The sequence below is a fragment of the Paeniglutamicibacter psychrophenolicus genome (assembly GCF_030812255.1).
Classification (GTDB): Bacteria; Actinomycetota; Actinomycetes; order Actinomycetales; family Micrococcaceae; genus Paeniglutamicibacter; species Paeniglutamicibacter psychrophenolicus_A.
The window spans coordinates 113,810-226,471 of sequence record NZ_JAUSSH010000003.1 but is presented as its reverse complement, the minus strand read 5'-3'; the positions used below and the strand labels follow the sequence as shown (position 1 = coordinate 226,471).

Annotated in this window: 110 protein-coding genes, 1 tRNA gene and 2 pseudogenes (2 of these 113 only partly in view); 48 read left to right on the top strand and 65 right to left on the bottom strand. The window is 66.9% G+C overall.

Going from position 1 to position 112,662, the window contains the following annotated elements; all coding sequences use genetic code 11:
* Nucleotides 1-1,014, top strand: partial view of a molecular chaperone DnaJ gene (gene dnaJ, locus J2T21_RS07215; protein ID WP_307579951.1) — the 3' portion only. It extends 120 nt beyond the left edge of the window; the window shows 1,014 of its 1,134 coding nt (coding positions 121-1,134); its start codon lies beyond the left edge, outside the window; the stop codon is at nt 1,012-1,014.
* Nucleotides 1,011-1,814 (top strand): 16S rRNA (uracil(1498)-N(3))-methyltransferase, encoded by an 804-nt coding sequence (locus J2T21_RS07210; protein ID WP_307579949.1) that lies wholly within the window; start codon nt 1,011-1,013, stop codon nt 1,812-1,814. Before dnaJ ends, J2T21_RS07210 begins: the two co-directional genes overlap by 4 nt.
* Nucleotides 1,815-1,936: 122 nt before the next feature.
* On the opposite strand, the gene J2T21_RS07205 is transcribed toward J2T21_RS07210, so the two are convergent.
* Nucleotides 1,937-2,866, bottom strand: coding sequence for a GerMN domain-containing protein (locus J2T21_RS07205; protein WP_307579947.1), 930 nt, complete (start codon nt 2,864-2,866; stop codon nt 1,937-1,939).
* A gap of 398 nt (nt 2,867-3,264) precedes the next feature.
* Between J2T21_RS07205 and J2T21_RS07200 the strand changes: the two genes are divergently transcribed.
* The 5 genes and pseudogenes from J2T21_RS07200 to J2T21_RS20850 form a co-directional block, all read left to right on the top strand.
* Nucleotides 3,265-4,380 carry a PhoH family protein gene (locus J2T21_RS07200; protein ID WP_307579945.1) on the top strand — a complete coding sequence of 372 codons (1,116 nt, stop codon included), beginning with the start codon at nt 3,265-3,267 and terminating at the stop codon, nt 4,378-4,380.
* Entirely contained in the window at nt 4,377-4,850 is a 474-nt protein-coding gene (ybeY, locus tag J2T21_RS07195; protein WP_307579943.1) for an rRNA maturation RNase YbeY, read from the top strand. The genes J2T21_RS07200 and ybeY overlap by 4 nt, the downstream gene beginning before the upstream one ends.
* A complete protein-coding gene (locus J2T21_RS07190; RefSeq protein ID WP_307579941.1) occupies nt 4,850-6,160 on the top strand; it encodes a hemolysin family protein in 1,311 nt (436 codons plus the stop codon). Before ybeY ends, J2T21_RS07190 begins: the two co-directional genes overlap by 1 nt.
* A complete protein-coding gene (era, locus tag J2T21_RS07185; protein ID WP_071215057.1) occupies nt 6,157-7,128 on the top strand; it encodes a GTPase Era in 972 nt (323 codons plus the stop codon). Before J2T21_RS07190 ends, era begins: the two co-directional genes overlap by 4 nt.
* Before the next feature lie 188 nt (nt 7,129-7,316).
* Nucleotides 7,317-7,361 (top strand): annotated as a pseudogene (locus J2T21_RS20850) (hypothetical protein); the annotation flags it as partial.
* A gap of 20 nt (nt 7,362-7,381) precedes the next feature.
* On the opposite strand, the gene J2T21_RS07180 reads toward J2T21_RS20850, so the two are convergent.
* The 4 genes from J2T21_RS07180 to J2T21_RS07165 form a co-directional block, all read right to left on the bottom strand.
* Entirely contained in the window at nt 7,382-7,531 is a 150-nt protein-coding gene (locus J2T21_RS07180) for a hypothetical protein (RefSeq protein WP_307579939.1), read from the bottom strand.
* A gap of 38 nt (nt 7,532-7,569) precedes the next feature.
* Nucleotides 7,570-7,803 (bottom strand): hypothetical protein, encoded by a 234-nt coding sequence (locus tag J2T21_RS07175; protein ID WP_307579937.1) that lies wholly within the window; start codon nt 7,801-7,803, stop codon nt 7,570-7,572.
* Nucleotides 7,804-7,905: 102 nt separating this feature from the next.
* Nucleotides 7,906-8,334: a hypothetical protein gene (locus tag J2T21_RS07170; RefSeq protein WP_307579935.1), complete on the bottom strand. Its 429-nt coding sequence runs from the start codon at nt 8,332-8,334 to the stop codon at nt 7,906-7,908.
* A complete protein-coding gene (locus tag J2T21_RS07165) occupies nt 8,331-8,714 on the bottom strand; it encodes a hypothetical protein (protein ID WP_307579933.1) in 384 nt (127 codons plus the stop codon). The genes J2T21_RS07170 and J2T21_RS07165 overlap by 4 nt, the downstream gene beginning before the upstream one ends.
* Before the next feature lie 454 nt (nt 8,715-9,168).
* Here J2T21_RS07165 and J2T21_RS07160 point away from each other — a divergent pair, with 454 nt between their 5' ends.
* The 5 genes from J2T21_RS07160 (at nt 9,169) to J2T21_RS07140 (ending at nt 13,236) form a co-directional block, all read left to right on the top strand.
* The gene (locus J2T21_RS07160; protein ID WP_307579929.1) at nt 9,169-9,444 is read left to right on the top strand and encodes a hypothetical protein; all 276 of its coding nucleotides are present in this window, start codon (nt 9,169-9,171) and stop codon (nt 9,442-9,444) included.
* Nucleotides 9,405-9,653 carry a hypothetical protein gene (locus J2T21_RS07155; RefSeq protein WP_307579927.1) on the top strand — a complete coding sequence of 83 codons (249 nt, stop codon included), beginning with the start codon at nt 9,405-9,407 and terminating at the stop codon, nt 9,651-9,653. Before J2T21_RS07160 ends, J2T21_RS07155 begins: the two co-directional genes overlap by 40 nt.
* 187 nt (nt 9,654-9,840) lie before the next feature.
* Nucleotides 9,841-11,580: a 2-isopropylmalate synthase gene (gene leuA / locus J2T21_RS07150; protein WP_307579925.1), complete on the top strand. Its 1,740-nt coding sequence runs from the start codon at nt 9,841-9,843 to the stop codon at nt 11,578-11,580.
* Nucleotides 11,581-11,668: 88 nt separating this feature from the next.
* Nucleotides 11,669-12,421 (top strand): DNA repair protein RecO, encoded by a 753-nt coding sequence (gene recO, locus J2T21_RS07145; protein ID WP_307579924.1) that lies wholly within the window; start codon nt 11,669-11,671, stop codon nt 12,419-12,421.
* Nucleotides 12,418-13,236, top strand: coding sequence for an isoprenyl transferase (locus tag J2T21_RS07140; protein WP_373457900.1), 819 nt, complete (start codon nt 12,418-12,420; stop codon nt 13,234-13,236). The genes recO and J2T21_RS07140 overlap by 4 nt, the downstream gene beginning before the upstream one ends.
* Here the strand turns inward: J2T21_RS07140 and J2T21_RS07135 are convergent.
* Complete coding sequence (locus tag J2T21_RS07135; RefSeq protein ID WP_307579922.1) at nt 13,233-14,432, bottom strand: alpha/beta hydrolase; 1,200 nt, start codon at nt 14,430-14,432, stop codon at nt 13,233-13,235. The two genes, J2T21_RS07140 and J2T21_RS07135, sit on opposite strands and share 4 nt — an antisense overlap.
* 60 nt (nt 14,433-14,492) lie before the next feature.
* Here J2T21_RS07135 and J2T21_RS07130 point away from each other — a divergent pair, with 60 nt between their 5' ends.
* Nucleotides 14,493-15,584 (top strand): quinone-dependent dihydroorotate dehydrogenase, encoded by a 1,092-nt coding sequence (locus J2T21_RS07130; protein ID WP_307579920.1) that lies wholly within the window; start codon nt 14,493-14,495, stop codon nt 15,582-15,584.
* A 207-nt stretch (nt 15,585-15,791) separates the two neighbouring features.
* On the opposite strand, the gene J2T21_RS07125 is transcribed toward J2T21_RS07130, so the two are convergent.
* Nucleotides 15,792-16,373, bottom strand: a complete 582-nt coding sequence (locus J2T21_RS07125; protein ID WP_307579918.1) for a DUF3043 domain-containing protein — start codon at nt 16,371-16,373, stop codon at nt 15,792-15,794.
* Between the two features lie 70 nt (nt 16,374-16,443).
* On the opposite strand from J2T21_RS07125, the gene J2T21_RS07120 reads away from it, so the two are divergent.
* The 6 genes from J2T21_RS07120 (at nt 16,444) to J2T21_RS07095 (ending at nt 22,493) form a co-directional block, all read left to right on the top strand.
* Nucleotides 16,444-17,853, top strand: a complete 1,410-nt coding sequence (locus tag J2T21_RS07120; protein WP_307579916.1) for a dipeptidase — start codon at nt 16,444-16,446, stop codon at nt 17,851-17,853.
* A 109-nt stretch (nt 17,854-17,962) separates the two neighbouring features.
* Nucleotides 17,963-18,337, top strand: coding sequence for a HesB/IscA family protein (locus tag J2T21_RS07115; RefSeq protein ID WP_113762341.1), 375 nt, complete (start codon nt 17,963-17,965; stop codon nt 18,335-18,337).
* A 205-nt stretch (nt 18,338-18,542) separates the two neighbouring features.
* Nucleotides 18,543-19,418, top strand: a complete 876-nt coding sequence (ctaC, locus tag J2T21_RS07110; RefSeq protein ID WP_307579914.1) for an aa3-type cytochrome oxidase subunit II — start codon at nt 18,543-18,545, stop codon at nt 19,416-19,418.
* A 6-nt stretch (nt 19,419-19,424) separates the two neighbouring features.
* Nucleotides 19,425-21,143 (top strand): aa3-type cytochrome oxidase subunit I, encoded by a 1,719-nt coding sequence (ctaD, locus tag J2T21_RS07105; RefSeq protein WP_307579912.1) that lies wholly within the window; start codon nt 19,425-19,427, stop codon nt 21,141-21,143.
* Nucleotides 21,144-21,145: 2 nt separating this feature from the next.
* A complete protein-coding gene (locus J2T21_RS07100; RefSeq protein WP_307579910.1) occupies nt 21,146-21,547 on the top strand; it encodes a cytochrome c oxidase subunit 4 in 402 nt (133 codons plus the stop codon).
* 160 nt (nt 21,548-21,707) lie between these two features.
* The gene (locus tag J2T21_RS07095; RefSeq protein WP_307579908.1) at nt 21,708-22,493 is read left to right on the top strand and encodes a GntR family transcriptional regulator; all 786 of its coding nucleotides are present in this window, start codon (nt 21,708-21,710) and stop codon (nt 22,491-22,493) included.
* On the opposite strand, the gene J2T21_RS07090 is transcribed toward J2T21_RS07095, so the two are convergent.
* From J2T21_RS07090 to ctaE, 5 genes are all read right to left on the bottom strand, one after another.
* Entirely contained in the window at nt 22,475-23,029 is a 555-nt protein-coding gene (locus J2T21_RS07090) for a VOC family protein (protein ID WP_307579906.1), read from the bottom strand. The genes J2T21_RS07095 and J2T21_RS07090 overlap by 19 nt on opposite strands.
* 315 nt (nt 23,030-23,344) lie before the next feature.
* Nucleotides 23,345-25,021 carry a cytochrome bc1 complex cytochrome b subunit gene (qcrB, locus tag J2T21_RS07085; protein ID WP_307579904.1) on the bottom strand — a complete coding sequence of 559 codons (1,677 nt, stop codon included), beginning with the start codon at nt 25,019-25,021 and terminating at the stop codon, nt 23,345-23,347.
* Nucleotides 25,022-25,024: 3 nt separating this feature from the next.
* Nucleotides 25,025-26,068 (bottom strand): cytochrome bc1 complex Rieske iron-sulfur subunit, encoded by a 1,044-nt coding sequence (gene qcrA / locus J2T21_RS07080; protein WP_307579902.1) that lies wholly within the window; start codon nt 26,066-26,068, stop codon nt 25,025-25,027.
* A gap of 69 nt (nt 26,069-26,137) precedes the next feature.
* Nucleotides 26,138-26,926: a cytochrome bc1 complex diheme cytochrome c subunit gene (qcrC, locus tag J2T21_RS07075; protein ID WP_307579900.1), complete on the bottom strand. Its 789-nt coding sequence runs from the start codon at nt 26,924-26,926 to the stop codon at nt 26,138-26,140.
* Between the two features lie 66 nt (nt 26,927-26,992).
* Nucleotides 26,993-27,631 (bottom strand): aa3-type cytochrome oxidase subunit III, encoded by a 639-nt coding sequence (gene ctaE / locus J2T21_RS07070; RefSeq protein ID WP_071215042.1) that lies wholly within the window; start codon nt 27,629-27,631, stop codon nt 26,993-26,995.
* 146 nt (nt 27,632-27,777) lie between these two features.
* Between ctaE and trpD the strand changes: the two genes are divergently transcribed.
* Nucleotides 27,778-28,830 (top strand): anthranilate phosphoribosyltransferase, encoded by a 1,053-nt coding sequence (gene trpD, locus J2T21_RS07065; protein ID WP_307579896.1) that lies wholly within the window; start codon nt 27,778-27,780, stop codon nt 28,828-28,830.
* Between the two features lie 440 nt (nt 28,831-29,270).
* On the opposite strand, the gene J2T21_RS07060 is transcribed toward trpD, so the two are convergent.
* From J2T21_RS07060 to J2T21_RS07050, 3 genes are all read right to left on the bottom strand, one after another.
* Complete coding sequence (locus J2T21_RS07060; protein WP_307579894.1) at nt 29,271-29,549, bottom strand: Lrp/AsnC family transcriptional regulator; 279 nt, start codon at nt 29,547-29,549, stop codon at nt 29,271-29,273.
* A gap of 57 nt (nt 29,550-29,606) precedes the next feature.
* Nucleotides 29,607-29,990 carry a DUF3054 domain-containing protein gene (locus J2T21_RS07055; protein WP_307579892.1) on the bottom strand — a complete coding sequence of 128 codons (384 nt, stop codon included), beginning with the start codon at nt 29,988-29,990 and terminating at the stop codon, nt 29,607-29,609.
* A gap of 139 nt (nt 29,991-30,129) precedes the next feature.
* The gene (locus J2T21_RS07050; RefSeq protein ID WP_307579890.1) at nt 30,130-30,687 is read right to left on the bottom strand and encodes a dihydrofolate reductase family protein; all 558 of its coding nucleotides are present in this window, start codon (nt 30,685-30,687) and stop codon (nt 30,130-30,132) included.
* Between the two features lie 490 nt (nt 30,688-31,177).
* Between J2T21_RS07050 and J2T21_RS07045 the strand changes: the two genes are divergently transcribed.
* The 3 genes from J2T21_RS07045 (at nt 31,178) to J2T21_RS07035 (ending at nt 33,201) form a co-directional block, all read left to right on the top strand.
* Nucleotides 31,178-31,411, top strand: a complete 234-nt coding sequence (locus tag J2T21_RS07045) for a hypothetical protein (RefSeq protein ID WP_307579888.1) — start codon at nt 31,178-31,180, stop codon at nt 31,409-31,411.
* Between the two features lie 436 nt (nt 31,412-31,847).
* A complete protein-coding gene (locus tag J2T21_RS07040) occupies nt 31,848-32,285 on the top strand; it encodes a VOC family protein (protein ID WP_307579886.1) in 438 nt (145 codons plus the stop codon).
* 229 nt (nt 32,286-32,514) lie between these two features.
* Nucleotides 32,515-33,201, top strand: a complete 687-nt coding sequence (locus J2T21_RS07035) for a hypothetical protein (protein ID WP_307579884.1) — start codon at nt 32,515-32,517, stop codon at nt 33,199-33,201.
* Between the two features lie 537 nt (nt 33,202-33,738).
* Here the strand turns inward: J2T21_RS07035 and J2T21_RS07030 are convergent.
* The 8 genes from J2T21_RS07030 to J2T21_RS06995 form a co-directional block, all read right to left on the bottom strand.
* Nucleotides 33,739-34,233 (bottom strand): DUF2199 domain-containing protein, encoded by a 495-nt coding sequence (locus J2T21_RS07030; RefSeq protein WP_307579882.1) that lies wholly within the window; start codon nt 34,231-34,233, stop codon nt 33,739-33,741.
* 132 nt (nt 34,234-34,365) lie between these two features.
* Nucleotides 34,366-34,692: a CHY zinc finger protein gene (locus tag J2T21_RS07025; protein ID WP_307579880.1), complete on the bottom strand. Its 327-nt coding sequence runs from the start codon at nt 34,690-34,692 to the stop codon at nt 34,366-34,368.
* Complete coding sequence (locus tag J2T21_RS07020; protein WP_307579877.1) at nt 34,689-35,300, bottom strand: energy-coupling factor transporter transmembrane component T; 612 nt, start codon at nt 35,298-35,300, stop codon at nt 34,689-34,691. Before J2T21_RS07020 ends, J2T21_RS07025 begins: the two co-directional genes overlap by 4 nt.
* Nucleotides 35,294-35,986: an energy-coupling factor ABC transporter ATP-binding protein gene (locus J2T21_RS07015; RefSeq protein WP_307579874.1), complete on the bottom strand. Its 693-nt coding sequence runs from the start codon at nt 35,984-35,986 to the stop codon at nt 35,294-35,296. The genes J2T21_RS07020 and J2T21_RS07015 overlap by 7 nt, the downstream gene beginning before the upstream one ends.
* The gene (locus J2T21_RS07010) at nt 35,983-37,107 is read right to left on the bottom strand and encodes a thiolase family protein (protein ID WP_307579872.1); all 1,125 of its coding nucleotides are present in this window, start codon (nt 37,105-37,107) and stop codon (nt 35,983-35,985) included. Before J2T21_RS07010 ends, J2T21_RS07015 begins: the two co-directional genes overlap by 4 nt.
* A complete protein-coding gene (locus J2T21_RS07005) occupies nt 37,097-38,182 on the bottom strand; it encodes an AMP-binding protein (RefSeq protein WP_307579870.1) in 1,086 nt (361 codons plus the stop codon). The genes J2T21_RS07010 and J2T21_RS07005 overlap by 11 nt, the downstream gene beginning before the upstream one ends.
* Nucleotides 38,179-38,808 carry a biotin transporter BioY gene (locus J2T21_RS07000; RefSeq protein WP_307579868.1) on the bottom strand — a complete coding sequence of 210 codons (630 nt, stop codon included), beginning with the start codon at nt 38,806-38,808 and terminating at the stop codon, nt 38,179-38,181. Before J2T21_RS07000 ends, J2T21_RS07005 begins: the two co-directional genes overlap by 4 nt.
* Nucleotides 38,809-39,439: 631 nt before the next feature.
* A complete protein-coding gene (locus tag J2T21_RS06995) occupies nt 39,440-39,949 on the bottom strand; it encodes a 2'-5' RNA ligase family protein (RefSeq protein ID WP_307579866.1) in 510 nt (169 codons plus the stop codon).
* 519 nt (nt 39,950-40,468) lie between these two features.
* Between J2T21_RS06995 and J2T21_RS06990 the strand changes: the two genes are divergently transcribed.
* Nucleotides 40,469-41,869 carry a hypothetical protein gene (locus J2T21_RS06990; RefSeq protein ID WP_307579864.1) on the top strand — a complete coding sequence of 467 codons (1,401 nt, stop codon included), beginning with the start codon at nt 40,469-40,471 and terminating at the stop codon, nt 41,867-41,869.
* A gap of 364 nt (nt 41,870-42,233) precedes the next feature.
* Nucleotides 42,234-42,752 (top strand): GNAT family N-acetyltransferase, encoded by a 519-nt coding sequence (locus J2T21_RS06985; protein ID WP_307579862.1) that lies wholly within the window; start codon nt 42,234-42,236, stop codon nt 42,750-42,752.
* Between the two features lie 173 nt (nt 42,753-42,925).
* Here J2T21_RS06985 and J2T21_RS06980 read toward each other — a convergent pair whose 3' ends face one another.
* The 3 genes from J2T21_RS06980 to J2T21_RS06970 form a co-directional block, all read right to left on the bottom strand.
* Nucleotides 42,926-43,723 (bottom strand): SGNH/GDSL hydrolase family protein, encoded by a 798-nt coding sequence (locus tag J2T21_RS06980; RefSeq protein WP_307579860.1) that lies wholly within the window; start codon nt 43,721-43,723, stop codon nt 42,926-42,928.
* A gap of 320 nt (nt 43,724-44,043) precedes the next feature.
* Entirely contained in the window at nt 44,044-45,177 is a 1,134-nt protein-coding gene (locus J2T21_RS06975; protein ID WP_307579857.1) for a glycosyltransferase family 4 protein, read from the bottom strand.
* A gap of 290 nt (nt 45,178-45,467) precedes the next feature.
* Entirely contained in the window at nt 45,468-45,914 is a 447-nt protein-coding gene (locus J2T21_RS06970) for a hypothetical protein (RefSeq protein ID WP_307579855.1), read from the bottom strand.
* A gap of 1,491 nt (nt 45,915-47,405) precedes the next feature.
* Between J2T21_RS06970 and J2T21_RS06965 the strand changes: the two genes are divergently transcribed.
* Nucleotides 47,406-47,861 carry a hypothetical protein gene (locus J2T21_RS06965; protein ID WP_307579853.1) on the top strand — a complete coding sequence of 152 codons (456 nt, stop codon included), beginning with the start codon at nt 47,406-47,408 and terminating at the stop codon, nt 47,859-47,861.
* Complete coding sequence (locus J2T21_RS06960) at nt 47,851-48,153, top strand: transcriptional regulator (protein ID WP_307579851.1); 303 nt, start codon at nt 47,851-47,853, stop codon at nt 48,151-48,153. Before J2T21_RS06965 ends, J2T21_RS06960 begins: the two co-directional genes overlap by 11 nt.
* Nucleotides 48,154-48,522: 369 nt before the next feature.
* Here J2T21_RS06960 and J2T21_RS20845 read toward each other — a convergent pair.
* Nucleotides 48,523-48,813, bottom strand: a pseudogene (locus tag J2T21_RS20845) (hypothetical protein); the annotation flags it as partial.
* Between the two features lie 12 nt (nt 48,814-48,825).
* On the bottom strand, nt 48,826-49,002 hold the full coding sequence (locus J2T21_RS06955; protein WP_307579849.1) for a hypothetical protein: 177 nt from the start codon (nt 49,000-49,002) through the stop codon (nt 48,826-48,828).
* 548 nt (nt 49,003-49,550) lie between these two features.
* Here J2T21_RS06955 and zapE point away from each other — a divergent pair.
* Complete coding sequence (gene zapE, locus J2T21_RS06950; RefSeq protein ID WP_307579847.1) at nt 49,551-50,732, top strand: cell division protein ZapE; 1,182 nt, start codon at nt 49,551-49,553, stop codon at nt 50,730-50,732.
* A complete protein-coding gene (locus J2T21_RS06945; protein ID WP_307579844.1) occupies nt 50,729-51,406 on the top strand; it encodes a peptide deformylase in 678 nt (225 codons plus the stop codon). The genes zapE and J2T21_RS06945 overlap by 4 nt, the downstream gene beginning before the upstream one ends.
* A gap of 187 nt (nt 51,407-51,593) precedes the next feature.
* On the opposite strand, the gene J2T21_RS06940 is transcribed toward J2T21_RS06945, so the two are convergent.
* Nucleotides 51,594-53,633, bottom strand: a complete 2,040-nt coding sequence (locus tag J2T21_RS06940) for a S9 family peptidase (protein ID WP_307579842.1) — start codon at nt 53,631-53,633, stop codon at nt 51,594-51,596.
* A 40-nt stretch (nt 53,634-53,673) separates the two neighbouring features.
* Here J2T21_RS06940 and J2T21_RS06935 point away from each other — a divergent pair, with 40 nt between their 5' ends.
* From J2T21_RS06935 to J2T21_RS06920, 4 genes are all read left to right on the top strand, one after another.
* Complete coding sequence (locus tag J2T21_RS06935) at nt 53,674-54,546, top strand: methyltransferase domain-containing protein (protein WP_307579840.1); 873 nt, start codon at nt 53,674-53,676, stop codon at nt 54,544-54,546.
* A gap of 161 nt (nt 54,547-54,707) precedes the next feature.
* On the top strand, nt 54,708-55,175 hold the full coding sequence (locus J2T21_RS06930) for an NfeD family protein (protein WP_071215004.1): 468 nt from the start codon (nt 54,708-54,710) through the stop codon (nt 55,173-55,175).
* 59 nt (nt 55,176-55,234) lie between these two features.
* A complete protein-coding gene (locus tag J2T21_RS06925; RefSeq protein ID WP_307579837.1) occupies nt 55,235-56,170 on the top strand; it encodes an SPFH domain-containing protein in 936 nt (311 codons plus the stop codon).
* A gap of 181 nt (nt 56,171-56,351) precedes the next feature.
* Nucleotides 56,352-56,711, top strand: a complete 360-nt coding sequence (locus tag J2T21_RS06920) for an RNA polymerase-binding protein RbpA (RefSeq protein ID WP_307579835.1) — start codon at nt 56,352-56,354, stop codon at nt 56,709-56,711.
* Between the two features lie 97 nt (nt 56,712-56,808).
* Here the strand turns inward: J2T21_RS06920 and J2T21_RS06915 are convergent, their stop codons facing one another.
* The 18 genes from J2T21_RS06915 to J2T21_RS06830 form a co-directional block, all read right to left on the bottom strand.
* A complete protein-coding gene (locus J2T21_RS06915; RefSeq protein WP_307579833.1) occupies nt 56,809-57,537 on the bottom strand; it encodes a polyprenol monophosphomannose synthase in 729 nt (242 codons plus the stop codon).
* Between the two features lie 535 nt (nt 57,538-58,072).
* A complete protein-coding gene (locus J2T21_RS06910; protein WP_307579831.1) occupies nt 58,073-59,692 on the bottom strand; it encodes an amidohydrolase in 1,620 nt (539 codons plus the stop codon).
* 91 nt (nt 59,693-59,783) lie between these two features.
* Nucleotides 59,784-62,573 carry a DEAD/DEAH box helicase gene (locus tag J2T21_RS06905; protein ID WP_307580067.1) on the bottom strand — a complete coding sequence of 930 codons (2,790 nt, stop codon included), beginning with the start codon at nt 62,571-62,573 and terminating at the stop codon, nt 59,784-59,786.
* A gap of 69 nt (nt 62,574-62,642) precedes the next feature.
* Nucleotides 62,643-63,479 (bottom strand): twin-arginine translocase subunit TatC, encoded by an 837-nt coding sequence (gene tatC, locus J2T21_RS06900; protein WP_307579830.1) that lies wholly within the window; start codon nt 63,477-63,479, stop codon nt 62,643-62,645.
* A 6-nt stretch (nt 63,480-63,485) separates the two neighbouring features.
* The gene (gene tatA, locus J2T21_RS06895; protein ID WP_113764502.1) at nt 63,486-63,710 is read right to left on the bottom strand and encodes a Sec-independent protein translocase subunit TatA; all 225 of its coding nucleotides are present in this window, start codon (nt 63,708-63,710) and stop codon (nt 63,486-63,488) included.
* 34 nt (nt 63,711-63,744) lie between these two features.
* Nucleotides 63,745-64,104: a hypothetical protein gene (locus J2T21_RS06890; protein ID WP_307579828.1), complete on the bottom strand. Its 360-nt coding sequence runs from the start codon at nt 64,102-64,104 to the stop codon at nt 63,745-63,747.
* A 2-nt stretch (nt 64,105-64,106) separates the two neighbouring features.
* Entirely contained in the window at nt 64,107-66,062 is a 1,956-nt protein-coding gene (locus J2T21_RS06885) for a helix-turn-helix transcriptional regulator (protein ID WP_307579826.1), read from the bottom strand.
* Between the two features lie 126 nt (nt 66,063-66,188).
* Nucleotides 66,189-66,584 (bottom strand): FKBP-type peptidyl-prolyl cis-trans isomerase, encoded by a 396-nt coding sequence (locus tag J2T21_RS06880; RefSeq protein WP_071214995.1) that lies wholly within the window; start codon nt 66,582-66,584, stop codon nt 66,189-66,191.
* Nucleotides 66,585-66,623: 39 nt separating this feature from the next.
* Nucleotides 66,624-67,580, bottom strand: coding sequence for an FKBP-type peptidyl-prolyl cis-trans isomerase (locus tag J2T21_RS06875; protein WP_307579824.1), 957 nt, complete (start codon nt 67,578-67,580; stop codon nt 66,624-66,626).
* 118 nt (nt 67,581-67,698) lie between these two features.
* Nucleotides 67,699-69,096, bottom strand: coding sequence for a Pup--protein ligase (pafA, locus tag J2T21_RS06870; RefSeq protein WP_307579822.1), 1,398 nt, complete (start codon nt 69,094-69,096; stop codon nt 67,699-67,701).
* A gap of 7 nt (nt 69,097-69,103) precedes the next feature.
* Nucleotides 69,104-69,814: a proteasome subunit alpha gene (gene prcA, locus J2T21_RS06865; protein WP_307579820.1), complete on the bottom strand. Its 711-nt coding sequence runs from the start codon at nt 69,812-69,814 to the stop codon at nt 69,104-69,106.
* The gene (gene prcB / locus J2T21_RS06860; RefSeq protein WP_307579818.1) at nt 69,815-70,606 is read right to left on the bottom strand and encodes a proteasome subunit beta; all 792 of its coding nucleotides are present in this window, start codon (nt 70,604-70,606) and stop codon (nt 69,815-69,817) included.
* Nucleotides 70,603-70,782: a ubiquitin-like protein Pup gene (locus J2T21_RS06855; RefSeq protein WP_307579816.1), complete on the bottom strand. Its 180-nt coding sequence runs from the start codon at nt 70,780-70,782 to the stop codon at nt 70,603-70,605. Before J2T21_RS06855 ends, prcB begins: the two co-directional genes overlap by 4 nt.
* A gap of 106 nt (nt 70,783-70,888) precedes the next feature.
* Nucleotides 70,889-72,469, bottom strand: a complete 1,581-nt coding sequence (dop, locus tag J2T21_RS06850) for a depupylase/deamidase Dop (RefSeq protein WP_307580065.1) — start codon at nt 72,467-72,469, stop codon at nt 70,889-70,891.
* 14 nt (nt 72,470-72,483) lie between these two features.
* Nucleotides 72,484-74,220, bottom strand: coding sequence for a proteasome ATPase (gene arc / locus J2T21_RS06845; RefSeq protein ID WP_307579814.1), 1,737 nt, complete (start codon nt 74,218-74,220; stop codon nt 72,484-72,486).
* A 164-nt stretch (nt 74,221-74,384) separates the two neighbouring features.
* Nucleotides 74,385-75,473, bottom strand: coding sequence for a tRNA (adenine-N1)-methyltransferase (locus tag J2T21_RS06840; RefSeq protein ID WP_307579812.1), 1,089 nt, complete (start codon nt 75,471-75,473; stop codon nt 74,385-74,387).
* Between the two features lie 71 nt (nt 75,474-75,544).
* A complete protein-coding gene (locus J2T21_RS06835) occupies nt 75,545-76,672 on the bottom strand; it encodes a site-2 protease family protein (protein WP_307579810.1) in 1,128 nt (375 codons plus the stop codon).
* A complete protein-coding gene (locus tag J2T21_RS06830) occupies nt 76,669-77,388 on the bottom strand; it encodes an HAD family hydrolase (RefSeq protein WP_307579808.1) in 720 nt (239 codons plus the stop codon). The genes J2T21_RS06835 and J2T21_RS06830 overlap by 4 nt, the downstream gene beginning before the upstream one ends.
* Before the next feature lie 61 nt (nt 77,389-77,449).
* On the opposite strand from J2T21_RS06830, the gene J2T21_RS06825 reads away from it, so the two are divergent.
* Nucleotides 77,450-78,460 (top strand): PAC2 family protein, encoded by a 1,011-nt coding sequence (locus J2T21_RS06825; protein ID WP_373457899.1) that lies wholly within the window; start codon nt 77,450-77,452, stop codon nt 78,458-78,460.
* A 128-nt stretch (nt 78,461-78,588) separates the two neighbouring features.
* Here J2T21_RS06825 and mshC read toward each other — a convergent pair whose 3' ends face one another.
* The 3 genes from mshC to J2T21_RS06810 all read right to left on the bottom strand — a co-directional run bounded on the left by mshC (nt 78,589) and on the right by J2T21_RS06810 (nt 81,199).
* Entirely contained in the window at nt 78,589-79,866 is a 1,278-nt protein-coding gene (mshC, locus tag J2T21_RS06820) for a cysteine--1-D-myo-inosityl 2-amino-2-deoxy-alpha-D-glucopyranoside ligase (RefSeq protein ID WP_307579806.1), read from the bottom strand.
* A gap of 111 nt (nt 79,867-79,977) precedes the next feature.
* Nucleotides 79,978-80,802 (bottom strand): undecaprenyl-diphosphate phosphatase, encoded by an 825-nt coding sequence (locus J2T21_RS06815; RefSeq protein ID WP_307579804.1) that lies wholly within the window; start codon nt 80,800-80,802, stop codon nt 79,978-79,980.
* A 139-nt stretch (nt 80,803-80,941) separates the two neighbouring features.
* Nucleotides 80,942-81,199, bottom strand: coding sequence for a hypothetical protein (locus J2T21_RS06810; protein ID WP_307579802.1), 258 nt, complete (start codon nt 81,197-81,199; stop codon nt 80,942-80,944).
* Between the two features lie 84 nt (nt 81,200-81,283).
* Between J2T21_RS06810 and J2T21_RS06805 the strand changes: the two genes are divergently transcribed.
* Entirely contained in the window at nt 81,284-81,496 is a 213-nt protein-coding gene (locus tag J2T21_RS06805) for a DUF5703 family protein (RefSeq protein WP_139194858.1), read from the top strand.
* A 423-nt stretch (nt 81,497-81,919) separates the two neighbouring features.
* Here J2T21_RS06805 and J2T21_RS06800 read toward each other — a convergent pair whose 3' ends face one another.
* The 3 genes from J2T21_RS06800 to J2T21_RS06790 all read right to left on the bottom strand — a co-directional run bounded on the left by J2T21_RS06800 (nt 81,920) and on the right by J2T21_RS06790 (nt 84,736).
* Entirely contained in the window at nt 81,920-83,074 is a 1,155-nt protein-coding gene (locus J2T21_RS06800; protein ID WP_307579798.1) for an acyl-CoA dehydrogenase family protein, read from the bottom strand.
* Between the two features lie 92 nt (nt 83,075-83,166).
* Nucleotides 83,167-84,492: a M20/M25/M40 family metallo-hydrolase gene (locus tag J2T21_RS06795; protein ID WP_307579796.1), complete on the bottom strand. Its 1,326-nt coding sequence runs from the start codon at nt 84,490-84,492 to the stop codon at nt 83,167-83,169.
* A gap of 161 nt (nt 84,493-84,653) precedes the next feature.
* Nucleotides 84,654-84,736: transfer RNA gene (locus J2T21_RS06790), tRNA-Leu, on the bottom strand.
* 360 nt (nt 84,737-85,096) lie between these two features.
* Here J2T21_RS06790 and J2T21_RS06785 point away from each other — a divergent pair.
* Nucleotides 85,097-86,341: a glycosyltransferase gene (locus tag J2T21_RS06785; protein WP_307579794.1), complete on the top strand. Its 1,245-nt coding sequence runs from the start codon at nt 85,097-85,099 to the stop codon at nt 86,339-86,341.
* A gap of 103 nt (nt 86,342-86,444) precedes the next feature.
* Here the strand turns inward: J2T21_RS06785 and J2T21_RS06780 are convergent, their stop codons facing one another.
* Genes J2T21_RS06780 through J2T21_RS06770 form a run of 3 tightly spaced genes read right to left on the bottom strand, consistent with a single transcriptional unit; the run spans nt 86,445 to nt 90,003 of the window.
* Nucleotides 86,445-87,368, bottom strand: a complete 924-nt coding sequence (locus J2T21_RS06780; RefSeq protein ID WP_307579792.1) for a MaoC family dehydratase — start codon at nt 87,366-87,368, stop codon at nt 86,445-86,447.
* The gene (locus J2T21_RS06775; protein WP_307579790.1) at nt 87,365-88,702 is read right to left on the bottom strand and encodes a 3-oxoacyl-ACP reductase; all 1,338 of its coding nucleotides are present in this window, start codon (nt 88,700-88,702) and stop codon (nt 87,365-87,367) included. Before J2T21_RS06775 ends, J2T21_RS06780 begins: the two co-directional genes overlap by 4 nt.
* Before the next feature lie 2 nt (nt 88,703-88,704).
* Nucleotides 88,705-90,003, bottom strand: a complete 1,299-nt coding sequence (locus tag J2T21_RS06770; RefSeq protein WP_307579788.1) for an acetyl-CoA C-acetyltransferase — start codon at nt 90,001-90,003, stop codon at nt 88,705-88,707.
* Nucleotides 90,004-90,074: 71 nt separating this feature from the next.
* Here J2T21_RS06770 and J2T21_RS06765 point away from each other — a divergent pair, with 71 nt between their 5' ends.
* Both J2T21_RS06765 and J2T21_RS06760 read left to right on the top strand, forming a co-directional pair.
* Entirely contained in the window at nt 90,075-90,788 is a 714-nt protein-coding gene (locus J2T21_RS06765) for a TetR/AcrR family transcriptional regulator (RefSeq protein ID WP_307579786.1), read from the top strand.
* Nucleotides 90,789-90,895: 107 nt separating this feature from the next.
* Entirely contained in the window at nt 90,896-92,977 is a 2,082-nt protein-coding gene (locus tag J2T21_RS06760) for an acyl-CoA dehydrogenase family protein (protein ID WP_307579785.1), read from the top strand.
* Nucleotides 92,978-93,154: 177 nt separating this feature from the next.
* On the opposite strand, the gene J2T21_RS06755 is transcribed toward J2T21_RS06760, so the two are convergent.
* Nucleotides 93,155-93,802: a maleylpyruvate isomerase family mycothiol-dependent enzyme gene (locus J2T21_RS06755; protein WP_307579783.1), complete on the bottom strand. Its 648-nt coding sequence runs from the start codon at nt 93,800-93,802 to the stop codon at nt 93,155-93,157.
* Nucleotides 93,803-94,001: 199 nt separating this feature from the next.
* On the opposite strand from J2T21_RS06755, the gene J2T21_RS06750 reads away from it, so the two are divergent.
* A complete protein-coding gene (locus J2T21_RS06750) occupies nt 94,002-94,814 on the top strand; it encodes a PspA/IM30 family protein (RefSeq protein WP_307579781.1) in 813 nt (270 codons plus the stop codon).
* A gap of 178 nt (nt 94,815-94,992) precedes the next feature.
* On the opposite strand, the gene trpS is transcribed toward J2T21_RS06750, so the two are convergent.
* Nucleotides 94,993-96,105 carry a tryptophan--tRNA ligase gene (trpS, locus tag J2T21_RS06745; RefSeq protein ID WP_307579780.1) on the bottom strand — a complete coding sequence of 371 codons (1,113 nt, stop codon included), beginning with the start codon at nt 96,103-96,105 and terminating at the stop codon, nt 94,993-94,995.
* Nucleotides 96,106-96,426: 321 nt separating this feature from the next.
* Here trpS and J2T21_RS06740 point away from each other — a divergent pair, with 321 nt between their 5' ends.
* Nucleotides 96,427-97,941, top strand: a complete 1,515-nt coding sequence (locus tag J2T21_RS06740) for an SDR family NAD(P)-dependent oxidoreductase (RefSeq protein ID WP_307579778.1) — start codon at nt 96,427-96,429, stop codon at nt 97,939-97,941.
* Nucleotides 97,942-98,081: 140 nt separating this feature from the next.
* Nucleotides 98,082-100,721, top strand: a complete 2,640-nt coding sequence (pepN, locus tag J2T21_RS06735) for an aminopeptidase N (protein WP_307579776.1) — start codon at nt 98,082-98,084, stop codon at nt 100,719-100,721.
* Between the two features lie 67 nt (nt 100,722-100,788).
* On the opposite strand, the gene J2T21_RS06730 is transcribed toward pepN, so the two are convergent.
* Both J2T21_RS06730 and J2T21_RS06725 read right to left on the bottom strand, forming a co-directional pair.
* Nucleotides 100,789-101,466, bottom strand: coding sequence for an NADPH-dependent F420 reductase (locus J2T21_RS06730; protein ID WP_307579774.1), 678 nt, complete (start codon nt 101,464-101,466; stop codon nt 100,789-100,791).
* 52 nt (nt 101,467-101,518) lie between these two features.
* A complete protein-coding gene (locus tag J2T21_RS06725; RefSeq protein WP_307579771.1) occupies nt 101,519-101,950 on the bottom strand; it encodes a VOC family protein in 432 nt (143 codons plus the stop codon).
* Between the two features lie 148 nt (nt 101,951-102,098).
* On the opposite strand from J2T21_RS06725, the gene J2T21_RS06720 reads away from it, so the two are divergent.
* From J2T21_RS06720 to mtnN, 5 genes are all read left to right on the top strand, one after another.
* On the top strand, nt 102,099-102,752 hold the full coding sequence (locus J2T21_RS06720) for a dihydrofolate reductase family protein (RefSeq protein ID WP_307579769.1): 654 nt from the start codon (nt 102,099-102,101) through the stop codon (nt 102,750-102,752).
* A gap of 92 nt (nt 102,753-102,844) precedes the next feature.
* On the top strand, nt 102,845-103,558 hold the full coding sequence (locus tag J2T21_RS06715; RefSeq protein WP_307579767.1) for a VOC family protein: 714 nt from the start codon (nt 102,845-102,847) through the stop codon (nt 103,556-103,558).
* 108 nt (nt 103,559-103,666) lie between these two features.
* Nucleotides 103,667-105,040 carry an NAD-dependent succinate-semialdehyde dehydrogenase gene (locus J2T21_RS06710; protein WP_307579765.1) on the top strand — a complete coding sequence of 458 codons (1,374 nt, stop codon included), beginning with the start codon at nt 103,667-103,669 and terminating at the stop codon, nt 105,038-105,040.
* 169 nt (nt 105,041-105,209) lie between these two features.
* Complete coding sequence (locus J2T21_RS06705) at nt 105,210-105,677, top strand: S-ribosylhomocysteine lyase (RefSeq protein WP_307579763.1); 468 nt, start codon at nt 105,210-105,212, stop codon at nt 105,675-105,677.
* Entirely contained in the window at nt 105,674-106,444 is a 771-nt protein-coding gene (mtnN, locus tag J2T21_RS06700; protein ID WP_307579761.1) for a 5'-methylthioadenosine/S-adenosylhomocysteine nucleosidase, read from the top strand. Before J2T21_RS06705 ends, mtnN begins: the two co-directional genes overlap by 4 nt.
* 66 nt (nt 106,445-106,510) lie before the next feature.
* Here the strand turns inward: mtnN and J2T21_RS06695 are convergent, their stop codons facing one another.
* The 5 genes from J2T21_RS06695 to J2T21_RS06675 all read right to left on the bottom strand — a co-directional run bounded on the left by J2T21_RS06695 (nt 106,511) and on the right by J2T21_RS06675 (nt 110,709).
* Entirely contained in the window at nt 106,511-107,578 is a 1,068-nt protein-coding gene (locus J2T21_RS06695) for a lipoate--protein ligase family protein (RefSeq protein WP_307579759.1), read from the bottom strand.
* A 154-nt stretch (nt 107,579-107,732) separates the two neighbouring features.
* Nucleotides 107,733-107,990 carry a type B 50S ribosomal protein L31 gene (locus J2T21_RS06690; RefSeq protein ID WP_071215183.1) on the bottom strand — a complete coding sequence of 86 codons (258 nt, stop codon included), beginning with the start codon at nt 107,988-107,990 and terminating at the stop codon, nt 107,733-107,735.
* 161 nt (nt 107,991-108,151) lie between these two features.
* Nucleotides 108,152-109,024, bottom strand: a complete 873-nt coding sequence (locus J2T21_RS06685) for a TrmH family RNA methyltransferase (RefSeq protein ID WP_307579756.1) — start codon at nt 109,022-109,024, stop codon at nt 108,152-108,154.
* Nucleotides 109,024-109,827 (bottom strand): sulfite exporter TauE/SafE family protein, encoded by an 804-nt coding sequence (locus J2T21_RS06680; protein WP_307579754.1) that lies wholly within the window; start codon nt 109,825-109,827, stop codon nt 109,024-109,026. Before J2T21_RS06680 ends, J2T21_RS06685 begins: the two co-directional genes overlap by 1 nt.
* A gap of 96 nt (nt 109,828-109,923) precedes the next feature.
* Entirely contained in the window at nt 109,924-110,709 is a 786-nt protein-coding gene (locus J2T21_RS06675; protein WP_071214960.1) for an ABC transporter ATP-binding protein, read from the bottom strand.
* 129 nt (nt 110,710-110,838) lie between these two features.
* Here J2T21_RS06675 and serB point away from each other — a divergent pair, with 129 nt between their 5' ends.
* Both serB and J2T21_RS06665 read left to right on the top strand, forming a co-directional pair.
* A complete protein-coding gene (gene serB, locus J2T21_RS06670; protein WP_307579752.1) occupies nt 110,839-111,744 on the top strand; it encodes a phosphoserine phosphatase SerB in 906 nt (301 codons plus the stop codon).
* A 163-nt stretch (nt 111,745-111,907) separates the two neighbouring features.
* A protein-coding gene (locus tag J2T21_RS06665; RefSeq protein WP_307579750.1) for a VanW family protein crosses the window boundary here: on the top strand, nt 111,908-112,662 show its 5' end (the start). The gene runs 943 nt beyond the window's last position; 755 of the gene's 1,698 nt are visible here — the first part of the coding sequence; its start codon is at nt 111,908-111,910; its stop codon lies beyond the right edge, outside the window.

Below are 112,662 nucleotides of genomic sequence, written 5' to 3'. Positions count from 1 at the left end.
AGTGAGAAATTCAAGCTGGTCACCCGCGCCTACGAGGTGCTCTCGGATGCGGACAAGCGCGCCAACTACGACGCCACCGGCAATGAGAACGGCAACGGCCAGACCGGCTTCGGTGGTGGCGGCGGTTTCGGCGGAGGGTTCGGGGACATCTTCGAGCAGTTCTTCGGAGGCGGCGGCGGGGCGCAGGGCCCGGCCTCGCGCACCCAGCGCGGCCGCGACGCGTTGATCACCGCCACCATCGACCTGGGCGACGCCGTCGCCGGGACCGTCTACCCGCTGGAGATGGAAACGGCAGTGACCTGCTCCACCTGCGAGGGCAGCTGCTGCCGCCCGGGCACCTCCCCGGTCACCTGCACCATCTGCCACGGCGCCGGCCAGATCCAGCGCCCGGTGCGCTCCTTCCTGGGCCAGATGATGACGGTGGAGACCTGTGCCGCCTGCCGCGGCTTCGGCACCACCATCGAGGACCCCTGCATCGACTGCAACGGCCAGGGCCGGGTCCGCGAGCGCATCTCCAAGCAGCTGAAGGTTCCCGCCGGCGTGGCCAGCGGCACCCGCATCCACCTGGCCAACCAGGGCGAGGCAGGTCCCGGAGGCGGTCCCAACGGGGACCTGTACGTCGAGATCGAGGTCCGCCGCCACAAGATCTTCGAACGCGACGGCGTCGACCTGCACGCCCGGATGAACGTCCCGATGACGGCGGCGGCTCTGGGCGCCGACCTGGATCTGGAGACCTTCGACGGTTCCCAGGTCATCGAGGTCGAATCCGGCGCCCAGTCGGGCGACACCGTGCGCCTGCCCGGGCTCGGGGTCCCGCGGCTGCGCGGCGGCAAGCGCGGGGACATCATCGTGCACCTGCACGTCGAGACCCCCACCAAGGTCGACGCGGCGCAGCGCGAGCTGCTCGAACAGCTGGCCAAGCTCCGCGGCGAGGAATTCGCCGAGGGCCGCATGGAAAACAGCGGCGGCATGTTCTCCCGCCTGCGCGGGAAGCTGGGCAACCTGGGCGCATGAGCAACCAGTGCTTCTTCCTTCCCGCCGGTGAGCTCGCCGGCGCGCGCACGGGCACCGAGCTGCACCTGGACGGGCCCGAGGGCCACCACGCGGTGACGGTCAAGCGCGTGCGTGCCGGGGAAATGATCGATTTGGTCGACGGGTCCGGCGTGCGGGCCGTCGCCGAGGTCACCGACACGCAGAAGTCCGCGCTCGATGCGATCGTGCGCGCTTTGGAGGTCGAGGCCGCCGCACCGGTGGGCATCACCCTGGTCCAGGCCCTGGCCAAGGGCGACCGCGACCTGCAGGCCGTGGAATCCGCGGTCGAACTGGGCATCGACGCGGTGCGGCCCTGGCAGTCGGACCGCGCGATCGTGCGCTGGAACGAGGCCAAGGCGGCCAAGGCGCTGGGCAAGTGGGAATCCACGGTGCTCGCTGCGCTGAAGCAATCCCGCCGCACCTTCCTGCCCGAGGTCCGCCCGATGCTCACCAGCTCCGAGCTGGCCCGGGACATCGCCGAGCGCGCCTCCTCCGGGGCGCCGACCCTGGTGGTTGTCCTGCACGAGGCCGGAACCGACTCGCTGGCCGCCGTGGTGGCCCAATGGCTTGAAGCCAACCCGGTGGCACCGTCCGCCGAGGCCGGCGCGCGGCCGGAAATCACGCTGGTCGTGGGCCCGGAGGGCGGGATCTCCGATGCCGAGCTTGGGACGTTCACCGCGGCCGGGGCCAAGGTCGCGCTGCTGGGCAGCCACGTGCTGCGGGCCTCCACCGCCGGCCCGGCCGCCCTGGTGCTGGTGCGCCACCTGCTCGGCCAGCTCTAGGAAGCCGGCTGCCGGCCCGCTGCGACGAAGAAGCAACATGCACAGAGGGATCCCCCTTTCCGGGGGATCCCTCTGTGCATGTGGTGGGTATCGGTACCGCTGTGCGGGGAACCGCAGTGCGGCTACTTGGTGACGGTGAAGTCCTTGGACTCGGTGCCGGCGTGGCGGCCGGTGGCGGCGTCGATTCCCCAGGCGGAGAAGGTGTAGTTGCCCGGCGCCAGCACGTAGGTGAAGGAGAACTCGTTGTGGCCCAGCGAATCCCCGCCCGTGTGCAGGTCACCGGAGGCCACGACCTGGTTGTCCTCGGGGGCTTCCCCGCGGCGGGTGATCTCCCAGGACTCCCCGCCGGAGAACGACGCGCTGACCCCGTGGAAGGTGACCTGGCCGGCCTTCTCGGTGCCGCCGAACTGCGGGTCGATGATCCACAGCGGGGCGGCCAGGTGGACGTCGCGCGTGAAGTTGTGGTCGAGCGGGATCTGGCCGAAGGCCTCGTAGCCCGATTCCCCGTCGACCAGGATCCGCACGCTTGGCTCCAGCCCCTCGGCGAGGATTCCGGCATTCGAGGCGGCTGCGGTGGCGGTGTAGACCAGCTGGGCGATGGAACGCTCGGCCAGGCCAGCATCGACTTCCGAGCCGAAGGCCTTGGCCGAAAGGTCCACGGTGATCACGTTGTCGGGACTGACGGAGGCCCCCACCGCGGCACTGGGTCGCCAGGCACTGAAGTAGCGCGGGTCTGCGGGTTTCTGGGTGAGCATGTAGCGGACCGAATCGGCGATCGGGTCGGCGGCGTCCTTGACCCGGACAAACTCGCGGTACAGGGACACGGTCCCGTCGTTTTCCGCCAACCAGTACACCGGGACGTGGGGGTTGGTGTTCAACGATTCCATTTCCACGCTCGAGAGCGGGGTGGGGGTTTGCACGCTGGTGGCGGCCTTCGGCATGGAGTACTGGTCGGTCGCCGAACCCAGACCGCAGGCCGCGAGGGTGCCGAGCACCACGGTGAGGCCGAGCACCGCAAGGCGGGTCCGGGAGGAACTACGTGAACAGGACATCGGAATGGGAAAGCTCTCTGGCAAGTTGCTGGGCGGGGGAACCGGTGAAGCCGGATTTGCGAGGGGGATGCCCGCTTCCGGCTTCCATCCCAGCTTGGCATAACTTGATGAACGGTAGGGAGCAAAACCCGTCGATCCGAAGGACTGTTGCCTGATTGATATCTGCCAACCGAAGTTGTGCCCGAATCGTTGCACATTTGCTTCAGATACCTTTCGAGCTAGGGTTTCCGGTCCTGCCTCCGCGGGTTCCGGTGTCCCCGCCGGGCTTCGAAGTCGCACCTGCCACCGGCCGGGGCGCGGCCATCCACGATAGGATTGAGCCAGTGCAGGGAACCATGGCAGCGGAAGGACCGCGGGCGCCATTCGCCGGCACGGAATGCGGAGGCTGCAACAGTCGTATGGACCAACAAGTGAGCCAGGAGGACCGGCCCCGGGGAACCGACGCGCTGGTCCAATTCGACAGTTCGGACCAAATGGTCGCCACCCTCGGCGCGCACGATGAATTGCTGCGCGTGATCACCGGGGCCTACCCGCAGGTGGAGCTCCACGCCCGCGGCAACGACCTGCGGGTTTCCGGGGACGCGACCCAGACCCACAAGGCCCTGCGCGTCATCACCGAGGCCCGCACGCTGGCCGGCAACGGCACCCGGATTTCCGCCCACACCATCGAGCAGCTCGTGCGCATGCTGGAGAGCTCCGGCGCGGAGAACGGATCGTCGGTGCTGGGCCTGAAGATCCTCTCGGGCCGCGGCAAGGCGATCCGCCCCAAGACCGTGAACCAGAAGTCCTACGTCGATGCCATTGACACCAACACCGTGATCTTCGGCATCGGGCCCGCGGGCACAGGCAAGACCTACCTGGCCATGGCCAAGGCGGTCGCCGCGCTGCAGGCCAAGGAGGTCAGCCGCATCATCCTGACCCGCCCGGCCGTCGAGGCGGGGGAGAAGCTGGGCTTTTTGCCCGGCACCCTCACGGACAAGATCGACCCGTACCTGCGCCCGCTCTACGACGCGCTGCACGACATGATCGAACCGGATTCGATGCCCCGGCTGCTGGCCGCGGGCACCATCGAGGTCGCCCCGCTGGCCTACATGCGCGGACGCACCCTGAACGACGCGTTCATCATCCTCGACGAGGCGCAGAACACCACGCCCGAACAGATGAAGATGTTCCTCACGCGCCTGGGCTTCGGCTCCAAGATCGTGGTCACCGGCGACATCACCCAAGTCGACCTGCCCGGGGGCACCAAGTCCGGGCTGCGCGTGGTCACCGAGATCCTCGAGGGCGTGGACGACATCGCCTTCTGCGAACTCGACGCCACCGACGTGGTCCGCCACCGCCTGGTCGGCGCGATCGTGGGCGCCTACGAGCGCTGGACCGTGCGCCAGGACCCCAACTTCAACCGTTCCAAGGCCCGCGCCAGGCGCCGTGCCACCGGCGGGCGGAACCCCGAACACCCCACAGAGAAGAAACAGCCGGGCACAGCGCCCGTAAACCAGGAGCACGCCCCATGAGCGTAGAGGTCAACAACGAGTCCGCGATTGCCGCGGACCTGGAGCGCATCAGCGCGCTGGGACGCCACATCCTGGCCGAACTGTACGTGCACCCGGAAACCGACGTGTCGATCATCCTGCTCGACGAGGAGCCGATGAGCGCACTGCACGTGGAATGGATGGACCTCGAGGGCCCCACCGACGTGATGAGCTTCCCCATGGACGAGCTGCGCCCCGGCACCCCCGGCTCGCCCACCGCCGCCGGAATGCTCGGGGACATCGTGATCTGCCCGCAGGTCGCCACCACCCAGGCCGCCACCGGGGGACATTCGGTGGAGGACGAGATCCTGCTGCTGGCCACCCACGGCATGCTGCACCTGTTGGGCTTCGACCACGCCGAACCCGATGAAAAAGAAGTCATGTTCTCCCTGCAGCGGGCGCTGCTCGAAGGATTCCTGGGCCGCCCCGCACCCCGGGAGACGATGGACTAGTGACCGCGATCATTCTCGCGATCTGTGCGCTGGTGTTCATCCTCAGTGCCGCCATGCTCACGGCCGCCGAGTCGGCCTACCTCTACCTCTCGCGCCAGCAGGCCGAGGCGCTGCGCAGCGAATACGGCCAGAAGCACCTGGGCAACATCCTCGCCGAATCGTTGGGCCACACCCACGCCGTGCGCTTCTGGCGCATCTGGTTCGAGACCGCTTCCGCGGTCGCGGTCGCGCTGTTCTACCACGACCTGTTGGACAACGTCTGGGTCGTCGGCCTGCTGGCCACCGTCACCATGGCCGCGGTCGGCTTCGTGCTGGTCGGGGTCTCCCCGCGGCGCTACGGGCGTTCCCACGCCGAATCGGTGGTGCGCCACACCGCGCCGCTGGTCCGTTTCCTGCGCGTGGTCCTGGGCCCGATCCCGGCCTGGCTGGTGGGCATCGGCAAGGCCATGAGCCCGCGCTCGGTCGCCGAGGACGAGGGCTTCCTGTCCAAGGAGCGCCTGCGCGACCTGGTGGACCGGGCCACCGAAGGCGACGAACTTGAGGACGATGCGGCGGAAATCATCAACTCGGTCTTCGACATGGAGGACACCTACGTCCGCTCGGTGATGGTCCCGCGCACCGACATGGTCACCATCGACAAGGGCGAGGGGCTCAAAACGGCCATGGACCTGTTCCTGGCCTCGGGCTGCTCGCGCGTCCCGGTGATCGGGGAGGACGCCGATGACATCTTCGGCATCGTCTACCTCAAGGACGTGGCCTACCGGCTGCACCTGAACCCGGACTCGACCGACAAGGTCGAGGACCTGGCCCGCAAGACCCGCTACGTCCCGGAATCCAAGTCCGTGGCCGAACTGCTGCCCGAGCTGCAGCAGGAATCCACGCACATGGCCATCGTCATCGACGAGTACGGCGGCACCGCCGGACTGGTCACCCTGGAGGACCTCATCGAGGAAATCGTCGGGGAGATCGACGACGAATACGACCGGGCCAAGATCGAGATCGAGGACCTGGGCGACGGCAGCTTCGTGGTGCGCGCCCACACCTCCATCGACGAACTCGGCGAGCTCTTCGACATCGACATCGAGGAAGACGAGGTCGACTCGGTGGGCGGGCTGCTGGGCAAGGTGCTCGAATCGGTGCCGGTGCTCGGATCGCACGCCAGCTTCGAGGGCATCGAGATGAAGGTCCTCTCATTGAGCGGACGACGCAACCGGATCGGCAAGATCCTGGTGCGCAAGGCAGAAGAACAACCCAAGACCGGCGAACACCTCGCCGACAAGGATGCAGGGCATCACAAGGAGCAATCATGAGCCGGAACATCAAGAAGCCACAGATGCTGCCCACCGGAGGCTGGCCCGAGGACTTCCGCGCCGGGTTCACCTCCTTCGTGGGCCGCCCCAACGCGGGCAAGTCGACGCTGACCAACGCGCTGGTGGGCCAGAAGGTCGCCATCACCTCGGCCAAGCCGCAGACCACCCGGCACACCATCCGCGGCATCGTGCACCGCGAGGATGCCCAGCTGATCCTGGTCGACACCCCGGGCCTGCACCGCCCGCGCACCCTGCTGGGCCAGCGCCTCAACGACCTGGTCGCGGACACGCTCTCCGAGGTCGACGCCATCGGCTTCTGCCTGCCGGCCAACGAAAAGATCGGCCCGGGTGACAGGTTCATCGCCACCCAGCTGGCACAGCTGCAGAAGAAGCCCATCGTCGCGATCGTGACCAAGGCCGACACCGTGGACCGGGCCGCGCTGATGGCCCAGCTGCTCGCGGTCACCCAGCTCGGGGTCGACACCCTGGGCGAGGGCGGCTGGGCAGCCGTCGTACCGGTCTCGGCCACCAAGGACTTCCAGGTCTCCGAGGTCGCGGACGTGCTGGTCAAGCAGATGCCGCTGTCCCCGCCGCTGTACCCGGACGGGGAACTGACCGACGAGCCGGAGGCGAAGATGGTCTCCGAGCTGATCCGCGAGGCCGCCCTGGAGGGCGTGCGGGACGAGCTTCCGCACTCCCTGGCCGTGGTCGTGGAGGAAATGGTCCCGCGCGAGGGACGCCCCGAGGACAGCCCGCTGCTGGATGTGCGGGTGAACCTCTACGTGGAGCGCCCCAGCCAGAAGGCCATCATCATCGGCAAGGGCGGGGCACGCCTGCGCGACGTCGGAACCCGCTCGCGCAAGGGCATCGAGGCGTTGCTGGGCACCCGGGTCTACCTCGACCTGCACGTGAAGATCGCCAAGGAATGGCAGCGCGACCCCAAGCAGCTGGGCAAGCTCGGTTTCTAGGGTGTCTCGCCTGATCTCTGGCGATTCGGTTTGGCGGGTGTCACGGGTGGATTCCCGTTACGCCCGCCTCTCCGATGCCCGGTGGGAACCGATTGCTCCGTTGGCGCCCGATTCCGCGGGCAGGGCGGGGCGCCAGTCAAGGGCCACCGGCTAGTGGCCGGGGCATCACCTGACGTTACCGCTCCGGCATCCCGTGGTGGGATCTGCCGGAGCGCTGCGGGCCTCGGACTAGCGTGTGGAAGCGCCACCGCCGCTACGCCGCGGACGGCACGTGGGATTCGGTGCTGGCCACGCTGTTGGGCCCCGCCGAGAGCCGCGGGCTGATCGACGAGGAGGTGTCGGTGGACCCCACGATCAACCGTGCCCACCAGCACGGCACCAACGGAGGCAGCGGAACCACCACGTCCGATGTCTCCGTGTGCGGGTGGCCCCGGGGTGCTTCTACCAGGAGCGGATTCCCCACGCATTGGTGACGGCGGCCATGGAGGGCTCCCGGGTGCGGATTTCCCGGCCTGCGTCCGCGTGGGCAACTTCGGCCAGTCCCAGGTCGGTCCGTCTCATCCAATAGGCCCAGCAGATGCCGTTGCCGACCCTGGACCTGAACCGGATACCCGCCAGTTCGGTGCCGTTATCGAGCACCACGCCGCGAAGCCACTGCGCGATGCGCGTGGTCACGTCGCGGTCGTTGGAGTAGGTGGCGACCCTGTCGATTTCCTCGCGCCCGGTGAAGGCCTTGACGCCGGACGACGGCCCCAGGGACAGGGCATCCAGCGTGGCCTAGTGTTCCATGTCGACCCATGGACCAGCGGATGCCGGAACCTGAATGCGATGGATCAGGCGTGAATCCCTCCAGGAGAACGGGAGGTGCCCGGGTTGCATGTGGCCGAGCTTCTCAAAATCGGCCGCCACTTCGCGCATGACCTCATCGGGATCCATGTCCCAGAGCGCTGCGAGCCGGCCCAGCTTTTTCTCGTGGCTGGGAACCATGCGCGCCCAGGCCAGGCATTCGCGAAAGGCCGTTTGGAGGGTGCCGGCAATGTAGATGGTGCGTCCCGGGGTGTCCCAGCGACTCCAATCATCCCGCAGACTGCCCTGGTGGCGCTTTTCGGGGTTCAGGGCCCCGTAGCTGGCGTTGGCAATCCGGTAGCCTGCCCCCGGACCCTCAATCAGTGCAAGGCCGGTCTTTTGGCAGATACGCGTGCTCAACCCGAGAATCCTCCGGTGAGCATGGCGTTGGCCGCTGCCCGGGTCTCCTTGTACCGGTCCTCCATGATGGCTTCCACGGGGGAGTCCTCATCCAGCCAGGGGTTCGAGCCGATGAACCACAACCGGGCGACGTGCTCCCCGTGTGCCTCGGACAGCTCGGTCCACAGGCGGATTGCTGCCATGAGGCGCCGGACCGCCGCCTGGTTGGGTTCCGGGCCGTCTTCCTTGGCCCATTTGTGGGAGATCCGGCGGTCCTTGCTGCCGGCCAACCCCGCAACCAGGGTCGGCCCCAGCCCGGCATTGAGCCGCCGAACGATTTCCCGGATCCCGAGTTCATTGGTGCGGACCGCTGCGGATCCCACGACTGCGTCGATGGGCATGTTTGGCCTCCCTTGGTGGTTCACGTACCTTCATTCTACCCGTAAAGCATATTGAAATCTACACAGAAGCTACATCAAGCAGGGATTGGCTGGTGCGTGAAGGAGACCTGGTGGTGCCATCTTTGCCGCGAGCTCCCCGCCCATCGTCGTGCGGTTTTTCCATGTCCGGCAGTTGTCAAAACCGGTCGCGGTTCGAACGCCAAGAAAGCCGTCGGGCGACTTGCGCAGGATTTCTGTCTGTGGGCCGATAATTGTCCATGGTGAGTTGGGGTCAGGTGAGGACCCTACCTGCGTGAATGCGTTGCACTCCGAGCTTTTTCGAACCGGGAAGGGGCCGTTTCGGTGGAAAATGGTGCGGCTGACACTGTTTTCAAATGAGCGGCATCGATCGAGGGAAAGCGGTTCATTGACGCTGGTGGTGATGGTCGGACCGGGGCAGGCCGGGGGTTCCCCGATGTCCGAGAACCCTCTGGACGCCCCGGAGGTCAGGAACCCGGCGACCGGGAGGGCCCGGAGACGCCCGGAACGGGCCATGGCCGAGACGGCCTACTCCTCGAAGGGCAACCGGGACTACCTCCGGGACCGCGGCATCCAATGCGTGATCCCCGAAAAGGACGACCGGAAGGCCAATCGGAAGCGCGAGGGCTCCGCCGGCGGCAGGCCGGTCACCTGCGACAAGGAAGCCTGCACATGCGCCGCAACGTCGTGGAGCGCAGCTTCAACGCCCTGAAGCATTGGCGCGGGATGGCGACGCGCTATGACAAGCCTGCGCTGACCTGCCGCTGGGCGGTGGTGCTCCACGTGATGGTCATCCGGGCGTCGCCCTCCAGAAATCACCATTGGGAGACACGCCCCAGCCGCACCGGCAGGAGCACGGCGATGGGTGCCCCGGAAAACCGGGACACCCATCGCTATGTGACACGCACCCGCAACAATTAGGTGACCTGCTTCATGGGCGGACGGAGGTCGATGTTATGGTGATCTTGTGCATTTCGGACTACTTCTACTAAGCCGCCGCGGCGAGACCCAGACAGGACTCTAACGCGTCCTTCGGCCGACCCCTCGCTGCGGAGTCACCCACTGTCCCGGCCCACTTTCGCACCACCAAGGAAAAGGCCCACAAGAAATGCAAAACATGCAAAAGCCCTCCGGAATGCCCATCCACAAATATGTGCCGTTCCAGGACCAGATCAACGTCTCGCTGCCCGACCGCACCTGGCCGGACAAGTACATCACCACCGCCCCGCGCTGGTGCGCCGTCGACCTGCGTGACGGCAACCAGGCGCTGATCGACCCGATGAGCCCCGAGCGCAAGCACAAGATGTTTGACCTGCTCGTGAAGATGGGCTTCAAGGAGATCGAGGTCGGGTTCCCCTCGGCCTCGCAGACCGACTTCGACTTCGTCCGCCAGCTCATCGAGCGCGGCATCCCGGACGACGTGACCATCCAGGTCCTCACCCAGTCCCGCGAACACCTGATCGAGCGCACCTACGAGGCGCTTGAGGGCGCCAAGCAGGCCATCGTGCACCTGTACAACTCCACCTCGGTGCTCCAGCGCCGCGTGGTCTTCAACCAGGACCAGGACGGCATCGTCGACATCGCGCTGACCGGCGCGCGTTTGTGCAAGAAGTACGAGGAGCAACTGGTCGGCACGAAGATCACCTACGAATATTCCCCGGAGTCCTTCACCGGAACCGAGCTGGAATTCGCCAAGCGCATCTCCGACGCCGTGGCCGAGGTTCTCGAGGCCAGCCCCGAGAACAAGATGATCCTGAACCTTCCGGCAACCGTCGAAATGGCCACCCCCAACGTGTACGCGGATTCCATCGAGTGGATGCACCGCAACCTGGCCAACCGCGACTCCATCGTGCTGTCCCTGCACCCGCACAACGACCGCGGCACCGGCGTCGCCGCCGCCGAGCTGGGCTACCTGGCCGGCGCCGACCGCATCGAGGGCTGCCTCTTCGGCAACGGGGAGCGCACCGGCAACGTCGACCTGGTGACCCTGGGCATGAACCTCTTCGGCCAGGGCATCGACCCGATGATCGACTTCTCGGACATGGACGAGATCCGCCGCACCGTCGAATACTGCAACCAGCTGCCGGTCCCGGAACGTTCCCCCTACGGCGGGGACCTGGTCTTCACCGCCTTCTCCGGCTCCCACCAGGACGCCATCAAGAAGGGCTTCGAGTCCATGGAGGCCGACGCCAAGGCGGCCGGCAAGACCATCGACGAGATCACCTGGGGCGTGCCCTACCTCCCGGTGGACCCGAAGGACATCGGCCGCTCCTACGAGGCCGTGATCCGCGTGAACTCGCAGTCCGGCAAGGGCGGGGTCGCCTACCTGCTGAAGAACGAGCACTCGCTGGACCTGCCGCGCCGCGCGCAGATCGAGTTCTCCGGGGTCATCCAGCGCAAGACCGACGGGGAAGGCGGGGAAATCTCCTCGGCCGCGATCTGGAACGTGTTCCAGGACGAGTACCTGCCGGTCACCGAGGGCTCGGACCACGAGCCGTGGGGCCGCTTCAAGCTCGGCTCGGCCACCGCTGACACCGCCGAGGACGGAAGCTTCGAGCTGACCACCACGCTGGTCATCGACGGGGTTCCGCACCGCCGCTCGGCCACCGGCAACGGCCCGATCAACGCCCTGGTGAACATCCTGGGCAACGAGGGAGTGGACGTGCGCGTGCTGGACTTCTCCGAGCACGCCCTGTCCGAGGGCGGCAACGCCTCCGCGGCCGCGTACGTCGAGGCGGCCGTGGGCGAGCGCGTGCTCTGGGGCGTGGGCGTTGACACCAACACCACCATGTCCTCGCTGAAGGCGCTGATCTCCGCGGTCAACCGCGCGGTGCGCGACCTGGCCTAGGCCCCATCGACGGCGCCGGCCCCGGGCGTGCACACGGACACACCTCTCGTGCACGCCCGGGGCCGGCTTTGTCTGGGATCATGGATACGTGTCACGTTCAACTTTCGCAGCCAAGAGCTACCGCACCCGCGGCATTGTCCTGCGCACCCACAAGCTGGGCGAGGCCGACCGGATCATCACGCTGCTGAGCCCCGAGCTCGGGGTGGTGCGCGCGGTCGCCAAGGGCGTGCGGCGCACCAGCTCCAAGCTGGGGGCCACCCTCGAACCCTTCATGGAGGTCGAGGCGCAAATCGTCGCCGGACGCTCGCTGCACACCATCATCCAGGCGCAGCTGCGCCACCCCTACGGCCAGGCACTCGTGGCCGACTACTCGGCCTACACCGCCGGCGCGGCGATGCTGGAGACCGCCGAACGGCTCACCGACTCCGAGGCCGATTCCCTTGGCGCGCAATACCGGCTGCTGCACGGCGCCCTGGCCACCCTGGCCCGCGGCGGGCACGAACCGGGCACCGTGCTGGACTCCTACCTGCTGCGCGCCCTGGCCGCGGCGGGCTGGGCGCCGAGCTTCACCCATTGCGTGCGCTGCGGGGCGGTGGGCCCGCACCAGGCCATCAACGTGCCCCTGGGCGGGGTGGTCTGCCACGACTGCCGGCCCGCCGGGTCGATGTCACCGTCCGCGGCCACCATCACGCTGCTCGCCGCACTGCTGGAGGGCGACTGGGAAGCCGTGGACGCCGCCGATGCACCCACCCGCGCCCAGGCCGGGGCCATCACGGCCAACTACCTCCAATGGCACCTTGAACGAGCCGTCAAATCCCTCAAACTCGTGGAGCGACAATGAGCAAACCCCCCAAGATCACCGGCAAGCCCGGACCCGGAGTCCCGGCCTCCCGCCCGGGCGACGCCCCGATGCCCCACATCCAGCCCGAGCTCATCCCGCAGCACGTGGCGATCGTGATGGACGGCAACGGCCGCTGGGCCAACGCGCGCGGCCTGCCCCGCACCGAGGGCCACCGTGCCGGGGAAGCGGCACTGCTGGACGTGATGGCCGGGGCCGTGCAGATGGGCATCAAGTATGTCTCGGTCTACGCCTTCTCCACCGAGAACTGGAAGCGCAGCCCCGAGGAGGTCCGCTTCCTGATGGGCTTCTCCCGCGACGTGCTGCGCCGCCAACGCAACACCCTGGACGGTTGGGGCGTGCGGATCCGCTGGGCCGGACGCGAACCGCGGCTCTGGCGCTCCGTGGTCAACGAGCTCAAGGCCGCCGAGGAACTCACCGCCTCGAACCAGACCTGCCAGCTGACCATGTGCGTGAACTACGGGGGCCGGGCGGAAATCGCCGACGCCGTGAAGGCCATCGCCGAACAGGTCGCCGCCGGGACGCTGAAGCCCTCGCAGGTCACCGAGAAGACCGTGGCCAGGCACCTGGACGAACCCGAGATGCCCGACGTGGATTTGTTCCTGCGCACCAGTGGCGAGCAGCGCACCTCAAACTTCCTGCTCTGGCAGTCCGCCTACGCCGAGATGGTGTTCATCGACGAGCTGTGGCCAGACGTGGACCGCACCACGCTGTGGGATGCGGTGCGCGAATATGCCAGCCGCGACCGCCGCTACGGGGGAGCGGTGGACAAGCCCGCGGCCCCGGCCGGAAGCTAGCCCGCCGGGCGTTCTCTCGCCGCGGCGCGCACGCCGTGCCCCGGCAGGTACCCGTTTCCCCAACGGTCGATCGCCGCATAGGCCGCGGCCCGCGGGCCGGGCAGCGAGGAAAACACGTCGTGCATGGCCCCGTCGATGAGTGTGTTTGCCACCTCGGAACCCAGGCGAAGGGATCGGTCGCGCACCACCTGCACCTCCAGCACCGAGTCGTGGTGAAGCATCGACTCGTCAAAGTTGGTGCCCAGGTGCGAGGTCTTCGAGGTCAGCACGAGCACCGGCACCTTGATGTCCAGGCCCCGTGAGACCTCGCGGTGCCCGGCCAACACCGCGGTGATCCAGCCGGCGGTCACCGGGAAGGCCACGGCCGGACGCCACAGCGGATGCAGGTCCCAGGAGCCCTGGGCCTGCCGGCTCATGGAGCGCCAGTAGTTGTCCAGTTCCGGCAGGTGCAGTTTTGCCCGCGGGCGCCGCCGTGCAATGGGCTCGACCACGCCCTGGGCGGCGTAGCGCACCAGGTAGCTGCCCTGCATCTCCAGCCACGGGCTGTTCAGAATCAGTGCCTGGAACGCGCCCGGGTGGCGGTTGACCCAGAGGCTCGCCACCAGCCCTCCGGTCGAATGCGCCACGCAGATTCCCGTCGTGTCCGCGCCTTCCAGCGAGCGGATCATCTGCAGCGCGGCGTCCAGGTCGGCGTCGTATTCGTCAAGGGACGCGGTGAAGCCGGGGTTCAGGTGATGGGGGCGCAGGCTGCGCCCGTAGCGGCGCAGGTCCAACGCGTAGAACGCGTAGCCGCGGTCTGTCCAATACCGCGCCAGTTCGGCGTTGTAGAAGTAGTCGCTCCAGCCATGGACCGCCAGCACGAATCCGGAGGTCCCGGGGGCGTCCGTCGCCCGGGGCCGGGATTCGGAGACCGGCCGGGGCCACCACCTGTCCAGGGCCGCGCCGAGCCGGGAGGCAGCGGTGGGGCGCACGTGCGCGGGCTCCGGGGCCGGGAGCCGGTGGCGCACCAGCGTGGCACACAATTCGCCCTCCGCATCGGCGCCCAGCGGCAGGGTCGTGTAGCTGAACCCCTCGCCCAGGATGTCGGGTTCCCAGGCGCCGGGCCGGGTCGTTGCGCTGAAGTCCGGCCAGGCGGCGCTGGGATCGTTCTCCGGCGGGGGCACGGACCTGGAACCGAGGGAGGAGGCGTGCGACATGTGTTGAGCATAACGAACTTGAAGTTGTTTGCGGCCCTGACACCGGGAAGACTAGGAACCATGCGCATCTACCCCACGATTTTCCGCCTCGTTTTCACGAAGATGGACCCCGAAAAGGCACACCACTTTTCCTTCGACGCCCTGCGGCTGGCAGAGAAGCTCGGGGTCTCGGGCATCTACCGGAAACTGTGTGCCCCCGACCCGTCGCTGCGCCGCACCGTGATGGGGATCGACTTCCCTTCGCCCTTCGGCCTGGCCGCCGGGTTCGACAAGGAAGGCGCCGGCATCCCGGCGCTGGCGGACCTGGGGTTCGGCCACGTGGAGGTCGGCACCATCACCGGTGCCGCGCAGAGCGGCAACGAGAAGCCGCGGCTCTTCCGCCTCGTCGAGGACAAGGCCGTCATCAACCGGATGGGGTTCAACAACGACGGGGCGCACGCGGTGGCCCCGCGCATCCGCGCCGCGCGCCTGGCCCTGTCCGGCCGCTACGGCGCGCAGCGGCCGGTGATCGGCGTGAACATCGGCAAGACCAAGGTCGTCGAGCTCGAGGACGCCGTCGGGGACTACCTCGTCTCCACCCGCGAACTGGCCGTCCACGCCGACTACCTGGTGGTCAACGTGTCCTCGCCGAACACCCCGGGGCTGCGCCTGCTTCAGGGCGTGGAGACGCTGCGGCCGCTGCTGGCCGCCGTGGGCGCCGAGGCCGACCGGGTCGCCGGCCGGCACGTGCCGCTGCTGGTCAAGATCGCCCCGGACCTGAACGACGCCGACATCGCGGACGTCGCCACCCTGGCCACCGAGCTGAAGCTGGACGGCATCATCGCCACCAACACCACCATTGCCCGCGAACCGCTGTCCAGCGACGCGTTCAAGGTCGCCGAGTTGGGTGCCGGGGGATTGAGCGGGGCCCCGCTGAAGGCTCGTTCGCTCGCGGTGCTCAAGGTGCTGCGCGAGAAGCTGCCCGATTCCATGGCGATAATCTCGGTCGGCGGGGTGGGCACCGGTGCGGACGTGATCGAGCGCCTTGAAGCCGGTGCCGACCTGGTCCAGGGCTACACCGCGTTCCTCTACGAGGGGCCGTTCTGGGTCCGCGGCATCAACAAGGCCCTGGCCAAGGCGCAGGCCCAGGGCCGGTCGCTGGCCAGGAAGTAGCTTCCAACACCCTCGCGGGCCCGTTGCACCGAACCGTCGGTGCAACGGGCCCGCGGTGCTTGGGGGCACTGCGCCCGGCGCCCCGGCCCGGAGGCAGAGCCGCCATCCGGGCAGCGAAAAGGCGTGTGGCGCTCCGGGCGGGAATCGGTGTTCCCGGCCCGGGCGCCACACGCCTTGGTGTGGTTTCCTGAACGCTGGTGCTTATCCCTAGCGCGGGGCCTCGCCGCGGCGGACCTGCGGCTTGGGCAGGCGCATCTTGCGGAACTGCATGCCGCGCATGACGGCGTAGTACATCACGCCGCGCTCGACGGAACCGAAGCGGGCAACCAGCGCCTTCTTCAGCATCCGGGTCATGATGAATGAATCGATGGCCACCAGGCCCACCAGGATCCACAGGGCGAAGGTCACGTAGACCGTCACCTGCGGGAACTTCGAGAGGCTCAGCGAGACGATCAGGAAGGCGAACACCGCGAACATCAGGTATTCGCCGACCATGAAGCGGCGGTCCACGAAGTCGCGGGCAAAGCGCTTCTGCGGTCCCTGGTCGCGGGCCGCCATGAAGCGTTCGTCACCGGTCTCGTTGGCCAGCCGCATGCGGTTCTGCGCCTCGAGGCGCTGGGCGCGCTCGGCCGCGCGCGCCAGCTTGCGGTCGGTGGGAACCAGCGGTCGCTGGTTCTGCGCCTGCTGCACGCTGCGCTTCGGGGTAGGGGCATTCTTGCCTACGGGCTTTGTGGTCTCATCTGTGGGCGCTTCCGCGGAAGCTGCCGTATCTTTCTTGCGTCCAAACACCTTGCCAGTCTAGCTTGCGCCCGGCATGCCGCCGGCATCGGCCACACGGTGCGGTTGTAGGCTCTTTGGTATGACTACCAAGAACACCGCCGACCCGGCGTCTTTCGGCGTGGACCGCGATGCATTGAGCACCCACGTCGACCACGATTTCGACCGTATTGTCACCGAATTGCGCAACCTGGTGGCGATCCCCGGCATTGCCTGGGAATCGTTTGACCCGAACCAGCTTGACCGCAGCGCCGAGGCCGTGGCGCAGCTGGTGCGCGACGCGGGCATGGAGCACGTCGAGATCCTGCGCGTGCCCACCGCCACCGGCGCGATGGGCGGCCCGGCCATTGTGGCCAACCGACCGGCCGCCGACGGCAAGCCCACCATCCTCCTGTATGCGCACCACGACGTGCAGCCCCCGGGCGACGAGGAGCTGTGGAACACCAAGCCCTTCGAAGCGACAGAAATCGACGGGCGGCTCTATGGCCGCGGCGCCGCCGACGACAAGGCCGGGATCATGGTGCACATTGCCGCCCTGCGCGCGGTGCTGGACACCGTCGCGGACTTCGGCCTGGGCGTGACCTTCTTCCTGGAGGGGGAGGAGGAAGCCGGATCACCGAGTTTCCGCCGGTTCCTGGAGACCCACCGCGACCGGCTTGAGGCGGATGTCATTGTCGTGGCCGACTCCTCCAACTGGAAGGTCGGGGTCCCTGCCCTGACCACGTCGCTGCGCGGCATGGTCGGGGGAGTGGTCGAGGTCCGCACCCTGGGCCACGCGGTGCACTCGGGAATGTTCGGCGGGCCGGTGCTCGATGCGCCGACCGTGGCGGCACGGCTGATCTCCACGTTCCACGATGCGCGGGGCAATGTCGCGATCGAGGGGCTTCTCTCCAACGACAACGCCGTCGTCGACTACCCCGAAGACGCGTTCCGCGCGGACTCCTCGGTCCTGGATTCCGTGGCGCTGGCCGGGTCCGGCAATATCGCAGACCGGCTGTGGAACAAGCCGGCACTGTCCATCATCGGCATGGACATCCCCTCCGTCGCGGTTTCCTCCAACACCCTTTTGCCCTCCACGCGGTTCAAGCTGAGCCTGCGCGTTGCACCGGGCCAAGACCCGGAGACCGCCACCGAGGCGGTGCGCGCGCACATCATGTCCCAGGACCTGGGCGGCGCGCAGGTCACCTTCGAGTCGGACGAGGCCGGGCAGTCCTTTGCCACGGACACCTCGGCCCCGGCCGCACAGGCAAGCCTCTGGGCGCTGGGGGAGGCCTGGGGCGTCCCGGCCGTGGAGACCGGCATCGGCGGCTCCATCCCGTTCATCTCGGACCTGCTGGAGGTCTTCCCGGCCGCACAGATCCTGGTCACCGGCGTGGAAGACCCCGATTCGCGGGCGCATTCGGCCAATGAGTCGCTGCACCTGGGCGATTTCCGTCACGCAATTTTGGCTGAGGCGTTGCTCTTGGCACGCTTGAACAACCACGGGCTCTGAGGCCCGGCCGGCGGTGCCGCGACATCATTTGCTGCAACGTCGTACCATTGGAAGGTGAGGGGCCGCGCTTGAGGCGTAGCCCAAGTGAGCAGTATATGGAGGATCACGCATGACAACTGCAGCCAATGAGACCACCGCAGACCCCACCGAGCTTCCGAGCCACGAGGTCAAGCTTTCGGAGGTCGCAGCAGAAAAGGTCCGTTCACTGCTTGAACAGGAAGGCCGCACCGATCTTCGGTTGCGCGTCGCCGTTCAGCCAGGGGGATGCTCGGGCCTGATTTACCAGCTCTACTTCGACGAGCGCCTGCTTGAAGGCGACGCGGTGAAGGACTACGACGGCGTTGAGGTTGTCGTGGACAAGATGAGCGTTCCCTACTTGGACGGGGCTTCGATCGACTTCGAAGACACGATTTCCAAGCAGGGCTTCACCATCGACAATCCGGCCGCCGGAGGCTCTTGCGCCTGTGGAGATTCCTTCCACTAACCCGGAACCAAATGCACCGCCCAAACGTTGAGACATCTTCGTCCCTGGGCGGTGTTTTGGTCGGCATTCGCGTGCCCGAGAGGGTAAGCTCTACGATAAGTAGTAAAACTATGGTTTTCTTCGACCTCATCAGCGTTGATTCACTTGAGTCCGGCCGCTGGGCGTCGAAGACTCATTCAGCACCAACAAAGAGGAAGGGCCGTCTGTGAGTTCGCAAGACCGAACCAGCAGCCGCCGGAAAGGCGTAGCCAAAGTCTTGGCTATTGCCGGCTCCGGCGCGTTGTTGTTGACGGGATGTTCAGCGGAAGTCCAGCGAGGTTGGCTCCCAAACGTCGAACGTGACACCACCAACCACACCGGTATGATCCAGGATCTCTGGGTCAACACGTGGATTACCGTACTTCTGATCGGTATCCTGACGTGGGGCCTGATGCTTTGGTGCATCATTGCCTACCGCCGCCGCAAGAATGACACTGGCTACCCGCGCCAGCTCAGCTATAACTTGCCCATCGAAATTTTCTACACGGCTGTGCCCCTCGTAATGGTATTGACGTTCTTTACGTTCTCCGACCACACGGAAAAGGCCATCAACGCCCCCGTGGATTCCGAGCTCGTCGTCGATATCCGTGCCAAGCAGTGGGCATGGGACTACAACTACAGCTACCAGGGCCAGGAAAAGTACGACGCAACCGTTCAGGCCCACCTGACCGGAGAGGCCGGCCGCCAGGCCGAACTCCCGACGTTGTACCTGCCGGTTGGAAAGACCGTCACGCTCGAGCTGAACAGCCGTGATGTCATCCACTCGTTCTGGGTCCCTGCGTTCCTGCAGAAAATGGACATGTTCCCGGGCCACACCAACTACGTCTATCTCACCCCACAGGTCGAAGGACAGTTCGACGGCAAGTGCGCCGAGCTCTGCGGCGAATACCACTCCGAGATGCTCTTCAACGTGAAGGTCGTGTCCGAGGGTGAATTCCTGAACCACCTGGCCACCCTGAAGGATGGCCACATCGGTGAAGACCAAGACCGCAAGCCGGGCGAGGTCAACCAGGTTTCGGCCCACACCTCGGAAGGAAAGTAATCCGTCGTGACTACCTATGAATACGCTACAGACGAGGCCAAAACACTTGCGCCTCGCGTGGTTCCGATCTCCAAGGGACGGATCTTCGTCAACTGGATCACCTCCACGGACCACAAGACCATCGGGTACATGTACCTGATTTCCTCCTTCGTGTTCTTCTGCATCGGCGGTGTGATGGCCCTGGTCATCCGCGCCGAGCTGTTCGAACCGGGCATGCAGATCCTGCAGACCAAGGAGCAGTACAACCAGCTGTTCACCATGCACGGCACCATCATGCTGTTGATGTTCGCGACGCCGCTTTTTGCCGGATTCGCCAACGTGATGATGCCGCTGCAGATCGGCGCACCGGACGTGGCCTTCCCGCGACTGAACGCCCTGGCCTTCTGGTTCTTCTCCTTCGGCTCGACCATCGCGTTGGCCGGATACCTGACCCCGCAGGGCGCAGCCTCCTTCGGTTGGTTTGCCTACGCACCGCTGTCCAACACCACCTTCAGCCCCGGCGTCGGCGGTGACCTCTGGGTCTTCGGCCTGGCACTGTCGGGCTTCGGCACCATCCTGGGCGCGGTCAACTTCATCACCACGATCATCTGCCTGCGTGCACCTGGCATGACCATGTGGCGCATGTCGATCTTCACCTGGAACACGCTGATCACCGCGATCCTGATCCTGATGGCCTTCCCGCCGCTGGCAGCAGCGCTGTTCGCACTGGGAGCGGACCGCCGCTTCGGCGCACACGTCTTCGATCCCGAAGCCGGCGGCCCGATGCTGTGGCAGCACCTGTTCTGGTTCTTCGGACACCCCGAGGTCTACATCATTGCGCTGCCGTTCTTCGGCATCGTTTCGGAGATCTTCCCGGTGTTCTCCCGCAAGCCGATCTTCGGCTACAAGGGCCTGATCTTTGCCACCATCTCCATTGCGGCACTGTCCGTATCGGTGTGGGCCCACCACATGTACGCCACCGGCCAGGTCATGCTGCCGTTCTTCGGCTTCATGACGATGCTGATCGCGGTGCCCACGGGTGTGAAGTTCTTCAACTGGATCGGCACGCTCTGGCGGGGGTCGATCACCTTTGAGACCCCGATGCTCTGGAGCATCGGTTTCATGGTGACCTTCCTCTTCGGCGGCCTGACCGGAATCATCCTGGCGGCCCCGCCGCTGGACTTCCACGTCTCGGACACCTACTTCGTGGTGGCGCACTTCCACTACGTGGTCTTCGGCACCGTTGTGTTCGCGATGTTCGCCGGATTCTACTTCTGGTGGCCCAAGTGGACCGGCAAGATGCTCAACGAGCGCCTGGGCAAGATCCACTTCTGGCTGCTGTTCGTGGGCTTCCACGGCACCTTCCTGATCCAGCACTGGCTGGGCGTCATCGGCATGCCGCGTCGCTACGCGGACTACATGCCCGAAGACGGGTTCACCACCATGAACCAGTTCTCCACCGTGTTCGCCTTCATCCTGGGCATGTCGATGATCCCGTTCTTCTGGAACGTCTGGACCACGCACCGGAACGGGAAGAAGATCACCGTGGACGATCCGTGGGGCTTCGGTGCATCGCTGGAATGGGCAACCTCCTGCCCGCCGCCGCGCCACAACTTCCACTCGATCCCGCGTATCCGTTCCGAGCGCCCGGCTCTTGACCTCCACCACCCGGAACTGAGCGCACGCTCGACCCCGGATTCCTCGGTGGCCAAGATCTTCGGCCCGGCTGACCAGAAGGACAAGTAGAGATGAAAGTAGAATCTTGGCTCTTCCTTGGCGGAGTGTTCTTCTTCCTGCCGGTGGCAGTCGTCTACGGAATCATGACCAACTGGGAAGAACACGTCGGCTACCTGGCGCTGTTCATGCTCATGGGCATGACGCTCATGGTCGGCTGGTACCTGCTGCACACCTCCCGCCGTGTCGGTGCGCGTCCCGAGGACCGCGTTGACGGCGACATCCACGAGAACGCGGGCGCCATTGGCCTGTTCGCTCCGTGGAGCTGGTGGCCGCTGGTCCTCGGCACCGGTGCCGCAGTCGGTTTCCTCGGCCTGGCCGTGGGCTTCTGGGTACTGTACATCGGCGTCGGCTTCACGATCATCGGCCTCGTTGGCTGGGTCTACGAGTTCAGCCGCGGCAACCACGCCCACTAACACGGGCATGGCGCACGCACGCTAAATCACTGGAAGCGGTGTTTCGTTCCCCCGAGGGGGGAATCGGAACACCGCTTCCGGCATTTAAGCTCCGGGCCCCCGATGCGCGAGAATGGAAGCAGGACGGGCCGGGTGACGGCCCGGGGACAATGGAGCAACAGTGAAACCCTACGCGCCGCAGCCCAAGGTCCAGGGCACCCTGGACCCGGAATCCCCGCTCGGGAAGTACCGGCAGATCCGGGAGATCCTTCGCACGCACGCCCGGACGGTCTGCCAACCCGGTTACCGGCTCCCGCCAGAACGCGAACTGGCCGAGGGCTTCAACGTGGCGCGCAAGACCCTGCGCCAGGCCATCGACTCGCTGGTGGAGGACCAGGTCCTCAAGCGCGTCGTCGGGGTTGGCACCTTCGTCGCACACCCCAAGGTCGACCTGCAGGTTCGGTTGAACTCCTACAGCGAGGAAATGGTGCGCCGCGGCATGGTCCCCGATGCGCACGTGCTGCGCTTCGAGGAGGTACCCGCCTCCGGCTCGCTGTCGCGGCACATGGAGATCGACGAGGGCGCCCCGGTGATCCGCTTCAGCCGCCTGCTGCTGGCCGACGGAAAGCCGATGAGCCTGGATGAGAACTTCATGCCCAGCGAGCTGGTGCCCGGATTCCTGAACGACCCGCCGCCGATTTCCCTCTACCAGTCGCTGCACGAACGCTACAACCTGATCCTGGAGTGGGGAGAGGACCAGATCGAAAGCACCGCGGCCACCAGCGAGCACGCCGGGCTGCTGCAGGTTGATGTCGGGTTCCCGTTGCTGCGCATCACCCGGTACGCCTTCGTGGGCGAGGGGCTGGTGGACTACTCGGTATCGCTGTACCGCTCGGACCGCTACAAGCTCTTTGTGCCGCTGGAGCGGCAGGGAAGCCGCAGCCCGCGCTACACCACCCTCAGGTAGTTCCAGCGCGCCCACGGGGCCGTGGGCGGCCACGCGCGGGCCATCGCGCCGAGGGCACGGGCCGCTTCGGTTCCCGTGGGCACGTTTGCCGCCCGAGACGACTGCGGGGGAAGCCCGCTCCCGGCAACCATGTGCCGTGCCGGCGGCGCGGCCGTGCGAAGCTGGGGCTCGAAGGCCCGGGCCGGGGCGAGGGCCTGGCTTCCGCCGACACCGACAGCCACATCCATGCGCAACGGAACGCCGCGCGCCACCAACCTGCGAACCATGGCCCTCAGGTCCCCGACCTTCAGGGAAATCCGGTTCCAGCCGCCGGGGGAGGGCATCGTGCGGTCGGCCGTGGCGTGGCCGCCGCCACCGGGAGTCCCATCGGGCCCGCGGGACCCGGGAGCACTGAGCAGCAGCCTCGGGGCACCGCGTTCAAGGATCGCGAATCCAGGTGCCGGGTGCATCAGGGTGGAGAATCCGGGATCACCGACGTGGAAGCCGACTGCCGCCTCGACGTCGTGAACGATGCAGCGGATGCCTGCCTGTTCCATGGTCGTTGTTTCATTTTGCGGTGGAGCCCGGAGGGCGGATGCAGTGCCCGGGCGTGGGCCGGACCTACGCCACTGCCTGGAAGCGCGTGGACGTTGCCCCCGCCCCCATCTTGTCACCGTAGCCGCAGGGGATCCCGTGCGCCCGGGGGAGTCCCGATGACGCCAAGGACACCGGGCCCGGACCGGGGAGCGGCCCCCGCAGGGAGGTGCACGCAGCCAGGGTGCCAGGGCCCGCCGGATGGTAAAGCGCCTTAAACACCGCTGGGGCCCACCAAATGGTGGGCCCCAGCGGGCAGGAATGAATCCTGGCAGGTGCTACTTCTCGATGGATTCCGTGGAGGAACCTTCGATTTCTGCCGGACCGTGTCCGTGCTCTGCCTTCAGTGCCGCCAACTCGGAAGGCGTCACCGGGGCAACGCGATCCTCGAAGAAGAACTTCGACAGGGCGCCGCGGCGCTTCTCGCTGCGGCTGATGTGGCCGGCGGCGTTGGGCTGGGCGGGGATGACCTTGCGGTCTTCGTAGTTCACCAGCGTGTGCAGCTTGTACACGTCCAGGTCCGCGTGGCGCTCCGAGAAGGCACCTTCAGGCGACATCTCGATGACACCGGTCTCGCGACCATGCAGCACGATCTCGCGGTCCTTGCGCTGCAGCGACAGTGCGATGCGGCGGGCGACGACGAAGCCGAGGATCGGGCCGAGGATGAACAGCACGCGCAACCAGTAGGTGACGTCGTTCAGCGACACGTGGAAGTGCGTGGCGATCAAGTCGGAGGAGGCAGCTGCCCACATCACGCAGTAGGAAACAACACCGGCAACACCCATGCCCGTGCGGAACGGGGCGTTGCGCGGGCGATCCAGCAAGTGGTGTTCGCGCTTGTCCTTCGTGACCCAGCTTTCGATCCACGGCCATGCGAACATGATCGTGAACATGATGCCGGCCGGGATGAGCGCCGGAACCAGGACGTTGAGGCTCAGCGTGTTGACTCCCCAAGGGAACGGGATGTTCCACTCGAAGGAGAAGTTCCCCAACATGCCGGGCATCAGGCGCAAGGCGCCGTCGACGAATCCGATGTACCAGTCCGGCTGGGTACCGGCCGAAACCGGTGACGGGTCGTATGGCCCGTAGTTCCAGACCGGGTTGATCGTCAGCAATCCGGAGATTGCCGCGACGATGCCGTAGACGATGAAGAAGAACCCGCCGGCCTTCGCTGCGTACACCGGGCCAACCGGGAAGCCAACGACGTTGTCGTTGGTGCGGCCCGGGCCGGGGTACTGGGTGTGCTTGTGCACGACCACCATGAACAGGTGGATGCCGACCATCAGCAGGATGATCGCCGGAACGATCATGATGTGCAGCGAGTACAGGCGCGGAATGATCAGTGTGCCCGGGAATTCCCCACCGAAGAGGAACAGCGAAATGTAGGTGCCAACCAGCGGAATGGACTTCACGACGCCGTCGATGATGCGCAGGCCGTTGCCGGAGAGCAGGTCATCGGGCAGCGAGTAGCCGGTGAAGCCCGCGGCCATGGCCAGGATGAGCAGCACGCCGCCGACAACCCAGTTCAGTTCGCGGGGCTTGCGGAATGCGCCGGTGAAGAACACGCGGAGCATGTGGACCGACACGGCGGCAACGAAGAGGATCGCGGACCAGTGGTGGACCTGGCGCATGAACAGGCCGCCACGCACGTCGAAGGAGATGTCCAACGTCGAGGCGTAGGCGGCGGACATGCCAATGCCCCGCAGCGGGTTGTACGAACCGTTGTAGATGACGTGTGCCATCGACGGGTCGAAGAAGAACGTCAGGAACGTTCCCGAGATCAGCAGCAGTACGAAGGTGTACAGCGCCACCTCGCCAAACATGAAGGACCAGTGGTCAGGGAAGATCTTGCGACCGAATTCCTTGACGATTCCCGAACCGCCGACACGCTGGTCGACGAAGTGGGCGATACGTCCGGTCGAAGTCTTCGGAGTGTACTCAGTAGTGGTGCTCATGGATTAGCCACGCTCCCAGTAACTCGGTCCAACAGGCTCATGGAAGTCGCTCTGGGCGACCAGGAAGCCGTTGGCATCAACCTTGATCGGCAGCTGCGGCAATGCGCGTCCGGCCGGGCCGAAGATGACCTTGCATTCCTTCGTCAGGTCGAAGGTCGACTGGTGGCACGGGCACAGCAGGTGGTGCGTCTGCTGCTCGTACAGTGCAACCGGGCAGCCGACGTGGGTGCAGATCTTCGAGTAGGCAACGATGCCCTGGTAGTGCCAGTCCTCGCGGCCCTCGGAGATTTCCATCTTGTCGGGATCCAGGCGCATCAACAGCACAACGGCCTTCGCCTTTTCATTGAGCATGTCCTCGGCTTCGTCGAGGCCCTCGGGAATGACGTGGAAGACCGAACCGATCTGCACGTCCGATGCCTTGATGGGGGTGCCGGACGGGTCGCGGGTGAGGCGAACGTCCGTGTCCCACATGGTGTGGCGCAGCTGCTCAACCATTTCGCCGGCGTTCTTGCCGGTGCGGTCGAGGTCGCGGAACATGAAGATGGCCGGGATCGGGGCCAAGGCAATGGCACCAATGAGGGTGTTGCGAATGAGCGGACGGCGCTTGATGCCGGTCTCTTCGATCACCTGGTTGATGATTTCCTCGGCGTCCTTGCGATCAGCCTCTGGGGTGATCTCGTGGCGCATCTCCGAGATTTCGTGGTCCGGCATCAGGGTCTTGGCCCAGTGAACGATGCCGATACCGATGCCGAGCATGGCAAATGTGGTGCCAAGGCCGAGCATCGCGTTCTGGACACGGATTTCCGAGATGTTTTCCGGACGTCCGAGAACGAAGTAAGCAATAAAGAACGACAGTGTTCCGATGATGGAGATGATGAACAGCAGCGCTACCTGACGCTCTGCTCGCTTCTCTGCATGCGGGTCGGTATCTGCCAAGCGCTTCCGATGCGGCGGAAGGCCGGGATCCTGGAATTTATCCAGGGTTCCCGTGCCAGCCTTAGCAACGGTGCCCGAGTCGTCCGGACTGCCGTGACTATGGTCGCCCATGTTGTCTCTCATCCTTTTCTCAAGATTCATTAGTACGTAGTGATGTTGGCGGCGCTAGCCGCCAGCGGCCTATGAAGGACGCGAAGTGAGCCAGATGGTGAAGGCAATGATGATGCCCAAACCAGCGGTCCAGATGAAGAGACCTTCAGCGACCGGACCAAGCGAGCCAAGCTTGGCTCCGCCCGGCGAGCCCTGGGATTCAATTTCCTTCAGGAAGGTGATGACATCACGCTTCTCGTCGGGGGTGATGTTCGAGTCGTTGAAGACGGGCATGTTCTGCGGCCCGGTGATCATGGCCTCGTAGATGTGCTTTTCCGATACGCCGGCCAGGGCCGGGGCAAACTTGCCGCGCGTTAGTGCGCCGCCGGCAGCGGCGGCGTTGTGACACATTGCGCAGTTCACGCGGAATACCGTACCGCCCGCGGCGGAGTTGCCATGGGACGTATCGAGCATGTCTTCGGACGGGATAGCCGGTCCGGCGCCCAGGCTGGCCACGTATGCGGAAAGCTGGGAGATCTGGGCGTCATCGAACTGTACCGGCTTGGCCTGAGCCTGCGGGCCCTGCATCTGCATCGGCATACGGCCGGTACCGACCTGGAAGTCGACTGCAGCGGCGCCAACGCCAATCAGCGAAGGACCGTCAGCCGATCCTTCAGCATTCAAACCGTGGCAGGTAGCGCAGTTTGCGACGAAGAGCTTGTTGCCTTCCTCGATGTCACTTGCGCTGTATCCAGTGGCCGCCTTGGCCTCGTTGACGCTGCCGGCTGCCATGTACAGGCCTCCAGTGATGAGCAATCCCATCAACAGCAGTGCGACGGCGGCGAGTGGATGGCGGCGCCTTTGCGAAAGAGCCTTCACTTGCTGGTTCCTCACTTATTTCTTAGAACGGGGAGTTGCCATTGGTAGGCAACGATGTGGGTTGCGCTACTTCAGGAAGTAGATGATCGCGAACAGTGCGATCCACACGACGTCGACGAAGTGCCAGTAGTAAGACACAACGATCGCACCGGTTGCCTCGTAGTGACCGAACTTACGTGCAATGAGCGCACGTCCGATGATCATCATGAAGGCAATGAGGCCGCCTGCCACGTGCAAGCCGTGGAAGCCGGTGGTCATGTAGAAGACGGAGCCGTAGGCGTTGGAATTCATGGCAATGCCGTGAGCCACCAGTTCGGTGTACTCGTAGGCCTGCACGGAAACGAAGATGGCACCGAGGATGACGGTCAGGACGAACCATTCCACCATTCCCCATTCCTTCAAGTTGAACAGTCCGCCGGTGCGGCGAGGCTTAAGATCCTCGGCACGGAAGACACCCAACTGGCAGGAGAATGAGCTCGAGACCAGGATGATCGTGTTAACGAGTGCGAACGGAACGTTGAGTTTCTCGGTTTCGGTCGCCCACATCTCCGGCGATGCAGCACGGAGTGTGAAGTACATGGCGAAAAGCGCGGCAAAGAACATCAGCTCGCTGGCAAGCCAGACGACAGTTCCTACCGACACCATGTTGGGACGGTTCGGCGCAGCTTGCGCCGGGGCATTTAGGGCATGAGTCGCAGTTGTCACAGAGCCATTATGTCTATAAAAGTCCCTCTGACACCAATGCATTGGGCCCCGCGTGGCGGGAAATTTCACCGCTTCACGCCTACAGCCGCGGAAACACGCGGGATTAACATTTCAGACTTTCTACGATTCGTAGATAACCTAGTGGCGTGTCAACGATTCGAACGAAGCAAAAGTTCCCCACATGGCCAACAATTCTCTCTATCTTGATCGCCGGCGGCGACCTGGACAGGGACCAAGCGTATTGGGCCATGGGCGAGGTGATGACGGGCAATGCCACCGATACGCAAGTAGCCGGTTTCCTCGTTGCGCTCCGCTCCAAGGGCGAAACCGTTGACGAACTCACCGGCCTGGTCGAGGCGATGATCGCCAATGCCATGCCCCTGGCGGTCGAGGGCGAGTGCCTGGACATCGTCGGGACCGGAGGTGACCGACAGAACACCGTGAACATCTCCACCATGGCATCGATGGTCTGTGCCGGCGCCGGCGCCCGGATCGTCAAGCACGGCAACCGGGCGTCCTCGTCCTCGTCGGGTTCGGCTGATGTCCTCGAAGCGCTGGGCGTGAGGCTGGACGTCCCGATTGAACGCCTCCACGACGTGCTGGACGCGGCCAACATCACGTTTTGCTTCGCGAACCTCTTCCATCCCTCGATGCGCAACGCCGCAGTGCCGCGGCGCGAGCTGGGCGTGCCCACCGCCTTCAACTTCATGGGTCCGCTGACCAACCCATCCGAACCCACCGCATCGGCCATCGGCTGCGCGGACCTGCGCATGGCGCCCCTGATGGCCGGAGTCCTGGCTGCCCGCGGCGTGCGCGCCCTGGTGTTTCGCGGAGAGGACGGGCTGGACGAGTTGACGACCACGGCCGAGAACCGGGTCTGGGAAGTCCGCGACGGGAAGGTGGTGGAAACGAGGTTCGATGCCCAGGCCATCGGCATGCCACGGGTCACGATCGAGGACCTGCGCGGCGGTGACGCCCGGTACAACGCCCAGGTGGTGCGCGATGTGCTCGACGGCGCCCGGGGTCCGGTGCGCGACGCGGTGCTGCTCAATGCCGCTGCCGGGCTGGTCGCCTTCGACCCGGACGGATCCGGCTCGCTGTCGGAGCGCCTCGGGCTGGCGGTCGCCCGGGCGGCCGAGTCGATCGACTCCGGCTCCGCCCGCCAGGTCCTGGACAAGTGGATCCAGGCGACGTCCTAGTCGCAATTCCTGCCTGGATCCGTACACGCGCACCGGTGCCCTTGCCATCCCCACGGGAGGGCAAGGGCTCCAGTGCTGTTTCTACGGCCCCGGGGCACTTTCACCCCTACGGACCCGGAGATCGGCTTTGCGGACGCTGGCGGCCCCGTGGGGCGCCAGCGAGTCCTCACCCGGCAGAAGGTCCGCTGGATCGAGTATCAAGGCGGACAGCCCGCTTGAGGTCAAATCCACGTAACCAAGAGCCATCGCGGAAATTTTTTTGGGCTCGTTTGCGCACCCGGTCCCCGCTACGTGCAAAAAGCCTGGTTCGGGTCACTCCGGACGTCTTCCGCGTGGCCACAGCGGCCGGTGGTTAACGCAACGGCGGGTGCCTGGCGGCCCCGTGAAGGGACCGCGGGACACCCGCGGGGAGTTTGCTGCGTCGTGCGGACGCCTCCGGGCTACTCGAGACCGAGCGAGAACGCCGCATCCAGGTCATGGCTGGAATATGCGCGGAACGCGATATGCGTCTGGGTGCCGGTGATTCCGGGCACCTTGGACAGCTTGTTGGCAATGACTTCGGCCAGGTCCTCGTGCTGGCGGACCCGCGCGATGGCGATCAGGTCCCAGTCGCCGGCGACCGAATAGACCTCGGAAATGCCCTCGATGTCCGAAATCTTTTCGGCGCACTCGGGAATGCTGTCAGAAGCGGTTTGGATCATGACGAATGCAGTGACCACGTTGGTACCTCCAGTTGGTTATGGGTGGTGGTTCCCCGAACTTGCGTTGAGCCTAGTTCAGGACGCGAGGTTGCGCACGCGGCGGCGCGCAACGAGCGAGGTGACGACACGGCGGCCCAGCAGGAATACTCCGAGCACAATCGTTGCCACGATGATGAACGGCACGGCGGCCGTGGCGCCGAACAGCACTCGCAGTGCCAGGCCCAGGGCAACGGTGCCGAGCCAGACCAGCACGCCGGTGGGCCAGATCCGCGAATGGTTGACCCAGGGGCGCGAGAGCAACGTCAGCGCCGCCAGCGCCAGCAGGAACGGGGCACCGGTCTGGAGCACTCCGAGGACGGTCAGTGAATGCTGGTGGGAACCCCGTCCGCTCAAGGCGAAGAACAGGACGAGGACCACGTCGACCGCGAAATACGCGATCCAGGTCTTACGAGAGGTCATGCATCGATTCTACCGCTGGTAAAACAGGTGTTCGTCACCCGGCTACGTGGCGCGGGCCGGAACACGATCCCATGCCGTGCCCGGTGCGGGCACGGGGGAGCGGAACACCGCCGGTGACGAAGGGCAGCAAGTTCGGCTCCTACGCCCGGGGCTCCACGCCGTAGGAATGGATGACGGTCCCGTTGGCCATCGCCCGGGAATCCCTCAGCAGGAGCCGCGCTGCCGGTGCCTGGTCGTGAAGGAACACGGAGCCGGGGCCGGGGCCGAGGAAGAACGGGTGGATCCAGAGCCGGATCTCGTCCAGCAGCCCGTGGTCCATGAGCATGCGGGCCAGGCGGCCGAACCCGTAGGTGAGGATGTCCTGTCCGGGTTCTTCCTTGAGCGCGGCGACGGCGCCGGGGACGTCGTCGCCGATGATGGTGCTGTTCTCCCAGCTCGCCTGGGTCAGCGTCGTGGAGACCACATGCTTGGGTATGGCATTGATGCGATCGGTGAACGGATCCCCCGATTGCCCCCGCCAAACCCCGGCAAAGCTGAGATAGGTCTCCTTGCCGAGCAGGATCGCATCGCATTGGTCGATCAGCTCCTGCTGGACCCCGGTGCCTTCGCCGTCGGGGTCATCCAGGGCAGGCCAATCCTGCGGGTTGCTGATGATCCCGTCCAGCGTGACATAGGTGGAGTTGATGATCCGTCGCATGGGAAGCGCCTCCTTGGGTGATGCCGAGCGTGCACCGGATACCTCAAGGCTTGCACATGGCGGGCTGGATGGGAATCGAAGGCGAGGAGTAGCCCGTGACAGGAATCCGGCGTCCGGATCGGGCCCCGAAGTCCCTACCGGGCCGGTTCCGCTGCGGCACGCGGCTCATGCGGGCGCCGGGGGTGTGGCGCGGTTCCGCTGCGGAGCCGAGCCGTTCGAGTTTGACCTCCCGGAGCGGATGTTGCCCGAAGGCAAGGCGCGAGTCGACGGCCTGGTCGTGGTTGACATGCAGCAACGCTCCAGGGCCCCTGAGCCGCCAATCCGGGTGGGCCGTCTTCCTTTCCGTGGCCACGGGCACGGACACCGCGGCAGTGGGGAGCCAGCGGTCCGTCGTCGGCCACGGGACCCGGCGGTCGCTCCGAGCTGAACAACTCGTGGGGCACGGCATGGCGCAGGGCCCACAGGTCCGTGGCGGTGGTGAGGATGACTCGTGGGCACATTTGCGCTGGCGAAAGTGCGTGGCGCAGATCGTGCCGACGCCACCGGCTTCATCGCGCTGCCATTCGACGTCGATCGGCTTGCTGCCATGATCGTGGTGCGACGCCGGGCAAGGAGTTCATGGCGCGGATCCCTGCGGCCCCAATTCCGCACGGTACGCGCTGAGCGCGCCAGCCGTTGGATCCCCGATCGACCTTCGAGCCGGTTTGTGTTCGAGGCAACTTGAGGGCATCCGGCCTGAGGCGGGCACCTTCCTTGCGGGAATCCGTGCCCTGCGGAATGCTCACTGAGCTCCGGGCAGATGGGTTGATGGCGTCGGGCGCAGCGGGCCGACGGCCATGATCCGTGTTGGTTGCCGGCTTGGCGGTCCGTTGCCCCTTGCAGCAATTGACTGTCCCTGGCCCGAGGCCAGCCAGGCGGCAACCGCGGCGCTGTACCTCGAGGATGGCCGGATACCGGCCGGCGTCAGCCTCGCCAGCTTCAATGCGGCGGCGCACACTTCGCGCCCGCACGGGGTGGCGCGGCCCCCAACCGGAAGGCTCCCCACGCGCTCTCCCGATGCGGAGACCAAAGCCGCCACAACCGTGGACGGGGTCCCGCGCCGCTGCGTAGCATGATGACCCTCAAAGCTTCGAGGCGACGAACACCGGAGGATCCATCCCATGGCACGGGTACAACGTTTTGACCACGTCGGCATCACCGTCGCCGATCTCGACACCGCGACGAAGTTCTTCGTCGACCTCGGTCTCGAGGTCGAGGACCGCACGTTTGTCGAGGGCGAATTCCTCGACACGGTGTGCGGCATTCCCGGCTCCCGCACGGAGATCGTCATGTTGCAGTCGCCGGATGGTGGCCGGCTGGAATTGGCGCGCTTCGTCCGGCCCGACCACCTGCCCGGTTCCCCGACCGCGATGGCCAACGAGTTGGGGCTGCGCAACGTGTGCTTCGAGGTCGATGAACTTCTGGTGCTTGTCGAGCGTCTGGCCGCGCAGGGATACGGACTGGTCGGCGGCGTCGGCGAGTACGAGGATTACTGGCGCATGGCCTACGTTCGGGGACCCGAGGGGATCATCGTGTCCCTGACCGAAAGGATCCACTGACAACGGCGCACCTGACTCACCATGCCTGCGCGGCGCAAACTTCCTGCATGGGAGGCCGAGGGGCTCGAACCCAGGGCTCGAACCCAGGGTTCGACCCGGTGCAACACCCACATGTGGCACCGGAATTGTGCCGGTGCCTTCGGGGGGAACATCCCACCGACCAATGGGCACCGGAAACCATTTGTCCGCATTTCGGTCCCGGGGCACGTCCGTGGTCCATACTCGGAGCATGAGAATGGATGGCATCCTTCCCGAAGACGCACCCGATCCGCGGATCGAGCAGGCGGAACAACTCAGGCTCATGCCCGTCCCGGTGATGGGGCTCGTTCCCCAGCCCTCGTTGGAGGACCTTGATTGGGTCGGCCTGGCGTCCGGCCTGGACGATCGCGGGTACAGCGACATGACGGCGAGCCTCAGCTATGTTCTGTGGCGGAACCCGGATGACCGCTCGGACCCGGTCAATCTCGCGGACCTCGACGAACAGACGCGCCTGGCCATCGAGGACGTCCCGCCGTGGCCCCGTCCCGCGTGGCTGTTGGAGCATATTGAACGCATGCGATATCCGCAGCTCTGGGAGGCCGTGCGAACCACCTGGAACCGCGACTCCTCCGACCGTTCTGCGGTCGGCAGCGTGCTGGTGGAGCACGTCAACTACATCCTCATGAACCAGTTCCGCGAGGATCGTGGGCTTGGAGGCAACCCGTGGGACCACCCTGCCCCCGAGGTGACCGCCCGCTCGGTGAACGGCCGGGTCACGGTCCTGCTCGACGGAATTGAGGTTCCGGCCGCGGAGATCGACACGGATCCGTTCGTTTACGGCATCGGCGCCGCACTCGAAGGGGGAGCCGTGGTGACTGCGGTGCTCCCGCGCGCCGAGCTTGGGAGGATTCGCATCGAGTTCACGACGAGGAAATAGGACTCGCTGCCTCGGTGCACCGGACGGATGCCTGCGGTCCACCGAGGCATTGGCTCGGCATGATGCGGATTCCTTGCCTGTCCCTGCCTGCCGGCATCGCGCGGGAATAGCGTGGAGCCGATGCCGGGGAGTGAATCCGACGCGCGGGGTGACCGATTCGATGGGCGTTTCGGCTGGACGGCGCTCGAAGACGAAATTTTTCGCTCCTTCACGGACGTGGTTCAAAGAGATGGCCTCCACCTGTTGGGACGCAGGCCGAACGAGAGGAAGTTGCACCGGGGGAGTGCAGCGCAGGACCCGTCGCTTGTTCGCGCCAGGCGCGAGTGGGCAAGGGGCCGATCAACATCGCGATCGGCTGCGCAGCACTTGCCGCCCGGGCGGCAAGGATGGGTTTGATGGATGAGTACCGGGCCGGGGTCTACCCGGTGCCGGGTGGTGTGCTAGGTGCTCTTGGCCCAGGTGGGACGACACTTACCGGCGGAAATTTATACGCCCAGGCCAAGATCCGTTGGCGGCCGGAGGCAGGGGTGTCGCGCTCTACGCGGGGAGCCCGTCAAGGACTTCGTGCGGCCATTGCTTGTGCAGGACCTCTGCGAGATCCAACTGCTGGCTGCCCACGCAATAAGGGGTGTGTTCAATGTCCTTGACCTCCAGGACAACCGGCGCCTCCAGCAGCCCCCACGGGCCGACGGCGTTCGCCAGGTACCCCTCAAGGTGCAGGTCCGCGTATTCGGGTGTCCACCAGGTCGAAAAGGTCTCCAAGAATTCGGCGGGGTTGATCGCCACCCACACGCCGAAGGTGAGCCGGTGGCCCCCGCTGAGGGAGACCGGCAGCAATGCCCTGACAAACGCACCGATTTCCTGGACCTGCATCATGACCGAGGTGGTCGGTTCGTCATGGCTCAGCCAGGATCCCGGGGCATGGTGCTGCTCGGCGGTGTGCAGAACAGGATCGGGAAGCGCAAAGCGGATGTGTCGATCATGGTCGCTGACCTCGCGACCGCAGGCGCTGCAAGAATGTTCGGCTGCCATGATCCAGTGCCCCCTGCCAATCGGCGCCTCCTTGAACCCTATCCGGAATCCGGAAAATTGGAAGCCTGCAGGGGTCCGCCCAACCACCGACCGCCGCTGCCCCACCCGACAACGGCGATCAGGGTTCCCTCATCAACCCTGGAAGTACAGCTCGGTGTGCAGCTTGCATCCCGGGTTGAACGACGCGGCGCAATCCGGGCATGCGTCGGTGCCGAGGTACTCGGCGATCGCCAACAGGTACCCGCAGACGCCGCAGAGCACGGCCGGCTCGGCGCGGGAATCCCGCGGCCACTGCGTTGCGAGGTGGTCGGCTGTCTCCGCGTGGCAGAGGTGGCACGGGTAGAACTCGCCGCAGCACGCGAACTTGACCGCAATCACGTCCAACCCGGTCCGGTAGTGCACGCAGCGCGTCTGGCCATCGACGACCGGACCCAGGACGTTCGGCCGGTCCGGGCTCATCGCACGCCCCTGGCGGTGAGGGCATCGCCCAGCTCGTCCGCGTGCTTGAGCGCCACGATGAGAAACGGGACGACGAAGGTGCGCGGGTTGTTCCGTGCCCCGCGCGCCCTCTGCGCATCTCGCACCTCGGACGCCCTGCGGCCGAGCACCGGGATGGTGCTGATGGTCACGGTGAGCAGCAACGCGATCCGCTGCGGGTCCAGGCCCAGCCGTGCCAGGGGGCGCAGCCCGGTCTCGATGGCGTCCAGCAGCGCCGTCACCCGCGTCGTGAGCGCGAGCAGTGCGGCGAGCACGATCGCGGCAGTGACCCGGGAGGCGTTGGCGAGCGCGAGTTCCGGGCCCATGAAGACCAGCTGGCTGGCGAGCGTGACCACGATGACCCAGCGGATCCCGAACACCTGGCGGCCCAGTTCCCGGATCCCGTGCAGCCCGGGGCCGAGTCCGGCCAACGCATAGCCCAGGACGCCCGCCGCCGCGGCGAGGCCCGCCGAGAACCAGTGCGATGGCAGCAAGGAAACCCCAAGCACCACCGACAGGACCAGCAGCAGCTTCGGGCCCGCGGGCATGCGGTGCAGCCATCCGGTTCCCGGCTTGTAGAGCGTCAGCATGCCAGCACCGCCTCGTACCTGGCGATGATCCGGTCCGGTTCGCCGTGGGCCACCAGGGAGCCGCCGGCGAAAAGCACCGCTTGGTCGCAACGCGCGGCCAGCGCGAGATCGTGGGTGACCAGCACCAGGCGGTGGCCGGTGTCCTCGAAGAGGTGGTCGGCGACCCTCCGGGCGTTGCGCGCATCCAGGTAGGCGGTCGGTTCGTCCGCGATGACCAGTTCCGGGTTGCGCACGAACGCGCCGCACAGCGCGAGCAGCTGCTTCTGCCCGCCGGAGAGGTCGTGGGAGGCGCGCTCGGCCAGGTCGCTGAGACCGAACCGCTCCAGCGCCGCGGCCACGCGTTGCTCGAGCTCTGCGGGGTGGAGCCGGTCCGCGCGCAGCGAGAAGGCGACGTCCTCGGCGACGGTTGGCATGATGATCTGGGCGTCCGGGTTGCTGAAGACGATGGCGAGGCGGCGGCGCAGCTCGGCTGCCCGGCGGGCCGGGTCGATCCCCAGCACGCCCAGCTCGCCCGAGGTCCGGGGGAGCAGGCCGCCGACCAACCGGGCGAAGGTGGACTTGCCCGAGCCGTTTTCCCCGATGACCGCCACGGTGCGCGCGTCGAGATCCAGGGAGACATCGTGCAGCACGTCCGCATCTCCCAGGCGCACCCCGACGTTCTTGAGGTGGAGTCCGTTCCGGCTCATCGGACGACCTCCAGCACGGCGGCGATCCCCATGCCGCCGCCGATGGACGCCGCGGCAATGCCGCGGGTCCCGGCCGGTGCCCCGGCGCGCACGAGGCGGCTGAAGAGGCGCACCACGGCGATCGCACCGCTGGCGCCCCACGGGTGGCCGAGCGCCAGGGCGCCGCCGTCGGACGACAGCCGCGGGTCGTCCTCGGCGAGACCGATCCGGTCCAGCACCGCCAGGCTTTGGGCGGCGAACGCCTCCACGATTTCCAGTGCCGCGATGTCCGCCAGGACCACTCCGGCAGATTCCAGGGCCGCGTGGATGGCGCCTGCGGCGCCGATGCCCGGATACGCCGGATCGCAGCCCACCACGGCGGAGGCCCGGATGGCGAGGCCCGGCCGGGCCCCGGCCGGCGCGAGCACCAGGGCTGCGGCACCGTCCCCGATCCGCGTGGACGTGCCGGCGGTGAGCGTGCCGCCGGGGAACAGCGCGGGCAGGCGGGGGAGCAGGCGCTCGGCGCCGCCGATCGCGTCGTCCTGCCGCAGCCCGGCCAGCGGCACCAGCTCGGCGTCGAAGCGGCCGGCGTCCCGTGCCGCCCGGGCGCGGGCGTGGCTGCGTGCGGCATGGGCGTCCTGCCGGGCACGCGGGATGCCGTCGCGCGAGGCGAGGTCCTCGGCGGCCCGGAGCATTCCCGGGTCGCTGAAGCCAGCCGGGGCGAACGGCGCCCGGTCGTAGGGGACGCCGTCCACCGAGCGCACCGGAGCCGTCGAGGCGCTTTCCACTCCTCCTGCGACCCGCATCCGCCGGTCCCCGGCGCGGATTGCTGCCGCGGCATCGAGCACGGCGGCCAGCCCGCTGCCGCATTGCCGGTCCACGGTGGCGCCGGGAACCTCGTGGCCCAGCCCGGCCGCCAGCGCGGAGATGCGGCCGGGATTCCCGCCCGGTCCCATGCAGTTGCCCAGGACGACATCGGCCACCGTGACCGGCGCGCCGTGCACCGCTGCGGCATCTTCCAGGGCCGCCCGGATCACCGGAGCCGCCAGCTCCTCGACGCGCAGGCGCGCCAGGGCACGGCCGCGGGTGTCGATCGGGGTGCGCCGGGCGGAAATGACCACCGGATCGTTCTCAGCCTGCAAGGGAAACCACCTCCCCGGCGAGGACCAGGCGCAGGGCCTCGGCGCGTGCGGGCTTGCCCGAGGCGGTCCGCGGGATCAGGCCGGTGAACCAGCGCCGCGGCCGGTGCGCGGTTCCCAGCAGGCCGGCGGCAAGCTGCCGGACATCAGCAGGTGCCTCGCCGTCCAGCTCCAGCAACGCGGAGACCAGGGCGCCGACGGGACCGCGCGGCAGCCCGAACACGAGCGCGTCGCGGACCCCCGGGATCGCGCGCAGCACCGCTTCAACTTCCTCCGGCACGATCGTCGCCGAGGCGCTGAGGATCGCGTCGTCGGCCCGTCCCAACAGGCGCAGTCGGCCATCAAGAAGTTCCGCGCGGTCCCCGACCGTGGCCCAGGCCCCGTCCCGGCGCAACGGGCCGGGCGCGCCGGCATACCCGGAGGCGATGAAGGGCGAGCGCACCCACAACTCGCCGTCGCGGATGTCCAGCTCGACCCCGGGGAAGGCACGCAACCCGTCGCCCGTGTCGCAAGCCACGAAGGACAGTTCGGCCGCGCCGTAGTAGGCCGTGACCCGGATGCCCGCGGCTTCGGCCCGCTCGCGCAGCGCCGGGTCGAGGTGGGAGCCGCCAACCAGCGCCGCACGCAGCCGCGGCGGCGCGCCGGCGTCGAGCACGGCCCGAAGCGCCTGCGGCGTGCCGTGCAACGCATCGGCATCCGGGCCCGGGCGCAGCAACGGACGGGGGCCTCCCGCAAGGGCGTGGGCGAGCGAAAACAGGGTGAGCGAGGAAGCCGGAGGTGCCGGAAGCGCCACATGCTGCCCGCTTCCGGCGCCCAGGAATCCGCACACGGCAGCGAACGAGGCCGCCCAGGATTCCGCGCTGCGCAGCACGATCCGCGGCGCACCGCTGCTTCCGGAGGTGAGCGTGGCCCACGCGGTTTCCCCGGGGAGCTCCGCCTTCGCGGCCGCGGCGGCCATGGCGTCGCGGTGCGCCGGCGTCCATCTGGGATCCGTGACCAGCGGAACGTTTCCCGCTTCGCGGATCCGCCTCAGCTGCTCGAGCAGGCCGGGATCCGCGCCGTCGACCGGGGTGATCACTTGGCCGGCTCCAGCACCGGGGACTTCTTCGTGGCCCACACGCGGTTGAAGGCGCGCGGGTAGGCCCGGACCAAGGTCATCACGATGACGGCCGCGGTCACGGCCTTGATGAGGTCGCCGGGGATGAATGCCAGGCTCAACACCGCCGTCTCGCCCAGCGGGAGGCGCGTCACCAGGCTCTGCACGGGGACCCCCGCGGCGTAGATGACCAGGATGCCGCCGACCAGCATGCCGAGGACGGTCCGCCACAGCACCGGCTTGCGTCCGCCCGCATGCACGATGAGGCCGATGACGAAGGCGCCAAGAATCCAGCCGGCAAGGTATCCCGCCGAAGGCCCGAAGAACACTCCGATGCCACCGCGGCCTCCTGCCAGCAGGGGCAGGCCGATCGCGACAAGTGACATCAGCACCGTCATCGAGAGGGCGCCGAGCCACGGCCCGAGAATGGCTCCGGCGATCATCACGCCGAGGGTCTGGAGGGTGATGGATACGCCGCCCGCGACGGCAAACCCGCCGGGCATGCCCATCACGGCGACAATCGCCGCAAAGATGGCGACCCGTGCGAGGCCGGTGGCGTCGAGACGCCGCGGGGCAGGGCGATTTGGAAGGAGGCTGTTCTTGGTCATGGGAAGGATCTTTCTGGGTTTCTACCCTGGTCGGTGCTCACTTGAACACCGTCCAATTGAACGGTGTTCAAAGGGGTGGTGTCCACTATAGTTACGCCATGGCGAAAGCCACAATGGCCGCGGCAACACTTCGGCTCCGCAGCCCTGCGCGTTCTCGCTGAAGGCGGGCCGACCAACTCCGTGATGGGCCTGATTGCCGGCAATACCCGTGAGCCGAAGCCGGAGTCGCAACCTTGTGGCAAAGCCCCCAAATCAGGCTCCAACCTCGTGAAACATTGACCAACGAGGCTCTTTCAACCGAGCCGGCGGTGCACCGTGGCAGTCGGCGGGCGGGGGAGTGCCACTACAAAGTGCGGGCCGGGGAAGAGCAATTGTTGGCGCACGGTGATGCGCCACCCAAGACGAACCCCCACGGTTGTGCCCATGCCCCACGCAGGCCTCTCCGCTGGCGGCCCAGGCCCGCTTACGTCCAAGCCGAGCCATGGAAGGCACGGGGCCCGGTGGGCAGCACCGCATGCACCGCGCTGAACCCGTTGCAGCGATCCCACCCCAGGCGGACCGGAACGCCGAATAAAGCCGCATCGGGCGTCGCTTCAGCACAGTGCGCCCCGATCTCGCCCATTTGCGATATCTAGGACCGGTCCACTTGGTGTCCGCCCATGCCTGGCGCTTCTGGGGCCGGCTCCCAGACGGCCAGGACCCGGCGCAGCCGCGGGTTGTTGTCCGGACGCATGTCCACCAGCGCCGCCTGTCGAATCCGGATCCGGTCCCCGGGCCGCAGGCGGGTGTCGGCATGGGTGACGTGCGGGCGGTAATTCGGACCGTTGTGCTGCGCGCCGGGCAGGTGGACCTGCGGCCCCAAGGCCTCCAGCGCGGCGTTATGGAGACGCTGCATGGCCGGCTCCGGCTCCACCAGCGATACCGGCACCGACGCGTTCCGTCCGAACTGTGCATCCGGTCCGATGCGAACCCCGAAGCCAAGCAACGCCGGCAGCGCAACATCCAGACGGGCGCAGACAATCTCGGCGAATTCCCGCGTATCGAAACGGACCACGGTGATGTGCAGCGGCCAACTGCTCCGGGGAAAGACCAGGCCTACCGGCACGGGGACCACAAAGGCCACCAGAACAAATGCACCCATGCTTCAGGATAGGCCTTCCGACCACCGGCCGGGCCCGGCCAATAGCCCAAGAACTACAGGGCCGGCGGGGCGAAGCGATGGCGATGGGCAGGCAAGCCGCGGCATGCAACGTGCAGGGCGGTTCACGGGCGCTCGGATCTTCCCTCCGCACGGCGACCAGCGAGCAGGGTCACCATGGCTGCCACACGCTCGGCACCGGTCCGGAACAATCGGGTGCCACCGGAGCATTGTTGCTAGGCTCGTCCCTGGTGCACATCCCTTGACAGGGGATCCCGTAGGTCGCACCAACGGTCCGGGGGATCTTCCCGACCAGGAATCCACCTTGTGGCTGGACAGGTGAAAATCCAGGTCCAAGGTCGACGGGAGAGGAAATAGATGCTTAATTGGGCCAAGAATGGTCTCCGTGCAGCCAGTTGCGGAATGGCCCTCGTTCTCGTAGTGGCCGGGTGCACGGCAGCGGATCCGAGGGGCAAGGCAGGAGCCTTCGGCTCACAATCGGAGAAAACCCAAGACGTCGTGGTGTTGGCCGATCCCGTGCCTGGCTTCGGCCGGATTGGCGGGGACACCGAAGACCTGGCCTTGAAATCCAGCCAGGCGTTCTTCGAAAAAGCACCCGCTGTTGTCGTCCTGGGCAAGGACGGTGCGCAGGACGAAGCCGCCAAAATGGCCCGCACACTAGGTGTCCCAATGCTCGTGGCACCCGACGGCGCACCGGATTATGCTTCGGATCAGCAGGACTTTGGCTCTGAGTTAGGGCGTCTGGGCGCACGCACCCTCATTGCGTACGGTTCCCTGTCCGATTCGTTGGCGGGCGGCCTGGACGTCGTCGACGGGTCGGCCCCAAATGCCGACCTGCCTGAAATCGACCACGCCGAAGTCCCCACGGAGTCAGGCTTCGCCGTCGTCGTGCGCGCGGGGGAGAAGGCTGGGAAAGCTGCAGGTCCCGCACTTGCCACGGCCCAAGCAGCAGGGGCGGACGTCCACACCATGGACTCGGACGACCCGCGGGCTGCGAAGAACCAGGAATTCTTCCAGAACCACGCGGCCTCGGAGCTGTACGCCATCGGCAACGGGTTCGGGAAAACCACGGATTTCTCGGCGCTGGCGGCAACGGCTGCCGAAGGAAAGCAGCTCCCGGGCGGCGGGCAGATCCTGTTCCCGGACCGGCGCATGGTCGCGCTGTACGGGACACCAGGAACGGCTTCCCTGGGTTTGCTCGGCGAACAGGACATTGACGGGGCCATCAAGCGCGCCAAGAAGTACGCGGAGGAGTACCAGCCCCATAGCAAGGAAAAGGTCCAACCTGCCTTTGAGATCATCGCGACCGTTGCCTCGGCCTCTGCCGGCAAGGACGGGAAGTACTCCAGCTACGTTCCCGTGGAGCGACTCGAGCCCTGGGTGAAAGCCGCCCAGGAAGCCGGCGTGTACGTGGTGCTTGACCTGCAGCCGGGCCGCAACGACTTCCTGAGCCAGGCCAAGCACTACGAAAAGCTGCTCACCTACCCCAACGTCGGCATCGCCTACGACCCCGAGTGGAGGCTCAAGCCCGGCCAGCGCCACATGGTCCAGATCGGCTCCGTGGATGCCGCCGAGCTCAACCGCGCCAATGACTGGTTGGCCGACCTGACGCGCAAGCACAAACTGCCGCAGAAAATCGTCATCCTGCACCAGTTCACGCAGAGCATGATCCGCGACCGCGCCACGCTGGACACATCGCACCCCGAACTGGCGATGGTCGTGCACGCCGACGGCAACGGGACGCCGGGGATGAAGATGGCCACGTGGAAGAACTTGCGCCGCGACCTGCCCGATGGGATCTGGATGGGGTGGAAGAACTTCATCGACGAGGACTCGCCGACGTTCACCCCGAAAAAGACCTTCGATATCGACCCGAAGCCGTGGTTCGTTTCCTACCAGTGAACGTCCCTCATTTGAAGGTGCGGCTTCCGCCAAAACCTTCAAAAGAGGGATTGACACGGTGAGAGGCCTGCGGAAGGGCCGATTACCTGCACAGGGGTCGGATTTCCCCGGCTGCTTTGAGCCGGCGTTTCAAAAGCGCCGTCCTCCAACACCGATGGCGTCAACGGCCGGGACCATGGTGGCTCCGACACAGGCGGCTGCGCCCCTTTGCCTTCCGGAAGGGACCAGGAATGTCGCGTGGCAGGACAACTTCAAAGAACCTGCCGACAACCGTCACGACCCAACCTGTGGCAATTGGGTCTTGTCGGCGGCTTTTAGGCCCATTGCTGTCGGGCCGCTGGCGTTGATTGATAGGATCCTGAGCATGTCCAGACCGCGAGCCGTCATGCTTCGTTCCCGTTCCGCAGGCGACTTTGACGTCTTGTTCCGCATCGCTGGCGATCTAGCCACCTGGGAGGAGCGCAGCGCGGCATCGCCTGCGCCGCTGACCAGGGAAGCCTTCAAGAACCGGCTGGCGCAGGACGACGAAGATGATTCAAGCCAGAACGTGCGTTTCGTGGTCGATGTGGACGGAGCCGCCGTCGGCAGTGTTTCGCTATTCGATTTCGACGAGCTCGCCCGCCACGCGGAAGTCGGTATCGCATTGGTTCCCGAAGCTCGTGGACAAGGCATCGGGAGCGCAGCCATCTCACAAATCGTTGAGTTTGCCTTCGTGCGCTGCAACCTGCGTCGAGTCCACCTGCAAGTGATCGAGTCCAACCTTGGCGCGATCCGCGCATATGAGAAGGCGGGATTCGTGGTCGAGGGTCGTCAGCGCCAGCACGCCTGGGTGCCCGGGAAGTACGAGGATATCGTCATCATGGGAATACTTCGCTCGGCGTAGGATTTCACAGCCCGGGAGAAGGCGGCCTTCCCCGGGACCTGGCTTCGCCGCGCGGAACTTTACCTGGGCGCACCGAGCCGCGACGGGCAGGACCCTGTCAAGAAATCCCGGAACCAATGGATCGGGGCGCAGGGAGGGCACTTGCGGCAAGGGTACGCCGTGCCGGCACCGCCTTATCGGGTCAGTTTCTTCAGTCCCTTCTTCGGCGGCACCCGCACCGGATCGGGCCATCGGGGGCTCAGGGCGTCGCCCAGCGTGGTGCCCCGGAGCTTGCGCCCGAACATGGGCAGCACCCACTGGGTGACCCAGGCATGGTGTTCCCGAGCGCGCTGCCGGACGCCGCGCGGTGCCTTCTGCTTGTCCCGATGCGTGATGCCGTGCGGCACCTCGAGGACATCCAGGACCCTCGCTGCCATGTACTTGTGCCCGGCCTTGGACATATGCAGCCGATCAGGACCCCACATGCGGGTGTTCGCATAGGCGGCAAAGGTGGCGTAATCCACCAGGACGGCACCGTACTTCGCGGCGATGAGCCGGACGCCATCGTTGTAGGCATGGTTCTTGCGGCGCAAGGGCCCCAAGATCGGTGAAACCTCCACGTCGTAACCGGTGAAAAGGACCAGTGTCGCACCAGTGCGTGCCAGCCGGCGAACCAATAATTCATAGTCGGCCAAGATGTCGGCGATCTTCGTCCCAAGGTCCATGACATCGTTGCCTCCGGCATACAGCGTGATGAGCGTTGGTTCCAAGGCAATGGCCGGTTCCAGCTGTTCCGCGATGATGTGCCGAAGCCGCTTGCTGCGGATGGCGAGGTTCGCATATTCCCAGCCCGGACAATCGCTCGCGAGGGCCTCGGCCACCCTGTCGGCCCAGCCCCGGACGCCGTTGGGACGCCGCTTGCTGATATCCCCGACTCCCTCCGTGAAGGAATCTCCCAGGGCTACGTAGCGGCCCGGTTCATGATCAAGCATGCGGGGCTAGCCGGCTGGCCGAGACGCCGGCGCCTTCGGTTGCGGCAACCGAGTGTCAATCGAAGGGGCCAGGAACTGCAAATCAGTCCCGTCAGCCGCCTTGGGCCCCAGATTCCCAACGCACAGGACGTGCACCTCCTCGAACCGGTCGGCAACGCCGGATGGAAGGAAGGAAAATGTGCCCCGGCCCGTTTGCGCGTCTCGAGCCGCATCCGTGTCGACGCCAACGCCCACTCGACCCACTTGAGTTTGGGCCAGCGTGAGCGCGCGCCCCGGGCCAAGTAATCCTGCACCGCTACCTGAAATTCTCATTTGCAGGGTCACAGGGCAAGCCGAAGCCGCGGGTGCTCGGCAATGGCTTCGGCATAGAGGTTCATGAGCTGTTCGCACACCACGTGCCAGCTGCGGCCCTGGACCTGCTGGAAGGCTGCGGCCGTAAAGGCCGCACGTTTGGCGTCGTCACCGATGAGGTCCATGGCGTAGGTGCGCATTTGCTCCAGGTTGCCCGGTGCGTATAGCCAGCCCGTGCGCGAGGAATCCACGAGATCCACGGGGCCGCCCCGCCCGGTGGCGACGACGGGGACCCCCGAGGCCATGGCTTCCTGAATGGTTTGGCAGAAGGTTTCGAGTTCCCCCGGGTGCACAAACAGGTCGAAGGAGGCCATGGCGGTGGCTAGTTCCTCACCGCCCAGGAAGCCCGCAAAATGGGCCGTCGGAAGAAGCGACTCGAGCGCCTCGCGCTGCGGACCGTCGCCGACGATTACCAGCCGGGTGCCGGGGATCTCGGCCAGGACGGCCAGGTCTTCCACCTGCTTTTCGAGCGCCAGACGCCCCACATAGCCGATGATCTTTTGTCCTTGGGGCGCAACCTTGCGGCGGAAATCCGCGCTTCGCTTGTCGGGGTGGAAGCGTGCGGTATCCACACCGCGGCGCCACAGCTCCAGCCGCGGGATGCCGTGGCCCTGCAGCTTTTGCAGTGAGTCGCTCGAGGGGACAAGAGTCTTCGTCGCTGCCACGTGGATCCGCTTCACCCGCTGCCACGCCCAGTTTTCCAAGAACGGCATGCCGTAACGGGCTGCATAGCCCGGAACGTCGGTCTGGTAGACAGCCACGGAGGGAATACCCAGGGCCGCGGCGGCCCTGACGGCACGCCAGCCCAAGACAAATGGCGATGCCAGGTGGACGACGTCGGGATTGAACTCGGCCAGCAGGGCCTTCACCCGCACCACCCCACCAAAGGCAACCCGGATGTTCCGGTATCCGGCCAGTGGGACGGCCGGCAGCCGTCTCACGGTTGCGCCTTCCACCGTGGGAGGCGCATTCTCCAGCGTCGACGGGGCGATGACCAAGACCTGGTCCGCGCGGGCATCCAGGTGCTGCAAGACCTTCAGCAGCGAATGGGTGACCCCGTTCATCTCGGGAAAGAACGATTCAGCAACTATGGCAACCTTCACGCCTCAACCATGACCGCCGAAGGTTGCCACCGAGCGCTGCTCTAAGTACCCGGCGGTGAAAAGTGGGTGAACGGCAGCACTCGGAGCAGCTCCTTCCGGGTACCTTGCACCGACCCGGCGGCGGGTTGACGTCAAGGTGAGGGCAGGAGAAATCCGGGCCATGGACCAGCTGGGACCCGCATTGGAGCTGCGAAGCGAAGTTGGCCCTCGTACCCCTTGCGCAGGGCACGAGTTCCGCAAGGGGAACTTCCTGCGGGACGTGCGCGGCGTACGAAACGAGACCTGTTTGACTAGATCTCAAGGCATCCCTGCAGCGACGTGAGACTGGTCGTTTGTGGGCAATCCTGGTGCATCCACATCGTCGACCCATATCTGTCGAACTCACCATCGGTGAATACTTCCACCCCTGGAACGCCTGTCGAGGTGCGATAGAAGTCCACAATCGGATCTCCTTCGATGGTGAAAGAGACGACGGCGAGCTCGGCATCCAGACGGCCTATGGCGGAATCCACGCAGTCGACCGCATCAGCAGGAATCCGTTCGCCCTGATCGAGCGTCACCTGTCCGCACGATTTTCGGCGTACATCGTCACGGAATCCAACTGGTGCTCGTTCTGACTGGCGAGCCGCGTTGAAAAGGTCCTGAGGCAGCTTCTGATCGCCCGGAAACGACCTGACACACCCAGAAACTGCCAGCGTCCCAATGAGGAGGGCGGCGAAGGCGACTCGACGTCTCATTTGCAGAGTCTCCCACATCGTCAGCCTCGGGGTGCCCACCGTCATCACATCGTGATGTAGGCGGGCTGCCTGGCGCAGATGAAATCATGCGTGTGTGCCGTTAGAGGAACCTTGACCGGGACGATTTTCATGATGAATCAACAACACGCGAGATTCTGGGGCATGTAGGTTTCTGGCCCGCAGGCAGCGATGGGCGATGTCCCCGCCTCCGAACGTAAGCGTTTAGACACCGTAGACGACGAGGACCCCTTCTCCGACTTCCCGCTGAACTTCTTGGGCTATTTGCCTGCCTGAATCGTTCCATTCGTGCACGTCGAATCCCTCGGCCCAGCCGCGTTCCCAGTGCATGTGCTGTTGGAAGTCCTCGTTCCAGGAGGCGAGTCTGGAGCTCAGTTCTTCGGATAGTCCGTAGTCCTCAGGGCATTGGAGCCCGGTTTCCCACAACGGCCACTCTGCGTCGTAGTCGCAGAAGATCCGCAAGACTCGATTAGATGCTGCGTCTGGTTCCATATCCAAATCATATGATCCACATGGGCATCGGCCGCAGACGAGGCGTTGCCGCTATGTCGGTAACAGCGCAAGTATGATCCCGAATGTGGAACGCTCATCGGGACAGCTGATTCGTTTGCAAGGGGAGCGTCGGGCAACGGCATAGTGCCGGATCCTCGCTGTTGCGTGAGGCCGATGGGACGTTGGACGGTGAACCGCGATGCTGCACCGGTTGGAATGGCGTCGGAGACAGTAATCTGGGTTGACGCGCTGTTGGGAGTTCCCCGCAAGCGGATGAGGCCCTGGAAGTTCGCCAGTCGGCTGGACAGACGAAGGAGGGCGTAGTGGGATCGAATCGGAGAGTCGTATGGTCCGGGGCCCTCGGTGTAAGTTTGACTGCCTTGGTGTGCAGTGGGATTGCCCTGTATTCGACAGGGGTCATCATGGATGAGGGCAACTTGGACTCGGGTCCGGCTCCGATTCTTTGGGCGCTGGCGATTATTGGCGTGTTGGGGCTGCTGATTAGCTTGCCTGGATGGTTGGCTGCCAGAGAAACCACGAACCGTTCCTAAGGTTGTACCCATTGTCCGTAACGGGAACGCTTAGTGGAGCGGATCTTCGTAGGAGGTTTGTGATGCCCAGTGGGCGGTGATCGCCCCGCTGTTGCCGTTGAATGAGGGGCGGTGCGGTCATCCGTTAGGTAGTGAACGTCGTGTCGCGGACGCGGTCATCCATCGGGTCCTGGCAGATGCACGGTTCGGGGCAGCTGTTGCTCGACCGCACCCAAGCCTGGACCAATCAATGCGTGCCGCCGGCGCTTTTGGCTTCCCTGCTCGCAACATCGGCAGGGATCAGGGATAAAGCTGGTTTCGTCGCCATTATCGATCGTTGAGCAGATCAACTGGTCTGGGAAGTCGCGAAGCGGTTACTGATGGTCCGCAAGTCAACACGAGGTTGCTTAACCACTAGTTAAGTGATTCACTTAACTGCATGGAAAGTCACTTGGAGGATCAGCAAGACCCGGCATTCGCGCGTGATGCGCTCGAAATGATCAATGCTGACCGCGGACAGATCGGCGAACGGATCACGGCCGAAACATGGTGGGGCGCACCTGCGCAGGGCCTGGCTGCGGCTCTTATCATCGTTGTCCCCGCCGCCGGGCTGGTATGGGCTTGGGTGCCTTCTGTGCTCGGCATGGGGATCTTCGTCGGCGTTGAGATGCTTTTTCGTAAGCGCAGTGGCCTCGGCATTACCCGACCGGCTGGTCCTCGCGGGCTCTGGTTGCTGATTGCGTTCTTCCTAATCGTCTTCTTCTCGTTTGCGATCAGTATGCTGCTCGTGGTGTTCGGTCTGACCGGGTGGGTTGTTGCTGTCGCTGTGGCCGCGGGTGTCGCCACCGCCCTCATCGTCGTGGCCTACGACCGCGCGTATGCTGCCGAGGTGCGCCATGCGGGCTGAGCCCCGCTTTGATGAAGCGATCCACGCACCAACCCGGCTCCGTCTGTGTGCGATGCTGCGCCCGCTCTCCGAGGCGGACTTCGCGGCGATTGCTGCAACGTTGGAACTCAGCGAGGCAAACCTGTCAAAGACCGTGAGAAACCTCGTCGAAATTGGCTATCTCGTCACGAGTAAGCAGGCCTCCCCGCAGCGGGCAGACGCGCGCCAGACGACCACGATCAAACTCACCGCGCAGGGTCGCCGCGCCTTCGATGGGCACCTCGCGGCACTGCGGGCGATGGCGGGTGAATAGCGCGCCTCCCATGTCTGCCTTGTTTGACGCGCGACTCTGGGCGTGCGACTTCCGTTCCGGGTTCTCGTAGTTTGAGTGATGTGCACTGGGGGTTGTCACCCCGTTGTGGCCGTCGAATGAGGAGCGGCGTTCTCATCCGTTCGGTGATTACCGTCGTGTCGTGGCCGGGATCATTTGCACGCGACGAACGCCACGCACCCCGGCTAGGGTGCCTCAGTCCCGTAAGGGGGTCCACAAACGGGAAAATCGAGCGTTGACCTGCGTTGTTGGAATCACCTTGGAATAGGTGTTGCTTCGATCGACAGAATCTCGCGAGCCTTTTGTGGAACACTAATTGATGCTCGTCAAAGCCATTCGTCGGGGATCGCTTCACCTGGGTTTGGGCGGAATGTTTGCAGTGGCATCAAAAACGAGCTGGTCTTGGGCTTCGACCTTGGCGTCTGGTCGGACATCGATCACGACACCGGTGCCATCGGCCCGGCGAACAAAGCAGTCGGGAACGTGCCAGGTCTGGGGGAGTGGCTCCGGAAGCTTGATCCTGAACGGCTGGGAAGCAACCCCCGTGACGGTGGGATCAAAATCTGGAAGTATCAGGTGGTCGCGTTCCAGCCAGGACTCGAAGCTGACATGCCGCCCGGTGAAGGCGCACCACCAGAGGCCGGAGAATTTCCGCTAGCCCTTGTAAATGGCGACGCGGCAAACAGGCTGCGAGTTCTCGAAGTCGGTTGCCCAGCAACGTGCAAGAAGATCGTAGGTTGTGGCGGAGGAGAATTGCTCCCTGAAGATCAGGGAGCCGACAGGATACTTGGGCCCGGCTTCAACGTCGGACGCCAACAGCGCGCGTCCCATGGCACCAGTGTAAGCCGTGAACACCCGAATGCTTCGGGTGTAGTGAGACAAAACCAGTAGATGCTTCGGGTGTAGTGAGACGGAATCACCTAATGCTTCGGGTGTAGTGAGATTGCCTCACCTGTAACGAGACAGGACAGCAGGTGTATGGACCCCAGTGTCCTGGGGAGTGCCCCCGAAAGATTACTTGACATAATGTAGATTATCGGCGGAACTTCCCTTGTTCTGAAAGTGGTTAAATTCGCACATTCCAGCACATCTAGCCGCCCGCCTCGACTGCGTCCGACTCCCCCGAAATTTCCGTTTTTCGCGATTCCGGCTCGCGGCTCGCCGGCAACCGCCCGCGGTCCCGCATCGGGCGCACCCACGGATTTCGGTGCACGCCGGCACCCGAAGCTGGCCGAAAGTGGAAAATCCCGAAGTATCTCTGCGAAATCTACGTGTTCCTGCCGCTCCTCCGCGTCGTTGGGAAGGATAACTATTGGTTGACATAACTACTTTTCGGCTTGTTTTGGCGCTTGCATAGTTATTCAGGGAAACTCGATGGTATGCCAGATCAATATTCAGACGTCCATGCAGGTGCACATACCGGCGCCACTCGAGGAATCCAGGACGTCGTTCTCGATCGTGCCGTGGCCGAGGGCTTGGACCTAGATCCCCAGCAACTCGGCACGATCGGATTGCTGGCACGAAACGCGGAGCGTCACCTGTCCCGGCAGCAAGGCTCCCCCTCCGGTGACCATGTTTATCTTTGGGGACCTCCCGGCCGGGGAAAAACCTGGATCCTGGGTGCCTTCTTCGACGCCCTTCCAACAGAAAACAAACGTCGATTCCACTTCCACGAATTCTTCAGGGAATTGCACGCCACCGCGCACAAGGCAACGGCGACAGCCTTGGCCCAGATCGAGGAGCCCGAGGCGCTCGGCAATGACCGGAGGCGCATGGACCGGGTGGTGGCTCGCACCAGCGCCATTGAACAATCCATCGAGTCGATCCTGGGCAACGTTGAGGTTCTTTGCTTCGACGAGTTCCACTGCAACGACCCCGGCGATGCGATGCTTTTGGCGCGGATGTTCAAATTCATCATGGGCCGTCGGATCCTGTTGGTCACCACCTCGAATTATCCGCCCGAGGAACTTTTGGCCGACGAGTACTACCACCACCTGATCTTGCCGACCATTGCCGAAATCCGCGAGCACATGGACGTCCACGAGCTCGATGCCCACCGGGACTACCGCAGCATCGATGTCGACGATGCCCAGCGCCACGGCTACAACACCGGCTGCCTCCTGGTTGCCCCGGCCGCCGCCGACCTGCACCGGATTGGACTCAGTGCACCGGCGCAACACGAGGCGGCTAGTCTCAAACCCACCAGCCATGACATCCGTGCACTCCGGGCTGTTCCCGGGCAGCTTTGGTTCGAATTTGGCGATCTGTGCGAATCGTTGACCTCGACGCTTGACTACCTGGAACTGGCCAAGGAATTCAATCACTGGGTTATTTCCGACGTACCAGGTGCTGCCGCCATGACCCCGTTTGGGCTGCGCCGCCTCGCCAACGCCATCGACGTCCTGTACGACCACAACATCCGCCTCGACCTGCTGGCGCAGGACGACTTCTCGGAGTCGCTGAGCCACCTCCCGGAGCTGGACGCTGCACGCCTGGCCAGCCGGCTGAACGCCTTGCAGACCACCGCCACACGACCAATCACCCAAGGTGCCAACGCATGAGCAACGAATCAATGGCGGACCTCCATGACGAGGAATCATCCATCTACTCCCCCGCATGGATCCGGAGCGAAGTCACCCGCCTCGTTGACCTCAGGGACTCGGGCGAGATGCCGCCGATCGTCCAGCTCGGGCACCCGGTGTTGAGGATGCAGGCCAAAGAGCTCGCCGGCCAACTCGGGCCCGAACTGTTGCGAGAGTTCCTGGAGACCATGCGCGCAGTGATGCTCGATGCTCCGGGCGTCGGCCTGGCCGCACCGCAGCTGGGCATCCCCTTGCGGATTGCGGTGCTTCAGGATCTCTACGAAACCAGCCCCGAAATCGCAACTGCACGCGAGCGCGAGCCGCTGGACTACCTGGAAATCATCAATCCGCATTACGAGCCGATCGGCGACCGCACGGCCGCCTTCTACGAGGGCTGCCTGTCGTTCAACGGATACCAGGGCGTGGTGGAGCGGCCAGCCGACATTTCCACCCGTTTTCTTGACGCCGACGGAATTCCCCGGCGGAGGAACTTCTCCGGTTGGCAGGCGCGGATCTTCCAGCACGAGACGGACCACCTGGATGGCACCGTTTACATCGACAAGGCACTGACCCGGTCGCTGTGCGCCAACCACGAATATCCGCGTTGGGCGAATCCCGGAATCGACCAGGCACGCCACGCGCTGGGCTTTTAGCTCCCGGGCTTGGGGCGACCGATCCACAACGGTCTCCCAAAGCCCGGCAGGGTGCTCGATGCGCCGGTGAAGCTCGGAGCCGGATCGTGCGTAGCCAGCAACGACTTCCGCCAAGCCCGGTAAGACTCTCGGTGGCAGGGCGGCATTCACCGGGTACCCGCCACCGACGCCGATCACCTTCGGGTGGTTACGGGCCCGTTTGGTTCGAGGATCCGTCAACCGGCAAATACCGATTGAACCACCGCAGGATTGCCTCAAAGCGCTGGCGGCGGTGCCATGGGGACCCTCCCCGGCTGAGCCCGTGGCTCTCCCCCGGGAAGAGCACGAACTCGGTAGGCACCCCGCGCTGCTTCAAACCCACGTAGTACCGCTGGGCCTGTTCCACCGGACACCGGTAGTCGCCCTCGGAGTGCATGACCAACGTCGGGGTGCGCACCTGCCCGATCTTGGCCATCGGCGACTGGGCGGCAACCCGCTCGGGACCCGACCCGGTGTAGGCATCTGCGAAGAACCAGCCGATGTCGCTGGTGCCCACGAACGACATCGGATCCAGGAACCCGCGTTCCACCAGGGCAGCGGCAAAGCGATGCTCATGGGCAATCGTCCAGGCGGTCAGGTAGCCGCCGTAGGAACCACCCAGGACGCCCACGCGCCCCTCGTCCAGGTCGGGCTCGCTCGCACAGGCGCCGTCAAGGAAGGCCATGATGTCCTGCAGGTCCACGGTGCCCATCGCGTGCCTGATGGCCGTCCCGTGCGCCCGGCCGTAGCTCGAGCTGCCACGCGGGTTGCATTGCAGCACCGCGTACCCGGCCGCCGCATAGACCTGTGCCTCATCAAAGTAGGCGGGCCCGTACTGCGAGAACGGGCCACCGTGGATGTTCAGCAGCACCGGGTGCGGGCCGAGGCCCTGTGGCAAGTGGATCCAGCCGTGGACCGGGTACCCGTCCGGGGCGGTGAAGCTGATTTCGCGCGGGGCGCTGAGCGTGGTTTGCCGCCGCAGGGCATTCCCGAACCCGGTGAGCTGGCGCAGCGAACCGCCCTCCAGGGCGGCGCACTCCCCCGGCGAGTCCTGGGACACGTAGGACACCACGATGGTCGCACCGTTCGAGGCCGCCCCGTGGATGACCTGCGGGCCGGAGCCCAACACAGAGCTGTTGCCGCCGGCGGTGACCAGGTGCAATTCCCCGGTACCGCGCACCCGGGCCAGTGCTAGGACCCCGGAGTCTCCGTGGGGAACCAGTTGCTCGCACTCGGTGTAGTCGACGGCGTCGGTGTCCGTCAGCACCGCGGCCTCGCGCACGCCCGTAGCCCGGGCGTCCATGGCACAGACGGCGACCTGCCGGGCCAGGAAATCTGTGCCCGACTCCCCCACGAACTGGCCGAGGGCAAAGAGGGTTGCCCCGTCGTTGCTGAACCGCGGGGCCCGGTAGGCCCAGGGTGAGTCCGCGGCACCGAGCACCAGCTCGGGCACCGCCGGCGCTTCCCCGACCGCCGGCACCCGGTAGACCTGCGACCGCAGGTCGGTGTCATGCTCCTCGTGCAGCGCAGCGGCAAAGTAGATCCACCGCCCATCGGGGCTGTAGCAGGGATCGGCCACATCCTGCCCGGCCAATGGGCGCGCCGTCGTCTCGGGCAGGCCATCTGGCACCTTGTGGAGCCCGTGCGCGGCCCGGCCCCGGGGCCGGACAAAGGGTTCCTGCTCAAGGCCCGGAACATCCAGCGTGAACAATTCCTGCACCTTGTCCCCGGTGAAGCCCACCCCGTCGCCGCGGTAGTTCAAGGTGGTGATGTGCCGCGGGGCCTCGGCCCCGGCTCCGACATCGTCGATGGAGCCGTAGCGGCCGGGCTCAGGGGTGCGGGAGACAAAAACAATCGAGCCGCCGTCCGGGGACCAGGCAAAACCGCCAACGCCCAGCGTGCGCTCGGTCAGCACCCGCGGCTCGCCGCCGGCCGCCTCGACCACCGCCAACTGGGCGACGCCCTTCGCATCGGCGCGCAGGAAGGCGATCCACACGCCGTCCGGGGAATGCCGGGGGCCGCTGTCGGATTCTCCGCGGGTCAAGCGCCGGGGCGGGGCCGAGCCGTCGAGCTCCAGCAACCACAACTGGCCCACGTATGAATCGGAGGCGAAGCTGGGGCGGGAGGCGGACACCACGGCACGGCCTGCATCGGGGCTCAGGCTGGGCGCCGATACAGTAGTCAGTAGTTCTAGTTGCTCTGGTTTCACTGCGCTAGCCTATCGAATTCACCTGAGACGAAGGACACACGTGCAGCAGCCAACACCTCTCGATTCGGGGCTTCGCTGCCCCGTCTGCAAGTCGGGGCTGTCCCTGCAGCACCAGCCGGGCCGCCCGGCGCGCCTGGGCTGCGAGGCCGGCCACGGCTTCGACGCCGCGAAGCAGGGCTATTTCAACCTGCTCACCGGCAAGGGAACCAACTTCACCGAGGACGGGGCCCCGATGGTCGCCGCCCGGGCCTCCTTCCTGGACGCCGGGCACTACGAGTCCCTGGCCGAGGCCCTGGGCCACCGGGTCCGCAATGCCCTGCAGGGAATCGAGCACCCCCGGATACTCGATGCGGGTGCCGGGACCGGCTACTACCTCCGCCAGGTCCTGGACGCCCTGCCCGGGACTTCGGCAGCCAGCGCCGTGGCACTGGACATCTCCCGCTACGCGATGCGCCGCGCGGCGAAGCTCCCCGACACACTGGCCTTGGTGTGGGACCTGTGGCGCGAACTGCCGCTGGAGGACGAATCCTTCGATGTCGTGCTCAACATCTTCTCCCCGCACAACGGTGCCGAATTCGCCCGGGTGCTGCGCCCGGGCGGAACCGCCCTGGTCGTGACCCCGCTGCCCGGGCACCTGGCCGAGGGCGCGGAGCTGCTGGGGCTGCTGGGGATCGCCGCCGACAAGGCCGCGGGCGTCGTGGCCTCGATGGGCGGGGGCTTCGAGCTTCGTGCCACCGAGGAGGTCAAGATCCCCCTGGTGCTGGATCCGGAGGCCGCCTTCGAGCTGGCCATGATGGGCCCGGCCGGACACCACCTGGACCCCGAAACCCTGCGCATCCGCCTGGCGGATGCCGGAAGTGCCACGCTGGTCACCGCGGCGTTCCGCATCCAGGAATTCCGCAAGATCGACTGAGCGCCCACAACGCCGTCGCCGGGCGGCCTCTCATCGCAGTGATGAGGGGCCGGCTCGGGAACATCGTCCCTTGTGCTGATTCGATTTGGCATGCCCATCGGGCAAAATGGAAGGCATGGAGGTTGGTGTGTATCCAACACATCTTGACTTAGGGGGCAACAATGTACGACTGGCTCATAACGAACGCATGGGTCGTTTGGCTGGCGCTCTTCCTCTTGCTGGCCATCATCGAAATGATCTCCCTTGACCTGTACTTCATCATGCTTGGGGTCGGGGCCCTGGGCGGCGTGGCCGTTGCGCTGCTTGGCGGGGAATTCTGGTTGCAGATGGTGGTCTTCAGCATTACGTCCCTGCTCATGATCATGCTCGTGCGCCCCATCGCACTGCGGCACCTGCGCAAGGACCCCGAAGGGCTGCGCACCAATGTCGATCGGCTCATCGGTGAAGACGCCCTGGTCCTGGAGCCCACCTCCAGGATGAATGGACGCGCAAAGATCGGCGGGGAAACCTGGTCGGCGCGAACCGACGACGATGTTGCGCTGCAGCCGGGAACCTACGGCTCGGTGGTCCGCATCGAAGGGGCAACGGCCTACATCACGCTGCGCACCCAAATGCCCGGCCTGGACTAGCAACTCCCAGACAAGTTTTCGGCGCCTGGAACATGGCGCCCCGACGAAAGAGAGAAGAGATGCAAACATCGGGCCTTGGCCTCACGGTCGTCCTGGTAGTACTGGCAATCTTCGTGATCATCGTGCTGCTGCGCTCCGTGCGCATCGTGCCGCAGGCGCGGGCCGGGATCGTGGAGCGGCTGGGCAAGTACCATCGCACGCTGCTTCCCGGGCTGACGATCTTGATTCCGTTTGTTGACCGTTTGCTGCCGATGCTGGACCTTCGTGAACAGGTTGTGAGCTTTCCGCCGCAGCCGGTGATTACGGAGGACAACCTGGTGGTCTCCATCGACACCGTGGTCTACTTCCAGATCACCGAGCCGCGTGCAGCGACCTACGAAATCGCCAACTACATCCAGGCGGTGGAGCAGCTGACGACCACCACGCTTCGTAACGTCGTCGGCGGGCTGAACCTCGAAGAGGCACTGACCAGCCGCGACCAGATCAACGGCCAGCTGCGTGGCGTCCTTGACGAGGCCACCGGCAAGTGGGGCATCCGCGTCTCCCGTGTCGAGCTCAAGGCCATCGATCCACCGCTGTCAATCCAGGACTCCATGGAGAAGCAGATGCGTGCCGAGCGCGACCGCCGTGCCGCGATCCTCACCGCCGAAGGCACCAAGCAGTCGGCAATCCTCACCGCCGAAGGCCAACGCCAGGCATCCATCCTGAAGGCGGAGGGTGACGCCAAGGCGGCCATCCTGCGTGCCGACGGCGAGTCGGCGGCCATCCAGAAGGTCTTCGACGCGATCCACGCCGGCAAGCCGGACCAGAAGCTGCTGGCCTACCAGTACCTGCAGATGCTGCCGAAGATCGCCGAAGGCACCGCCAACAAGCTGTGGATCATTCCCAGCGAGGTCGGCGAGGCCCTGAAGGGGATCGGCGGCGCGCTGGGCAACTTCAACGAAGGCCCGGGCGACGACCAGAAGCCGGAAGGCACCAGCAGCACCCTGATGTAACGGCCTATTTCAGGCGGCAAAATATCGGGCGGGCGACCTCACAAGCGAGGATGCCCGCCCGAAGCCGCGTTTGGGCCGTATAATGGAAACTTCGAGACTTGCGCCCCGCGGGAATTTTATGCTGGACCGGGACGTTGAAATCGGTAGCCGAACCCGTATGTAATCGCAGTAGGGAGACAATATGAGCGATCGCAGCCTGCGAGGAATGCGCCTTGGCGCACAGAGCATGGAAACTGAGGCTGGCGTCGAGCCAGCAGCGCGCCAGCGCGTTGAATACCGTTGCGAAGACGGCGAGCAGGTGTTCGTGATTTTTGCCGCTGAGGCAGATATCCCGGCAACCTGGATGTCCAAGACCGGCAAGGTTGCCAAGCTGGTCAACGGTGAAGCCCAAGAAGAAGAGAGCAACGAGAAGCCGGTGCGCACCCACTGGGACATGCTCCTCGAGCGCCGGTCCGTCGAAGAACTGGAAACGATCCTGAAGGATCGCCTGGACAAGTTGCGCGCCACTCGTGGTGCAGCCCAGGCAGCATTGAAGGGCTGACAACACCCCTCTGTTTGCAGCAATGGCGAGGGCCCGAATGGATGATCCATTCGGGTCCTCGCCATGTCCGGCCGCATCCGGGATGCGCCGGCGGGTGCTACTTGCGTCCGGTGAGCTTCTTCCAGCGGGCGCTCAGGCCCCACCGGGTCACGTTCAGCATCGCCTCGACGACGATGTTTCCGCTCATCTTCGAGACGCCAAGCTCGCGTTCGACGAAGGTGATCGGCACCTCGACGATCTTTTTGCCCAGCTGGGCCACGCGGAAGGTCATGTCGACCTGGAAGCCGTAGCCCACCGACTCGATGGCGTTGAAGTCCAGGGCCTCGAGGGTCTCGCGGCGGAATGCGCGGAAGCCGGCGGTGATGTCGCGCAGGTTCACGCCCAACATGGTGCGGGAGTAGAAGCTGCCCACGCGGGAAATCATCTTGCGGTGCAGCGGCCAGTTCACGACCGAGCCGCCCTTGACCCAGCGCGAACCGATGACCAGGTCAGCGCCCTTGGGGATTTCCGCCAGCAGCAGGGGAAGCTGCTCGGGCTTGTGTGAGCCATCGGCATCCATCTCCACCAGGACGTCGTACCCGGCGTCCAAGGCCCAGCGGAACCCGGCCAGGTAGGCGGCGCCCAGGCCGGCCTTGCCCGTGCGGTGCATGACGTGGATGGAGTTGTCCTCGGCAGCCATCTTGTCTGCCAGGGCGCCGGTGCCGTCCGGGGAATTGTCGTCAACGATCAAGACATCCGAATCAGGCACCGCGGCACGCAAGCGGCCCACGGTGATGGGCAGCGATTCAAGCTCGTTGTAGGTCGGAATGATCGTGACTACGCGCACGCGGCAGTCCCTTTCTGCTGATGGAACGATCCGCGGAAGAAGGCCGCAAGGGGCCAGATACCAACGTGCCGCGTAGCGTTAACCCGCTGCGACTGGTTTCAGGGATCGGGTGGGGGTCAGTGCACAATTATACGCAACCGCTCCCCCGAAACCCGGCTCCCCGCCGTGTGACGCGCAAGACGATTCGACCAACCGGCAGGGCACACAAATCGACCCCGCGGCTTCGGTCCGTCCCTCCCGGCCGACGAGCGGCCAAGAAGGTGTTATCTAATGCCAACGGGGTCAATTTGTTCTTGCGGACCGGAATACCGGTAAGCCGGATCGAAGGATCAGACACTGGTAACAGCCTACCGTCCAGTTTTTAGCTGTCAACCGTTTCCGGACCACTGGCTACGCGAATTCAATCAGGTCAACCGGTATATGGCGGGCTGACCAGCATTCAAGGAACTTGACGCGGCTTCGCGCAAACACTTTGATTTCGACCTTGCCAAAACGCCTTTTATCTGGACCCGGGGGCGGGGAAGCCCCGGTCCGCCTAGGCTTCGCCCATCGCGTCGAAAATCACGTTGCCGGCACGCACCGTGCGCAGGCAATTGGGCAGCTCGTCTTCCAGCACCGGGAGCATCGGGGTGCCGGCGCGGGCATCGGTGCTCCAGGACGAGACACGGAGGTCCGGTGTCTGCACGGAAAGTTCGGCGGCATCCCATACCGCAAACGTGGCCTCGGCGCCGTTGACCAACTGCCCCGCCATCGGGTTCGGCGATCCCAGGGCACGGAAACCGGAGCGGGTGTGGGCCATGAATGCCGCCCTGGCCGAGATCCGTGCCTGTGGATCGCTCAGTTCCAGGCAGGCCTTCACGGCTGCCCACGGGCTGACCATGGTGACAGGGGCATCGGAGCCGATGACCACCGGGACCCCGGCCGAGAGGAACTGTCCAACACCGTTCATGCCCGCCGCCCGGGCATCGCCCAGGCGCTGGGTGTACAGCCCCCCTGCCCCTCCCCAGGCCGCGTCGAAGCCCGGCTGCATGGATGCGGTCAGGGCGAAGTCCAGCATGCGGCCGCGTGCGGCCGCATCGACCATTTCCACGTGCTCCAGGCGGTGCCGCCCGGCCTGGACCTTGGCCAGTCCCACGGATTCGGCTGCCTTGGCAAAGCCCTCGAGTGCCACGTCGAGACCGGCATCGCCGATGACGTGGAAGGAAGCCTGGATCCCGGCCAGCGAACACGCCGCGACGTGTGCGCTGATCTGTTCGACGCCAAGGTAGGAGGTGCCCCGTTCGCCGGCGGCGTCGGCGTAGTCCTCGCGCAGCAACGCGGTGCGCGAACCGATCGAACCGTCGATGTTCAGGTCCCCGCCCAGTCCGACGACCGCTGCGGAATTGAACGAGGCCAGCAGCGTGCGGGCTTCGTCCTCGGTGCCCACGAGTTCCGCCCAGTAGGCGAAGACCTCGGGTGTTGCGGCCTTCTCCGCATCGGTGCGGGCAAGCAGCGCCTCGAGGTCCGCGCGGCCGGAGATCTGCCCGGCAGCCATCTCCACGACCGTTCCGTGCCCGGTGGAGGCCAGGTGCGCCAAGGCGCGATTGCGGTTTTCGGTGTTGGTGGCTTCGTCAAAGGCGATGATCGCATCCCGGATGCGCCCGTGGGCCTCCCCGCGGACCAGGGCACCGGTGTATTCGGGACCTTCGGACAGGCCGAAGCGCATGGCCAGCTTGGGGCTGATGAGGGCCGAATGCACATCGACGCGCGCCAGGTAGACCTCGCGGTCGGGAGCCGCCTGCTGCAGCTGCTCGCTGGTGGGCAGCGTGCCGTCGCCGAAGGTCGATTCGTCCCAGCCGGCACCGAAGAGCATGCCGCTGCCCTGCGCCGCCGCCGCGGCGACGGCCTCGAGGACCTCGCCGGTGCTGCGGGCATCGCCCAGGTCCAGTCCGTTGAGCGAGGCACCGAGCGAACCCAGGTGGACGTGGGAGTCAACGAAGGCCGGGGTGATGAGTGCGCCTTGCAAGTCGATCTCCGTCATCCGCGCATCAAGCAGCGCGCCGGCGGCGGATTCGGTCCCGATCCACGCCACGGTGCCGTCCTCGACCAGCATGGCGGTGGCAAAGGGATCGGCCGGGGAATAGATGGAACCATTGCGGTACAACTCAACAGACATTTCTTACCTTTGCTTTAAGCCGGCACGCACGAAAATCCCTCGGCGTGCTTCGATCCAACAGGTGCCGGGCCGGGCCCGGGAGAGCGTGGTCCTAATCGACCACGTTTGAATAGGAGACGACCCCGCGGCGGACGCGTTGGACCGCGCGGTTGCAGGACCGGGCCAATCCCGCATCCAGGTCGGGGATCTTGGCCAGCTGGTCCAGCACGTCGATGACCTGCTTGGCCCAGCGCACGAAGTCCCCGGCCGCCAGGTCCGTGCCGCGCAGGCACTCGCGCAGGTCCGAGCCTCGCGCCCACTTGTAGATCGGCCAGATCAGCCCGGAATCCGGGGCCGCGGTCTCGGGCAGTCCGGCAGTCGCCTCGACATCCGAGAGCCGCGACCACAGGTTCACCGCCGTCTCCCAGGCAATCTGGATCTTCGCGGTGGGCATGCGCGGGTCGGGCCCGTGGTCTTCGCGCCGCGCCTGGAAGACCAGGGCGGAGATGAACCCGGCCAGCTCCTCCGCGGTCATTTCGTTCATGGCCCCGGTCTCCATGACCAGCGAGGTCAGCAGGTCGCGTTCGCCGTAGATGCGGCGCAGCCGCTGCCCGGCGGCGGTGATCTGGGCCTGGCCCAGGTCGTCGGACGCGGGCACCAGGTACTCGAAGTCCTCCAGCACCTTGGCCACCTTGTCGAAGGTCTTGGAAATGGTGTTGGTGCGGCCGCTGATCTGGGAGCGCAGCTTGTTGGTGTCGCGCAAGAGCTTGGAGTAGCGCTCGCCCCAACGGGCGTGGTCCTCGCGTTCCGGGCACCCGTGGCAGGGATGGGCCTTCAGGGTGGCGCGCAGCTGGGTGATGCGGGCTTCCTCCTCGTCGCTGCCGGTGAACCTGTATTCCGGGGCGTCCTCGCGCGGCGGGCGGGACTCGGCCAGCGCGTTGTGCAGCGAGGCGGCCAGGTCCTTGCGTTCCTTGGGGCTGCGCCCGGTGAAGCCCCTGGGGATCCGGATCCGGGAGATGACCTCGACCGGGCCGTTGAGGTCCTGGACGCCGACACGGCGGATGTGCTTGTCCTCGGTCAGCACCGTGGGGCGCGGGTCGTTCCAGGCCGAATCCTGTTCGATGACCACGCAGCGCCCGAGCCGCCGGGTGCCGGTGACCTCGATGATGTCGCCGCGGACCAGGGATTCCAGGGATTCGGTCGCCGACGCGCGGCGCAGCCGGGATATGGTTTTCGCCGCGTCTTTTTCGGCCGTGGACAACTCGGCCCGCAGCACCGCGTACTCGGTGAAATCCCCGAGGTGGCAGGTCATCGACTTCTTGTACCCCGCCAGCGATTCCTCGCGGGAGCGGACCTGGCGGGCCATGCCCACCACGGAGCGGTCGGCCTGGAACTGGGCGAAGGAGGTCTCCAGGATGCCGCGGGCCCGTTCCCTGCCGAATTGCGAGGTCAGGTTCAGCGACATGTTGTAGGTGGGACGGAAGCTCGAGTTCAACGGGTAGGTCCGCTTCGAGGCGAGCCCGGCCACCGCGGCCGGGTCGGTGTCCTGCTGCCACAGCACCACCGCGTGCCCCTCGACGTCGATGCCGCGGCGCCCGGCGCGGCCGGTCAGCTGGGTGTACTCCCCCGCGGTGATGGCCACGTGTGATTCGCCGTTGAATTTCTCCAGCTTTTCCATGACCACCGAACGGGCGGGCATGTTCACGCCCAGGGCCAGGGTTTCGGTAGCGAACACGGCCTTGACCAGGCCGCGGACGAAGAGGTCTTCGACGACTTCCTTGAAGATCGGCAGCAACCCGGCATGGTGGGCCGCGAAGCCGCGCATCAGGCCCTCGCGCCATGGCCAGAAGCCCAGCACCTCCAGGTCGTCCGGCGGCAGTTTGTGCGCCACCAGGTCGATGCTCTGCTCGATTTCGGTGGCCTCGGCGATGGTGGTCAGGGCCAGGCCCGAACGCACGCATTGCGAAACGGCCGCGTCGCAGCCGTTGCGGGAGAAGATGAACACCAGCGAGGGCAGCAGCCCTGCCTGGTCAAGGGCCATGATCATGTCGGGGCGCGAAACCCGGGTGCTGAGCTGCTCGCGCTGCGCCCCCCAGGATCCCCCGCCACGGCGCGAGCGGCCACGCTGCGAGCGTGGGCCTGCCATGGAGCGGTGGGCCATCTTGGTCAGTTCGGGGTTGACCTCCGCGGCGCGCTCCGGTGCATTGGCGACCTGGTCGAAGGACACGTCCTCGGCGAACAGGTCAAGCAGCCGGCCGCCGACCATGACGTGCTGGAACAAGGGGATGGGGCGGTGCTCGGAGACGATGATGCTGGTGTCACCGCGCACGGTGTCGAGCCAGCCGCCGAACTCCTCGGCGTTGGAGACCGTGGCCGACAGCGAGATCACCTGGACGTCGTCGCGCAGGTGGATGATCACTTCTTCCCACACGGCCCCGCGGAACTTGTCGGCCAGGTAATGGACCTCGTCCATGACCACGTAGCCGAGCGAGTCGAGGGTGTCGGAGTCCGCGTAGAGCATGTTGCGGAGCACCTCGGTGGTCATGACAACGATCTCGGCCTCGCCGTTGATGGTCATGTCCCCGGTGAGCAGCCCGACCCGCTCGGGGCCGTAGGTGGCCACGAGGTCGGAATACTTCTGGTTGCTCAGCGCCTTGATGGGTGTGGTGTAGAAGGCCTTGCGGCCGGAACGCAGCGCCTGGAAGATGGCGAATTCGCCGACCACGGTCTTTCCCGCGCCCGTCGGGGCGGCGACCAGCACACCGGAACCGGTGGCAACGGCACGGCAGGCCTCTTCCTGGAAGGGATCAAGGTCGAAGCCCAGGGTGGCGCGGAACTCGGAAAGCCCGGTTCCCTTCTCCTGCGGTTGTTCCTTGGCTGCGGTGTATCGCTCGGCCGGCATGCTCACGCTGCGACCCCTTTCAGGAGGGTAGTAGGTGCGCCCGCGTCCGTGTTGCGGACGCGGGCGTTCCTATGGAAGATCCGGCGAGTCGGGAATGCTGGACCCCTCGCCTGCGTTGGCGGCGTTTTCCGCCTCGAGTTGTGCACGCTTCTTGTCGCGCTTCTTGTCGTTCAGGTGGCAGATCAGCGTTGCCGTCGCAAAGGTCACGAACAGCGGGCCGGCCAGCGCAAACATGGTGATCGCATCGCCGCCGGGTGCCGCCATGGCTGCCACGAGGGCAATGAGGAAGACCGTGATGCGCCAGTGCTTCATGATCAGCTTGGCCTTGAGCACTCCGACCATGTTCAGCCCCACCATCAGCACCGGGGCCAGCATGGCCAGTCCGAAGGCGATCAGCAGGCGGAACACGAACGGGAGGTAGGTGTCGGTGGTGAGCCAGGACTGCGCGTTTTCCGGGGTCAGCGAGATGAAGAACTTCAGGGCGTGCGGAAGCACCCAGTAGGCCATGCCCACGCCGAGGATGAACAGCGGTGCCGCCGCGGCGGCGAAGCCGATGGCGGTGTTGCGTTCCTTCTTCTTCAAGCCCGGGACGATGAAGGCCCAGAGCTGGTAGATCCAGATGGGCGCGGAGAAGACCAAGCCCAAGAGGAGCGATGTCTTGAGCATGATGTCGAAGGGTGCCATCACGGAGGTGAAGTTGACTTCGCCGCCGTATGCGCGCACCGGCGCGATGATCAGCTCGAGGACGTTGTCATAGAGGAAGAACCCTCCGACCGTTCCCAACACCAGGGCAATCAGCGATATGAAGAGACGGTTCCTGGCCTCGACCAGGTGTTCCTTCAAGGCCATGCGGCCCTCGGGATTTTTCTTCCGCCCCTTGCTGGCAGCAGCTTCTTGTTCGCTCACGAAATATTAGGCGTTGTTCTCACGACGGTCGGGATCAACGATCTTGCCCTCGACGGTTTCGTCGCCGGCAGCAGGAGCCTTGTCGTCGTCCTTCATCTGGCGGACCTCGGACTTGAAGATGCGCAGGGACTGGCCGACGGAGCGTGCCAAACCGGGAAGCTTCGGGGCACCGAACAGTAGCAGCGCCAAAATTACGATGATGACCAGATGCCATCCTTGGATTCCACCCATGGGGAACCTACCTTTCAATCGAGTTAAGTCTACGTCAGAAGAGTTCTAAATCGCTTACGCGCTGGGGTTGTCCGCGCAGGGCCTTGCGCTTCACGCGTGTGTTGCGGCGGGCGGTGGCCCGCCGAAGCTTGCCTGCCTCGTATCCCTGGCGTGCGGCATCGGGATCCTGGAACAGTGCGGCCACCCCGGCCGGGGTCCTGTCGGATGGCTCGGGGTAGTCGCGGTCCTCCGCTTCGGCATCCATCGAGGCGCCGCTGCTGTCCATGGCCTCGCCGACCTCGTGGGCCAGTGCCATGAAGCCGCGAAAGAGCCTGATCCCGGCCAGCACCAGGAAGAGCAGCGTGGCCAATGCCAGGACGGTCCACAGGAGGACCCAAAACCACCACGGCAACATCGCTACTTCACTTCCAGGGAGTCGACTGCCGCACGAAGCCAGGTCTCGACCTCGGCGCGCAGGGAATCGGGGCCGATGACCCGCAGGTCCCCGCCGTGGTAGGCGACCATGCCCGGCATGGTCGAGGTGGATGGCATCCGGATCTCGGCAATGTGCTCTTCCCCGGCCTTGGCCCAGCTCTCCGGTGCATATTCCTCCACCAGGGCTGCCAGCCGCGGGGCAAAGCCCAGCACCACGAGCTCGTCGGCGGGACCGGGGGTGAAGAAGATGTCGGCCTCGTCCTCGTGCCGCTGCGCATCGAAGTCGAAGAGAGTCCCGGGGAGGGTCGCGGACTGGATCCGGTCGATGCGGAAGGACCGGATCTCGTCGTTGGGGATCGAGAAGGCGCGAAGGTACTGGCGGCCGGCGTTCTCCAGGAGCCGGATCGGTTCGACCCGCCGGACGGTGACGGCATCGCTGGAGGCGCTGTAGTAGGTCAGCTCGACAACCCGGCGTTCGCGGATCGCCCGGGCCAGGGTTGCATGGATCTCGTTTTCCTCGGCGGAACGCAGCGTGATGGACAAAACCGCTTCCAGGCCCTCGAAACCGACGGCGGCGGCCTGCAGCTTCGCGTGCGCGGAATCGACGGCAGCAGCGTGTTCGAATCCTGGGAGCCCACGTAGCGAGGCCAGTCCCGCAAGCATGGTCGCGGCCTCGGGAAGGCTGAGCCTGATCGGTGCGTTGAGGGCCTCTGCGTTGTTGATGCTGATGGTGCCGGCCTCCCATTCCACGTCGATCAGTTCGTCGGGCAAGCCGTTGGGCACCCCGCACATCATGATGGTTTGCAGGTGGGCCAGCAGCTGCTTTTCAGTCAACCCGAAGTGGGTGGCCGTTTGCACAACGCTTGGTGAACCGTGGCTGGCCACGTAGGAAATGATGTCCAGGTTCCGGGCCACGGCCTCGGTCGAGGGCGGCCGGCCGGCGTTGCGGCGCTTGCCGAGCTTGTAGTCGGGAACCGGGAGGTTTGAGGCCGCCAGCGCCCCGTCGAGCTTCCGGCGCACCACGGCCGCCAGCGAGGGCGGTTCCAGCACGCGGGCGTTGGCGCCAAGCTTGGCCACATCGGCCGCCAGGGCCATGAGATCGTGGAATTGCAGGGAAAGTTCGTCGCGGGCCTGGCCCGGGGTAATGGATGCGGCACGGGAGCGCAGGGCCCAGCCGGTGTCCTTGGCCACCGAGATCCTGGCGGTCTGCCCGGCGATGTCGGGATCCAGCCGGCCCAGGGTTTGGGCCATGGAGAACCCGGCGGGGCGGGTGTCGTGGGCCTTGCCGGTGTGGATGGGGCTGAGGATGCGGGTAAGCCGGAACATCCGCACGTCCTGGCGCTTGTGGTCCAGGCCCACCAGGTACCAGTTCCCGAAGCGGGATCCGATCCCCCAGGCATCGATGGTGCGTTCGCTGGTGCGGCCCTGCGCATCGAAGTACTCGAAGGAGACGACCTGGTGTGCCCAGACCGCTTCCAGGCAGGCGGCGAAGGCCGGTCCGGCGGCGTGCAGGCGCGGGACGTATTCGGTGAACCGGACCCCGTGCCCGGTGTCTTCCAGGCCGGCCGAGAGCCGGCCGTTGGCCCTGGCGGCGGAGGATTCCAGGTCGGTGTCTTTCCATAGCTGCGCCGCCAGGCCCAGCACCGCGGCTTCTTCGGTGCTGAAGCTGACTTCGGGCAGCCTGTAGCTTTCGGGGGCGATCAGGTAGCGTTCGTCGGATCCGGTGCCCAGGGTCTTAACCGGAACGCCCATCTCGCGAAGGTCCCTCTTGTCCCGGTCGAACTTCCTGTCGAAGGCGGCGTCGTTCAGCCCCTGGTAGTCGTCAACGATCTTGCGCAACTCACGCTTGGAATACCCGTGCGGGGTATTGATCAACGCATAGGTGAGACTGACGAGTTTCTCGGCACGGGAAGGACCGCCGGAATTAATTTGAGCCACGTCCGCAAGATTACCCCGTTGCGACGAACCCGGGCCAATGCAACGCCGCGTTAACGGCCCTTGGCCGTGTTTTCCCGGTTCAACATGGGAAAACACGGCTAAGGGCGTCGATCGGTGAAGCCGTGCCTAGCGCACTGCCACCAGGTCCACGACGAAGATCAAGGCTTCGTTCGGGCCGATGGCTCCGCCGGCGCCACGGGAACCGTAGGCCATTTCCGAGGGGATTTCCAGGCGGCGGCGGCCGCCGACTTTCATCCCGATCAGGCCCTGGTCCCAGCCCTGGATGACCTGGCCGACGCCGGCACGGAAGTCCAGCGGGGCGCCGCGGTTCCAGGAGGCATCGAATTCCTCGCCGGTGGACCAGGCCACGCCGACGTAGTGGGCGGAGATGTTCGAGCCCGGAACGACCTCGGCACCGTCGCCGACGGCGATGTCCTCGATCTTCAGCTCGGTCGGGGCATCTGTTCCCGGGAAATCGATCTCGGGCTTGGTGCGGTCGTATTCACGCTGTCCAAAAGACATGGGTGAAGTCCTTTCGGTTGTTTGCTAGAAGCGTCCTAGCTACTTTACTTCCTTGAGCTCCACGAAGAACACCAGCGGGCCCTCGGGGGCTCCCTGTGACGCAGCATCCGGTCCGTAGGCCAGATCCGTCGGGATGGTCAGCATGACCTGTGTGCCGGCCTTCAGCCCGGTCAGGCCCTGGGTCCAGCCGGCGATGACGCCGTCGAGACCGAAGTCCGCGGCCTTGCCCCGGTCGTAGCTGGAGTCGAACTGCTTGCCGTCTTCCCAGCGCACTCCGGTGTAGTTGGCCGAGACCTTCGAGGTGGCGGTGGCAACCTTGCCGGTGCCCTCCTTGACGATGTCAACGACCAGTCCGGCGGGCGCGTCCTTGTCCTTCGGGATGGTGATGGCCGGCTTGCCGTCCTTCATCTCGAAGGTCGGCAGCGCTCCGGCGTCCTTGAGCTTCTTGACCTCGTCGGCGCCGAGCTTCTTGGAAGGCGGTGCCGCCGGCGGGATCTCCTCGGTGGAGACGACCTTCAGCACGACCACGGTTTCGGCCGGGGCCGCTTCCGGGCTTGCCGAGGGCGATGCGCCGTCGGTGGCTGCGGCTTCGGCGGCCGGTTCGACCATGGCGATCCAGGAGCCGACCTTGGTCTGCATCAGCGTGTCGTAGAGCGCCGGGAGCTGGGCCTTGAATTCCTCATTGGTCGGCAGCGTCACCGGCTCGCCGGCGAAGCCCGAACCGAGCAGGCTCGCATCCGTTGCCTTGTAGGCAATGGACTTGAACTTGATGTTCTGGTTTTCCTTGATTTGATCGCCCTTGCCCTCGACGAGGACCTTGGCCGCGGTTGCCGTGGCAACCAGCGGGGTGTCGAAGGTGACCGTGGGATCGGACGCATCATCCGAACCCGGGGTCACCTTGATCGATTCCAAGGGGGCGATGTCACCGCTGGAGGCCGTCGTGGTTGAACCACAGGCCGTGACCAGCAGCAACGAGGCCGTTGCAACGAGTGCCATAACTTTGCGCACGAAATCAACTTTCAGTTGGGGATTTTGGGACTTGAAACACCCACACTGAATGGTGAGCTTTCGAAACAGGTTATAGACAGCCTAAATGCCGAATCTGTGAATCTCCTTATTGCAGGGGGCCGGAAGCCGCCTGGGGCGACCCGCCCATCGAGGTGATCATCTCCTGGACCCGCGGGTCCTCGTTGACGAAGGGATCCTTGCACAGCACCGTCTGGCCGGGGTGGTCGTTGAGCTTCAGGTGCACCCAGTCCACGGTGAAGTCGCGCTCCGCGTTCTTGGCAGCACGCACAAAGTCCCCGCGCAATTTCGCCCGGGTGCTTTGCGGCGGGTTGTCCACCGCGAAGGCGATGTCCGCGGGATCCACCACGGTGGCGGCGCGCCCGCGGGCCGCCAGCAGGTGGAAAAGCCCGCGCCTGGTGTCGATGTCGTGGTACGTCAGATCCAGCTGGGCCAGGCGTTGGGCGCCCATGTCCAGGTTGTGCCGGTTGGCGTATGAAGTGATCAGCTTGTGCTTGATCGCCCAGTCGATTTCCGTGTCGATGCCCGAGAAGTTCCCCGATTCCACGGCATCCAGGGTCCGGGTCCACAGGTCCAGCACCGCGGGGACCTGGTCGTGGTGGGCCCCTTCGCGCTCCACGAAGTTGGTGGCCAGGGCCAGGAAGCGGCGTTGCAGGGCCAGGGCGGAAAGCTCGGTGCCGTTGGCGAGCCTGACCATGGTGGTGCCGTTGAAGTCGTGGGAGATCTCGCGGATGGAGCGGATCGGGTTTTCCAGCCGCAGGTCCTCCATGATCTTTCCCGACTCGATGATCCGCAGCATCAGGTCGGTGGCCCCGAGCTTGACCAGCTGGGTGGTCTCGGACATGTTCGAGTCCCCCACGATGACGTGCAGGCGGCGGAAGTATTCGGCATCCGCGTGCGGCTCGTCGCGGGTGTTGATGATGGGCCGGGAGCGGGTGGTCGCCGAGGAGACGCCCTCCCAGACATGGTCGGCGCGCTGCGAGAACGCGTAGAGCGGCTCGCCCTCGATGTTCACGATCTTCCCGGCCCCGGCAATCAGCTGCCGGGTGACCAGGAACGGGATCAGGATCTCGGCGAGCCGGGCGAACTCGAGCTTGCGCGGGATCAGGAAGTTCTCGTGGCAGCCGTAGGAGTTCCCGGCGGTGTCGGTGTTGTTCTTGAACAGGTAGAGCCGGCCGTTGTAGCCGTCGGCGGCCATGCGTTCCTCGGCGCTTTGCACCAGGTCGTTCAGGATCGCTTCCCCGGCCCGGTCGTGGGCGATCAGCTGGGTCAGCTCGTCGCATTCGGCCGTGGCGTATTCGGGGTGCGAACCGACATCCAGGTAGAGCCGGGAGCCGTTGGTCAGGAACACGTTGGAGCTGCGCCCCCAGGCCACCACCCGGCGGAAGAGGTAGCGGGCCGATTCCTCCGGCGTGAGCGGGCGCCCGGTCGGGTCCGAATAGTTGATCCCGTATTCGGTTTCGATGCCGAAGATTCTGCGGTCCATGGTCTGTCTACTTCCCTGCTCCCAGTATCCGGGCGATGGTGGGGGTGTCGAGGCGGCGGAAATGGCGGTGCGAGCCGGTGGAGGTGGTCCGTTCGAGCATCGCGACCTCCAGGAGGTGCGCGTCCCCGGGGTCCTCCCCCACACCCGGCAACACCAGGGCCGCGGCGCGGATGACCTCGTCGATGCCGGCGGCCGCCAGGTCCTTGCCGGTCCAGTAGGCGTTCCAGGCCTCGCGTAGCGCGGGGGTGTCCCCGCCCATGATGATGTGCCCGGGCTGTTCGGCGATGGAGCCGTCGAAGTTCAGCGAGAACAGCGTGTCGTCGGCGGGGGTCGCTCCGAGTTCAAGGACCGCCAGTTCCACCTCGAAGGGCTTGGCCTCGGCGGTGAACACCGCACCCAGGGACTGGGCGTAGACGCTGGCCAGGCCGCGGCCGGTCACGTCGTGGCGGGAATAGGAGTAGCCGCGGGTGTCGGCGTAGCGCACCCCGGCCTGGCGCAGGGACTCGAACTCGTTGTACTTGCCCACCGCCGCGAAGGCGATGCGGTCGTAGATCTCCCCGATCTTGTGCAGCGAACCCGAGGGGTTCTCCGCGATCAGCGCGATCCCGTCGATGCAGGAGGCCGTGATGACGGCCCGTCCGCGGGCGATGCCCTTCCGGGCGAAGTCCGCCCGGTCCTTCATGAGCTGTTCGGGCGATACGTAATATTGTGCGCTCATCTAGGACTCCCTCCCGCTGGCGGTGCGTGTGGCGATGATGTCGGCTGCCATGTCGGCCAGGATGGCGTCCTCGACGCGGTGGGCACCGGTGGCATCCACGGTGTAGACCACCGGCCACAGGCCGCGCACGGTGTCCGGTCCCCCGGTGGCCGAGTCATCGTCGGCGGCGTCGTAGAGCGCCTCCACGGCAACATGCACCGCGGCGGTGGCGCCGAGGCCGGGCTGCCAGAGCTTCTTCAGCGCGCCGCGGGCATACGGGGAGCCGGAGCCGATCGAATGGTGCTCGACCTCCTCGTAGAGCCCGCCGGTGATGTCGAAGGAGAAGATCCGCCCGGTGCCGGAGAAGGTGTCGAAGCCGGCAAAGAGCGGAACGACACTCATGCCCTGCAGGGCCATGGGCATGTTGGAGCGGATCATCGAGGCCAGCCGGTTGGCCTTGCCGTCCAGGGACAGGCGGGTGCCCTCGATTTTTTCGTAGTGCTCCAGTTCCACGGTGAAGAGCTTGGCGATGTCGATGGCCAGGCCCGCCGCGCCGGCGATCCCGATGACCGAGTAGCTGTCGGTCTCGAAGACCTTCTCGATGCGGCGGCTGGCGATCACGTTGCCCATGGTCGCGCGGCGGTCCCCGGCCATCACGATGCCATCGGCGTAGGACAGCGCGACGATGGTGGTTCCGTGCGGTACCTGGGCGCCGGCGTCCGCCGGCAGCACGGCGCGGGTGCCGGGCAGCAGGTCGGGACGGTCCCGGTTCAGGTGCTCCAGGAAGGAGGGCCCGGGACCGAGTTCGGTCACTGCCCGCCCTTTTGGATGAAGCCGCGCACGAATTCCTCCGCGTTTTGCTCCAGCACCCCGTCGATCTCGTCGAGCAGGTCATCGACCCCGGCGTCCTGGCCGGCGGCGGCCGTGGCTTCCTGCTCGTGCGCCTGGGTTTCCTCGCGGCGTTGTGCCGAGTGGTGTTCCTGTGTCATGGCGGTTGCGCTCTCTTCCCTCTGATCCGGGGGCCGGTCGCGGCGACGCCGCGGCCTGGGCCCCTTGGTTGTGCTGTTACCTACATCTTGCCACTGGGTAGGGCCTTTAGCTCCGCAGCGTGGCAATGAACTCGCGGATCGACAACTCCTGGTCCAGCAGCTCCCCGACCAGGGCCTTGGTGCCGCGCAACGGTTCCAGGGTCGCGATGCGCTCGAGCTTCCGGCCCCCGGGAACCGTGAAGGAGACCGAGTCCCAGCTGGCCGCCACGACGTGCTCCGGATACTGGCTGAGCACCCGACCGCGGAAGTACGCGCGGGTGTCCTCCGGCGGGTTGGCCGCCGCGTGCGCGATCTGCGCCGGGGAGTACAGGGTTTCGATCAGCCCGCGCGCGGCCAGCCGGTGGTAAAGGCCCTTTTCCGGGCGGATGTCCGCCCATTGCAGGTCCATCGCCGCGATCCGCGGGTCGGTGAAGTCCAGGCAGTGGCGCTGCGCGTAAGAGGTCATCAGCTTGTACTTGGCCACCCAGTCCACGGTCGACGAGGCGGAGAAGACGTCGGTTTCCAGCTGGTGCAGGGTTTCCTCCCAGCGCCGCTGGATCTCCACGGTGGCCTCGTCGGTCGCATCGGTGGCACCGCTGTGCCGGGCCGCGGCCTCGGCGTAGATCCACTGGACCTCAAGCGCGGTGAGCATGCGCCCGTCAACCAGTTCGACCTTGGCCGTGAGTGTGGGGTCGTGGCTGATGGCCTGCAGGGCGGCGACGGGATCGCGCAGCTCGATCCCCGGGGCGGTGCCGGCCTCGATCATCGAAAGCACCAGGGCCGTGGTGCCGGTGCGCAGCAGCGTGGAGATTTGCCCGAGGTTCGCGTCCCCGATGATCACGTGCAGTCGGCGGTATTTTTCCCAGTGCGCGTGCGGCTCGTCGCGGGTGTTGATGATCGGGCGGCGGATGGTGGTTTCCAGGCCGATCTGCGCCTCGAAGAAGTCCGCGCGCGCCGAGACCTGGAACCCGGGGTAGGAGCCGAGCATGCCGCGGCCCACCCGCCCGGAGGCGCAGATGACCTGGCGGGTGGCAAAGAACGGGATCAGCCCGGCGGCGATCGAATCGAAGGGCACCGAGCGGGGCATCAGGTAGTTCTCGTGCGCCCCGTAGGAGACCGACTTGTTGTCGGTGTTGTTCTTGTACAGGTGCACATCCGGCACCCCGGCCAGCGACTCGATGCGGCGCACCGCGGCCAGCGCCACGTGGTCCCCGGCCTGGTCCCAGAGCACCGCGTCGAACGGATTGGTGGTTTCCGGGGAGGAGTACTCCGGGTGCGCGTGGTCCACGTAGAGCCGGGCGCCGTTGCCCAGCACCATGTTCATCAGCACCTCGTGGTCGTAGGGCCCCGCCTCGTAGAGGGTGTCCCCGATGGTCACGTCTCCGCCGGCCAGGGCGACCTGCTCGGCGTCGAGTTCCGGCTCGACGTCGGTGAGCTGGGAGGGGTCCGCCTGGTCGCGCGGCTGGGTGAAGCCGCGCGCGTCGTTCAGCGGGGACTCGTCCGCGTAGTCCCAGCGGGTTCCGGCGATCTTTCCGCGGGCCTCGCGGACCGTGGCGGCATAGGCGTTGATGACCTGGGCCGAAAGCATCGTGGCGTTCGCCCCGGGCATCGAGGGGGCCAGCACCCCATACTCGGTTTCCAGGCCCATGACCCGGTGGACGCTCACAGGTACTGCCCGGTCTCGTCGGCGCCGGGGGCCTGCAGGGTCTTGCCGCGCCCGTTCTTGTCGGCCACGATGGTGCGGATGAAGGTGATGCGCTCGCCCTTGCGCCCGGAGATCCGCGCCCAGTCGTCGGGGTTGGTGGTGTTGGGCATGTCCTCGTGCTCGTGGAATTCCTCCACGACCGCGGCCAGCAGGTGCTCCATGCGCAGCCCGCGTTCCTGTCCGGTGAGCAGCGCCTTGATGGCGGATTTCTTGGCGCGGTCCACGACGTTGCGGATCACCGCCCCGGAGGAGAAGTCCTTGAAGTAGAGGATCTCGGTCTCGGTGTTGGCGTAGGTGACCTCGAGGAACTGGTTCTGTTCGCCGGTGGAGTACATCGCATCGACGGTCGCCTGGATCATGGCGCGCACCGTCGCGTCGGCATCGTTGCCGTGTTCGGCCAGGTCGTCCGGGTGCAGCGGCAAATCCGCGGTGAGGTACTTGGCGAAGATCTCCGCGGCGCCCTGGGCGTCGGGGCGGCGGATCTTGATCTTCACGTCCAGCCGGCCCGGGCGCAGGATCGCCGGGTCGATCATGTCCTCGCGGTTGGAGGCGCCGATGACGATGACGTTGTCGAGGCGCTCGACCCCGTCGATCTCGGCCAGCAGTTGCGGGACGATGGTGGTTTCCACGTCCGAGGAGATCCCGGTGCCGCGGGTGCGGAACAGCGAGTCCATCTCGTCGAAGAACACCACCACGGGGTTGCCGCCGGCGGCCTTCTCCCGGGCGCGGGCGAAGATCAGCCGGATGTGGCGCTCGGTCTCCCCGACGTACTTGTCCAACAGCTCGGGGCCCTTGATGTTCAGGAAGTAGCTCTTGGCGGTGCCGGTGTCGCCGTTGCGTTCGTTGGTGCGTTCGGACAGCGAGTGCGCGACGGCCTTGGCGATCAGCGTCTTGCCGCAGCCCGGGGGGCCGTAGAGCAGGATGCCCTTGGGGGCGGTGAGCCCGTGCTCGCGGTAGAGGTCCGGGTGCAGGAACGGCAGTTCCACCGCGTCGCGGATCGCCTCGATCTGGTCGGACAGCCCGCCGATGTCGGCGTAGGAGATGTTCGGGACCTCCTCGAGCACCAGGGACTGCATGTCGGACAGGTGCACCTTTTCCAGGCCCAGCCCGGTGCGGGTGTCCAGGGTCAGCACGTCCCCCACGCGCACGGTGTCCTTGATGAGCGGTGCGGCCAGGCGGATGACGCGCTGGTCGTCGGCCCGCCCCATGGCCACCACCCGGTGGTCCTCCAGGACCTCCTTGACGGTGACCAGTTCCCCGGACTTCTCGTAGCCCAGGCCGGCGACGATGACCAGGGATTCGTTCAGCAGCACCTCCTGGCCGACGGCCAGCTTGGCGAAGTCCAGCAGCGGGGAGATGCCCACGCGCAGCTTGCGCCCGCCCTGGACGATGTCGGCCGACTGCACGCCGGTCGAGGAGATCGCGACCCCCGGCACCGGGTGGGTGCGGGGATGCAGGTCGATGATGGTGCCGTGACTGAAGGGGGTGTCCCCGTCCTTTTCGAGCCCGGACTTCAGGTTCAGGATTTCCTCGCGGGTGCGCTCGAGCATGGCCACCAGGCGGGCGTTGTTGGCCCCGGCCGTGGCCAGCTGCCGGTCCAGTTGGCGGTTCTTGTCCCGCACGATGTTCAGCTGCCGCTCGGCCGCCGTGACCTGGCCCTCGAGCCGTGCGCGATCAGTATCTTCGCCCATCATCCACCTGTTTCGCTTGATCCGGAGGGTTTGCGGGTGCCGGGGTGAACCGGCACCTTTCCTTGCCTCCATCCTAGGCATGGGCGCGGCGGAATGAACGAAATGTGACCGCGCACCTTCGCGGGCAGGTGGGCCCGGAAAGGTGCGCGGCCACGGGGCGCCGCGGGCTAGCTTTCCTCGGTGCGGGTGTCCGGCCCGGAGTCGGCCGCGGATTCCGGCCCGGTGCCGGCGGGCAGCGAACCGCGCTGGGTCATCGACTTGGCGTCCTTGGCGGCGCGGCGCAGCTTGCGGTCCGAGACCCCGCGCTCCCCCAGGGCCTCGTGGTGCCAGGCCTCCGGGTTCTGCGAGCGGGTCCAGGTTTCCAGGTCCTCGGCCGAGTAGGTGTGTTCCTTCACGCGCTTGGCCCCGGGGATGCCCACGGCGCCGTCGGCCAGCCGCCGGCAGGTGATCAGGAAGGCGGTGTGCGCGACCATGCGGTGGTCCGGGCGCACGGCCAGGCCCTCGACGTGCCAGCCGCGGACCATGGTCTCGAAGGATTCGGGCTCGGTGTACAGCCCGGTGGCGCGGATGGCCTCCACGGTGCGCGACATCTGGGTCACGGTGGCCACGTAGTTGACCCACACCCCGCCCGGGGCCAGCACGGTGGACACCGCGTCGACGCACTCCCACGGGGAGAGCATGTCCAGGACCACGCGGTCCACGGAGCCGGGCTCCTCGGTCTTGAGCACCTGCTCCTGGAAGTCGCCGATGGTGATCTGCCAGGCCGGGTGCGGGCCGCCGAAGACGGTGTCCACGTTGCCGCGGGCGATCTCGGCGAATTCCTCGCGGCGTTCGAAGGAGTGCAGGTAGCCGCCGTCCCCCACGGCGCGCAGCAGCGACATCGACAGGGCGCCGGAGCCGACGCCGGCCTCCACGACGCGGGCGCCGGGGTAGATGTCGCCCATCTGGATGATCTGTGCGGCGTCCTTGGGGTATACCACGGTGGCGCCGCGCGGCATCGACAGCACGAAGTCCTTCAGCAGCGGGCGCAGGGCCTGGTAGCGGACCTCGTTGGTGTTCTCCACGATGGAGCCCTCGGGGGCGCCGATCAGCTGATCGTGGAAGAGCACGCCCTTGTGCGTGTGGAACTCCCCGCCGGCGGTCAGGGTGATGGTGTGGATCCGGCGCTTCTGGTCGGTGAGCTGGACCCGGTCGCCGGGGCGGAAGGGGCCGCGGCGGTTCTCGGCCCCGTGGGGTGTTGCTGGCTTTTCGCTCATGGGGGTGGAAATGTCCTTACGTTCTGGATGGGTGGATGTGCATCGGTGGCGGCCGCGGGGCGGCGCCGCGGCTAGTGCGGCTTGCCGGTGATGGCCGCGACGATGCGGGCCTGGGAGAGCAGCCCGATGACGCGGTGGTTTTCGTCGATGACCGCGTATTCGCTTCCCTGCAGCGTGGCCAGGTAGCCGATCAGGGCGCGGCCGTCGGCGTTGGCATCGACCACCGCGCCCGGCCCCAGGGCGCGGGCCGCGGACAGCGCCGGGGAACCGGCCAGCAGCGAGGGGTCGATGGAGCCCAGGGCCCGCTCGTCGATCACCGCGACCGGGTTGCCGGCCTCGTCGAGAAGGATGACCCGCCCGCCGCGGCTGGCCAGCCGCGCGGCGACCTGGGCCAGGGTGGAGTCCTGGCGGATGGCGGTGGCCGGTTCCATCAGGGCACGGACCTTCACCAGCGGCAGGCGCAGGCGCAGCTTGGCGTGGGTGATGCCCTGCGAGGCGCCGACCCACATGAAGCCGCCGACCAGGACCGCGACGATGAGCACCTGCAGGTCCAGGGGCTGGTTGCGGGTCAGCGGGCCGATCACGAAGTACCCGACGACCAGGATCACCAGCACGCGCCCGGCCCAGCCGGCGGCGATGGTGCCGCGGTCCTGGGATCCGGTGTAGCGCCAGACGGCCGATTCGACCAGCCGCCCGCCGTCGAGCGGAAGCCCCGGCAGCACGTTGAAGATCGCCACCAGCAGGTTCGCCCAGACCAGGATGAACCACAGCAGGTAGAGCACCCCGGTCGGCTGCACCCAGAGCAGCAGCCAGTAGCCGACCCCGGCCAGCACGAAGTTCGCCGCCGGGCCGGCCATCGCCACGGCCAGAGAGCGGCCGGGGGTGGCATCGAAGGAGGAGAACTGGGTGTGCCCGCCCCAGAGGTTCAGCGTGATCCGCGCCCCGGGCCAGCCGAAGGACTTGGCGACCAGGGCGTGGGCGAGTTCGTGGATGAGCACCGAGACCGCCAGCAGCACCGCGTAGGCGAAGGCCACCAGGTAGGCCAGGGCCCCGAGTCCGGGGATGGAGCTTGCGACGTTGGGCCCGAAGAGCAGCACGACGACCCCGGTGATGAGGAACCAGGACCAGGCCAGGGAGACCGGGACCCCGAAGATCGATCCGAGCGGGATCCCCGCGCGCCTGGTGGCCGCTTCGCTCATGTGCGGGCCCCCGCGGACACCAGGGTGCCCAGGGTCCCCGGATCCAGTTCTTCGAGGGAGCCGACGCGGTGCCAGGACGCGGAGTCGGGGACCGGGGCGATGTGCGGGATGAGCACCGCGGTGATGCCGCTGGCCGCGGCCGAGGCGATGCCGGGGGCCGAGTCCTCCAGCCCGATGACCCGCGGGGGCTCGAGATCCGCCACGCAGCGTCCGAGCATCTCCAGGCCCAGCAGGTACGGGTCGGGGTGCGGCTTGCCGCGGGAGACCATGTCTCCGGTGACGCGGAAGCGGAAGTAGGGGTGGGGCAGCTGTTGAAGCACCAGGGCCGCGAGCGGCTCCTCGGACATGGTCACCAGCCCGCAGGGGATGTTCGCCCGGTGCAGGGCCTCGAGCAGTTCCAGGGCGCCGGGACGCCAGTCCACGTGGCGGCGCACCCCGGCAAGGACCTCGGCGGTGAGCCGGTCGATGATCTCGCGCTCCGGGAGCCTGACCCCGGCGCGCTGCAGCGCGGCCGCGGCGTCGGGCAGGGCGTTGCCGACCAGGGCCATGGCCTGGTCCTCGGACCAGCGGCCGCCGAATTCGGCCACGAGGGCCGCCTCGGCGGCCATCCAATAGGGTTCGGTGTCAAGCAGGGTTCCGTCCATGTCCCACAACACGCCCTGGATCTCGGTGTTCAGGGCAGCACTGGGCAGGGGGTCGCAATTCTGGGTTGGCATGAGCCAATTCTAGTGTGTGCGCCATTGCCCCGGCGACCGGTGCGCGCGCTAGGGTGAGGATGTGAGCGAAGATATGAATGAACCAGTGACACTTTCCTCGCTGGTGGCAGCGTCCGCGACGCCCGCGCCGCTGCGCCCGGCGATCATGGTGGTGGCCTTCGAGGGATGGAACGATGCCGGTGACGCCGCAAGCTCGGCGTTGAAGACCATCAAGTCGGCCACCGGCGCGGTGAAGGTCGCGGGCATCGGCGACGACGACTACTACGACTACCAGTTCTCCCGGCCGCAGGTGCGCCGCAATGCCGCCGGCAAGCGGGTCATCAAGTGGCCCACCACGCGCATCTACCGTGCCTTGCTGCCCGAATCCCCGGTGGACCTGCTGCTGGTGCGCGGGGTGGAGCCGACCTACCGGTGGAAGGCGTTCATCACCGAGGTCCTCACCCGCGCCGAGGAGGAGAACGTGCAGGGGGTCGTGGCGTTGGGCTCGTTGCTGGCCGATGTGCCGCACACCCGCCCGATCCAGGCCTCGATCTCCTCGGACGACCCGAAGGTGCGCGAGGCCCTGGGCGCCGGGCAGGCGAGCTACGAGGGTCCAACCGGGATCCTGGGGGTGCTGGCCCAGTTCTCCGAGGCCGCCGGGCTGCCCACGCTCTCGATCTGGTCCGCGGTCCCCCACTATGTGGCGCAGCCGCCCTCGCCGAAGGCGGAGCTGGCGCTGTTGCACCGGGTGGAGGAACTGTTGCCGCTGACGCTGGACCTGCACGAGCTGACCGAGGACGCCTTGGCCTGGGAGCGCGGGGTCAACGCGTTGGCCACCGGGGACGCGGACGTGGCGGCCTATGTGCAGCAGCTGGAGCAGGCGCAGGACGAGACCGAGCTGCCCGAGGCCACCGGCGAGGCGATTGCCCGGGAGTTCGAGCGCTACCTCAAGCGCCGGCACCGCCCCGGGGCGGCAGGTGCGCACGGGGAACACGAATCGCCCGACAGGGACGACCCGGCCACCGGGGGGCCACAGACCCCGCAGTCCCCGGATACGCCCGAGACGCCGGACACCCCCGGGACCCCCGACTAGCTGTTCCCGCAAGGCCCCGGGGTACGCAAAACGCGTCCCGCACGCAGCCACTGCCCCTGGAAGGGGTATGGCGGTGCGGGACGCGTTCCGGTTTCCGCGCCCGCTGCCGAAGCGGCGGGCACGGATCGCTAGGAGAGCTTCAGGCCCAGCAGCGCATCGAGCGCATCGGTGAGCAGCTGCCCGCCGGCACCCTTCGGGCCGTCGTCCTCGGCCGGGTCCTGTGCGGCGAAGGCGTCAAGCACGGCCAGGGCCGCGGGTGCGTTGATGTCGTCGGCCAGCCTCGAGCGGATCCGGGTGACGACCGCGGTGGCCTCGGCCAGGGTGGCGGAATCGATGCGGGCGCGCCAGCGGGCCAGGCGGTCCTGGGCCTGGGCGAGCAGCTCGTCGGTCCAGAACCAGTCGCTGCGGTAGTGCTGGCCCAGCAGCACGGTGCGGATCGCCACCGGCTCCACGCCGGCGGCGCGCAGCTTGGAGACCAACACCAGGTTGCCCAGGGACTTGCTCATCTTTTCGCCGTCCAGGCCCACCATGCCGGTGTGCACGTAGGACTGCGCCAGCGCCTTGCCGTCCAGTGCGGCGGCATGCCCGGCGGAGAACTCGTGGTGCGGGAAGATCAGGTCCGATCCCCCGCCCTGCACGGTGAAGGGGGCGGGCAGGAAGCGGCGGGCAATGACCGAACACTCGATATGCCAGCCCGGGCGCCCGGCGCCCAGGGTTCCGCCGTCCCATTCCGGTTCACCGGGCCGGGCCACGCGCCACAGCAACGGATCCAGGGCGTCGCGCTTGCCCGGACGTGCCGGGTCCCCGCCGCGTTCGGCGAAGAACCCGAGCATGGTCTCGCGGTCGTACCGGCTGACGGTGCCCAGTTCCCAGGCGTCGGACGCCGCTGCCGCGGCGTCGAAGTAGATGTCCCCGTCCGGTTCCCCGTTTTCGCCGGGCACCGGGTAGGCCAGGTCCTTGGCGACGAGCTCCTCGACCAGCGGGACGAGCCAGGTGATGGATTCCACCGCGCCGATGTAGTGCCGCGGCGGGATCACGTTCAGGGCCTCCATGTCGGCGCGGAACAGGTCGGTCTGCTCCTTGGCCAGCACCTGCCAGTCCATGCCGGTGGCGGCGGCCCGCTCGAGCAGCGGGTCGTCGATGTCGGTGACGTTTTGCACGTAATTCACGTCGCGCCCGGCGTCGCGCCAGGTGCGCAGCAGCAGGTCGAAGGCCACATAGGTGGCGGCGTGCCCCATGTGGGTGGCGTCGTAGGGGGTGATGCCGCAGACGTACATGCTCGCCGGTGCGTTGGACTTCTCGGCGGGGGCCGTGTCAACCAGCCGCTGGCTGGCGGTGTCGTGCACCTGGAGGATCGGTGCGTTTCCCGGAACGTGCGGGACGGTGGGCGCGGACCATGCAAGCACGGGGCGTCCTTTCTCTTAGGTTTTCCCCCGGAACAGGCCGGGGCGCAATGCAGTTACTTGGAACAAGTCCAAGGGACCCCGTGCTTATTCCACGATTCGGGGCCGGGTTTGCTAGGCGTTGATCACACCGAAGCCCAGCAGCAGGTACAGGGCCAGGCCCAGGGCCACGCGGTACCAGACAAAGAGGCTGTAGCTGTGCGAGGAAACGTACTTCAGGAACCAGCCGACAATGACAAAACCGACGATGAACGCGATCAGTGTGGCCAGGCCCGTCTGCGGCAGCGAGTACACGCCGGGCTCGTCGAGGGACTTGGCCAGCTTGTACAGCCCGGAGGCGAAGACCGCGGGGATGGCCAGCAGGAACGAGTAGCGGGCCGCGGCGCCGCGGGTGTAGCCCATGAACAGCCCCGCGGTGATGGTGCCGCCGGAGCGCGAGACCCCGGGGATCAGGGCCAGTGCCTGGGCGAAGCCGAAGAGGATGCCGTGCTTGGGGGTCAGCGAGACCAGCTCGCGGTCCTGCTTGCCGTAGTAGTCGGCGACCGCCAGGATCAGGCCAAAGACCACCAGGGTGGTCGCCACGATCCACAGGGAGCGGAAGGACGTGTCGATCTGCTCTTCGAAGAGCAGGCCCAGCACCCCGATCGGGATCGAGCCGACGATGATCAACCAGCCCATCTTCGCGTCCGGGTCGCTGTGCGGAATCCGGCCGCGCAACGCGTTGAACCAGGCGCCGATGATCCGCACGATGTCTTTCCAAAAGAACACCAGCACGGCGGTTTCGGTGCCCAGCTGCGTGATCGCGGTGAACGCCGCGCCGGGGTCGGAGGCGCCGGGCAATAGCTCTCCGACGATGCGCAGGTGGGCGCTGGAAGAGATGGGGAGAAATTCTGTCAGACCCTGGATCAGCCCCAGGAATGCCGCTTCAAACCAATTCACGTACCGACACTACTTCACCAAGGCGCACCGAGGCCCGTTGCCTCTCCATGGTGAGACGAAGTTAATACCGTGGTCCCATCCTCCGATGGCCGCCACCGGCACCCTGGTACCGGTTCCGCGCACCGGCCTTCTCCAGGTCCTATTGCTCGCTGGCCTGAAGCGGCCCGTCCTCGTCGTAGGGGTCGTTGTCGTCGTCCTCGTCCACCACGGTCAGCGGCAGGAACTCCTCGTAGGACTCGTAAAGTGCGTCCTCGTACTCCTCGTAGGCGTCGGCCACGGCAAGGAACGCCGCGCTGATCGAGGCGTCCTGGGCACCGCGCTTTGCCGCGACCGCCGAAAGGTGTTCTTCGAGGCAGCTGATCAATACACTGAGGGCAACACGCGGGTCTGTACTCATGTGTTCGACGTTACATGCACAAGCCACACTATGGACAGGGTCATGATCGAAAAGAAAATCACGGCACCAAGCCCCCTCGACCAGATGCCCGGGGACCCCGGACATCGCTTCGAATACCTGGTCATCACCGCCCGCCCCGGCGAGCACCGGTCGGTGGCCCGGGCGGCGGTGCGGGAGCACTCCGAATACGGCAAATGGGAACTGGTGCGCACCTGCCTGTACGAGGGCGGCGGGCAGAAGTACTGGATGCGCAGGCGCATCATGAGGGTCAAGCCGACCCTGGACATCCGCGCCTGAGCTTCGCCGCCACCCCGCAGACGATCAACGGCGGCGGAAGGGCAGGCATCGACCCGCCAAAGGATCAAGCCGGTCAGAACCTTGCGAGGCAGGCGGGCTCGCTGGACACCGCTGCGGGCTTTCCGTCCAGGAGGTTGCGGACCTGAAGGGAGATGTACCGGCCGATCCGTTCGCCGGCCTCGAACGGATCGACCGACGAAACGGCACCGAAAATCTCTTCCGGAATCCCCACGCCACGCCCTCGTCAAGCGGTGCCGGCCCCGCCAATCCCTCCTGGAAATGAAGGATTGAAAGGTTCCTTGGGTAGGCGTCGGTGCTGCAGTTGGCCGCATTGAAGGAGGTGGCAGGGCAGCGGGCGATGCCGGTGGCCCCGGCCGTGCGTGGGCCTTGCCAGTGCTTCAGATCGTCCGGTGCACTCGCGGCCTATTCCCTGACCGGCCCCAGCAACCAGGACGCCACCGTGGAGTGCGCCGATTCGGCATCCGAGGGGTGGTAGAGGCTGGCCAGCGCGTCGCGGTAGAGCCGCTCGAGCTCCGAGCCGCGGAAGTACTGCCCGCCGCCGGAGACCTTGGCGGCGACGTCGATGCAGGAGCGGGCCGCGTCCCCGGCGGCGGTGCGCAGCGTGACCAGCCGCGGGAACCAGGATCCCCCGTGGTCCACCAGGTCGTCGAGGTCCCGGGTCGTCATCCGCAGCATCGCATCGAGCCGCAGGATCTCCATCCCGGCGTTGGCAACCTGCCACCTGATGTCCGGATCCTGGTCATAGGTCCGTCCGTCGTTCTTCAGCGATTTCCGCCGTGCCGGGTTGGCCGCGGCCAGCTGCATGCCGCGCTCGGCAAGCCCCACGTAGACCGAGGCGGTGAGTGAGAGGAACGAGGCGAAGATGCCGAAGACCAGCAGGTCCGGAACCGGGCCCACCGGCAGGGTGCTGTGGATGTGCTCGGCCGCCACCGGGGCCCCGGTGAGGATGGTCGAGTTCGACTGGGTGGCCCGCATGCCCAGGGTGTTCCAGTTTTGCGGGATCTCGATGCCCGGCGCATCCCGGTGCAGGAAACCGTGGACCAGCTTGGGCTCTTGGCCGCTTTCGTCCTTGCCGAAGACCCCCAGCCGGGTCCACACCGGGGCCAGCGAGGTGAAGATCTTGGTGCCGGTGAAGGCGTAGGAACCGTCGGCCGCCGGTACGGCCCGGGTGACGGAGTCGAAGAGGACCTGGTCGTTGCCGGCCTCGGAGACCCCGAAGGCCATGACCTCCCCCGCCTGCACCCAGTCCAGGACCATGTCCAACCGGTGGTCTCCGCGGGCGGCGAGCAGCGTTGCCACCCCGCACCAGACGTGGTGCATGTTTACGGCCAGTGCCGTGGCCGGGGCGTGGGAGCCGAGCAGTCGCTGGGCGGCGGTCATCGTTTCCATGCCCCAGCCGAAGCCTCCCCGGGATTCCGGGAGCATGGCCCGCAGGTACCCGGCATCGGCAAGTTCGGCAAAGTCCTGCGTGCAGAAGGTGTTCTGTTCGTCGTAGCCTCCGGCACGTGCCCGGAATCCTTCGAGCATGTCGGTGCCGAGCACCTGGTCAATCGTCATCACGTGGGTTTCGCTTCGCTTCCTGTTGTCGGGGTGTGGATCATCCCGCGGCAGCCGGCCATCGACCGCGGCGGGCATTGCCGGGGCTGGTGTCAGTAGGTGGTCAACAGGTCGCGCAGGACCCGGGTGCCGAACTTCAGCGAGTCGACCGGGACGCGCTCGTCGACGCCGTGGAACATGCCGGTGAAGTCCAGTTCGGCCGGAAGGCGCAGCGGGGCGAAGCCGTAGCCGGTGATGCCCAGCCGGGACAGCGACTTGTTGTCCGTGCCGCCGGAGAGCATGTAGGGCAGCACGACGGCCTCCGGGTCCTCGCGATTCAGCGCGGCGACCATGGAATCGACCAGTCCCCCGGCAAAGGGGACCTCCAGCGCCCGGTCCAGGTGCAACGAGGACAGTTCGACGTCCGGCCCGGCCAGGGCGCGCAGCGTTTCCATGACCGCCTCGTGCTGCCCGGGCAGCGTGCGCACATCCAGCAGGGCCTCGGCAGACCCGGGGATCACGTTGTGCTTGTACCCGGCGGAGAGCACCGTGGGGTTGGCGGTGTTCTGCAGGGTCGCCCCGACGAAGCGTGCCACGTTGCCCAGCTCGTTGAGCAGCACCTGCGGGTTGTCTTCGGTGAACTCGATGCCGGTCATCCCCGAAACGCCCTCGAGGAAGGCGCGGGTGGTGTCGGTGTAGGAAATCGGCCAGTCGTGTTCGCCGATGCGGGTGATGGCCGCCGCCAGCCGGGTCACCGCATTCGCCTCGTTGATCTGCGAGCCGTGCCCGGCCCGGCCGTTCGCGGTGAGCTTGAGCCAGGCGATGCCCTTCTCGGCGGTCTGCAGCAGGTAGGCGCGCTTGCCGTCGATGGTTGCGGAGAAGCCGCCGACCTCGCTGATGGCCTCGGTGGCGCCCTCGAAGAGCTCGGGGTGGTGCTCCACCATCCAGCGCGCTCCGTAGTCGCCGCCCGCTTCCTCGTCGGCGAAGAACGCGAAAACCAGGTCGCGGCGCGGGCGGGTGCCGGTGCGCTGCATCTGGCGCATGACCGCCAGGATCATCGCGTCCATGTCCTTCATGTCCACCGCCCCGCGGCCCCAGATCATCCCGTCCTTGATCTCGGCCCCGAACGGGTCCACGGACCATTCCTCCTTGAACGCCGGGACCACGTCGAGGTGCCCGTGCACGATCAGTGCCGGCAGGGACTTGTCGGTGCCCTCGATGCGGGTGACGACGTTGGCGCGGCCCTGGGCCGATTCAAGGACCGTGGCCTCGAGCCCCACCTCGTGGATGAGTTCGGCGACGTATTCGGCCGCCTTGCGCTCCCCCGCGCCCTCGTTGTTGCCGTAGTTGGTGGTGTCGATCCGGATCAGCGCCTGGCAAATGCCGGCGACCTCGTCCTCGGCGACAACGGTGTCCGGGGTGCTCTGCGCAGCTGACATGGGGGAATCCTTCTGCCTTCTCGTGACGAAACCTGGTTCCCCCACCCTATCCAGCCCGGCGCACGCAGGCGAGGGCGAGGCGCCACGAGTCGTGGCGGGGGCGCTTGCCGGGAACGAGAAAACCCCCGACCGGATTCTCATCCGATCGGGGGCTTTGCCTGTGCGAAGGAGGGGACTTGAACCCCCACCCACTTACGTGGACTAGCACCTCAAGCTAGCGCGTCTACCATTCCGCCACCCTCGCTGGTGGCCGCTGCACCGGAAGAAGTTCGTGAAGAACTTTGTTTCCGTTGTCCGCGGCGAGATAAGACTCTAGCACGGGTTTGGGGCGCACTTCAATTCGGCGGTCCCCCACCCCAAAAACCCCGTGTTTACAAGGCGATTTGCGTGCCGTGGAGGCAAAACACCCCGACGGGAACGGTATTTGTGAGCAGGGTCATGTCCCGGAGGGGGAAATCGGGTATTTCGGGCCCGCGGCCGAGCATGATCCGGGGCGGGGCTTGTTGCGTAGGATGAAGGTGTTGGGCCGCCACCTCCCGGGCACGTCGGGGAAACGGTGGCCACATTGATCGCACATTTCTCGTTTACAGGCGGCAGAGCACCGATGTCCGAACCCACGAACACACCCCGGCGCATCGCGATGATTTCGCTGCACACCTCCCCGCTGGAACAGCCCGGGTCCGGGGATGCCGGCGGAATGAACGTGTACATCAGGAACCTGACGCTCGCCCTGGCCGACCTCGGAGTGCAGGTCGATGTCTTCGTCCGGGGCACCGAGACCAGGGCCACCGACATGGCGCCGGGCGTGGTGTGCCACGAGGTGCAGGCCGGCCCGCCGGGGAAACTGACCAAGGAGGGGCTGGCCGGGCACCTTCCGGAAGCCGCATCGGCGATCCAGGGCTACGCCTCGGGCCTTGGACTTGGACCTTACGACGCGATCCATTCCCACTACTGGCTCTCCGGGATCGTCGGGCTGCAGCTGCGGGATGCGTGGGGCGTGCCGCTGGTGCACACCATGCACACCATGGGCAAGGTCAAGAAGCTCTCGGCGCACACCGCGGAGTCCGCAGACCGCATCCGCGGGGAGATGCTGCTGTGCCTGCAGGCCGACCGGCTCACCGCGAACACCCCCGCCGAGGTCGAGGAGCTCATCCACCTCTACGGTGCCGAATCCGCGGCCCTTGACGTGGTGGAGCCGGGCGTGGACCTGTCGACCTTCCACCCCGGGGTGTGCGAGCAGCACGAGAGCGCGCCGGGTTCCCTGCGCGTGGTCTTTGCCGGGCGCATCCAGAAGCTCAAGGGCCCGCAGATCCTGGTGCGGGCACTGGGGATCCTGGCCCGTGAACGCCCGGACCTCGATGTGAAGCTCTCGGTGATCGGGGCGCGCTCCGGGGCCAAGGAACTGGACCTGCAGAAACTGGTCGAGGCACAACAGGTGGAGCACCTGGTGCGGTTCTCGCTGCCGATGCCCGCGGAGCACCTGGCCAAGGCGTTCCGCGGCGCCGACGTCGTGGCGGTTCCCTCCTACAGCGAGTCCTTCGGGCTGGTGGCGCTGGAGGCCCAGGCCTGCGGCACCCCGGTGCTGGCCCGCCGCGTCGGGGGGCTGCCCCATGCGGTGCGGGACGGCCACACCGGAATCCTGGTCGATGGCGCCGAACCATCAGCCTGGGCGGCGGCACTGGCGAACCTTGCCGCCGACGTGCCGCTGCGCCGGCGGCTGGGTGCCCAGGCCGCCGAATTCGCCGCCGGGCACGGTTGGGACAAGACTGCCGCTGCCGCCCTTGGTTCGTATCGCCGGGCAATGGCCCGCGGCCCGGTTGGCCTCCCGGGCACCTCACCGGCAGGGTAGCGCACCTGGCGGCACCGACCGCCGCAGGGAAGTTGCTTCGGGCTAAACGCGGGGTGCCCCGCAAACCGGCATCTGGTTCACGGGGCACCCCGGGCCCAACGGTTCATGGCCGTCGGGACTGCCGGCCGCTGCCCGGCGCTTGGGCCATGGTGGTGATCGATCCGGAGAAATGCGGCTTTCCGCTGCGTGCTCCCCACCCGCTGAAAACCGTGTGGTCCCCGCGGTCCGTGAAGGCGACATCGACGGTGGAGGGCAGGAACACCGGGGTGGCGAACTCGATGCCCCACTTGTAGCCCGTGTCGTGGGGTGTGCTGCCGGCCAGCGCCCGTCCGGCCAGGTACATCCCGTGGGCAATGGCCCGCTTCATGCCCAGTGCCCTGGCCGAAGCCGCCGAGAGGTGGATGGGGTTGTAGTCCCCCAGCACCGCCGCGTAGGCGCGCCCGGTGTCGGCGGCCAGCTTCCACGACGCGGTGCGTCCCGGAATGGTGAAGGGCGCCCGGGCCTCGGCGGGGGCGCCGGGCCGGCTGCCGGGCCAGACCCCGCGGGCCAGGTAGGTCGAGACCCCGCGCCACACCGGTTCGCCGCCTTCGGCGACCTCGACGAGAACATCGAGCTGGGTGCCGGCGCGGTGCCCGCGCAGGTCCGCCGCCCGGGCGGTGGCCGAGAGCGTCGCCGTGGAGGAGATCGGCCGCAGGTGGTCGACCTGGTTGGCCAGGTGCACCATGCCCAGCAGCGGCAGCGGGAAGTCCTCGCGCACCATCACCGACATCGCCACCGGGAACACCATGCCGTGCACAAAGACGCTGGGCAGGGTGTCGCGCACGGTGTCCCCCATCAGGCGCTGGTAGGCGACCAGCCGTGCGGGATCGGCCACCAGGGCCTCGAGGTGGTGCTCAACCTCCGGCAGCGTGCCGCCTGCGGCCTTGCCGCCGGGCAGCAGGGCGCGCAGCCGGCTTCCGGCGGCCTTGGCGTAGAGCGCGCCCAGCGAGGGCACGGCATCCAGGACCACCCGTTCGCGGGCGCTCATGCCCCCACCAGCGACTGCCCGCACACCCGCAGGGTGCGCCCGTTGATGCCGGCGGCCGCATCCGAGGCCAGCAATCCAATGGCTTCGGCCACATCCAGCGGCAGCCCGCCCTGCATCAGCGAGGGCATCAGCATCCGCGCCACGGCGCGGGTCGCCAACGGGATCTTCGCGGTCATGTCGGTCTCGATGAACCCGGGAGCCACGGCGTTGATGCCCCCGCCGTTTGCGGCGAATGCGGCCGCGGAGGCCCGCACCATGCCGATGACCCCGCCCTTGGAGGCCGCGTAGTTGGTCTGCCCGCGGTTCCCGGCGATGCCGGAGGTCGAGGCCAGCGACACGATGCGCAGCCCCGGCAGCTGGGCGGCCAGGAACGCCTCGTTCATGGCCAGCTGCGAGGAGATGTTCACCGCGATGACCGAGTCCCAGCGGGCCGCGTCCATGTTGGCCAGCAGCTTGTCGCGGGTGATCCCGGCATTGTGGATCACGATGTCCAGTGCCCCGTGGCGGGACACCGCGTGCTCGATGATCTTTTCCCCGGCGTCGGGGCGGGTCACGTCCAGCTGCAGGGCGGTGCCGGAGACCCGGTTGGCGACCCTTGCCAGCGCGTCCCCGGCGGCCGGGACGTCGACCACCACCACGGTGGCGCCGTCGCGGTGCAGCGTCTGCGCGATGGCCGCCCCGATGCCGCGGGCCGCACCGGTGACCACGGCGACCTTCCCGGCCAGGGGCCTGTCGAAGTCCTCCGGCAGCGTCCCGTCGGCCGAGTCAACGGCGATGAACTGGCCGTCGACGTAGGCGCTGCGCCCGGAGAGCAGGAAGTGCAGGGCCGCCAGTGCGGAGGGTGCGGTGGCCGGGATGCCCTCGGCGAGGACGATGCCGTTGGCGGTCGCCCCGCCGCGCATTTCCCGGCCCATGGAGCGCACGGTTCCGTCGATGCCCTGGCGCACGGCGGCCACGGCCGGGGCGTCGGTTTCCAGTGCGGGGCGGCTGAGGCAGACCACGCGTCCGCCGGGGGCCAGCCGGCGCAGCGCCGCGCCGGCGGCGAGCATGGGTTCGGAGAGTTCGGCGGGGTCCGCCAGTTCGTCGAGCAGCAGGATGATCCCGCCGAGCCGACTCTCGCCGGAGGCGTGCCGGCGCACGTCCAGGCCCCAGCCCAGCAGCGTGTCCGCCAGGTCCTGGGCGGCGGAGGAGTTTCCGAGCAGCAGCAGCGGGCCGGGCAGCAACGGGGCCCCTGGTGCGTAGCGGCGCAGGATCGCCGGGCGCGGGGCGCCCAGGGACTTGGCGAGCTTCTTGGTGAAGCCGGAGTTCACGAGTTCCAGGTACTTGTCCGCCATGATCAGCGTGCCTCCAGGATCGCCACGACGCCCTGTCCGCCGGCGGCGCACACGGAGACCAGGCCGCGGCCCGACCCCTTCTCATGGAGCATCTTCGCCAGCGAGGCCACGATGCGCCCGCCGGTGGCGGCGAACGGGTGCCCGGCGGCCAGCGAGGAGCCGTTGACGTTGAGCCTGGAGCGGTCGATGGCGCCCAGCGGTGCCTGAAGGCCGAGCTTGTTCTTGCAGAATTCGGCATCTTCCCAGGCGGCCAGCGTGGCCAGCACGGTGCCGGCGAAGGCCTCGTGGATCTCGTAGAAGTCGAAGTCCTGCAGCGAGAGGTTGTTGCGCTCCAGGATGCGGGCCACGGCGTAGGTCGGTGCCATGAGCAGGCCCTCGGCCCCGTGCACGAAGTCCACTGCGGCGGCCTCGAAGTCCACGAAGTTCGCCAGCATCGGCAAATCGTGCTCGCGGGCGTAGTCCTCCGAGCCCAGCAGCACGGCCGAGGCCCCGTCGGTCAGCGGGGTGGAGTTGCCGGCGGTCATCGTCGCCTCTGCGCCCAGGTTCTTGCCGAAGGCCGGCTTGAGCGAGGCGAGCTTTTCCAGGGTCGAGTCGGCGCGCATGTTGGTGTCCTTCGAGACCCCGGCAAACGGGGTGATGAGGTCGTCGAAGAAGTTCCGCTCGTAGGCGGCCGCGAGGTTCTTGTGGCTGGCCAGGGCGAGCTCGTCCTGGGCGGCGCGGGAAATGTTCCAGGCCTTGGTGGTGATCGCCTGGTGGTCGCCCATCGACAGGCCGGTGCGCGGTTCGCCGGTGCCCGGCGCGTTCGGTGCCAAATCGCGCGGGCGGAACCTGGAGACCGCCTTGAGCTTCGCGCCGGTGGTGCGGGCGCGGGAAAGATCCATCAGGACCGCGCGCAGGCCCTCGGAGACCGCGATCGGGGCATCCGAGGTGGTGTCCACGCCGCCGCCGATGCCCGAGTCGATCTGGCCCAGCTTGATCTTGTTGGCCAGCGAGCCGATGGCCTCCATGCCGGTGGCGCAGGCCATCTGGACGTCGTAGGCCGGGGTCTGGGCCGAGAGCGAGGTGCCGAGCACGCATTCGCGCACCAGGTTGAAGTCCTTGGAGTGCTTGAGCACCGCGCCGGCGGCAACGGCGCCGAGGCGCTGGCCCTGCAGGCCGAAGCGGGCGATGAGCCCGTCGAGTGCGGCGGTGAGCATGTCCTGGTTGCTGGCCTTGGAGTAGGCGCCGTTGGAACGGGCGAAGGGGATGCGGTTTCCGCCGATGATGACGGCCGGGCGAATGGCTTGGGTCTGGTCGGACATGCTGATGTTGCTCCTGGGGGCAGATGTGAGGTGAGTTACTGATACCCAGCGTACCTGATACGCTGGGTATCGTGAACAACCCACAAGCCCCCGACACCGCGGGCACCTCCATGCAGGCAGCAGGCGATGGCCGTTCGGCGCGCTGGGATGCCCACCGGGCCGCGCGGCGCCTGGAACTGATCAAGCTCGCCCGGCACACCATCCACCGGCTGGGCCCCGGCGCCTCCATGGAGGAGATCGCCGCGCAGGCGAACACCTCCAAGTCCGTCTTCTACCGCTACTTCGGCGACAAGGAGGGACTGCGCCAGGCGCTGGGCCAGTACGTCATCACCAACTTCCGCACCGAGGTGATCGCCGCGGCCCTCAAGTCCAGCGGCGAGGGCGACGCATTGCACGCCATGGTGCTGGCCTACCTGCGGATGGCCGCGACCTCCCCGAACATCTACTTCTTCGTCACCGCCAGCCCCGCAACGGACGTGCTGACCGACCCGGCCGGTGCCGGGGGGCAGGTCCGCGACGGAGCACTGAACGACTTCTTCGAGGACCTGGCAACGATGATGCGCGAACGCATGCACGCCTACATGGGCGTCGGGCCCGGCGAACAGGCCAGCCCCGCCCTCGAGCTCTGGCCGCGCGCATCGATCGGCATGGTCCGCGCCGCCGGCGAACTGTGGCTGCGCGCACCCGAGGGCCCCGGACGCCCCGGCATCGAGGAACTCGCCCGGAGCCTGACCCTGTGGCTCACCCACGGCGTGGCGTCACAGGCCACACTCGAACGCCCCTAGCCCGCAAGCCCCTTGCCCCACGGCGAGACGACCACCAAACATCCAAGAAATCCAGCGTCAGTTCCCCCGCACCGCGAGGGCAGCACAACCGAAAGGCAGATACGCCAGTGACCCAGGAACAAATCACCCTCGACACCGCCGACGTCACCATCGACGTGGCATCCCTCGGCGAACAGCTGCTGGGCCGCTGGGCGGGGATCCGCAAGGAAGCCCGTGCCCTGGCCGGCACCGAGGCCGTGCGCGGAACCCCCGGGCTGTCCATGGACGAGCACCGCGAACGCGTCTTCACCCAGCTGCACGAACTGGTCAACGCCAAGGCCGTGCACCGGGCCTTCCCCGCGCGACTGGGCGGCGAAGACAACCACGGCGGCTCCATCGCCAGCTTCGAGGAACTGGTCACCGCCGACCCGTCCCTGCAGATCAAGGCCGGCGTCCAGTGGGGCCTGTTCGGCTGCGCGGTGCTGCACCTGGGCACCGCAGAACACCACGACAAGTGGCTGCCGGGCATCATGAACCTGGAAATCCCCGGGGCCTTCGCGATGACCGAGATCGGGCACGGCTCGGACGTCGCCTCCATCGGCACCACCGCCACCTATGATGCCCAGGCGCAGGAATTCGTCATCAACACCCCCTTCAAGGCCGCCTGGAAGGAATTCCTGGGCAACGCCGGGGTCCACGGCAAGGCCGCGGTGGTCTTCGCCCAGCTCATCACCGGCGGCGTGAACCACGGCGTGCACGCCTTCTACGTCGACATCCGGGACGAGAACGGCTTCCTGCCGGGAATCGGCGGACAGGACGACGGACTCAAGGGCGGACTCAACGGCATCGACAACGGACGGCTGCACTTCACCAACGTCCGCATCCCGCGCACCAACCTGCTCAACCGCTACGGCGACGTCACCGCGGACGGCACCTACTCCTCGCCCATCCACTCCCCCGGACGGCGCTTCTTCACCATGCTCGGCACCCTGGTCCAGGGCCGCGTCTCGCTGGACGGCGCCGCCACCGCCGCCTCCAAGATCGCCCTGCAGATCGCCGTGACCTACGGCAACCAGCGCCGCCAGTTCAACGCCTCCTCCGACATCCAGGAGGAGAACATCATGGACTACCAGCGCCACCAGCGCCGGCTCATCCCCCGCCTGGCCCGCACCTATGCCGCGTCCTTCGCCCACGAGGAACTGCTGGCGAAGTTCGACGACGTCTTCTCCGGGGCCACCGACACCGATGCGGACCGCCAGGACCTCGAGACCCTGGCCGCGGCACTGAAGCCGCTGAGCACCTGGGACGCACTGGATACCCTGCAGGAGGCCCGCGAGGCCTGCGGCGGCGCCGGATTCATTGCCGAGAACCGCTTCACCGCCCTGCGCGCGGACCTGGACATCTACGTCACCTTCGAGGGCGACAACAACGTGCTGCTGCAGTTGGTGGGCAAGCGGCTGCTGACCGACTACGGCCAGGAGTTCCGCAAGCTCGACGCCGGGGTGCTGGCCCGCTACGTGGTCAAGCAGGCCGAAAACGTCGCGCTGCACCGCACCGGGCTGCGTTCGGTCGCCCAGGCCGTCGCCGACACCGGGGACGAGCGCAAGAGCGCAAACTTCTTCAAGGACGAATCCAACCAGCGCGCCCTGCTCACCGACCGGATCAACACCATGGTCGCCGAGATCGCCGACGCGCTGCGCGGGGTCAACACCAAGGACCGCGCGGCCTCCGCCGCCGCCTTCAACGAGAAGCAGGACGCGCTGATCGCCGCGGCCCGCGCGCATGGCGAACTGCTGCGCTGGGAGGCCTTCACCACGGCCCTGGGCAACACCTCCGACGCCGGGACCCGCACGGTGCTGACCTGGCTGCGCGACGTGTACGCGCTGACCCTCATCGAGGAGAACCTCGGCTGGTACCTGATGAACGGGCGCCTGTCGATGCAGCGGGCCCGCACGCTCACCGGCTACATCAACATCCTGCTCGCCCGGCTGCGCCCGCACGCCCAGGACCTGGTCGATGCCTTCGGCTACGGACCGGAGCACCTGCGCGCGAAGATCGCCGACGGAGGGGAAGCAGAACGCCAGGACGAGGCCGCCGAGTACTACCGCAAGCTGCGGGCCAGCGCCGATGCCCCGGTTGACGAAAAGGTGCTGATCGCGCGCGAGAAGGCTGCCAAGAAGGCCGCGCACCACACGTCGGCCAAGAAGTAGCCCCGGCACCCATCCCCGACGGGGAGTGCGGCGCGGTCCAACAGGCAATCGACTGCCCCTCGGTCCTCACCGCACTCCCCGATCGGCTTTCCCTGGATCTCGTGGTCGGCCCGCATCAGGCGCGTTCCGCAGTGGCTCCCCGTGGCTCCCCGTGGATCAAGGACTTCCGAACCCGCTTCAGGATCCGGCGTGCGTCGCGAAGGCCGCCGCACCCGGTCCGGAGACTTCATCCACCGCCAAGGGCCGGCCGGAAACCGCCAGCAGCAAGGAAATCGCCGGGCCGCGAACCAGCAGGTCCCCGGAACCGTGCTCGAACCCGTCGTCAGTGGCGACCAGCCTGAACCCTGCGGCGAGTTCCTTGCCGCCACCGATCTTGGTGCTGGTCCGCACCTGGTATTCCAACGCCGTGGCCACGTGCGCGGCCGGGTAGTCGCTCCGGATTCCCAACGGACGGCGAATGTCTTCCCCGTGTACGAAAGCCTCCACCAGGCGCGTGGGCAAGGCCGCCGGCGGGGTGCTGGTACGCGTGAGCACCGTGCGGAACGCGGCCAGCGTCAGGGCCGGGTCCGGGCAGCGTTCCCCGGCGAGACCCACGGCGTTGTCCTTGTCGAAGTCAAAGCCCGCAGCGAACATGCGGCGGACGAATCCCATCCGGGTGGTCTTGGCGGAGTCGACAAGGTGGGCCAGTACGTCGTGCACGGACCAGCCGGGGCACAGCGACGGCGTCTCCCAGCGCCCGGGCGCCAGCATTTCCAGGTCGTTGGCCAAGGCCAGCCGCTCCCGGTGAACGACGGGCCAGATCACGGAGCTCGGTCGAGGGGTCATGGCTCCACCCAAGCAGTTGCGACGCCCCAAGGCAACAATCCCCCTGACGTCCGATCCACCTGATGTCGGCCACTACGTCCAGCCCGGCTCGCCGCAGATGCCCCTCGACTCCAGGGAATCCATGGTCCCGGGTTCAGTCGGGGCCGCGTGTCGCATAGAGTTATTCCAACGCGGCTTATGAAAGGGCAACGCTCCCCCCATGAAGAAGAACTCGATATTTGCACGACTGTTCCGCATCGGAAAGTCCAACGCCAACGCGGCATTGGACGCGCTGGAAGATCCGCAGAAGATGCTGGACCAAAACGTGCGCGACTACTCCGACAACATCGCCAAGGCCGAAACCGCGGTGGCCCAGACCATCGGCAACCTGCGCATGCTCGAGGACGACTACAAGACCGCGGTGAACGACGCCCGCGAGTGGGGCGCAAAGGCCCTGGCCGCCTCGAACAAGGCCGAGGAATACTCGGCCGCCGGCGACAGCGCCAACGCCGAGAAGTTCAACAAGCTGGCCACCGTTGCCATCCAGCGCCAGATGTCCAGCGAAAAGCAGGCCGCCAACGCCGAGCCGAACATCGCCTCGCAGCGCCAGGTCGTCGAGCAGCTCAAGACCGGGCTGAACACCATGTCCACCAAGCGCCAGGAATTGGTGGCCAAGCGCGACGAGCTGGTGGCCCGTGCCCGCAACGCCAAGACCCAGGGCCAGATGATGGACGCGGTCAAGGCCCTGGATATGAGCGATCCGACCTCCGAGATCGGCCGCTTCGAAGCCAAGATCCGCTCCGACGAGGCACGCGTGCGCGGTGCGGCAGAACTTGCCTCGTCCTCCCTGGATGCGCAGTTCGCCTCCCTGGAGGATCTCGGCGAGTCCACCGAGGTCGAGGCACGCCTGGCGGCCATGAAGGCCGAGAACAACATCCTGGAACAGGGACACGCCGCCGCCCAGCTTGAGGACGCCCCGGCGGTGTCCGAGGTCGAGGCCCGCCTGGCGGAGCTGAAGGCCAAGAACCAGTAACACCCGACCCGGGAGGGCCGCGGCCCCGGACAGGGAACCACAGGTGGCGGATGCGAACGACTCGCATCCGCCACCTGTGCTTTGCCCCGCAGACGCCGTTTCCCGGCACGGGCATCGTGGTGTCATCGAGGGTGCGCCAAGCACCCAGCCATCGTGGCCCGGCATCCGGTCGGTCGCCTCAGTAGGAAGTCCCCATGGCCCGCCTGACCTCGTCCAGGGTTTCTTCGGCGACGGCCCTGGCGCGTTCGTTGCCTTCCTTGAGGATGCTGCGCACAAAGCCGGGCTCCTGCGCGTAGGCCGTCCGACGTGCCCGGATCGGGGCCAGGTATTCGTTGACGGCCTCGGTCACCGTCCGTTTCAACAAGCCGGCACCCCCTGTACCAATCTCATCGGCAACCTCGCGGGGATCACGCCCCAGGCACAGCGCGGCAAGCAGGACAAGGCTGGAGACCTCGGGGCGGGTGGCCGGCGCGTAGGTGATGTGCCTGATGGAGTCGGTCTTGGCCCCGCGGATCAGTCGCGCGGTCTGATCGGCATCGTCCGCCAGAGCGACGGCGTTGCCCCGGCTCTTGCTCATCTTGCCGCCGTCGGTGCCCAGAAGCAGCGGGGCGGCCGAGAGCAAGGCCTCGGGCTCCGGGAAGATCCCGGTCTCGGGCGCGTACCGGGCGTTGAACCGCCGCGCAATGGTGCGCGTCAGCTCGAGGTGGGGAAGCTGGTCTTGGCCGACGGGCACCAAGTTGGCCTTGCAAAACAAGATGTCGGCCGCTTGGTGAACCGGGTAGGTGAACATCAGCCCGCTGACCGATGCCTGCCTCGAATGTGCGACCTCGTCCTTGACCGTGGGGTTCCGTCCCAGCTCCGCCACCGTCACCAGCGACAGAAATGGAAGCATCAGCTGGTTCAGCGCGGCGACGGCACTGTGGGCGTAGATCGTAGTGCGCGCCGGGTCGATGCCGACGGCCAGGTAGTCCAGGACCAGCCCCTCGACGGATTCGGGCAGGTTATCGGCCACGTCCCGGTCGGTCAGCACCTGGTAGTCGGCGACGAGAACGAAGGACTCGACGCCGAGTTCCTGGAGCCGGGCCCGGTTCTGCAGCGTGCCGAAATAGTGGCCCAGATGCAGCCGACCTGTTGGCCGGTCGCCTGTCATGACCCGGAAACGGCCCGGATCGGCGAGGATCCGTTGTTCGAGCGCGGCATTCTTGTCGACGGCATCGGTTCCGGCCAGACCGGTCTCGTGTCGGGGCGCTTCGGGTTTTTCGGATGAAGTGGTTTCCGGGTGTTCTTGCATGTTGTGCTCCTAGTTGCGGGAAGGTTGCGGCCGGTCCGGCCGATATCCCGCCCCTTGTTGCAGGGCACAAAAATGGCCGTCCAGTGCGAACGGCCGTGGTCTTTCACGAGGCAGGGCTGTTCCTAGTCGGAACGCCACCAAGCCAGCTGTGAATGATTCATGGGAACACGCTACCGCATGTCAGCGCCATCCGTCCCCTGGACGACGTTGCTGCCTTCGAGCGCTGGCGTACCGGCGGCGGCGCGCGGCCGGTACGCCGTTCGGATCTTTCCGAATCCGGAAAATCCACCCGGTGCCACTGCCGGTAGACTTGATGCCGACATGACTGAGAATTATCCTGCGGCCGATGCGGCCGGCAATGACGAACTTTTCACCGCCGAGGAACTTGAGACGGCACTGAAGGTGCTTGGCCAGGTGCACCGGTTGGACGCCGAGGACGAACGGCACATTGCCGTGCGCCGGGCCACCGGCAAGATGTTCAAGTCCGCCAAGCGGCACCGCAAGAACGAGAAGCGCTCGGCCATCAACGCCGCCGACCGCGCCGTGGTCGAACGCACCGCCACCGGTTCCCCGCAGCGCCTGGACGACGAGACCCTCGGTCTGGACTTGAGCACCCCGACCGACGAGCACACCGCCGGGGAGTACATCAAGCCGCGCGGCTGCTACATCTGCAAGCAGCGCTACACCACCGTGGACGCCTTCCACCACTACCTTTGCCCGGAATGCGCCGCCGCCGGCCGCGAACGCCGCGACGCCCGCGCGGATTTGACCGGCAAGCGCGCACTGCTCACCGGCGGGCGTGCCAAGATCGGCATGCACATCGCCCTGCGCCTGCTGCGCGACGGCGCCCACACGACCATCACCACGCGTTTCCCGCGCGACGCCGCTCGCCGCTTTGCCGCGCTGGAGGACTCCGCCGACTGGATCCACCGCCTGCGCATCGTCGGCATCGACCTGCGCGACCCTTCCCAGGTGATCTCGCTGGCCGACCGCGTCGCCGCCGAGGGCCCGCTGGACATCCTGATCAACAACGCCGCGCAGACCGTGCGCCGCACCTCGAACTCCTACCTGCACCTGATCGAGTCCGAGAACCAGCCGCTGCCGGCCGAGCTCGAGTTCGCGCACGGCGGCCCGGAGGTCTGGGGCGAGGCCAATCCACCCTCCGAGCATCCCAAGGCCCTGGCCAGCGCCTTCCGCCTGGAGGATTCGGCGCTGTTGGTCCCTGCCACACCGACCAACTACGACGCGCAGGCGGTTGCCGACCTGGCCATGACCGCGGGCTCGGCCTCGCTGGAGCGCATTGCCGCCGGCACCGCGATCGATGCCGGCGGGATGGTCCCGGACGTGGTCACCGAGAACTCCTGGACGCAGATCCTGGGCGACGTGGACGCGCTGGAAATGCTCGAGGTGCAGCTGTGCAACGTCACCGCTCCCTTCCTGCTGGCCTCGCGGCTGCGCCCGGCGCTGGCGGCCTCGGACGCGCACCGCAAGTACATCGTGAACGTCTCGGCCATGGAGGGGCAGTTCTCCCGTCGCTACAAGGGCGCCGGGCACCCGCACACCAACATGGCCAAGGCCTCGCTGAACATGCTCACGCGCACCAGCGCCGAGGAAATGCTCCAAACCGACCGGATCCTCATGTCGGCGGTGGACACCGGGTGGATCACCGACGAGCGTCCGCACGATTCCAAAGTCCGCATGGTTGCCGAGGGCTGGCACGCGCCGCTGGACTTGATCGACGGCGCGGCCCGCGTTTACCAGCCCATCGTCGACGGTGAACGCGGCATCGACCTCTATGGCTGCTTCCTGAAGGACTACGAGCCCTCCCCCTGGTAGGAGTTTGATGCACCCGGTGGCCGGCCGCCGTTCGACGGCCGGCCACGAGGCGGTGCGCGTTCCCCTGCGGCCAATGCGCGGGCCCGGCGCCCGGACGTTGTCAAACGCTCGTTTCATGTTTGAATGGTCTGGTGGATCACATGACTAGAACCCCGGGCCCGAACGAAAACCTTTCACGCGACGAGGCGGCATGGCGCGCCCAAACCCTGAAGGTGCTCTCCTACCGAGTGGAGCTCGATCTCTCGGCCGCGCAGGACCCGGCCGTGAGCGGATACCGCTCCAGGACCACGCTGGTTCTCGAGGCCCACGGCACCTCCGGCACCTTCCTGGACTTCATCCACGAATCCATCGAGTCGATCACGCTCAACGGCGCCCCCGTCGACCCGGGGCAGGCCGTCGCCGGCTCCCGCATCTACCTCGAGAACCTGATCCAGGGCGTGGACTCCCCCAACACGCTCATCGTCGATGGGCACGCGCGGTACTCGCGCAGCGGCGAGGGACTGCACCGCTACGTGGACCCGGCCGACGGGCAGACCTACTGCTACACCCAGTTCGAACCAGCAGATGCCCGACGCGTCTACGCAAACTTCGAACAGCCCGACCTCAAGGCGCCCTTCACCTTCGTCGTGTGCGCCCCCGAAGGCTGGCACGTCGGGTCCAACCAGGCCCCCGCCCGCGTCCAGGACCACGGGGACGGCACCGCGACCACGCACTTCGCCCCGACCCTGCCGATCTCCACCTACATCACCACGGTGCTCGCCGGACCCTACTTCGTGGCCACCGATTCCTACTCCCGCACCCTGGCAGACGGCACGGAACTGGTGATCCCGCTGAACGCCACCTGCCGCGCCTCGCTGGCGGAGCACTTCGATCCGGAAAACATCCTGGCGCTGACCAAGACGGGGTTGGACTACTTCCACGAGCTCTTCGACTACCCCTATCCGTGGGGCAAGTACGACTCGGCGTTCGTGCCCGAATACAACCTCGGCGCCATGGAAAACCCCGGGCTGGTCACCTTCACCGAGAACTACCTCTTCACATCCCGGGCCACCGAGGCGCAGCACGAGCAGCGCTCAAACACGCTGATGCACGAGATGGTCCACATGTGGTTCGGCGACCTGGTCACCATGAGCTGGTGGGACGATTTGTGGCTCAAGGAGTCCTTCGCCGACTACATCGGCACCCTGGCCAACGCCGAGGCCACCGAATTCACCACCGCCTGGACCACCTTCGCCAACCGCCGCAAGGGCTGGGCCTACGTGGCCGACCAGCTGCCCTCCACGCACCCCATCGTCGCGGACATCACCGACCTGGAGGCAGCGAAGCAGAACTTCGACGGCATCACCTACGCCAAGGGCGCATCCGTGCTCAAGCAGCTGGCCGCCTACGTGGGGGCCGAGGCCTTCCGTGACGCCGCGCGCACCTATTTCCGCGCCCACGAATACGCCAACACCACGCTCACCGATTTCCTCTCCGCCCTTCAGGCGGCCTCGGGCCGCGACATGGGCGCGTGGGCCGACGCGTGGCTGAAGACCGCCGGGGTCCCGCGCCTGGGCCTGGACCTGCAGCTGGCCGACGGGAAGATCACCGCCGCAACGCTCACCCAATCGGGCTCCGACCCGATCACCGGGATCCCCATCACCCACCCGCACGTGCTGAACGTGGGCCTGTTCAAGATCATCGACGGCGCCCTGGCCCGCACCGCAACCCACCGGGTGGAATTGGCCGGAAGCGGTGTGGACCTGCCCTTCCTGGCCGGGGCCGAGCGCCCGGACCTGATCCTGCCCAACGACGGGGACGACACCTACGCCATGGTGGACTTCGATCCGGTCTCCCTGGCCACGCTGCTGGGCCACCTGGGCACGCTGGCCGATCCGCTGGCTCGGGCCACCTGCTGGGCCGCGCTGTGGAACATGGTGCGCGACGCGAAGCTGCCGGCCCCCGAGTTCCTGGCCGCGGTGCGCGCCCACGCCGAATCGGTCACCGAGGTCTCGGTCTTTGCGCAGCTGCTCACCCAGGCCACCACCGCCATCACCCACTACCTGCCGCCGGCGCTGCGGGATGCCGAGCGCCGGGCCCTGGCCGAGGCCATCACCGCATGGCTGGATCGTGCCGCACCGGGAAGCGACGCCCAGGTCGCCGCGGCCCGCGCCCTGGCCGTGCTGGCCCGCGGTTCGGTTGCCGGGGACATCGTCGATTCCCTGCTGGCCGGCGAGGAACGCTTCGCGGGCCTGGAACTTGACGAGGAGCTGCGCTGGGCCCTGTGGGCGGCCAAGGCCGCCGGCGGAACCCTGGACGAGGCCTCCCTGGCCCGGCTCGAGGCCGACGCGCTCGCGCACCCCTCGGCCGTGGCCACCGCCGGGCGCCTGCTGTCCCTGGCCGCGCGCCCGCAACCTGCCGTGAAGCAGGCCGCGTTCCACGCGGTGCTCACCGGGGTGGACGCCGATGGCTCCGCCCTGTCCAACGAGGCGGTCTCCGCGACCGCCGCCGGCTTCCTGCTCGGGCCCCACGAGCTGCTCGACGGGCACTACGAGGAATACTGGCCGGCACTCGAGGGCATCTGGGAATCGATGAGCATCGGCATGGCCACTCGCGTGATTTCCGGGCTCTTCCCCGCCGCCCAGGACCTGGCCGGCGACGGCGTGCACCCGGTCATGGCCCGGCTGGATGCCTGGCTGGAGCAAACCCCCGACGCCCCGCGGGCGCTGCGCCGGATCCTGCTCGAGCAACGCGACTCCCTCGCCCGATCCCTGGCCGCCCAGGCCCTGAGCGCCGGCTAGCTTCGCGAAGTTTCGGGAACAGCGCGCCCGCCGGACCCCGGGGCCCGGCCGGCGCGATGGCCGCGGCTCAGCGGACGATCTTGAAGTTGAACTCCGAGCTCCCCAGCGCGCCCCAGAGACGCAACCAAATCGGCATGAGCATTTCGGCACCGCGTGCGGTGGTGATGTCGCCCAGGTCGATCACGTCCCGGTGGCCGAAGTCGGCCAGTAGCCCGGCGACGGTGTCCTTGGCGTCCGAATCGTTCCCGGAGATGAAGACCGTGCCCGGTTCGGGCAGCCGCGCCGGGTAGGCCATCAGCCCGGCGGTGAGGGTGTTGAGGGATTTGACGACCCGGGCCGCGGGATAGGCGCGCTGGATCTGCTCCCCGAGGGAATCGCTGTCCTTGACCAGCAGGGTCGGCGGCATCCCGTGGCCGAAATCCAGCGGGTTGGCAACGTCCAGGATGATCTTTCCCCCGAGGTTGCCGGCCCCGGCCAGGGCCAGCACGTCCAGGGACGCGGCCCCGCGGGTGGCGTTGACGACCAGCTCGGCGCCGGCAGCGGCGTCGGCGAAGGTCGCCGGGAGGATTCCGGGGTTCCCCGCCGCCCAGTCTGCAAACGGCGCGGCGCCCGTGGCACCGGGCCCGGTGCGCGAGGTGGTTGCCGCCGGGTCGCGCGTGCCGAGGGTGACGTCGTGTCCAAGCTCGGCCAGCCGCGCCGCGAGCGTGCGTCCGACTGTGCCGGTCCCGAACACCGCAATCTTCATGGTGGCAACTTCCTGTTTGGCATGGGGGTTTTGGACAGGTCCACGGGCGGGCCTAGCGGATGCAGAACTCGTTGCCCTCCGGGTCGGCCAGCGTGTACCAGGTAAAGGGGCCCTGCGCGGCGGCGTGCAGGAACGTCGCCCCGCGGGCCAACAGCTTGCCGCGCACCTCCTCGATGTCGCCCAGGTCAAGGTCGAGGTGGACCCGGTTCTTCACGGTCTTGGCCTCGGGCACCAGCTGGAAGAGGATCCGCTGGCGCGGCACCTTCCCCAGCTGGTCCAGCGGGCAGATCCCGGCCCCGCTGCGCCACGCGAGCCCGCCGTCGAAGATCAAGGTCTCGTCCTCGCTGGCATGGCCCTCGTCGATCATTTTCTGGATGAAGTCCGGGTCGCTGGGTTCCACGGTCCAGCCGAGCGTTTCGGCCCACCACACGGCCTGCCGGTGCGGGTTGGCGCTGTCGACGGTGATCTGAATAGAGAGGTCCATGGGCACACGCTATTCCGCCGGAGATCCCGGCACAAGGGCTGCCGCCGGGCATTGCCGCACGCACCGGCCGAACGTAGTCTGGGCCCTGTCAGGTGTTGGAGGCACCACGGCACCAACCCACCGGAACCGGGAAGAAAGCGGGCTAACCATGTCTCGGGTCAGGGTCCACAATTTCAGCGTCTCGATCGACGGCTACGGCGCCGGCATCAACCAGGGCATCGACGACCCGCTCGGCGTGCGCGGGGAGGAGCTGCACGGGTGGGTGTTCTCCACCGCCTGCTGGCACGAGCGCAGCGGAGAACCCGGTGGCAGCACCGGAACGGACGATGCGTGGCTGCGGGCCGGGGATACGGGCATCGGCGCCACCGTCATGGGCAGGAACATGTTCGGGCCCATCCGCGGACCCTGGGACGCCGACGACAAAGCCGCCTCCTGGCGCGGCTGGTGGGGCGAATCCCCGCCCTACGGGCACGACGTCTTCGTGCTCACACACCATCCCCGCGATCCGCTTCCGATGTCCGGCGGCACCACCTTCCACTTCGTGACCGACGGGTTGCCCGCAGCGCTCGAAGCGGCCCGCAACGCCGCACACGGCGCCGACATCCGTCTTGGCGGCGGTGTGGCCACGGTGCGCGAGGCGGTGGCCGCCGGGCTGGTGGACGAGCTACACCTGGCCTTCGCCCCGGTGCTGCTGGGCGCCGGCGAAAGGCTGTTCACCGGCAACTTGGCCGCGGACGGCTACCGGGTGGCCGAGTCGCAACCGGGCGAGGGCGCCTTCCACGTGCGGCTGCTGCGGGACTGATGAGATTGCTCCGGGTGCCGGGGCACTCCCAAGCCCCGGGCCGGGGCCGGTTGCCCGGGCATCCGGGTCACTCCGGGGGGTAGTCTTGGCCCATGTATCTGGAAAACATCGTTTTCGACGCGGTCAACCCGCGGCGCCTGGGGCTGTTTTGGCAGGAATTGCTCGGCTGCGAACAACTCACCGACACCCCCGAAGGCTTCGAGACCCGGCTGTCCTTCCCGGGCGGCCCCACCCTGGATCTGTGCTTCCAGCCGGTTCCCGAGCCGCCGCGGGACCCGGTGAGGCTGCACCTGGATCTGCGCGGCGGACCGGAGCAGGAGTCGGTGGTGGCGGCGGCACTGGCGCTCGGGGCCACACGCCTGGACATCGGGCAGGGCGAGGTCCCGTGGGTTGTGCTGGGCGATCCGGAATCCAACGCGTTCTGCGTGATGGAGGACCGAGCCGCCTACCGCGACACCGGGCCGATCGCCGCCCTTCCCCTGGACAGCGCCGATCCCGAGAGGGACGCCGGATTCTGGGCCTGGCTGACCGGGTGGACCGCGCTGGACGGGGACCCGCGGACCCTTCGCCACCACTCGCGGCGCGGTCCCCTGTTGGCATTGTGCCAGGAACCCACACCCAAGGCGGAGGCGAAGAACCGGACGCACCTGGATGTGCGCCTGGAAGCGGGCGAGGACCCCGAGGCGGTGGCGGCAGGAATCGTTGCCCGCGGCGGGCGGGAACTGCACCCGAATTGGGGCGAGCTTCGCTGGCGCATCTACCAGGACCCCTCGGGCAACGAATTCTGCGTGCTGCCCGCAAGCTAGCGTGAAGCGCCACGGCGGCCACGCCGCACCCGGGGCCGGTTGGTGATCGGGCGCACACGTGGCATACGGTGGCAGGACAACCCTGTTCTGCCGTTCCAAGGAGTGCCCATGAGTGTTTACGCTGTCACCAACCCCGCCACCGGCATCGTCGAGGCGACCTACCCCACGGCCACCGATGCCGACATCCAGGCGGCGCTGGGCCTCGCCCATGCGGCCTTCGGAGCCTGGAACACCTCCCGGATCGCCACCCGCGCGGCCCTGCTGGATCGCGTCGCGGACCTCTACGAGGAACGCCGCGACGAGCTGGCCGCGATCATCACCCGCGAAATGGGCAAGCCGGTCTTCCAGGCCGGCAAGGAAATCGACATCACCGTGTCGATCTACCGGTACTACGCGGCCAACGGCGAGAAGTTCCTCCAGGATGAGCAGCTGGAGGTGGCCTCCGGCGGCACCGCGGTGATCCGCAAGGAGGGCGTGGGCGTGCTGCTGGGCATCATGCCGTGGAACTTCCCGTACTACCAGGTCGCCCGCTTCGCCGCGCCAAACCTGATGAACGGCAACACCATCCTGCTCAAGCACGCCCCGCAGTGCCCCGAATCCGCGTTGGCCATGGAGCGGATATTCATCGACGCCGGGGCCCCGGAGGGCGCCTACGTGAACGTGTTCGCCACCAACGACCAGATCGCCGACGTGATCTCCGATCCCCGCGTGCAGGGCGTCTCGCTCACCGGCTCCGAGCGCGCCGGATCGGCGGTGGCGGAGATCGCCGGACGCAACCTGAAGAAGGTCGTGCTGGAGCTCGGCGGCTCCGACCCGTTCCTGGTGCTGGATAACGCCAACGTGAAGCGTGCGGCCAAGCAGGCCATGGTGGGCCGCTTCGGCAACACCGGCCAGGCCTGCAACGCCGCCAAGCGCATCATCGTCGACGCATCGGTCTACGACGAGTTCGTCGAGGACTTCACCGGCGCGGTTGCCGGGATCAAGGTCGGGGACCCGGCCCACCCGGAAACCTTCCTGGGCCCGCTGTCCTCCGCCGCGGCCCGGGACGGACTGGCGGCCCAGGTGCAGGATGCCATTGACAAGGGAGCCACGGTGCTCGCCGGCGGCGCTCCCCTTCAGGGCGAGGGGTCGTTCTTCGCCCCGACGGTGCTGGCCGATGTCACCCCGCAGATGCGCGCCTACGCCGAGGAGCTCTTCGGCCCGGTCGCGGTGCTCTACAAGGTCTCCGGCGACGAGGAGGCGGTGGCCCTGGCCAACAGCTCGGCCTACGGGCTGGGCGCCTCGATCCAAACCGAGGACATGGACCGGGCGCACGCCATCGCCCGGCAGCTGGAGGTCGGCATGGTCTCGATCAACCAGACCAGCGGGTCCGCCGCCGAGCTGCCCTTCGGCGGCGTGAAGCGCTCGGGCGTCGGCCGGGAGCTGGGCAAGTACGGCATGGAGGAGTTCGTGAACCGCAAGCTGGTCACCTTCCGCGGCTAGCCCGGGTCCCGCCGTGCCACTCCCGGTCCGGGCGTGGCACGGCCCGCGCGGGTCCCCCGGATGTGAGGCAATCGGCATCCGCCACGCAGCACTCGCCGGATAGAATTGGGGAAGCAAGTCCCGCGCCCGACCAGGCCCGGGACCAAAACACCGGCAGGAAAGCGCAACCATGAACCCTGAACGCATGAATGTTGAGTCCTTCAACCTCGACCACCGCACGGTCGCGGCACCCTATGTGCGCGTCGCGGACCGCAAGGTGCTCCCGCAGGGGGACGTCATTACCAAATATGACGTGCGATTCACCCAGCCGAATGTCGCCCACCTGGACATGAAGGCCATCCACTCACTGGAGCACCTGTTCGCCGAGTCCTCCCGCAACCACTCGGATGCCGTCATCGACTTCTCCCCCATGGGCTGCCAGACCGGCTACTACCTGATCCTGCAGGGCGAACCCGACGTCCCGGGAACCGCGAACCTCATCGAAGCCACCCTCACCGATGTGCTCAAGGCCACCGAGGTCCCCGCCGCCAACGAAATCCAGTGCGGCTGGGGCGCCAACCACTCACTCGCCGACGCCCAGGAGGCCGCCCGCGCCTTCCTGGCCCAGCGTGCCGTGTGGGAACAGGTCACCGCGTGAGCCCGATCGACGTCGTGGTCATCACCGCCATGGAGGAGGAAACCCTCCCGTTCCTCGAGCGGGCCTCGGCGGTGGGCGAAGAAGTGCACATCGGCAACTCGATCCAGCGCACCGGCACCCTTGACGGGCTGAACGTGCTCTTCGTGCGCGGCGGCATCGGCCTGGTCAACGCGACCGGCGCCGCCACCGCGGCCCTGCTGCGCGCGGGCCGGGAAGCCCCCGGGGTCCCCGCGCCGCTGGTCATCAGCGCCGGCAGCGCCGGCGGACTGGGAGACACCGTGCGGGTGGGAGACGTCGTCGTCGGATCGGTGGTCATCAACGCCGATGCCGACGCGCGCGCCTTCGGCTACGAGCTCGGGCAGGTCCCGGGCATGCCCGCCTCCTACCCGGTGCCGCAGGCCCTGCTCGAGGCCAGCGACATCGGCACCCCCGGGCACGGCAACGTCAACACCGTGCACCACGGCCTGCTGGTCTCCAGCTACTCCTTCGTCGGCTACGAACGCTCCGGGCTCATCAAGGAGCAGTTCGACGGCGTGCTGGCCACCGACATGGAATCCTCGGCGATCGCCCAGACCTGTGCCTCGTTCGGCGCCCCGTTCCTGGCGATCCGCGGGATCTCCGACCTCTGCGGGCCCGCCTCCGACGCGGACTTCCTTACCCACGTCGATGACGCCGCCGAACGCTCGGCGGCCATCACCTGCGCGGTGCTTGGTTCCTGGCAGCTGGCCGGATCCCCGCGCGCGGAGGCCGTGCCGGCCTTCGCCTGAGACCAGGTGCCCACGCGGGCCCGGGCGAGCGATCCCCGGGTCCGCGTGGGCCTTTTGGCAGCGCCCTTACGGGACCCGCGCGGTCCAGGCCTCGGTGGCGAACTTCGAGGCAGCCAACTGGCGGGCGGCCTCCCGCGTGGCCGCATCGACCGCCCCGGTGGAAGCGCCGTAGCGGCGGGTGAAGGTGTCGACCATGGCGGAGATGATTTCCGCGCGGCTGAGCCGCGACTGGCTCTTGAGCGGATCAACGCGCTTGACCGCGGAGGCGATGCCCTTGTCGGAGATCTTCTCCCGGCCGATGCGCAGCACCTGGAGCATCTTTTCCGCATCGATGTCGTAGCTCATGGTCACATGGTGCAGCACCACGCCGCCGGCCAGCCGCTTCTGCGCGGCCCCGCCGATCTTCCCGGAGTCGGTGGCGATGTCGTTCAGCGGCTTGTAGTGCGCCTGCACGCCCACCGAGGCCAGGGCCTCCATGACCCAGGCGTCCAGGAACGGGTAGGAATCGGCAAAGCTCATCCCGTCGACCAGGGAGGAGGGCAGGTAGAGCGAGTAGGTGATGCAGTTTCCCGCCTCCATGAACATCGCGCCTCCCCCGCTGATCCGCCGGATGACCTGGATGCCGTGCTCGGCCGCGGCCTGCGCATCGACCTCGTTGCGCAACGACTGGAAGGATCCGATCACCACTCCCGAGTCGTTCCAGTCCCAGATGCGCAGGCTCGGCCCGCGTTCCCCGGAGGCGACCTGGCGGGCCAGCACCTCGTCGAGGGCCACGTTCTCGATGATCGGCATGGTCTGCGGTCCGATGACTTCCCACCGGTGGTCGGCCCAGGACGTCGCGTGGCCCAGCGCGCGGCGCACCACCCGGGCCACGGCATCGGCGTCGAACCCGAACATCACCGCTCCCTCGCGCAGTCCCGCTGCCACGGCATCGCGCACCACGGAGTGTTCGACGTTTTCCGGCAGGCCGACCAGGGCCTCGTTCAGGTCGGCCAGTGCCTCGTCGGGCTCCAGGAAGAAGTCCCCGTTCAGCGAGGCGACGGTGATCTTCCCGTCCGCCACGACCAGGTCGACGACCACCAACTTGCCGCCGACCACCTTGTATTCACCATGATGCGTATAGCCCTGTGTCATGGACTCCATCCTATCCACCGGGTGCCGCACCCCGCCAAGCGGCCCCGGCACCCGTCCTCCGGGGCCGGTTTTGGATGTGCGACACGGCGGGTTAAACAGCAACGGGACCCTCCCGAAGGGAAGGTCCCGTGCGCAGGCGTTGCGGGGGGAAGAATTACTTCTTGCCGCCGAAGCCCTTGAAGCGTGCGTTGAAGCGCTCGACGCGGCCGGCCGAGTCCATGATGCGCTGCTTGCCGGTGTAGAACGGGTGCGAGGCAGCCGAGATTTCGACGTCGATGACCGGGTAGGTGTTGCCGTCTTCCCACTCGATGGTCTTGTTGCTCTTCGCGGTCGAGCGCGTCAGGAACTTCTCGCCCGAGGCGAGGTCGTTGAACACGATCGTGTTGTACTGCGGGTGGGTATCAGCCTTCATGGAAAAACCTTTGTTCACGTCACTGGATTTTGCCAGCGACCAAATGTGCAAAACCGGCTTGCGGGATCACGAAGCCGACGTTCCATTCTAGCCGAACAACCCAAGGATTTCGCAATTCGCGCGCAGGTCGCAGGACGGTTGCCGCACCATCGAACCTTCGCTCAGGGGGTGCGGAGGCGCAGTTCCCAGAAGACGACCGCAGCGGCGGCAGCCACGTTGAGCGAATCCATGCCCGGTCGCATCGGGATCATCACGTGCCGGTCGACGGCCTCCAGCACCGTGTCGGACACCCCGGCGCCCTCGGTGCCCAGCACCAGTGCCAGTCTGGGGACATCCAGCGCGGCCACCGCGTCGATGCGCTCGGCGCGGTCGGTCAGCTCCATCGCCGCCACCTGGAATCCGGCCGCGGAAAGCGCCGGCAGGTCCCCGGGCCATGATTCCAGGCGCACCCACGGGACCTGGAACACCGCGCCCATGGACACGCGCACGGCCCGGCGGTAGAGCGGGTCGGCGCTGCGCGGGGTCAGCAGCACCGCATCGATGCCCAGGGCTGCGGCGGAGCGGAATATCAAGCCGAGGTTGGCGTGGTCGACCATGTCCTCGAGCACCGCGACCCGGCTTGCCGTGCGCAGGACCTCGGCAAGCTCCAGCGGTGCGGGCCGATGCATCGCCGCCAGGGCCCCGCGGTGCAGGTGGAACCCGGTGACCGCCTCGAGCACCTCGTCGGGTCCGACGAAGACGGGCACCCCCGGGTGCGCCTCGAGCACCTCGGCGAGCCCGGCCAGCCGCTTGGGCGCCATGAAGAAGGAGCGCGGGCGGTGTCCGGCGGCCAGGGCGCGGCCGATGACCTTGGCGCCCTCGGCGATGTAGCGACCATTGGCCGGGTCCGCCTGCCGGCGCAGGGCCGCGTCGGAGAGCGCCGCGTAGTCGGCGATCCGCGGGTCCTGCGCCGTGTGCAGGAACACCAGCCGCTCCCCCAGGCCGGGGCCCGCCGCCGCTCGGACGGCCGCCTCGAAGTCGAAAACCGGGGGCATCAGGAACCCGTGAAGAGCTTGGCGACCATGTTGGCCAGGGCCACCAGGCCCAAGACCACGATGACCGCGCGCAGCCAGCCCGGGGAGAGCCTGCGCCCGACCTTCGCCCCGATGAACCCGCCGATGAGCGAGCCCACGGCGATCAGCAGAACCACCGGCCAGTGGATGCGTTCGGGCGCGAAGACCAGGTAGGAGATCGCCGCGACCAGGTTCACCACCAGGGACAGCACCACCTTGATGGCGTTTGACTGCTGCAGCGAGGCGTGCAGGAAAATCCCGAACACGGCCATCAGCAAGATGCCCTGGGCAGCGGTGAAGTACCCGCCGTAGATGCCGATGAGAAACACCAGCACGTAGAGCAGGATGCTCACGTGGGACTTGTCCGCCTCGTCCGGGTTGACCCCGACGCTGGCGGCCTGCCGCGACTTCGCCCAGGCCGAGAGCCGCGGCTGGAAGATCACCAGCAGCAGCGCCAGCACGATCAGCACCGGGGCGACGTAGCCGAACACGGTGTCGGGCAGGTGCAGCAGCAGCCAGGCGCCGATCAGCCCGCCGACCAGCGAGACCGGGACCAGCTTGAGCATCGTGCGCCAGACGCTGGCTGCCTCCCGCCGGTAGCCCCAGGCCCCGGAGAACCCTCCGGCGACCAGGCCCATGGCGTTGGAGACCACCGCGTTGACCGGAGCGAACCCCAGGGCCACCAGCACCGGGAAGGTGACCAGGGTTCCGGATCCGACGATGGTGTTGATGGTCCCGGCCCAGAGGCCCGCGAAGAAGATGATGATGTCGCGCCACAAGTCCACGCCGGATACAGCTCCTGAAATAGTTGAAAGTGCGTCGTAACAGGTGTGCCGCACCCCGGAAGCGGGATGCGGCACACCTCAAAAAGGCTGCCGGGGCTAGCGCTTGGCGACGGCGCTGTAGCGCCCGCCCTCGGCCCGCAGGCTCAGGGGCGTGTTGAAGGTCTCCGAGAGGTTCTCCTCGGTCAACGTCGTCTCGAGGGGGCCGGCGGCGACCACGCGGCCCTCGCGCAGCAGCAGCACGTGGGTGAAACCCGGCGGGACCTCCTCGAGGTGGTGGGTGACCAGCACCATCGCCGGGGCCTCCTCGTCGGCGGCCAGCTCGCTCAGCCGGGCCACCAGGTCCTCGCGGCCGGCCAGGTCGAGTCCGGCTCCGGGCTCGTCGAGCAGCAGCAGTTCCGGGTCGGTCATCAGCGCCCTGGCGATCTGCACGCGCTTGCGCTCCCCTTCGGACAGGGTTGCGAAGGGGCGGTTGATCATGGTGGACATGCCCCAGTCGTGGAGCAGGGCGAACGCACGGCGCTCGTCCATCTTCTCGTAGGCCTCGCGCCAGCGCCCGGTCATCCCGTAGGAGGCGGTCAGCACGACGTTGAGCACGTTCTCGCCCTCGGGGATGTGGCTGGCCAGGGCCGCGGAGGACAGGCCGATGCGCGGGCGCAGCTCAAAGACGTCGACGGCCCCGAGCACCTCGCCCAGCACGCCCGCGACACCGCGGGTGGGGTGCATGCGGGCACCGGCGATCTGCAGCAGCGTGGTTTTTCCGGCGCCGTTGGGCCCCAGCACCACCCAACGCTCGCCCTCCTTTACCTGCCAGTTGATATCGGTCAGTAAGTCTTTGCGTCCGCGTACCACGGAGACGTCGGCCAGGCCCAGCACTTCATTCATGGGTAAAACACTAGGCCAGTGACCCGGTTTTGGCCCAACCGGACCCGGCCGGACGGCTGGCGCGGTGTTCCGCGCAACAAAGCGCACCCCGTTTTGGGCCAACGTGCCACGCCACGGGAGAATACAGGAATGCAATCCACCGCCTTCATCGTCTTTTATTCCGCTGCAGCCTCCTGCCCCGAACCCGTCGGGCTGCGTCGCACCCTGGCCGCGGCCGGCCACGAGGTCATCGAGGAGGCGGGGTTCACCGGTACCGGGCGCAGCGGGGCACGCTGGGAGGTTGCCGGCACGGTGCGCCAGCTCCGCGCCTTGGTGAACCCGCTGGACGCCCAGCTGGCCCGCTCCGAGGATCCCGCGGTGCGCGGCACCGCGATCGCCGTGGTCCCGGCCGAACTGGTGCGCGCCAAGAAGCTGCTGCTGGTGATGGACGTGGACTCGACCCTGATCAAGCAGGAAGTCATCGAGCTGCTCGCTGCCCACGCGGGCCGAGAGGCCGAGGTCACGGCGGTCACCGAGTCCGCGATGCGCGGGGAGCTGGACTTCGCCGCCTCGCTGCACGCCCGCGTGGCGACGCTGGCCGGGCTTGACGCGGCGGTGATCGACGCGGTGCGTGCGCGCCTGGAGCTTTCCGACGGGGCCGCCGAGCTGATCGCGGCCTTCAAGGCCGCGGGGCACCACGTCGCGGTGGTTTCCGGGGGCTTCGCCCAGATCCTTGATCCGCTGGCCGCCGAGCTCGGCCTGGACTTCGCCCGGGCCAACGACCTGGTCATCGCCGAGGGCAAGCTGACCGGGACCGTGGACGGCACCGTCGTGGACCGCGCCTTCAAGGAAGTGATGCTGCGCACCTGGGCCAAGGAGCTGGGCATCTCGATGGAACACACCATCGCCGCCGGCGACGGTGCCAACGACCTGGACATGGTCGGGGCTGCGGGGCTGGGCGTGGCGTTCAACGCCAAGCCTTTGCTGCGCGATGCCGCCGATGCCCGCATCGACCTGCCGCGGCTGGACATCATCGCCAACTTGGTAGGGATCTGATAACGATTTGCTACTAATGACCGGTTAATTACTCCGTCGTTTGGAGCCCCCCGGTAGGATGCAAAGGGCGGCACGGCCACGGTGCTGTGCGTCGCCGCCCAAGTCACGGTACGCCGGCGTGCCCCCGATGGAAGAGAAACCAGTCGTTTTGCTTAGTGAAGAATTGGGTCGCAGACAGCGCGGCCCGGAACGCAAGTCGCGCCGCGGCTGGCTCATAGCCGGCGCGTCCGTCGCACTGGCCGCAGGCCTCTACGCCGGCGCCGCCGCCTTTGTAGGATCGCAGATCCCCGCCAACACCACGGTGCACGGGGTCAACGTCGGCTCGCTCTCGGCGGAGGCCGCACGCCAGGTGCTCGAGCACAAGCTCTCCCCCGAGGCCGCCAAGAAGATCACCGTGGCGGTCAACGGGAAGGAAGAAACCCTCGATCCGGCCACCGCCGGCCTGGGCCTGGACATCGACCGGACCCTCGACGGGCTCACCGGCTTCGACCTGAACCCGGCCAACCTCATCAAGCGCGTCACCGGCCAGCTGCACATCGAGCCGGTCCTGGACGTCGACGACGCCAAGCTTCGCGGCGCCGTGGAGGCGCTGGCACCGAAGTTCGCGGCCAAGACCACCGAGGGCAAGCTGGCCTTCGACGGCGCCAAGCCCGTGCTGACCAAGCCCGTCACCGGCGTGGAGCTGGACCTCGACGAGTCGGAATCGGTGCTTGCCAACGGTTGGTTCGACGCCGCGGACCCCATCGCGCTTCCGGCCACGCTCACCGCACCCAAGACCTCCCAGGAGACCCTTGAAAAGGCGCTCGAGGAGACCGCCAAGCCGCTGGTCGACGGCCCGATCAAGCTCACCGACGGGAAATCCAGCGCCTCGCTGTCCCCGGCGCAGCTGGCCGCCGCCGCATCCTTCAAGATCGCCGA

Coding starts and splice junctions, on each gene's coding strand:
- J2T21_RS07155 (WP_307579927.1), top strand. CDS start 9,405: ATGCGCCGCAACGTCGTGGAGCGCAGCTTCAACGCCCTGAAGCATTGG.
- zapE (WP_307579847.1), top strand. CDS start 49,551: ATGCCAGATCAATATTCAGACGTCCATGCAGGTGCACATACCGGCGCC.
- J2T21_RS06800 (WP_307579798.1), bottom strand. CDS start 83,074: ATGACGATTGACCAGGTGCTCGGCACCGACATGCTCGAAGGATTCCGG.
- J2T21_RS07000 (WP_307579868.1), bottom strand. CDS start 38,808: ATGACCAAGAACAGCCTCCTTCCAAATCGCCCTGCCCCGCGGCGTCTC.
- J2T21_RS06805 (WP_139194858.1), top strand. CDS start 81,284: ATGCCCGGGGACCCCGGACATCGCTTCGAATACCTGGTCATCACCGCC.
- J2T21_RS06920 (WP_307579835.1), top strand. CDS start 56,352: ATGAGCGATCGCAGCCTGCGAGGAATGCGCCTTGGCGCACAGAGCATG.
- era (WP_071215057.1), top strand. CDS start 6,157: ATGAGCCGGAACATCAAGAAGCCACAGATGCTGCCCACCGGAGGCTGG.
- J2T21_RS06685 (WP_307579756.1), bottom strand. CDS start 109,024: ATGCCCCCGGTTTTCGACTTCGAGGCGGCCGTCCGAGCGGCGGCGGGC.
- J2T21_RS07030 (WP_307579882.1), bottom strand. CDS start 34,233: ATGGCAGCCGAACATTCTTGCAGCGCCTGCGGTCGCGAGGTCAGCGAC.
- J2T21_RS07205 (WP_307579947.1), bottom strand. CDS start 2,866: ATGTCCTGTTCACGTAGTTCCTCCCGGACCCGCCTTGCGGTGCTCGGC.
- J2T21_RS06720 (WP_307579769.1), top strand. CDS start 102,099: ATGTCTCGGGTCAGGGTCCACAATTTCAGCGTCTCGATCGACGGCTAC.
- J2T21_RS07140 (WP_373457900.1), top strand. CDS start 12,418: ATGAGCAAACCCCCCAAGATCACCGGCAAGCCCGGACCCGGAGTCCCG.
- J2T21_RS06840 (WP_307579812.1), bottom strand. CDS start 75,473: ATGAGCGAAAAGCCAGCAACACCCCACGGGGCCGAGAACCGCCGCGGC.
- J2T21_RS06785 (WP_307579794.1), top strand. CDS start 85,097: ATGTCCGAACCCACGAACACACCCCGGCGCATCGCGATGATTTCGCTG.
- J2T21_RS06675 (WP_071214960.1), bottom strand. CDS start 110,709: ATGAATGAAGTGCTGGGCCTGGCCGACGTCTCCGTGGTACGCGGACGC.
- J2T21_RS06910 (WP_307579831.1), bottom strand. CDS start 59,692: ATGTCTGTTGAGTTGTACCGCAATGGTTCCATCTATTCCCCGGCCGAT.
- prcA (WP_307579820.1), bottom strand. CDS start 69,814: ATGAGCGCACAATATTACGTATCGCCCGAACAGCTCATGAAGGACCGG.
- J2T21_RS06755 (WP_307579783.1), bottom strand. CDS start 93,802: ATGACCCCTCGACCGAGCTCCGTGATCTGGCCCGTCGTTCACCGGGAG.
- J2T21_RS06740 (WP_307579778.1), top strand. CDS start 96,427: ATGACTGAGAATTATCCTGCGGCCGATGCGGCCGGCAATGACGAACTT.
- J2T21_RS07035 (WP_307579884.1), top strand. CDS start 32,515: ATGAGAATGGATGGCATCCTTCCCGAAGACGCACCCGATCCGCGGATC.
- J2T21_RS06985 (WP_307579862.1), top strand. CDS start 42,234: ATGTCCAGACCGCGAGCCGTCATGCTTCGTTCCCGTTCCGCAGGCGAC.
- qcrA (WP_307579902.1), bottom strand. CDS start 26,068: ATGGGCGACCATAGTCACGGCAGTCCGGACGACTCGGGCACCGTTGCT.
- J2T21_RS06880 (WP_071214995.1), bottom strand. CDS start 66,584: ATGTCTTTTGGACAGCGTGAATACGACCGCACCAAGCCCGAGATCGAT.
- J2T21_RS06770 (WP_307579788.1), bottom strand. CDS start 90,003: ATGTCCGACCAGACCCAAGCCATTCGCCCGGCCGTCATCATCGGCGGA.
- J2T21_RS07160 (WP_307579929.1), top strand. CDS start 9,169: ATGTCCGAGAACCCTCTGGACGCCCCGGAGGTCAGGAACCCGGCGACC.
- J2T21_RS06905 (WP_307580067.1), bottom strand. CDS start 62,573: ATGCCGGCCGAGCGATACACCGCAGCCAAGGAACAACCGCAGGAGAAG.
- pafA (WP_307579822.1), bottom strand. CDS start 69,096: ATGGACCGCAGAATCTTCGGCATCGAAACCGAATACGGGATCAACTAT.
- J2T21_RS06730 (WP_307579774.1), bottom strand. CDS start 101,466: ATGAAGATTGCGGTGTTCGGGACCGGCACAGTCGGACGCACGCTCGCG.
- J2T21_RS07100 (WP_307579910.1), top strand. CDS start 21,146: ATGAAAGTAGAATCTTGGCTCTTCCTTGGCGGAGTGTTCTTCTTCCTG.
- J2T21_RS06855 (WP_307579816.1), bottom strand. CDS start 70,782: ATGACACAGGAACACCACTCGGCACAACGCCGCGAGGAAACCCAGGCG.
- J2T21_RS07055 (WP_307579892.1), bottom strand. CDS start 29,990: ATGACCTCTCGTAAGACCTGGATCGCGTATTTCGCGGTCGACGTGGTC.
- J2T21_RS06875 (WP_307579824.1), bottom strand. CDS start 67,580: ATGGCACTCGTTGCAACGGCCTCGTTGCTGCTGGTCACGGCCTGTGGT.
- J2T21_RS07025 (WP_307579880.1), bottom strand. CDS start 34,692: ATGAGCCCGGACCGGCCGAACGTCCTGGGTCCGGTCGTCGATGGCCAG.
- J2T21_RS06955 (WP_307579849.1), bottom strand. CDS start 49,002: ATGGGACGCGCGCTGTTGGCGTCCGACGTTGAAGCCGGGCCCAAGTAT.
- leuA (WP_307579925.1), top strand. CDS start 9,841: ATGCAAAACATGCAAAAGCCCTCCGGAATGCCCATCCACAAATATGTG.
- J2T21_RS07135 (WP_307579922.1), bottom strand. CDS start 14,432: ATGTCGCACGCCTCCTCCCTCGGTTCCAGGTCCGTGCCCCCGCCGGAG.
- pepN (WP_307579776.1), top strand. CDS start 98,082: ATGACTAGAACCCCGGGCCCGAACGAAAACCTTTCACGCGACGAGGCG.
- J2T21_RS06980 (WP_307579860.1), bottom strand. CDS start 43,723: ATGCTTGATCATGAACCGGGCCGCTACGTAGCCCTGGGAGATTCCTTC.
- J2T21_RS06710 (WP_307579765.1), top strand. CDS start 103,667: ATGAGTGTTTACGCTGTCACCAACCCCGCCACCGGCATCGTCGAGGCG.
- J2T21_RS06835 (WP_307579810.1), bottom strand. CDS start 76,672: ATGAGCGAAGCGGCCACCAGGCGCGCGGGGATCCCGCTCGGATCGATC.
- J2T21_RS06810 (WP_307579802.1), bottom strand. CDS start 81,199: ATGAGTACAGACCCGCGTGTTGCCCTCAGTGTATTGATCAGCTGCCTC.
- J2T21_RS07015 (WP_307579874.1), bottom strand. CDS start 35,986: ATGAGCCGGAACGGACTCCACCTCAAGAACGTCGGGGTGCGCCTGGGA.
- J2T21_RS06830 (WP_307579808.1), bottom strand. CDS start 77,388: ATGCCAACCCAGAATTGCGACCCCCTGCCCAGTGCTGCCCTGAACACC.
- J2T21_RS06780 (WP_307579792.1), bottom strand. CDS start 87,368: ATGAGCGCCCGCGAACGGGTGGTCCTGGATGCCGTGCCCTCGCTGGGC.
- J2T21_RS07130 (WP_307579920.1), top strand. CDS start 14,493: ATGCGCATCTACCCCACGATTTTCCGCCTCGTTTTCACGAAGATGGAC.
- J2T21_RS06715 (WP_307579767.1), top strand. CDS start 102,845: ATGTATCTGGAAAACATCGTTTTCGACGCGGTCAACCCGCGGCGCCTG.
- J2T21_RS07040 (WP_307579886.1), top strand. CDS start 31,848: ATGGCACGGGTACAACGTTTTGACCACGTCGGCATCACCGTCGCCGAT.
- tatA (WP_113764502.1), bottom strand. CDS start 63,710: ATGGGTGGAATCCAAGGATGGCATCTGGTCATCATCGTAATTTTGGCG.
- serB (WP_307579752.1), top strand. CDS start 110,839: ATGCAATCCACCGCCTTCATCGTCTTTTATTCCGCTGCAGCCTCCTGC.
- J2T21_RS06995 (WP_307579866.1), bottom strand. CDS start 39,949: ATGGGTGCATTTGTTCTGGTGGCCTTTGTGGTCCCCGTGCCGGTAGGC.
- J2T21_RS07165 (WP_307579933.1), bottom strand. CDS start 8,714: ATGCCCATCGACGCAGTCGTGGGATCCGCAGCGGTCCGCACCAATGAA.
- J2T21_RS06945 (WP_307579844.1), top strand. CDS start 50,729: ATGAGCAACGAATCAATGGCGGACCTCCATGACGAGGAATCATCCATC.
- trpS (WP_307579780.1), bottom strand. CDS start 96,105: ATGCAAGAACACCCGGAAACCACTTCATCCGAAAAACCCGAAGCGCCC.
- J2T21_RS06930 (WP_071215004.1), top strand. CDS start 54,708: ATGTACGACTGGCTCATAACGAACGCATGGGTCGTTTGGCTGGCGCTC.
- J2T21_RS06890 (WP_307579828.1), bottom strand. CDS start 64,104: ATGTTGCCGTGGTGGTTTTGGGTCCTCCTGTGGACCGTCCTGGCATTG.
- J2T21_RS06970 (WP_307579855.1), bottom strand. CDS start 45,914: ATGAGACGTCGAGTCGCCTTCGCCGCCCTCCTCATTGGGACGCTGGCA.
- J2T21_RS06705 (WP_307579763.1), top strand. CDS start 105,210: ATGAACCCTGAACGCATGAATGTTGAGTCCTTCAACCTCGACCACCGC.
- J2T21_RS07090 (WP_307579906.1), bottom strand. CDS start 23,029: ATGGAACAGGCAGGCATCCGCTGCATCGTTCACGACGTCGAGGCGGCA.
- J2T21_RS06690 (WP_071215183.1), bottom strand. CDS start 107,990: ATGAAGGCTGATACCCACCCGCAGTACAACACGATCGTGTTCAACGAC.
- J2T21_RS06775 (WP_307579790.1), bottom strand. CDS start 88,702: ATGGCGGACAAGTACCTGGAACTCGTGAACTCCGGCTTCACCAAGAAG.
- J2T21_RS06725 (WP_307579771.1), bottom strand. CDS start 101,950: ATGGACCTCTCTATTCAGATCACCGTCGACAGCGCCAACCCGCACCGG.
- J2T21_RS07115 (WP_113762341.1), top strand. CDS start 17,963: ATGACAACTGCAGCCAATGAGACCACCGCAGACCCCACCGAGCTTCCG.
- J2T21_RS07020 (WP_307579877.1), bottom strand. CDS start 35,300: ATGCTGACGCTCTACAAGCCGGGAACCGGATGGCTGCACCGCATGCCC.
- J2T21_RS06960 (WP_307579851.1), top strand. CDS start 47,851: ATGCGGGCTGAGCCCCGCTTTGATGAAGCGATCCACGCACCAACCCGG.
- J2T21_RS07050 (WP_307579890.1), bottom strand. CDS start 30,687: ATGCGACGGATCATCAACTCCACCTATGTCACGCTGGACGGGATCATC.
- J2T21_RS06925 (WP_307579837.1), top strand. CDS start 55,235: ATGCAAACATCGGGCCTTGGCCTCACGGTCGTCCTGGTAGTACTGGCA.
- arc (WP_307579814.1), bottom strand. CDS start 74,220: ATGATGGGCGAAGATACTGATCGCGCACGGCTCGAGGGCCAGGTCACG.
- J2T21_RS07200 (WP_307579945.1), top strand. CDS start 3,265: ATGGACCAACAAGTGAGCCAGGAGGACCGGCCCCGGGGAACCGACGCG.
- J2T21_RS06750 (WP_307579781.1), top strand. CDS start 94,002: ATGAAGAAGAACTCGATATTTGCACGACTGTTCCGCATCGGAAAGTCC.
- J2T21_RS07210 (WP_307579949.1), top strand. CDS start 1,011: ATGAGCAACCAGTGCTTCTTCCTTCCCGCCGGTGAGCTCGCCGGCGCG.
- J2T21_RS07120 (WP_307579916.1), top strand. CDS start 16,444: ATGACTACCAAGAACACCGCCGACCCGGCGTCTTTCGGCGTGGACCGC.
- ybeY (WP_307579943.1), top strand. CDS start 4,377: ATGAGCGTAGAGGTCAACAACGAGTCCGCGATTGCCGCGGACCTGGAG.
- J2T21_RS06795 (WP_307579796.1), bottom strand. CDS start 84,492: ATGTCAGCTGCGCAGAGCACCCCGGACACCGTTGTCGCCGAGGACGAG.
- qcrB (WP_307579904.1), bottom strand. CDS start 25,021: ATGAGCACCACTACTGAGTACACTCCGAAGACTTCGACCGGACGTATC.
- dop (WP_307580065.1), bottom strand. CDS start 72,469: ATGGGCCTGGAAACCGAGTATGGGGTGCTGGCCCCCTCGATGCCCGGG.
- J2T21_RS06695 (WP_307579759.1), bottom strand. CDS start 107,578: ATGACACAGGGCTATACGCATCATGGTGAATACAAGGTGGTCGGCGGC.